Genomic DNA, 89695 nt, shown 5'->3' on the forward strand with positions numbered 1-89695 from the left:
CCCCGGTCGCATCCGACCGGGGCGGGCCCTCGCGCATGCCCAGGGGCGCTACTGCCGGGGGAGCGCCTTGCCCGTCGCCGCGTCCAGCACCTTCCGGTCGCCCAGCGGCTCCTTCAGGGTCACCGACAGGGACATCTCCTCCGCCAGCATGATGCAGGCCTGACCCGGCTTGTTCGGCGTGTCAGTGATCTTCACCATGACCGATCCGGCCTGCTCCCGCGCCTCCACGGCGTACGTGCTGCACACGCTGCCCCAGAAGTTCACCGTCAGCTTCCGGTCGGCCTCCCGGTACGAGAAGCCGGGCACGGTACGAGCGCCCGGCCCCGGCGTGTTCTCCTGCGCGGACGCCGGCTCGGCCACCGTGTGACCCGGCGCCCCGCCCCGCCCCGCCACCTCGAACAGCCAGGCCGGAACCAGCCCGCGTGCTCCGTCGACCGTCCCCGGAGCCAGCCCGAGCACCGCGCCCGTCACCGTCTCGGTCCGCGGCGGCTTCATCGGCCGGGGCTCCGGATTGCAGGGCACCGGCTCCGAGGCGCCCACCGGGGTGTCCGCCGCCAGCGGGACCGCACTCGCGCAGCCGCTGGGCTCCGGCGTGCCGCCGGAGCCGTTCGACCGCGCGTTCAGCCGGGCCAGCGCCTCCGCGGCCCCGACCACCTGCTGGTCGGCCGCCCGGACCGGCGCCGCCAGCTCGCCGCTGCCGCCCACCACCGTGCCGTCCGCGCCCACGCTCACCTGGGTGGACCAGCCCTGCGTGGGCAGGCCGCCGACCACCGGATCGGCCGTCACCACCCGGATCGCACCCTGGGTGAGCCGGGCGTCCAGCCGGGCCCCGTCCTGCCCCACGGCCTGCAGCACCGGAGCCGCGGCGGCCTTGGCGGCCTCCTCGGACACTGGTCGGCCGCTCGCGTCGGCACCGGCGTCCCGGGGGAGCGTGGCGGGGCCGCAGGTGTCCTTGCCGCGCACGCAGTCGTCCCCGGCGCCGTTGCCCGCGGCGTCGCCGCCCGCCTGGAAGCGGTTGAAATTCCAGGTGCCCGGTGCCGTACGGGCCACCGTCAACCGGGGCCCGGAGCCGTCGGCGGCCTCACCGGCCAGCCAGACGTCCCCCTCCAGCCGCGGGGCGCCCGTGAGGCCCAGGGCCGTCGCGAGCCGGGCCACATCGGCCTGCGCGACCTCCCCCGACACGCGGTAGGCGGGCGCCGCCGGCGGGGCCTCGGGCAGCTTCACATCGGTCCGGTAGACCACACCCCCGCCCGAAGGATCCGGCTCCCCGGGCGCGATGCCCGGACCCGAGGGGTCACCCGCGTCACGGGGTGCGGATGCCGCGCTGTCACCCGTCCGGCGGGCCGTTCCGTCCCCCTGGGCCGCGGACGCCCAGTAGGCGGTGCCGCCGCCCGCGAGCAGGACGGCGGCCGTGATCGAGCCGACGACCCAGGCGGGCCGCCGTCGTGTGCCGCTTGACGTGCCGGGTTCTTCGCTGGTCACCGCATCGCTCCTTCACTGGTCCCGCAGTGTCTGATGCGGGTGTGACGGAACGGGGGCGCAACCGGTTCCCTCCGGCTTCCGGGCGCCCTCCTACTGGTCCCCGTAGGCGGCGGTGGAGGCGATCAGCCGGGCCGAGGCGGCCGGAACCCTGACCCCGTGGATCTGCGAGGGAGCCACCCGGACCTGCCGGGGGCCCTCCTCGACGCCCCAGTGCGGGGCCATCCGGGCGCAGTCCCCCAGCAGGCGGGCGAAGCCGGGCCGTCCCGGGCCTTCCGCTCCGCGCCGGTCGGCGGTGTACTCGGAGCAGCCGTAACCGTCGGTATAGGTCATGAGGGCACCGTAGGCACCGGAGCTCTCGCGAAGAAAGACCTACTAAGGGGTAGTTTCTGGGGTTCGTCCTGGGGTTCGGCCGGGGGGCACTTACCGGGTAGTTTTGACTGTCCCTCGCCGTCCTCAGCAGGAGCGTCCACGCCGTGCGCATCGCAGTCACCGGCTCCATCGCCACCGACCACCTCATGACCTTCCCCGGCCGTTTCGCCGACCAGTTCGTCGCGGACCAGCTGCACACGGTCTCCCTCTCCTTCCTCGTCGACAACCTCGACGTCCGGCGGGGCGGTGTGGGCCCGAACATCTGCTTCGGCATGGGGCAGCTCGGCAGCCGCCCGATCCTGGTCGGAGCCGCCGGCTCCGACTTCGACGAGTACCGGGCCTGGCTCGACCGGCACGGCGTCGACACCCAGTCCGTCCGCATCTCCGAGGTGCTGCACACCGCGCGCTTCGTGTGCACCACGGACTCCGACCACAACCAGATCGGCTCCTTCTACACGGGCGCGATGAGCGAGGCCCGCCTGATCGAGCTGAAGTCCGTGGCCGACCGCGTGGGCGGCCTCGACCTCGTCCTCATCGGCGCAGACGACCCCGAGGCGATGCTGCGCCACACGGAGGAGTGCCGGACGCGGGGGATCCCCTTCGCCGCCGACTTCTCGCAGCAGATCGCCCGCATGGACGGCGACAACATCCGCACCCTGATGGAGGGCGCGACCTACCTCTTCTCCAACGAGTACGAGAAGGGCCTCATCGAGTCGAAGTCCGGCTGGACGGACGAGGAGATCCTCTCCAAGGTCGGCACCCGCGTGACCACGCTGGGCTCCAACGGCGTCAGGATCGAGCGGTCCGGCGAGGCCCCGATCGTCGTCGGCTGCCCCGAGGAGAACGCGAAGGTCGACCCGACCGGTGTCGGCGACGCCTTCCGCGCCGGGTTCCTGACGGGCCTGGGCTGGGGCGTCGGCCTGGAGCGCGCGGCGCAGCTCGGCTGCATGCTCGCGACCCTCGTCATCGAGACGCTGGGCACCCAGGAGTACACGCTCGCCCGTGCCCACTTCATGGAGCGCTTCACCAAGGCCTACGGCGAAGAGGCCGCGGCCGAGGTCCGCGCCCACCTGGCCTAGGCTCCGCCCGGCGGATCGCGGCCGGGGCCGGAGGCGGCGGGGTCGGATCCGGCCCCGCCGCGGCTGTGCCCCGCCGCGGCTGTGCCCCGCCGCGGCTACGCCCCGCGGCGGACCGTGTACGCGGAGCCGGCGGCACGGGGGCTCTCGCCCAGGTACGCGTGCCCGCGCATCGCGCACCACGCCGGGATGTCCAGCCGCGCCACCTCGTCGTCCGACAGGACGGTCACCGTGCCGCCCACCGGGACCCGGCCGATGGCCCGGGCCAGCTCGATCACCGGCTGCGGGCAGCGCAGCCCGAGCGCGTCCAGTTCGAGGGACTCCGCCTCCGGCACCACCGCGGGCGCCTCCGAGACCCCGAGCCGCTCCCGTACGCCCGCCACCGCACCCGGCAGCACCTCCAGGAAGGCGTTGACCTCGGCCGCCGGTGTCCCCGCCGGCAGGGACACCCGTACGTTCCCCTCCGACAGCACGCCCATCGCCCGCAGCACGTGACTGGGGGTCAGCGTGGAGCTCGTGCAGGAGGAGCCCGAGGAGACCGAGAAGCCCGCCCGGTCCAGCTCGTGCAGCAGCGCCTCCCCGTCGACGTACAGGCAGGAGAAGGTGACCAGGTGCGGCAGCCGCCGGTCCGCGTGGCCGACCACCTCCACGTCCGGGACGAGCCGCACCACCCGCCGCCGGATCCGATCCACCAGGATCCGCAGCCGGGCCGCCTCCGCGTCCGCCTCCGCTCGTACCGCCCGCAGGGAGGCCGCCGCCGCCACGATCGCGGGAAGGTTCACGAAGCCGGGGGAGCGCCCCGACTCCCTTTCGTCCGCGGGGCCGTGGGGTGCGAAGCGCACCCCCTTGCGGACCGCCAGCAGGCCCACCCCGGGCGGGCCGCCCCACTTGTGCGCACTCGCCGCCAGGACGGACCAGGCGCCCTCCACGGGCCCCCAGGCCAGCGACTGCGCCGCGTCCACCAGCAGCGGCACCCCCGCCGCCCCGCAGACCTCCGCCACCTCGGCCACCGGCTGGACCGTGCCCACCTCGTGGTTGGCGGACTGGAGGCAGGCGAGCGCCGTCGCCGGTGCCAGCGCCTGCGCGTACCCGGCGGGGGACACCGCGCCCCAGCGGTCCACGGGGACTTCGGTGACGTGCCCGCCGCGCGCCTCGTGCGCCGCCGCCGCATGCAGTACAGAACTGTGTTCGACCGCCGATACGACCAGATGGCCGCCGACGCGTCGGCGGCCGGCGAGGGCGCCGGCGATGCCCGAGTGAACCGCGTGCGTCCCCGAAGGAGTGAACACGAGCTCGTCGGCGCGGCATCCCACCGCCTCCGCGGCGGCCTCCCGCGCCGCGTCCAGCAGCAACCGCGCGCGCCTGCCCTCCCGGTACAGCCGGGCCGGATCGGCCCAGCCCTCGTCCAGGGAGGCCTGCAGCGCCTGCCGGGCCACGGGGTGCAGGGGAGCGGCGGACGCGCTGTCGAAGTACGGCATCCCGCCACGCTAGCGCCGGCCCCGGAGCGTTCGAGGTCAGGGGGCGTCAGATGGGCCCCGGAGCCCGTCATTCAGGGGCGTGTCCGCCGTCCCCCGTACGGCGGATCCATCCCTTCGGGGGCAGTAGCGGCGCGTTGGGCACCCTCCCCGCGCGACCCCAAATAGCGTCCAGTAGGGTTTGGTCCGCATAAACATCCAAACCCCTGCCTGCGTCAGGGCCGGCGACCGACCCGAACACGGCCGCGGCCGGCCGCGCGGGCCGAGACTCTCGGGAAGGCGCTACGTGAGTCCCTACGGCTCCGACCGCTCGCCGCGGCGCCCGATGCGGCGGAAGCTGCTGCAGGCGCTGACTGCGGGCGTGGTCCTGGCGACCGCCACTGGTTGCTCGTATACATGGAAAGACTTCCCCCGCCTCGGAATGCCGACTCCGGTAACCGAGGAGGCGCCGCGCATCCTCTCCCTGTGGCAGGGATCCTGGGCGGCCGCGCTCGTCACGGGCATCCTGGTGTGGGGCCTGATCATCTGGAGCGTCATCTTCCACCGGCGCAGCCGGACGAAGGTGGAGGTCCCCCCGCAGACCCGGTACAACATGCCCATCGAGGCGCTGTACACGGTCGTCCCGCTCATCATCGTCTCGGTGCTCTTCTACTTCACCGCGCGTGACGAGTCCAAGCTTCTCGCCCTCACCCCGAAGCCGGCGCACACGATCAACGTGATCGGCTTCCAGTGGAGCTGGGGCTTCAACTACATCGAGAACGTCGACGGCGACGCGGCTACCCCGAAGGCGGGTGCGGTTCCCAAGGAGCTCGCCTCCATTCCGGACCGCTTCACCAAGGACTTCCCGGCGGGCGCCGAGGGCGTCTACGAGAAGGGCGTCCCGAGCGACCGCAACCCGCAGACGGGCAACCCGGGTCCGACCCTGGTCCTCCCCAAGGGTGAGAAGGTCCGCTTCATCCTGTCGTCCAACGACGTCATCCACTCCTTCTGGGTGGTCCCCTTCCTGTTCAAGCAGGACGTCATCCCGGGCCACACCAACGTCTTCGAGGTCGTCCCGAGCCAAGAGGGCACCTTCATGGGCAAGTGCGCCGAGCTCTGCGGCGTCGACCACTCCCGGATGCTCTTCAACGTCAAGGTGGTCTCGCCCGAGAAGTACCAGGAGTACCTGAAGGACCTGGCGGAGAAGGGTCAGACCGGCTTCCTCCCTGCCGGCATCCAGCAGACCGACCCGGCCCGGAATGCGGAAGTGAACAAACTGTGAGCATCCTCAACGAATCCCAGGGTGCCGCCGCAGCTGACTCGTACGAGAACGAGCTGCCGGTGCGGCGCAAGCAGCCGGGCAACGTGGTCGTGAAGTGGCTCACCACCACCGACCACAAGACCATCGGCACGATGTACCTGGTCACCTCGTTCGTGTTCTTCATCATCGGCGGTCTCCTGGCGCTCTTCATGCGCGCCGAGCTGGCCCGTCCGGGTACGCAGATCATGTCGAACGAGCAGTTCAACCAGGCGTTCACCATGCATGGCACGATCATGCTGCTGATGTTCGCCACCCCGCTGTTCGCGGGCTTCGCCAACTGGATCATGCCGCTGCAGATCGGCGCGCCCGACGTGGCGTTCCCGCGGCTGAACATGTTCGCGTACTGGCTGTACCTCTTCGGCTCGACCATCGCGGTGGCCGGCTTCGTGACGCCGAACGGCGCCGCCGACTTCGGCTGGTTCGCCTACTCCCCGCTGTCGGACGCGGTCCGGTCGCCGGGCATCGGCGCCGACATGTGGATCATGGGTCTGGCCTTCTCCGGCTTCGGTACGATCCTCGGCTCGGTCAACTTCATCACCACGATCATCTGCATGCGCGCTCCGGGCATGACGATGTTCCGCATGCCGATCTTCACCTGGAACGTGCTGCTGACCGGTGTCCTGGTCCTGCTCGCCTTCCCGGTCCTGGCCGCCGCGCTCTTCGCGCTGGAGTCCGACCGCAAGTTCGGCTCGCACGTGTTCGACAGCGCCAACGGTGGCGCACTGCTCTGGCAACACCTTTTCTGGTTCTTCGGACATCCAGAGGTGTACATCATCGCGCTGCCGTTCTTCGGCATCGTCTCGGAGATCATTCCGGTCTTCTCGCGCAAGCCGATGTTCGGTTACATCGGCCTGATCGCCGCGACGATCGCGATCGCCGGCCTCTCGGTGACCGTGTGGGCGCACCACATGTACGTCACCGGCGGTGTGCTGCTGCCCTTCTTCTCCTTTATGACCTTCCTGATCGCGGTACCGACCGGTGTGAAGTTCTTCAACTGGATCGGCACCATGTGGAAGGGCTCACTGTCCTTCGAGACCCCGATGCTCTGGACGATCGGCTTCCTGGTCACCTTCACCTTCGGTGGTCTGACCGGCGTCATCCTGGCCTCGCCGCCGATGGACTTCCACGTCTCCGACTCGTACTTCGTCGTCGCCCACTTCCACTACGTCGTCTTCGGCACCGTGGTGTTCGCGATGTTCGCCGGCTTCCACTTCTGGTGGCCGAAGTTCACCGGCAAGATGCTGGACGAGCGCCTCGGCAAGATCACCTTCTGGACGCTGTTCATCGGCTTCCACGGCACCTTCCTGGTCCAGCACTGGCTGGGTGCGGAGGGCATGCCGCGCCGCTACGCCGACTACCTGGCGGCCGACGGCTTCACCACGCTGAACACGATCTCCACGATCAGCTCCTTCGTGCTCGGCCTGTCGATGCTGCCGTTCATCTACAACGTGTGGAAGACGGCCAAGTACGGCAAGAAGATCGAGGTCGACGACCCGTGGGGCTACGGCCGTTCGCTTGAGTGGGCGACCTCCTGCCCGCCGCCGCGGCACAACTTCCTCACGCTGCCGCGCATCCGTAGCGAGTCGCCCGCCTTCGACCTCCACCACCCGGAGATCGCGGCGCTCGACCACCTTGAGGACCACGGCGCCAAGGCGGCCGTCACCGGTGGCAAGGAGGCCGGCAAGTGAAGATCCAGGGCAAGATGTTCCTCTGGCTCTCCTTCTTCATCCTGATCATGGCCGTCGTGTACGGCGTGTGGTCGAAGGAGCCCGTCGGTACCACTGCGCTCTTCCTGGCCTTCGGCCTGAGCGTCATGATCGGCTACTACCTGGCCTTCACGGCCAAGCGCGTCGACGAGATGGCCCAGGACAACCTGGAGGCCGACGTCGCCGACGAGGCCGGCGAGCTGGGGTTCTTCTCCCCGCACAGCTGGCAGCCGCTCTCGCTCGGTATCGGTGGCGCGCTCGCCTTCCTGGGCGTCGTCTTCGGCTGGTGGCTCATGTACTTCTCGGCCCCGATCATCCTGATCGGCCTGTGGGGCTGGGTGTACGAGTACTACCGCGGTGAGAACGCCAACCAGTAGGCGCGAGAAGCAGCATGCGCGCGGCCCGGCCGCGCACCACGTGGGGCCCGGACACCTCTTCGGAGGAGTCCGGGCCCCTCGTTTGCAGTCACCCCGCGCGCCGTAATTGTCATATCTTCATAGCGTTGGGTCCATGAAGCACTCACCGCGTCTTTGGACGGTACTCAGCTGCTCCCTGCTGGTCGCGTCCCTCGGGGCCGGCGCCACCGCATGCGGGTCCGGCGACAACCCGCTGTCAGCCCGCCCGGTCGACGCGGGCGAGCAGGTCGCCTTCAACCAGACGGCGGGCAGCCGGCCCGTCGACCCCAACCGGCCCCTCGAAATCACCGCCAAGGCCAAGGGCAGCCGGATCACCGACGTCACGGTCGTGGACACCCACGGCCGCCGCCTGGCGGGCGAACTCAGCGCCACGGGGGACCGGTGGCACAGCACCGTCCCCATGGCCGCAGGTGTGCGCTACACCGTCACCGTGAGCACGGAGGACGAGAGGGGTGCCCCGGGCCAGCGCACGATGGCCTTCGACACCACCCCGTCCAAGGGAGTCCTCAAGGTCGAGTTCGGCCCGGAGGAGGGCAAGTACGGCGTCGGCCAGCCCCTCACCGCCGAACTCAACGAGCCCGTCAAGGACAAGGCGGCCCGCGCCGTCGTGGAACGCGGCCTGGTCGTCGATGCCCCTCCCGGGGTGGAGGGCGCCTGGCACTGGGTCGACGACAAGCACCTGCACTACCGCCCGAAGGACTACTGGCCCGCCAACACCGCCGTCTCCGTACGGAGCAACCTGGAGGGCATCAGGATCACCGACGAGCTCCACGGGGCCGCCGCCAAGCCGCTGAAGCTGGAGATCGGCGACCGGGTCGAGGTCACCACCGACGCCGCCGCCCACTGGCTGACGTTCAAGCGCAACGGAGAAGTGATCAATTCCATTCCGGTCACCACCGGCAAGCCCGGGTTCTCCACCCGCAACGGCATCAAGGTGGTGCTGGGGAAGCAGTACTACGTACAGATGCGCGGGGACACCGTCGGCATCGGCGGCAGCGAGTACTACAACCTGCCCGTCTACTACGCCACCCGCGTCACCTGGAGTGGTGAATACGTGCACGCCGCGCCCTGGTCCATCGGCTCTCACGGCTACGCCAACGTCAGCCACGGCTGCACCGGCATGAGCACGGGCAACGCCGCCTGGTTCTACGAGAACATCACCGAGGGCGACATCGTCCAGGTGATCAACAGCATCGGCGACGACATGGACATCTTCGGCAACGGATTCGGCGACTGGAACATGGACTGGAAGGACTGGCGCGAGGGCAGCGCCCTCCTCAAGGGCACCCAGGAAGGCCGCAGCACCATCGACCAGGCCCGCCTGCGGCCCACGGTCTGAGGATCCGGCCCGGTCCCCCTCCGGGGCGCCGCCGGCCGGCCGGTGAGGGCGCACGCGTCCGGAGAACCGCTTGGTGCCCGGCGGTTCCCGGCGCGTGCGCCCTCACTCCCCGTCGTACGTGCCGCTCGGGATCACCCGCCCGTGCGACGGGCGGCGCCCCGGATTGACGGCCGGTCCCCGGGGCCCGTCCGGCCGATCCGCCGGCCGGGCCCTAGGCGTCCAGGGACAGTCGGGAACGCAGCAGGCCCGCCAGCGCGTCCGCGAACTCCACCGGGTCCACCGGAAGGGTCACCGCGGCGTCCGCGCGGCTCCATGTGGCCAGCCAGGCGTCCTGGGGGCGCCCCATCAGCAACAGCACCGGCGGACACCGGAAGATCTCGTCCTTGATCTGCCGGCACACACCCATGCCCCCGGCCGGGACCGCCTCGCCGTCCAGCACGCACACGTCGATCCCGCCCGCGTCCAGCTCCGTCAGGACCGCCGGCAGCGTCGCGCACTCCAGGAACTCCACCGGTGGCAGATCAGCGGCGGGACGGCGGCCCGCCGCCAGTCTCACCTGCTCCCGGGTGCCCGCGTCGTCGCTGTAGACCAGAACCCGCGCAGTCGCCCGCATTTCGATCCTCCACGTGTCCCATGAATCACGTTGATGTTGCGCGGGATGCTACTCCTCCCACCGCCGTGTCAGCATCGGTTCGGACAGGTGCACGAGAGTGCGCGGGGCCGTCATCTGATGGGCCGTTCGGGCCTTGCACACGCCCCTGACACTCCGAACGGCACCCCCCGGGGTGAGGGCGGGATAAGCGACCGACATAATGTCGGTCGTGGCGACAGCAACGACAGTAGATACCGGGCACGCGCACCCGACGGTCAACCGGCCGAACCTCGTCAGCGTCGGAACCATCATCTGGTTGAGTTCCGAGCTGATGTTCTTCGCGGCCCTCTTCGCGATGTACTTCACCCTGCGATCCGTGACGGGTCCCGAGTACTGGACAGAGCAGGCCTCGGCCTTGAATCTGCCCTTCTCGGCGACGAACACGACGATCCTGGTGCTTTCCTCCCTCACCTGCCAGCTCGGCGTGTTCGCCGCCGAGCGCGGTGACGTGAAGAAGCTCCGGACGTGGTTCATCATCACGTTCGTCATGGGTGCGATCTTCATTGGCGGCCAGGTGTTCGAGTACACCGAGCTGGTCAAGCACGAGGGCATGAGCCTCTCGTCCGGTCCGTACGGCTCGGTGTTCTACCTGACCACCGGCTTCCACGGTCTGCACGTGACGGGCGGCCTCATCGCCTTCCTGCTGGTCCTCGGCCGGACGTACGCGGCCAAGAGGTTCACCCACGAACAGGCCACGTCGGCCATCGTCGTGTCCTACTACTGGCACTTCGTCGATGTCGTCTGGATCGGCCTCTTCGCCACGATCTACCTGATCAAGTAGCGAACACGTCACCGGGCCCGACCCGGCACTCCATCCAGACACACCGACGCAGAAGATCCTGACACCGGGGTAATCCGTGAAAAAGCTCTCCGCACGACGACGCCATCCGCTGGCGGCGGTCGTCGTTCTACTCCTCGCGCTGGCGGCCACTGGGGGGCTGTACGCCGCCTTTGCTCCCGCGGGCAAGGCGCAGGCCGATGAAACCGCCCAGTCCCTCGCCATCGAGGAGGGCAAGAAGCTCTACGCCGTGGGTTGCGCAAGCTGCCACGGAACCGGCGGTCAGGGTTCCTCTGACGGCCCGAGCCTGGTCGGCGTCGGCTCCGCGGCCGTCGACTTCCAGGTGAGCACGGGCCGCATGCCCGCCCAGCAGCCCGGCGCCCAGGTGCCGAAGAAGCCGGTCATCTACACCCAGGCGCAGATCGACCAGCTGGCCGCGTACATCGCCTCCCTCGGTGCCGGCCCGATCACGCCGACCGAGAAGCAGTACGACCCGGCGGACGCCGACATCGCCAAGGGCGGTGAGCTGTTCCGCAACAACTGCGCGCAGTGCCACAACTTCACCGGCGAGGGCGGCGCGCTGACGAACGGCAAGTACGCCCCCAACCTTGAGGACGTCACGCCGAAGCACATCTACGAGGCCATGCAGACCGGCCCGCAGAACATGCCCTCCTTCCCTGACAGCACCATGCCGGAGCAGCAGAAGAAGGACATCATCGCGTACCTCCAGAACGTCAACGGCGAGAAGTCGACGAACCCCGGCGGCCTCAAGCTCGGCGGGCTCGGCCCGGTCTCCGAGGGCCTGTTCGGCTGGGTCTTCGGACTGGGTGCGCTGATCGCTGTCGCCGTCTGGGTCGCGGCCCACACCGCTAAGGCCAAGAAGTCATGAGTAGCCAAGAGATTCCCGAAGACAAGCACCTGCCGAGCGAGCAGGGCGACGCGCACCACGGTGGCGTAGCGGTCGCGGACGACCCGTTCGCCGACCCGGGCCTGCCGGTCCACAAGCCGCGCATCCAGGACATCGACGAGCGGGCGGCGAAGCGTTCCGAGCGCACGGTCGCGATGCTGTTCACGGTGTCGATGCTGGCCACGGTCGCCTTCATCGCCTCCTACGTGATCCTCCCGGTCGACAAGATCGTGTACATCTTCCCCATCGGGAAGGTGAGCGCGCTCAACTTCGCGCTGGGCGTCACCCTGGGCATCGCGCTGTTCTGCATCGGCGCCGGTGCCGTGCACTGGGCCCGCACCCTGATGTCCGACGTGGAGGTCGCCGACGACCGCCACGAGATCTCCGCCGCGCCGGAGGTCAGGGCCAAGGTCATGCAGGACTTCGCCGACGGCGCGAACGAGTCCGGCATCGGCCGGCGGCCGCTGATCCGCAACACCATGCTGGGCGCGCTGGCTCTGGTCCCGCTCTCCGGTGTGATGCTGCTGCGCGACCTGGGCCCGCTGCCCGAGGAGAAGCTGCGCAAGACGGTCTGGGCGAAGGGCAAGCTGCTCATCAACCAGAACACGATGGAGCCGCTGCGTCCCGAGGACGTCCTGGTCGGTTCGCTCACCTTCGCCAAGCCCGAGGGCCTGGAGGAGGACGCGCACGACTACATGACCCAGATCGCCAAGGCGGCCCTGATGATCGTCCGGCTCAAGCCGGAGGACATCAAGGACAAGCAGGAGCTGGAGTGGTCCCACGAGGGCATCGTGGCCTACTCGAAGATCTGCACCCACGTCGGCTGCCCGATCAGCCTGTACGAGCAGCAGACGCACCACGTGCTCTGCCCGTGCCACCAGTCCACCTTCGACCTCTCCGACGGCGCCCGTGTCATCTTCGGCCCGGCCGGTCACGCGCTTCCGCAGCTGCGGATCGGTGTGAATGACGAAGGCTTCCTCGAAGCGCTCGGCGACTTCGAAGAGCCCGTCGGTCCTGCATTCTGGGAGCGCGGATGAGTACTGCGACCACTGACGCACAGGCGCGCAAAGCGCCCGCCGGCGAGCGCGTGGCTGACTGGGCGGACGGCCGCCTGGGCATCTACAGCCTGGCCAAGGCGAACATGCGCAAGATCTTCCCGGACCACTGGTCCTTCATGCTGGGTGAGATCGCGCTCTACAGCTTCATCATCATCATCCTCACGGGTGTGTACCTGACGCTGTTCTTCCACCCGAGCATGAACGAGGTCGTGTACCACGGCTCGTACGTGCCGATGCAGGGTGTGCGGATGTCCGAGGCGTTCGCCTCGACGCTGGACATCAGCTTCGACGTCCGCGGTGGTCTGCTCATCCGGCAGATCCACCACTGGGCGGCCCTGATCTTCGTCGCGGCGATGATGGTGCACATGATGCGCGTCTTCTTCACCGGCGCGTTCCGCAAGCCGCGCGAGATCAACTGGCTGTTCGGCTTCCTGCTGCTGGTCCTCGGCATGTTCACCGGCTTCACCGGCTACTCCCTGCCGGACGACCTGCTCTCGGGCACCGGTGTCCGCTTCATGCAGGGCGCGATCCTGTCCGTGCCGGTCGTGGGCACGTACCTGTCGATGTTCCTGTTCGGCGGCGAGTTCCCCGGGCACGACTTCGTGGCCAGGTTCTACTCGATCCACATCCTGCTGCTGCCGGGCATCATGATGGGCCTGCTGGTGGCCCACCTGATCCTGGTCTTCTACCACAAGCACACCCAGTTCGCGGGTCCCGGCAAGACGAACAAGAACGTCGTCGGCATGCCGCTGCTCCCGGTGTACATGGCGAAGGCGGGCGGCTTCTTCTTCCTGGTCTTCGGCATCATCGCGGCCATCGCGGGCATCGCCTCGATCAACCCGATCTGGGCGCTCGGACCCTACGTCCCGGACCACGTGTCCACGGGCGCGCAGCCGGACTGGTACATGGGCTTCTCCGAGGGCCTCATCCGTGCCATGCCGGGCTGGGAGATCAACCTCTGGGGTCACACGCTGGTCCTCGGCGTGTTCATCCCGCTGATGATCTTCCCGATGGTCCTGGCGACGATCGCCGTGTACCCCTTCGTCGAGTCCTGGGTCACCGGAGACAAGCGCGAGCACCACATCCTGGACCGCCCGCGCAACGTCCCGACCCGCACCGCCTTCGGTGTGGCCTGGCTGACCTGGTACGTCGTCCTGCTGATCGCCGGTGGAAACGACATGTTCGCGCAGTTCTTCCACCTGTCGATCAACTCGATCACCTGGTTCGCGCGGATCGGCTTCTTCGTCTGCCCGGTCCTCGCCTTCATCGTCACCAAGCGGATCTGCCTCGGCCTCCAGCGCCGGGACCGGGACAAGGTGCTGCACGGTCGCGAGACCGGCATCATCAAGCGCCTGCCGCACGGTGAGTTCGTCGAGGTCCACGAGCCGCTTTCGCAGGGCAAGCTGCACACCCTCACCGCGCACGAGCAGTACAAGCCGCTCGAAATCGGCCCGACGGTCGACGAGAACGGCGTCGAGCGCAAGGTGAAGGCCACCGAGAAGCTGCGCGCGAAGCTCAGCAAGGGCTTCTACGCCGAGGGCAACCAGATCCCGAAGCCCACGGTGGAGGAGTACAAGGAGATCCAGTCCGGCCACGGCCACCACTGATCCCCCGCACCACCGCATGAGGGACTGATTTCGGTCAGTCCTGGTGTCGCCACGGCGAGAGCCCCGTCCAGTGTCTGGACGGGGCTCTTTGCCGTAACCGGGGCTGGATAGGCTGATCTCCTTCCCAATCGACGGGGACCCCTACCAGCAGCAGGAGCTGACCATGAACGTTGTGACCCCGGCAGGCGGCGACAGCGTGGCGGCCCGTGGCTGGCCGGGCGTCCTCGACGCCCTGCTGACCGGCCGGGACCTGCGCGCGGACGACACGGCCTGGGCCATGGACCGGATCATGCGGGGGGAGGCCACCGATGCCCAGATCGCCGGTTTCGTGGTCGCCCTGCGTGCCAAGGGGGAGACGGTCGCCGAGATCAACGGCCTCGTGCGGGCCATGTACGAGCACGCCAACCTCATCGAGGTGCCCGGCCCCAGCGTCGACATCGTCGGCACCGGCGGCGACGGGGCCAAGACGGTGAACATCTCCACGATGTCGGCGGTCGTCGTGGCCGGGACCGGCGCCAAGGTCGTCAAACACGGCAACCGGGCCGCGTCCTCCGCGAGCGGCTCCTCGGACGTCCTGGAGAAGCTCGGCGTCAACCTCGACCTGAGCACCGCCCGGGTCGTCGAGGTCGCCGAGGAGGCCGGCATCACCTTCTGCTTCGCGGTGAAGTTCCACCCGGCCCTGCGCCACGTCGCCGGTGCCCGCCGGGAACTGGGCATCCGCACCACCTTCAACATCCTCGGCCCGCTCACCAACCCGGCCCGCGTCCGGTCCCAGGCCACCGGCGTGGCGGACCCCCGGATGGCGCCCATCGTCGCGGGCGTGCTCGCCGAACGCGGCTCCTCGGCGCTGGTCTTCCGCGGCGACGACGGCCTGGACGAACTGACCACCACGGCGACCTCCCGCGTCTGGTGGGTCCGCGGCGGGGAGGTCGCCGAGCAGTCCTTCGACCCGCGTGACGTCGGCATCCCCCTGGTGGACGTCTCGGCCCTGGCCGGCGGGGACCCCTCGTACAACGCGGACGTGGCCCGTCGCCTGCTGGCCGGCGAGACCGGACCGGTCCGCGACGCCGTGCTGTTGAACTCGGCGGCCGCCCTGGTGGCCCTCGACCCCGGCACGGGCAGCCTGGAGGAGCAGATCGCGGCCGGCATCACCCGCGCGGCCGAGTCGATCGACTCCGGTGCCGCCAGGGCCGCGCTGGAGCGCTGGGTGACGGCCAGCAACGCCTGACCGCGGCGCCCGTTTCCGGCCGGACCCCGGTCCGCGATGTGGACCGGGGTCTGGCGGCCGGCCGATCATGTGGCAGGATGCAGACCAGGTCACGAGTGACAGCGTGTAGGCCCCGGCTTGCTGTCCGGCAACCCTCCTTCCGTGGCGGGGTGCCCCGGGTGATGACCAGGTCGTAGGCAGCAAGGCCTACGGCAAGCGCGGATCCCTCGACACCAGGGGTCCTGGTCTTTCGAGGAGCGTTTTCCGTGAGCAAGCGAATGCGATAGGGCGACCGACGCCCCTTCTTCACCCTCGGACCAGGGTCACTTCCGTGCGCCCTCCTCTCGTCCCGGGGATCTTCCCGTACCCACGTGCGTACGGGCACACCGAAGCCATTCAGCCCTGCCTGCCGGGAGATACCGCCATGTCCGCATCCCTGAACACCGCCACTGCCACCGCCACCACCGTCGCCACCGCCCAGGACCCCGCCTGTGCCGAGCCGCTCGCCGTCCTCGGCCGAGACGTCACCGTCCCGCTCGTCACCGGCGGCGAGGTCACCTACGCGGCCCTCGACTACGCCGCCAGCGCCCCCGCCCTCCAGCGGGTCTGGGACGACGTGGCCGCCTACGCCCCCTACTACGGCAGCGTCCACCGCGGCGCCGGATACCTCTCGCAGCTGTCCACCGACCTCTTCGAGCAGAGCCGCGCCACGGTCGCCGAGTTCCTCGACTGCCGCCCCGGCGACCAGGTCGTCTTCACCCGCTCCACCACCGACTCCCTGAACCTGCTCGCCGCGGCGCTCCCGGCCGACTGCCAGGTCTTCGTCTTCGAGACCGAGCACCACGCCTCGCTCCTGCCGTGGACGAACGCGCAGGTCACCTACCTCAACGCGCCGCGCACCCCGGCCGAGGCCGTCGCCACCCTGGAGCGGGCGCTCGCCGACCGCGAGCCCTACGGCCCGGCGCTCGTGTGCGTCACCGGCGCCTCCAACGTCACCGGCGAGCTGTGGCCGGTGAAGGAACTCGCCGCCGCCGCGCACGCCCACGGCGCGCGGATCGTGCTGGACGCCGCCCAGCTGGCCCCGCACCACCCCGTCTCCGTGCGGGACCTCGACGTCGACTGGGTCGCCTTCTCCGGCCACAAGCTCTACGCGCCCTTCGGCTCGGGCGTCCTCGCCGGCCGCGCCGACTGGCTCCAGGAGGCCGATCCGTACCTGGCCGGCGGCGGGGCCTCCCGCAAGGTCTCCCGCCGTGAGGACGGCGGCGTGGACGTCGAGTGGCACACCACGGCGGCCCGCCACGAGGCCGGCTCCCCGAACGTCATCGGCGTCTACTCCATCGCCTCGGCCTGCCGGGCCCTGAGCGAGGCCGGGTTCGAGACCCTGGTGGCCCGCGAGCAGCGGCTGGTGGCCCGGGTCCGCGAGGGTCTGGCGGAGGTTCCGGCGGTCCGGGTCCTGTCCCTCTTCGGCGATGACGCCCCGCGCGTCGGCGTCATCTCCTTCGTGGTGGACGGCTGGAACAGCTCCCACTTCGCCGCCGCGCTCTCCGCCGAGTACGGGATCGGCGTCCGAGACGGCCTGTTCTGCGCCCACCCGCTGGTACGGACCTTGCTGGGCAGCGAGCCGCAGGCCCCGGGCGAGTGCGGGGCCCCCGAGGCCGCTCCGGGCGAGCGCTCCCTGAACGCGATCCGCGTCAGCTTCGGCGCCGGCACCCCGGACGAGCACGTGGAGCGCTTCGTCCGGGCGGTCAAGGAGCTTGTCGAGGACGGCGCGAAGTGGCAGTACCGCACGGAGGAGGGCCGCTGCGTCCCCGTGGGCTGACGGCTTTCCGCGGGGGCTGCGCCGCAGGAGCGCGGGTCGGTGCCCCGCGCGAGGAGACGCCCCGGCGGCGGCGCCGCTCCCCGGACCGGACCGACACCGCCCCGCCGAGCCGCCCGCAGGGCAACCCGCACCCATTGAGCCTCGCCGGCGATGGAGGCGCGGGTCCGGGCAGCGCCCGGGATGTGGACGGCCGAAGCCGGCGCTACGCGTCCAGGCCGATCGCGAACGCCGCCTCCAGGTCGTGCTGCGAGTACGTGCGGAACGCCACGTGCGTGTCGGTGGCCTCGACGCCCGGGATCTTGCTGATGCGGCCGGGGATGATGTCGGCCAGGTTCTCGTGGCGGTTCACGCGGACCAGCGCGATCAGGTCGTACGTCCCGGTGACGGAGTAGACCTCGCTGACGTTGTCGAGGGCGGCGATGGACTCGGCGATCTCGGGGATGCGGTCCACGCTGGTCTTGATGAGCACGATCGCGGTGATCACGGCTGGCTGTCTCCCTCGGTGGCCGTCGCTGGTCGCCTCACTCTAGTCGTACCCCGATACCGGGCCCATGCGTAGAGGAAGCCGAGCGAGAACCCCACCAGATGGGCCAGATAGGCGACTCCCGGCCCGCTCTCCGCGCGGTGCGCCGCCACCCACTGCAGGGCGAACCAGAACAGCAGCACGATCCACGCCGGGAACCGCAGGGGCAGGAAGAACAGGAACGGGAACAGGCTCGTCACCCGCGCCCTCGGCAGCAGGTACAGGAACGCCCCCAGGACGGCCGAGATCGCCCCCGAAGCACCCACCAGTGTCTGCGCGGACTCCGCGTTGGCCGCCGCGTACGCCGCCAGTGCCAGGTAGCCCGTGCAGAGGTAGAAGACGAGGAACGCCGGGCGGCCCATTCGCTCCTCGGCCATCGCGCCGAAGACGAAGAGGAAGAGCATGTTGCCCAGCAGGTGCAGCCAGCTGCCGTGGACGAAGAGCGCGGTCAGCGGGGTCAGCCAGGCACGGGGGGTGTCCGTGAAGAGCTCGTCCGGGACCACGCCCCAGCGCCGGAAGTACTCGGCGCCCGCGACCAGTAGTTCGTCGCCGGTGCCGTAGACCGGATTGAGCCCCGAGGCCGGGCTCAGGACGAACACCACGCCGCAGCCCGCGATCAGCGCGTGGGTGACCACCGGTCCCCGGACAGCCTCGCGCACAGTCCGCCACCTTACGATCATGTGACAGAGCATGACGCAACGCACCCCACCTGAAGCGCTGCCAGGCCGTAGGGTTACGAGCTGCGGTACGCAGGCCGACGCGGACGGCCGAACGGGCCGCTTTAATTGAATCAGCTACGAAGGAGCGAGCAGCCCGATGACGGTTCCCCTGCCGACCGACACCACGCGGTGGCGCTGCACCCTGTGCGGCAACCTCACGCGCTTCGATGTCACCCGCTCGTCGAAGGTCGTCGAGTACGTCCACCTGGACCTCGCCGGGGAGCCCAAGGTCGAGGAGCGCGAGGTGGTCAATGAGACCATCGAGTCGGTCCGCTGCCGCTGGTGCAACGCGGTGGACCAGATCGAGCTTGTGGACAGGCCGGGCGCGGACTCCTGACGGAGCCCCGTCCGCAGGTAGACCATCACGGTAGGGGTGACGGATTGTGGAGCCAGCAAGCGGCGCCGGGTCGGCCGACGCGGCCGACGACGCCGCGGAGGCGCTCGACCGCCCGCTTCCGGAAGGCGTGCGGCGCCGGGTCGTCGCGCTCGTCTCGGACGCCTTCGGCGCGCTGACCGTCGCGGACCTGCCGGCGCAGTTGCGCCAGTACGCCCGCTTCACCCCGACCCGGCGGGCCAAGTTCGCGGGCAACGCCATGGCCGCGGCGGTCGAGACCGATCCGGTGTTCCGCGGCAGGGTCGCCGAGAAGCTGCGCGAGGCCCAGGCGGACCTGGCCGGTGCGCTGGAGTCCGGCGCACCGCCGGCGGCCGCGGACCCGCTGGACGTGGCGGCGGCCGCCTTCGTCCTGCGGCCCGCCGGATGGGTCAAGCTGGTGGCCGCCGCGGGTGAGGAGGCGCAGCGCGCCGACGCCGAGCGGGTCGGCGAGGAGACCCGGCGCGAGCTGGAGCGCCTGCGCGAGGAGCTGGAGCAGGTACGGGAGCTGCAGCGCACGGGCGGCGAGCAGGTGCGGGGCGAGCTGGAGGCCGCGCGAAAGGAAGCGGAATCGCTTCAGCGGCGGCTGCGCAGCGCCCTCAGTGACGTCAAGCGCGGCGAGGCGGCCCTGCGCAAGGCGACCGCCGAGATCGACGGGATCCGCGGGGAGGCGGCGGCCAGGGTGGCGGCGGCCGAGAGTGAGAACCGTCGGCTCAAGTCCCGCCTGGCGGAGGTGGAGACGGCGCTGGAGACCTCGCGCCGGGCCACCCGCGAGGGGCGCAGCATCGAGGACATGCGGCTGCGACTGCTGCTGGACACCGTGCTGGACGCGGCGCAGGGGCTGCGCCGCGAGCTGGCGCTGCCGCCGGTGAACACCCGCCCGGCCGACACGGTGGACGCGGTGGAGCCGGGCCGGATGACGCCGAAGGACATCGCGGCGCGGGCCCTGTCGGAGACCGATCCGGCGCTGCTGGACCAGCTGTTGGCGCTGCCCCAGGCCCACTTGGTGGTCGACGGCTACAACGTGACCAAGACCGGCTATCCGACGATGCCGCTGGAGAAGCAGCGACTGCGGCTGCTGGGCGGGCTGTCGATGCTGGCCGCGCAGACGGGCGCGGAGATGACCTGTGTCTTCGACGGCGCGGAGCTGGCGGCTCCGGTGCTGCTCGCTCCGCCGCGCGGTGTGCGGGTGCTGTTCTCCAAGGCCGGGGTGACCGCCGACGAGCTGATCCGGCAGTTGGTGCGGGCGGAGCCGGCCGGCCGGCCGGTGGTCGTGGTCTCCACGGACCGGGAGGTCGCCGACGGGGTGGCCAAGGCCGGGGCGCGGCCCGTAACGTCCGCTTTGCTGCTGAAGCGGCTTTCGCGCGTTTCGTAACTCTCAGCCTGAATGCCGGAATTGGCGCCTCCTGTGGGGGACGCACCGTCAAGTGCTCGGCACGGAGCGTGCGCTGAAAGTAAAGAACCTGGTCGGGGCCCGAGTTTTTTCCCGGCAGGATTTGAACTGATCACAGCTGGGTCACTAGGGTCTGCTCAAACCTTCGTGCGGTAGATCACTCATTCGGAGTGGCGGCGGAGGTGCTGCCGAGTTGCGTTCTTCGGCGGCTCTAGGAAGAAGGAGCTCGCCTTCGTGGCGTCCCACCGTCGACCCAAGCAGCCGACCCGCGCTCGTGTGACCGTGCTCACCTCGGTCGCGGCCGCGGCCGTCGCGCTCACCGCGCAGAGTGCCTCCGCCGCCCCGGCGAAGCCGAGCAAGGACGAGGTCAAGAGCCAGGTCGACGCCCTCTACGAAGAGGCGGAGCAGGCCACCGAGAAGTTCAACGGGGCCAAGGAGCGCCAGGCGACCCTGGAGAAGGAGATCGGGCAGATCCAGGACCAGGTCGCGCGCGGCCAGAGCGAGCTCAACGACTTGCGCAGCGCGCTCGGTTCGATGGCGAGTGCCCAGTACCGCAGCGGCGGCATCGACCCCTCCCTCGCCCTGCTCCTCTCCGAGGACCCCGACGGCTACCTCGACAAGGCCGCCACCCTGGAGCACCTGAGCGGCAAGCAGGTCGAAGCGGTCCAGAAGATCCAGGCGAAGCAGCGCACCCTCGCGCAGCAGCGCCAGGAGGCATCCGGCAAGCTCGCCGACCTCGACGCCACCCGCAAGGAGCTGGCCGAGAAGAAGAAGGTCTCGTCCGAGAAGCTGGCCGCCGCCCAGGCCATCCTCAACACCCTTACGGCGCAGGAGCGCGCCGCGCTCAAGGACGAGGAGTCGCGCGCCAGCCGCGCCGACGGCCAGCGCGTCGACCTCGGCAACGTCAGTGCCTCCGGTCGTGCCGGAGCCGCCCTGGCGGCCGCCAAGACCAAGCTCGGCAGCGCGTACATATCGGGCCACGAGGGCCCCAACTCCTTCGACTGCTCCGGGCTGACCCAGTGGGCGTACAAGCAGGCCGGCGTCAGCATCAGCCGCGTCACCTACACCCAGGCCAACGACGGCACGCGCATCAGCCGCAGCCAGCTCCAGCCCGGTGACCTGGTCTTCTTCTACGGGGACCTGCACCACGTCGGCCTGTACGCCGGCAACAACATGACGCTGCACGCCTCGAACCCGCGCGGCGGCGTCAAGTACGAGTCGATGGACAACATGCCGTTCCAGTTCGGCGTCCGCATCTGACGCGCCGCACACCGCCCATCCGGGCGAATTCCGCGGCCCCGCTCTGACCCACGCCCCGCCAGTGACCTGCGTCTCCGGCGGGGCGTCGGCGTGTGTGCCCTCCGGCGGTCGTTGGTCGGTGCGTGGTCGCACGGCTACTGTCTGCCAGCGCGGAACCCGGCACACGGCCGTCCACGGGGGGCGGCCCCGGGCCCCGCTCAGCGGAAGGGAGCGGGTGCACGTGGCGTCCCATCGTCGGCCCGGGTTCGGCGGCCTCGACCGGAACCCGAAGGTCACCGTCCTCACCGCCGCCGCGGCGACCGCCGCGGTCGCCATGGCCGCCGCACCCGCGAGCGCGGCCCCGGGCCTCCCGCACGAGCCCGGCGGCGGCACCAGGTCCGGCGTCAGCGCCCAAGTGGACCGGCTCTTCGAGGAGGCCGAGCAGGCTACCGAGCACTTCAACGAGGCGGGCGAGAAGGCCGACAGGCTCCGCGCCGAGGTCAACCGGGCCCAGGACGCCGTCGCCCGCGGCCAGCAACGCATCAACACCTTGCGCGGCGTCCTCGGCACCTTCGCAGGCGCCCAGTACCGCAGCGGCGGCATCGACCCCGCCGTCGGGCTGATGCTCGCCGAGGACCCCGACGCCTACCTGGAACAGGCCGCGGCCCTGGACCGGCTGACCGAGCGCCAGGCCCGGCAGCTCCACGAACTGCGCCAGGAACAGCGCCGGCTCGGGCAGGTGCGGGCGGAGGCCTCCCACAAACTCGCCGAACTCGACGCCCTGCGCTCCGACGTCGCCCGCCACAAGCGCTCCGTCACCGCGAAGCTCGCCGCGGCCCAGCGGCTGCTCAACTCCATGCCGTCCGAGGAGCGGGCCGACTTCGAGCGCTCCTCGCGCTCCGGCGGGCGCCACGAAACGCTGCCGGATTTGGGCCCCGCCGGCGGCGGAGGCCCCTCCTCCGGCCGCGCCGCGGCTGCCGTGATGGCTGCCCGGGCCGCCGTCGGCCGCCCGTACGTGTGGGGCTCCACCGGCCCCTCCGGCTTCGACTGCTCCGGGCTGATGGTCTGGTCCTACCGGCAGGCGGGCGTCTCGCTGCCGCGGACCTCGCAGGCCCAGCGGCACGCGGGGCGGCAGGTGCCGCTCTCGCAGGCCCGCCCGGGCGACCTCGTGACGTACCGGTCCGACGCCAGCCACGTCGGCATGTACGTCGGCAATGGCCAGGTGGTCCACGCCCCCTATCCCGGGGCGCGGGTGCGCTACGACCCGGTCGGGATGATGCCGGTGTCGGCGGTGACCCGCCCCTGACCCCGCGGGCGGCGGACCGCCCCCCGCCGCCCTTCCGTCCGCCGCCCTCCCCTCCCCGCCGTCCGGGGCGGCCTGCGTACGATCGGCGGATGCTCCCCGTCCGCCGCCCGCCGCGCCTCCTGCCGCTCGTGCTGCTCCTGCTGTGCGCGCTGCCGGTCGCCTGCGGCCCGCGGCCGGCCGGGACCGCCGACACCGCCGGCCGGGACGTCCGCCGGGCCGTCGCCGACTGGTCCCGGTCGGTGCCCGAGCGGCTCGCCGGGATTCCGCTGGCCGACTGGTCGTACACGGTCTCCGCGGTGCGGCGCGACGGCGACCGGGCCGTCGCCACGGCCCGGCTGCGCTACCGGCTGGCCGGTCACGACACCGCCCCCGAGGAGTCGGCGCGCGAGGTGGAGCTGGCCCGGGAGGGCGGCACCTGGCGGGTGAGCGCCGACCGGCCCGCGCCGGGCGCCCTGCCGCAGCTGTGGGACCAGGGCCCGGTCTCGGTGGCCGCCGGCACCTACTCCCTGGTGCTCGGCGGAGCCGGCCAGGGCGCCGGGACGCTGCGGGAGGTCGCCGCCGAGGCCGACCGGGCGGTGCCCGCCGCGCGTGCCGCCTGGCCCGGTCCGTGGCCGGGGCGGGTGGTCGTCCTGGTCCCCGGCTCCCTCGACGCGATGGCGCGGCTGCTGGGCCGGCCCGCCGACACCTACCGGGGGCTGGGCGCCGTCACCACCGGCCGGGCGGGCCCGGGCCCGGGCCCCGCGGACCGGGTCGTGCTCAATCCGGAGGGGTACGCCGGGCTGGGTGCGGAGGGCCGGCGGATCATCCTGACCCACGAGGTCACGCACGTGGCCACGCGCGCCGCTACCTCCGCCACCACCCCCCAGTGGCTCTCCGAGGGCTTCGCGGACTGGGCGGCGTACCGGGGTGCCTCCACGCCCCCCGCGCAGGCCGCCCCGGCGCTCGCCCGGGCGGTGCGGCGCGGCGAACTGCCGGGGGACCTGCCCCGGACGGAGGACTTCGCCTTCGGCGGCGACCCGGAGGCGGCCGCGCGGGCCTACGAGGGGGCGTGGCTGGCCTGCCGGCTGATCGCGGCCGAATGGGGCGAGGAGGCCCTGGTGGACCTGTACGGGCGGGCGGGCCGCGAACCGCTGGAGACCGCGCTGCCGACCGCCCTCGGGGTGGACGGGGCGGAGCTGTCGAAGGCCTGGCGGGAGTTCCTTCGCGAGGAACTGCGCTGAGCGGGTACTGTCGGCAGGCGATGCACAAGACCCTGATCGTGACCAACGACTTCCCGCCGCGACCGGGCGGCATCCAGGCCTTCCTCCACAACATGGCGCTGCGACTGGATCCCGACCGGGTCGTCGTCTACGCCTCCACGTGGAAGCACGGCGCGGAGGGCCGTGAGGCCACCGCGGCCTTCGACGCCGAGCAGCCGTTCCAGGTGGTCCGCGATCGTACGACGATGCTGCTGCCGACCCCGCGGGTGACGCGGCGCGCCGTCGGCCTGTTGCGCGAACACGGCTGCGAGTCGGTGTGGTTCGGGGCCGCCGCCCCGCTCGGCCTGATGGGCCCGGCGTTGCGGCGGGCCGGTGCCCGGCGGATCGTGGCCACCACCCACGGGCACGAGGCGGGCTGGGCCCAGCTGCCGGCCGCGCGCGGGCTGCTGCGGCGGATCGGCGAGGGCACGGACACCCTCACGTACCTGGGGGAGTACACGCGGTCCCGGATCGCCTCGGCGGTCACCGGCCGGGCGGCGGCGCGGATGGTCCAACTCCCGCCGGGCGTCGACGAGAAGACCTTCCACCCGGGGTCGGGGGGCGACGGGGTCCGGGCCCGGCTCGGCCTGACGGACCGGCCCGTGGTGGTGTGCGTGTCACGGCTGGTCCCGCGCAAGGGCCAGGACACGTTGATCGAGTCCATGCCGAGGATCCTCGCCGCGGTCCCCGACGCCGTGCTGCTGGTCGTCGGCGGCGGACCGTACGAGTCGGACCTGCGCGCGCTGGCCGAGTCCACGGGCGTGGCCCGGTCGGTGGTCTTCACGGGAGCCGTCCCGTGGTCCGAACTCCCCGCGCACTACGGCGCGGGCGACGTCTTCGCCATGCCCTGCCGGACCCGGCGGGGCGGTCTCGACGTGGAGGGGCTCGGCATCGTCTACCTGGAGGCCTCGGCGACGGGCCTGCCGGTGGTCGCGGGCGATTCCGGCGGCGCGCCGGACGCGGTGCTGGACGGCGAGACGGGCTGGGTGGTGCGGGGCGGTGCCCCCGAGGAGGCCGCGGACCGGATCGTGGCCCTGCTCCGGGACCCGGACCTGCGCGCCCGCATGGGCGAGCGGGGCCGCGCCTGGGTCGAGGAGAAGTGGCGCTGGGACCTCCTGGCGTCCCGCCTGCGCGAGCTGTTGTAGCCCGCGGCGGCCGGGAGGGGCCCGGAGCCGCCGGGAGAGGCCGGCGGCGGCCGGGAGGAACCGGGCGGAGTCGTTTCCCACGCCTGACTGTTCCTCGGATGTCTGTCAACACCGCGTCTGGGCGGACGGCCCGAATCCGCTCATGATGCGGCCATGACACCCAACCTGACACGTCGTCAAATGCTGGGTCTCGGCGCGTTCTCGACCGCCGCCGCGCTCGGCTTCACACGGATCGGGGCGGCCTCCGCCGCCGCCGTCGAGCCCGCCGCCACTCCCTACGCCCCCGCCGTCGTGGTCGGGTCCGGCTATGGATCCGCCGTCGCCGCCCTGCGGCTCGGGCAGGCGGGCGTGCGGACCGTCGTCCTGGAGATGGGCCGGCTGTGGGACACCCCCGGGCCCGACGGCAAGGTCTTCCCCTCCACCTCCGCCCCCGACCACCGCTCCATGTGGTTCCGCACCCGCACCGAGGCCCCGCTCGCGCAGTTCCTCTGGCTGGACGTGGTCAACCGGGACATCAGCCCGTACCCCGGCGTCCTGGACCGCGTGAACTACGGCGGCATGTCCGTCTACGTGGGGCGCGGCGTCGGCGGCGGTTCCCTCGTCAACGGCGGCATGGCCCCCACGCCCAGGCGGTCGTACTTCACCGAGGTCTTCCCCGGGGTGGACGCCGACGAGATGTACGGCACGTACTTCCCGCGCGCCCGCGCCATGCTCGGCGTGAACGACATCGACCCGGCCTGGTTCGAGTCCACCGAGTGGTACCGCTTCGCCCGGATCTCCCGCAAGCACGCCCGCAACACCGGTCTGCGGACCGTCTTCGTGCCCAACGTCTACGACTTCGCCCACATGAAGCGCGAGGCCGCCGGCACGGCGCCCCGCTCGGCACTGGCCGGAGAGGTCATCTACGGCAACAACCACGGGAAGAAGAGCGTCGACAAGACCTACCTCGCCGCCGCCATCGGTACCGGCAACGTCACCATCGAGACCATGCAGCGCGTGGTCGGGGTGCGGCCCGACCCCGCGGGCGGGTACGTGCTGACGGTCCGGACCAGCGACGTGACGGGGAAGGTCACCCAGGTCCGCGAACTCGGCTGCCGACAGCTCTTCCTCGGCGCCGGCAGCCTGGGAACCACCGAGATCCTGCTGCGGGCCCGTGAGACCGGCGCCCTGCCCGCGCTCAGTGAGCAGGTCGGGCGCGGCTGGGGCCCGAACGGCAACGTCATGACCGCCCGCGCCAACCACCTCTGGGACACGGTCGGCGCCCACCAGGCCACCATGCCCGCCCTGGGCATCGACGACTGGGACAACGCCGCACACCCGGTCTTCGCCGAGATCGCCCCGCTCCCGATGGGCCTCGAACACTGGATCTCGATGTACCTGGCCATCACCAGGAACCCGGAGCGCGGGTACTTCACCTACGACGCGGCCACCGACTCCGCACGCCTGAACTGGCGGCGGGACCAGAACACGCCCGCGGTCAACGCGGCGAAGAGCCTCTTCGACCGCATCAACCGGCGCAACTTCACGATCTACCGCTACGACCTGTTCGGCGGGAACCGGGCCTTCGCCGACGACTTCACCTACCACCCGTTGGGCGGCTGCGTCCTCGGGGACGCGACCGACGCCTACGGGCGGGTCAAGGGCTATCAGGGGCTCTACGTGGTGGACGGCTCCCTGGTGCCGGGGTCGCTCGGCGTGAACCCGTTCGTCACCATCACCGCCCTCGCCGAGCGGAACATGGCCCGGATCCTCACCGCCGACCCCCGCTGACCACGGCCTCGGCCGCGGGCCCGCCGAGGCGGGATCAGCCGCGGTAGAGCGCCTCGATCTCGTCCGCGTAGTCCTTCGCCACCACGTTGCGCTTGAGCTTCAGCGACGGCGTGATGTGTCCCGACTCCTCCGTGAACTGGGAGGGCAGAATGCGGAATTTCCGCACCGATTCCGCCTTGGAGACCGCCGCGTTGCCGTCGTCGATCGCCTTCTGGACGGCGGCGATGAGGTCCGCGTCCTCGCGCAGCTCCGCCGCCGTGACCCCGGCCGGCTTGCCGTTCTCCGCCGCCCAGCGGCCCAGGAACTCCTCGTCGATGGTCACCAGAGCGGCCACGAAGGGCCTCGCGTCGCCGACCACCATGCATTCGGCGACCAGCGCGTGCGCCCGGATCCGGTCCTCGATCACCGCGGGGGCCACGTTCTTGCCGCCCGCCGTGACGATGAGCTCCTTCTTGCGGCCGGTGATCGTCAGGTAGCCGTCCTCGTCGAGGGTGCCGACGTCGCCGGTGTGGAACCAGCCGTCGGTCAGCGCCTCGGCGGTCGCCGCCTCGTTGTTCCAGTAGCCGGTGAAGATCTGCTCGCCGTGCAGCAGCACCTCGCCGTCGTCCGCGATGCGCACCACGGAGCCCGGCATCGGCTGGCCCACCGTGCCGATCTTCTGCTTGTCCCACGGGTTGAAGGTGGTCGCTGCGCAGGACTCGGTCAGGCCGTAGCCCTCCAGGACCGTGAAGCCGATGCCGCGGAAGAAGTGGCCGAGGCGCTCGCCCAGCGGCGCGCCGCCGGAGATCGCGTATTCGCCGCGCCCGCCGAGGACCGCGTGCAGCTTGCTGTAGACCAGCTTCGAGAAGATCTTGTGCTTGAGCTTCAGCCCGAACGACGGGCCGCGCGGGGTGTCCAGCGCGCGGCTGTAGGCGATGGCCGTGTCGGCCGCCGCGTCGAAGATCTTCCCCTTGCCCTCGGCCTGCGCCTTGGCGCGCGCCGAGTTGTAGACCTTCTCGAAGACCCGGGGGACGCCGAGGATCAGGGTGGGGCGGAAGGACTGCAGCTCGTCGGTGAGGTTCTTGATGTCCGGTACGCAGCCCAGGCGGATCGGCGCCAGTACGGCCGCCACCTCCACCAGGCGCCCGAAGACGTGCGCGGCCGGCAGGAACAGCAGCACCGAGCACTCGCCGGTCTTGAACAGCGGGCTCAGCCGCTCCACCGCGTTGCCGCACTCCGCGAAGAAGTTGCGGTGGGTCAGCACACAGCCCTTGGGGCGGCCGGTGGTGCCCGAGGTGTAGACGATGGTGGCCGGGTCGTCGGCGTTCGCCAGACTGCTGCGCTCCTCGACCTCGGCGTCGGTGACGGCCGCGCCCGCGGCCCTCAGCGCCTCCACCGCCCCCTGCTCGATCTCCCAGACCTCGCGCAGCTCCGGCAGGCGGTCACGCAGCGAGGCCACGGCCTCGCCGTGCCCGGGGCCCTCCACGACCACGGCGACCGCGCCGGAGTCGCCGAGGATCCACTGGATCTGCTCGGGGGAGCTCGTCTCGTACACGGGGACGGTGACGCCGCCCGCGCTCCAGATCGCGAAGTCGATGAGCACCCACTCGTAGCGGGTGCGGGAGATCAGGGCGACGCGGTCGCCGGGGCGGACGCCCGCCGCGATCAGACCCTTGGCCGTGGCGCGGACCTCGGCCAGGAACTCGGTCGCCGTCACGTCCTGCCACCGGCCGCCGGCCTTGCGGCTCATCACGGCGGTGTCTGGGTGCTGAGCGGCATTGCGGCGGATGAGATCCGTCAGGTTCCCGTCCGACGGGACCTCGTACAGGGCCGGAAGGCTGAACTCGCGCAAGACTGCTGCTCCTCTGGGCGCCATCGCCACCATGTGGACCGACCGGACGTTACCCACCGGTAGTGGGTTCCCGATAGAGGGAACCGGCCAGATGTTCCGTGCGTCACATTCTGCACTCACGGGGTCCGGCCCCGACTCGCCGACAGTAGTCGACCCCTCCGGAGACTCGGAAGTAACCGCAGGTAGGCCGACCTTTCACACCGCCACTACCCGGCCCTCACCAGTGCCCCTAGGGTGGTGCGCATGGCTGGCAGCAAGCGGGACGGGAACGTCGGCGGCGCGAGCGGATCGAGCCGCACCCGGGTCCACGTCGTGAGCGACGTGCACGGCAACACCGAAGCCCTCGCCCGCGCCGGCGACGGCGCCGACGCCCTGATCTGCCTCGGCGACCTCGTCCTCTTCCTCGACTACGCCGACCACTCACGCGGGATCTTCCCCGACCTGTTCGGCGTCGAGAACGCCGACCTCATCGTCGAGCTGCGCAACCAGCGCCGCTTCGAAGAGGCTCGCGCCCTCGGCCGGCGGCTGTGGGCGGGCCTCGACCGCGAGCAGATGATCGAAAACGCCGTACGCCGCCAGTACGCGGAGATGTTCGCCGCCTTCCCCCGGCCCACCTACGCCACCTACGGAAACGTCGACATCCCGACGCTGTGGCCCGAGTACGCCGACCGCCACGGCCTGACCGTGCTCGACGGGCAGCGCGCGGAGATCGCGGGCCGCATCTTCGGCTTCGTCGGCGGTGGTCTGCCCTCGCCCATGCGCACCCCCTACGAAGTGGACGTGGAGGAGTACGCCGCCAAGGTCGAGGCGCTCGGCGAGGTCGACGTGCTGTGCTCGCACATCCCGCCGGAGGTGCCCGAGCTCTGCTACGACACCGTCGCACGCCGCTTCGAACGCGGCAGCGAGGCCCTGCTGGCCGCCATCCGTCGCACCCGGCCCCGCTACGCCCTCTTCGGCCACGTCCACCAGCCGCTGGTCCGGCGGATGCGGATCGGCGCCACCGAGTGCGTGAACGTCGGACACTTCGCCTCGACCGGCCGCCCCTGGGCCATGGAGTGGTGAGAACCGGCCTGATCCATGCGGCCCGCACCCGGACCGCCCGACCACTGGAGTGGCCGCGTCCGCACGCGCGGTAGCCTTCACGCGGCGGCCGGAGGCCGTACACATCCTCGAACAATCTCCGGAGGAGCGACCGCGATGGCGGAACACACCAGCTCAAGCATCACGATCGATGCCGCGCCCGGCGACGTGATGGCCGTGATCGCCGACTTCGCCCGCTACCCCGAGTGGACCGGCGAGGTGAAGGAGGCCGAGGTCCTCGCCACCGACGCCGGGGGCCGGGCCGAGAAGGTCCGGCTGCTGCTCGACGCGGGCGCGATCAAGGACGACCACACCCTCGCCTACACCTGGAAGGGCACCGACGAGGTCAGCTGGACCCTGGACAAGTCCCAGATGCTGCGCCAGCTCGACGGCTCTTACCGGCTGGTCCCGGTGGACGGCGGCACGCGCACCGAGGTCACCTACCAGCTGACCGTCGACGTCAAGATCCCCATGCTCGGAATGATCAAGCGCAAGGCCGAGAAGGTCATCATCGACCGCGCCCTGGCGGGCCTGAAGAAGCGCGTCGAGTCCGTCTGATCCCGACCGGGTCGATCCCGACCGGGCACCCGAGTCCGACCGAGCACCCAGGGGTGGTGCCGCGCCCGGCCCGGCGCGGCACCACCCGCGGGTTCCCGCCGCAGCCCCGCGCGGCGGCGCACCCCACCGATCCGGAGCACCGCACATGCACACCTTGCTCATCACCGGCCCCGGCGGGTCCGGGCGGACCACCGTGGCGGCCGCCACCGCCCTCGCCGCGGTCCGGAGGGGCCGGCGGGTGCAGCTGCTCTCCGGCGATCCGGCCGACCCGCTCGCCGAACTCCTCGGCGACCCGCTCCCGCCCGGCCTGAGCATCGCCAGGGTGGACTCCGGCCAGGAGTTCCGCGACGAACTCGTCGCCCTCCAGGAACGCGGATCCGCTCTCCTCTCCATGGTCGGCGCCCGGCCGCTGGGCGCCGAGGAACTGACCGAACTGCCCGGATCCGAACAGTTCGCCCTGCTCCGCGCCCTGCGCCGGGCCGCCTCCGCACCCGCCACCGACCTCGTCGTCGTCGACCTGCCCCCGCTCCACCAGGCCGTGGCCACCCTCGCCCTCCCCGCCCAGCTGCGCCGCTACCTCGCCCGCCTGCTCCCCGCCGAGAAGCAGGCCGCCCGCGCCCTGCGCCCCGTACTGGCGCAGCTGGCCGGCGTGCCCATGCCCGCCCAGTGGCTCTACGAGGCCGCCGCGCACTGGGACGAGGAGCTGGCAGCCGTCCAGGCCGTCGTCGAGGCCGACACCACCGAAGTGCGCCTGGTCGCCGAGCCCGGCCCGGCCGCCGCCGACGCGCTGCGCCTCGGCCGCCTCGGCCTCGCCCTCCAGCAGCTGCCGGTCTCCGCCGTCGTCGCCAACCGGATGGTCCCGCACGGCTCCGCAGACCCCTGGCTCGCCGGGCTCGCCGCCCAGCAGGAGAAGTACGCCGCCGAGTGGGCCGGCGACAGCCCCGTCGTCGCCCTCGCCCACCTCGGCCCCGCCCCCCAGGGCCAGGACGACCTCGACCGGCTCGCCGCCGCCGGCGGACTCCTCCCGGACGCGGCCGCACCCCGCCGGGCCTGGACCGTCGAGGACCGGCTCGCCGACGACGGCGTCCTCGTCTGGGTGGTTCCGCTGCCCGGCGCGCACAAACGCGACCTCGATCTCGTCCGCCGCGGCGACGAGCTGCTGCTCACCGCGGGCCCGTACCGCAGGATCGTTCCACTGCCCCCGGTACTGCGCCGCTGCACCGTCTCCGGTGCCTCCCTCACCGGGGGCGAGCTCCGCATCCGCTTCACCCCGGACCCCGACCTGTGGCCCCGTGCGCGCTGAACCGGATACCCCCGTTCGGGTACCGTCGAAGGGAGACAGCACGCACGCCCAGCAGCCGCCCGCAGGAGAGTCCGCCATGAGCGAGGCCACCGACCGTCCCACCGACGACGACGCCTGGGCCAAGGCCTGTGCCGAGGACCTCGCCGCCGAGAAGGAGCGCCTGCGCGGGCAGGAGCGATCCGGCTCCGGAGCCACCGGGACGGCCGCCGAAGAGCTCTTCAGGCTCTTCGAGGCAGTCGCCGACAAGGTCTCCGGGCTGAACAACCCGCTCTTCGGCGCCGCCGCACAGGGGGCGGTCCGCCAGATCGTCGACCAGGCGAAGACCGCCGCGAAGCCCGTCGTCGAACGCAACCCCGAGGTCTTCGACCACCTCGCGGCCGCCGGATCCGAGCTGCTCGCCGCCTATCGCTCCGCCGTCGAGGGCCACGAGGGCCGCTGGACCCGGGGCGAGACCCGGGGGCCCCGGAGGGCGTCCGACGACCGCGACCCCCGCGGGGACGGCCCCGACGAAGGTCCCGCCGAGCGGATCGATCTCGACTGAACCCCCGGCGCCCTCGGGTACCGTTGGCCGTGGCGGGGCTTGACCGGAAACCGAGGGACTAATGGGACTCACCATCGGCGTCGACATCGGCGGCACGAAGATCGCGGCCGGCGTGGTCGACGAAGAGGGCACGATCCTTGAGACGTACAAGGTGCCCACCCCGCCGACCGCGGACGGAGTGACGGAGGCCATCTGCGCCGCCGTCTCCGAGGTCAGCAGCAACCACACCATCGAGGCCGTCGGCATCGGCGCCGCCGGATACGTGGACGACAAGCGCGCGACCGTCCTCTTCGCGCCGAACATCAACTGGCGCCACGAGCCGCTCAAGGACAAGGTCGAGCAGCGCATCGGCCTGCCCGTCGTCGTCGAGAACGACGCGAACTGCGCCGCCTGGGGCGAATACCGCTTCGGCGCCGGCCAGGGGCACGACGACGTCATCTGCATCACGCTCGGCACCGGCCTGGGCGGCGGCATCATCATCGGCAACAAGCTGCGGCGCGGACGCTTCGGCGTCGCCGCCGAGTTCGGCCACATCCGGGTCGTCCCGGACGGCCTGCTGTGCGGCTGCGGCAGCCAGGGCTGCTGGGAGCAGTACGCCTCCGGGCGCGCCCTCGTCCGCTACGCCAAGCAGCGCGCCAACGCCACCCCCGAGCACGCGACGATCCTGCTCGGGCTCGGCGACGGCACCCCCGAAGGCATCGAGGGCAAGCACATCAGCGAAGCCGCCCGACGGGGCGACCTCGTCGCCGTCGACGCCTTCCGCGAGTTGGCCCGCTGGGCCGGAGCGGGGCTGGCCGACCTGGCTTCCCTCTTCGACCCGTCCGCCTTCATCGTCGGCGGCGGTGTCTCCGACGAGGGCGACCTGGTGCTCGACCCGATCCGCAAGTCCTTCAAGCGCTGGCTGGTCGGCGGCGCCTGGCGCCCGCACGCCCAGGTCCTCGCCGCGCAGCTCGGCGGCAGGGCCGGGCTCGTCGGCGCGGCCGACCTGGCCCGCCAAGGCTGACCTCTGCCACCCCGGCCGCCCGCCGCGCCCCCTGGGGGAGCGGCGGGCGGCTGCGTATCGTGCCGTCCATGGACCAGTCGCCCCGCCCGCTGCCGAAGTCCCGTACGGAGCCCGACGGTTCCGCCGTGATCCGGGTGCTCAGCTACAACATCCGCTCGCTGCGCGACGACGAGGAGGCGCTGGTCCGGGTGATCCGGGCCTGCGAGCCGGACCTGGTCCTCGTCCAGGAAGCGCCCCGGTTCTTCCGCTGGCGCAAGCACGCGGCGCGCCTCGCCGCCCGGTGCGACCTGGTGGTACTGGGCGGCGGCGCGACGGCGACCGGGCCGCTGCTGCTGTGCTCGCTGCGGGTCTTCGTGGAGCGGACGCAGGACGTGCTGCTGCCGCACAGGCCCGGTCTGCACCGCCGGGGCCTGGCCACCGCGGTCGTGCGCATCGGCGGCGTGCGGCTGGGCGTGGTCTCGGCGCACCTGTCCCTGGACCCGGCGGAGCGGCGGGACCAGGCGGACCTCCTCCTCGACCGGCTCGCGGCGCTGGACACCCCCTACGGGATCGCCGCGGCCGACGTGAACGAGGGGCCGGCCGGTCCCGCCTTCCGGCGGCTCGCCGGCGCACTGCAGGACTGCTGGTCGGTGGCGCCGTGGGGCGGGGAGCGGACCTTCCCCGCGGCGGCTCCGAACCGGCGGATCGACGCGGTCTTCGCTACGGCGGATGCCCAGGTGCTGGCCTGCGGTGTTCCTGCGGGGCTGGCCGGGGTCTCGGCCACGGACCTGCGGTCCGCCACGGACCACCTGCCCGTCCTGGCGGCACTGCGGCTGCCGGCCGCGCCGTAGCCGGGCGGTCCGGGTACGGCGCCGTTGCGCCGGTGCTGCTCCCGTGACCCCGCGCCCCGATCCTCGGCGGGGCCGAAACCGCGGGGTGCCCTCCCCGGGCACCGCGGCCCCCGCGCTCCCCGGCCGGTCAGACGACCGCGCCGCGGCCCGGGTCGTCGTCCTCGTCGTCGCCGTGCTGCATGCGGGCCACCAGCGTCGCGAACCCGCCCAGGAAGCCGCCGATGCCCAGCGTCGTCAGCCACCAGGTCATCTCCCACTGCAGCAGCACCGCCAGCAGCAGGAGCACCGGGCCGCCGATCACCGCCAGCCACGCGAACTTCGCCGTCGTGTCCGCGGGCGGGAGCTCCGGCTCCGGCTGGACGAAATGGCCCTCGTCCGCCGGGGTCAGGTCGTCGTCCCCGGGCTCCGCCAGCGAGTGGTCCCGGGGACCCGCCATGCCCACGCCCGGGGCGAAGACCACCGAGCTGCCCAGTGCGGGCGCCGGCGGTGCGGGCGGTTCCGGCTCGGACCCGGTCCCGGCGTCCGGGCCGGGCTCCGGGGGCAGCGGCTTGACGTCCTCCTCCGGCAGCAGGAGGTTCTCGATCGGCCGGAACGGCCTGGACCCCGGCGGGTCCGGCGGTTCCTGCCCGTACCCGGCCACGATCGCGGCCCACGCCGCTTCCTCGTCCAGCGGCGGGATACCGCCCGACTGCTCCTCGTGCTCAGCCACCGGCCTCCGCCCCCTCCCTGCCCACGCTCTCCGCCAGTCGGCCGACGAACGCAAAACTGTCCGCGAAGATCCGCTCCGCGTCATGGTCCAACGTCGCGACGTGGTAGCTCTGTTCCAGCAGGGTCTCCGTCACGTCCGTCGACGAGACCCGGGCGAGCACCCGCGCCGAGTCGGCCGGCGGCACGACGTGGTCCTGCGGACTGTGCAGCAGCAGCAGCGGCTGGGTCACCTGCGGCAGTTCGGCGTCCACCAGCTGCAGGAACTTCCGCAGCGAGTGCGCGGCCCGGGTCGGGACCCGGTCGTAGCCGACCTCCACCGAGCCCGGCTTCGCGATGTCACTGGCGATGCCCGGCGTCGACCGGATGAGGTGCTGGGCCACGGGGAGGGCGAAGGCCAGCGGGTCGTGCACCTTGTTGGCCGGGTTGACCAGCACGATGCCGCTGATGGCGTCCCCGTGCTTGGCCGCCAGCCGCAGGGTCAGCGCGCCGCCCATCGACAGTCCGAAGACGAACACCTGCGTGCACCGCTCCAGCAGCTCGCGCAGGGCGCGGTCCACCTCGGCGTACCAGTCCTGCCACCCGGTGAGCTGCATGTCCTGCCAGCGCGTCCCGTGCCCGGGCAGCAGCGGCAGCGACACCGTCAGGCCCCGCCCGGCGAGGTACTCAGCCCAGGGACGGAGGGACTGCGGGGAACCGGTGAAGCCGTGGCAGAGAAGGACGCCGACCTCTCCGCCCTCGTGGCGGAACGGCTCGGCTCCAGGGAGGACGGGCACCAGGGGTCTCCTTGATCATGACGTACGTCGGGCGGGTGCGTTGCTCTGTGTGACTTCACCGTACGCGACCGGGGTGGCACCGGCCAGGGTCGTCGGGCCCCTGTCGGCGGGGGCACGGGATAAGGTCTGTTCGACAGACACAGGAAGGCTTTCGAGTTGATCTACGGCGCAATGAAGTTCTCCATCGGCGGTTCGCTGAAACTCGCGTTCAGGCCGTGGGTGGAGGGCCTCGAGAACATTCCCGCGGAGGGGCCGGCGATCCTCGCGAGCAACCACCTGTCCTTCTCCGACTCGTTCTTCCTGCCGGCCGTACTGGACCGGAAGGTGACCTTCATCGCGAAGGCGGAGTACTTCACCTCCCCCGGGGTCAAGGGCAAGCTGACCGCCGCGTTCTTCAAGGGCGTCGGCCAGCTCCCGGTGGACCGCTCCGGCGCCCGCGGCGCCGGCGAGGCAGCCATCAGGAGCGGTATCGAGGTCATCGAACGCGGTGAACTGTTCGGTATCTACCCCGAGGGCACGCGTTCACCCGACGGACGCCTCTACCGCGGCAAGCCCGGCGGCCTGGCCCGCGTGGCCCTGGCCACCGGCGCGCCCGTGATCCCCGTGGCGATGATCAACACGGAGAAGATCCAGCCGCCCGGCAAGGTCATCCCCAAGCTCATGCGCCCCGGCATCCGGATCGGCAAGCCGCTGGACTTCAGCCGCTACCACGGCATGGACGGCGACCGCTTCATCCTGCGTTCGGTGACCGACGAGGTCATGTACGAGATCATGAAGCTTTCCGGTCAGGAGTACGTCGACATCTACGCGACGGCGGCCAAGCGCCAGATTGCCGACGCGGAGAAGGCGGCCAAGGAAGCCGAGAAGGCGGCCAGGGCGGAGAAGGCCGACCGGGCCGACAAGGGCGACAAGAGCGGCACGGCCGACAGCGGCGAGTAGCGGCAGGCGGTACCGCCCGTCAGGGGGGGGTGGGGGAGATGGCGAAACGCGAACGCGTCGTACGCATGTCGGTCGAGCAGCCGCTCTGGCGCGCCCTGACCGCGTACCGGCTGCTGACCATGCTCTACGCGGTGCTGCTGTTCGCCTCGGCGTACCGGCAGTTCCCGCACCCCTGGCCCGCCGCCGGCTACCTCGCGGTCCTCGCCCTGTGGACGCTCGCCACCTTCCGCAGGGTCTCCAGCGCCGCGAGCTGCACCAAGGGCTTCCTCGTCGCGGACCTCACCGTCGCGATCGTCGGGATCCTGCTGACGCCGCTCGTGGACAGCCACGAGCGGATCGTCGGCGGCGGCCCGACCCTCCCCACCATCTGGACGGCGGGCGCGGTCCTCGGCTTCGCCATCAAGGGCGGCTGGCGCTGGGCCTGCTTCGCCTCCACCCTGGTGGCGATGGCCAACATCCTCATCCACAGCGGCCAGCCCACCCGGGACACCCTGCACAACGTCCTGCTGGTCTGGGTCGCCTCGGTGGCCATTGGCTACGTCGTCGAGGTCGCCCGGGCCAGCGAGAACACCCTCGCCCGCGCCCTGGAGATCGAAGCCGCCACCCGCGAGCGCGAGCGCCTCGCCCGCGACATCCACGACGGTGTCCTCCAGGTCCTGGCCATGGTCCAGCGCCGCGGCTTCGAACTGGGTGGAGAGGCGGAGGAGCTCGGCAGGATGGCGGGGGAGCAGGAGGTGGCACTGCGCACGCTCGTCTCCAGCGGTCTGGTGCAGCCCTCCCGGGTCTCCCGCGACGAGTCGCGCGGCGCGCTGGTGGACGCCTACGAGGACGACGTGCCCGGCGCGGACGGCGAGGAACTCGACCTGCGCACGCTCCTCGCGCCGCACGCCGGCTCCCGGGTGAGCTTCGCCGAGCCGGGCACCCCGGTCCCGCTGCCGGTACCGGCAGCGAAGGAGCTGGCGGCGGCCGTGGGCGCCGCCCTCGACAACGTGCGCAAGCACGCCGGGGAAGGGGCCAGGGCGTGGATCCTGGTCGAGGACTGGGGCGACGAGGTGATAGTGACCGTCCGCGACGACGGCCCCGGCATCCCGGCGGGCCGCCTCGACCAGGCGGAGGGCGAGGGCCGTATGGGAGTGGCCCTCTCCATCCGCGGCCGGCTGCGTGACCTCGGCGGCAGCGCCGATCTGGTGTCCGTCCCCGGGCAGGGCACCGAAGTGGAACTGAAGGTACCCAGGGGCAGGACGGACAAGAAGTGAGCGAGCGAACCGACGTGAACGACCCGCAGCAGCCGCAGCAGCACCCCGACATCAGGGTGATGGTCGTCGACGACCACCCGATGTGGCGCGACGCCGTGGCTCGCGACCTGGCCGCCGCCGGCCTCGACGTGGTGGCCACCGCCGGCGACGGCCCCGAGGCGGTACGCCGGGCCCGCGCGGTCACCCCCGACGTCCTGGTCCTCGACCTCAACCTCCCCGGAATGCCGGGCGTGCAGGTCTGCAAGGAGCTGGTCGGCGCCCACCCGGCGCTGCGGGTGCTGGTCCTGTCGGCCAGCGGTGAGCACGCGGACGTGCTGGAGGCGGTGAAGTCCGGCGCGACCGGCTATCTGCTGAAGTCCGCGGGCGCGGGGGAGCTGATCGACGCCGTCCGCCGCACGGCCGCCGGGGACCCGGTGTTCACCCCGGGCCTGGCCGGCCTGGTGCTCGGTGAGTACCGGCGCCTGGCCACCGATCCGGCGCCGACCGCCTCCGACGAGCCGAAGGCGCCGCAGCTGACCGACCGCGAGACCGAGGTGCTGCGGCTGGTGGCCAAGGGGTTGTCGTACAAGCAGATCGCGGAGCGGCTGGTCATCTCCCACCGCACCGTGCAGAACCACGTCCAGAACACCCTGGGCAAGCTGCAGTTGCACAACCGGGTGGAGCTCGTGCGGTACGCGATAGAGGCGGGCCTCGACGACGCCTGAGGGCCGTGCGCGCGACCGTCGATCGTACTTACGTCCTCGTACGAGTGAACGGGCGTACGCAACGCCCCTCGATTCCACCGGAATTGCCCCCTTCGGGTCCCCTGTTGTGACCTGCGTCACCACTAGCGTGACCGTCATGGCGAAGGGAGATGCAATGAAGGTCGGAGTGCTGACCGGCGGCGGCGACTGCCCCGGGCTCAACGCGGTGATCAGGGCCGTCGTCCGCAAGGGCGAGCAGGAATACGGCTGCGGATTCGTCGGGTTCAAGGATGGCTGGCGGGGCGCGGTCGAGGGGCGGACCGTCCCCCTCGGCATTCCCGCCGTCCGCGGCATCCTGCCCCGCGGCGGCACCGTCCTCGGTTCCTCGCGCACCAACCCGTTCACGACGGAGAACGGGGTGCGCGACATCAAGGACAACCTGGCCAAGTACGAGGTGGATGCGCTCATTGCGATCGGCGGCGAGGACACGCTGGGGGTCGCCGCCCGTCTCTACGAGGAGTACGGCATCCCCTGCGTCGGCGTGCCGAAGACCATCGACAACGACCTGTCGGCCACGGACTACACCTTCGGCTTCGACACCGCCGTCGGCATCGCGACCGAGGCCATCGACCGCCTGCACACCACGGCCGAATCGCACATGCGCGTCCTCGTCGTCGAGGTCATGGGCCGGCATGCGGGCTGGATCGCCCTGCACTCCGGGCTCGCCGGCGGGGCCAACGTCATCCTCATTCCGGAGCAGCGCTTCGACGTCGACCAGGTGTGCGCCTGGGTGACCTCCCGGTTCAAGGCGAGTTACGCGCCGATCGTCGTGGTCGCAGAGGGCGCCATGCCCAAGGACGGGGACATGGTGCTGAAGGACGGCACAAAGGACTCCTTCGGGCACGTCCGGCTCTCGGGCGTGGGCGAGTGGCTGGCCAAGGAGATCGAAGCGCGCACCGGCGAGGAGGCCCGCACGACGGTGCTCGGGCACATCCAGCGTGGCGGCACCCCGAGCGCCTTCGACCGGTGGCTGGCGACCCGGTTTGGTCTGCACGCGATCGACGCCGTGCACGAGCGGGACTTCGGGAAGATGGTCGCGCTGAAGGGGACGGACATCGTCCGGGTGCCGATCGGCGACGCCACGGCGAAGCTGAAGACGGTCGATCCCGCCCTCTACCAGGAGGCCGGCGTCTTCTTCGGCTGAGCCGCCGGGGGACGGCACGCCATGGGCCGTATCGTGGGGGACGGCCCATGGTCCTGCGGACGGGAGCGAACGTGGAAATCCTGGCATTCGGCGTGCAGTCGGACGAGAAGCCGATGCTGGAGGCCGCGTTCGCCGGCCGGCACGAGGTGCGCTGCCTGGACGTCTTCCTGACCGAGGACACCGCCCCCATCGCCGCCGGGTACGAGGTCGTCTCCTCCAGCGTCAACGCCGACCTGGACGGGAGGGTGTTGCGGATCCTGGCCGCCGGCGGGACCCGGATGATCGCCCAGCGCTCCACCGGCTTCAACAACATCGACCTGGACGTCGCGCGCCGGCTCGGCCTGACGGTGAGCCGGGTCTCGTACTACTCCCCCTACTCCGTGGCCGAGTTCGCCTGGACCCTCGCGATGACCGTGAACCGGCGCATCGTGCGGGCCGCGACCCGCACCAGGGACTTCGACTTCCGCCTGGACGGGCTGATGGGCCGCGACATGCACGGCCGGACGGCCGGGGTGCTCGGCACCGGCAAGATCGGCGAGGCGTTCACCCGCATCGCGCACGGGCACGGAATGAAGCTGCTCGGCTGGGATCTGGAGCCCAACCCGGCCTGTGTGGAACTGGGCATGAGGTACGTGGAGAAGGAGGAGCTGCTCGCCTCCTCGGACCTGATCAGCCTGCACGTGCCGCTGCTGGAGTCCACGCGCCACCTCCTGGACGCGGCGGCGCTGCGGCGGATGAAGGACGACGCGATCCTGGTGAACTCCAGCCGCGGCGGCCTCATCGACTCCGAGGCCCTCGTCGCGGAACTCCGGGCCGGCCGCTTCACCGGTGTCGGCCTCGACGTGTACGAGGCGGAGGCCGGGGTCTTCTTCGTGGACCGCTCGCTGCAGACCGTCGAGGACGACACCCTGGCCCGGCTGATGACCTTCCCGAACGTCGTCGTGACCTCCCACCAGGCCTACTACACGACCGACGCGGTGAGCCAGATCATCGACACCACCGTCGCCAATGTCACCGACTACCTGGCCGGCCGCCGCTCCGAGAACACCCTCCTCCCGGACGCCCCGTAGCCCCTCGGTCCCGCAGCCCCGGGAATTCGGATCGCGTTCACCTCCCCGCCCGCGGCGCGGGCCGTCGGCGGCCCTACCCTCACGGTGTGGACGTACCCGACTGGATGCGGTGGACCTCCTGTGCCTTCGCAGCCGTGCAACTGATCTTCACCCACCGCAGCGTGCAACTGCTGCGCCAGGCCGGTCCGGGCCGCCGGACGGACCCGTGGCTGGCGGTCGCCGACGACGTGCTGGGGGTGGTGCTGTCCGTCGGGCTGGCGCTCGGCTCCCTCGACGTACTGCTGGTCGCGGGCCCGGTACTGCTCGCGATCGGGGCCTGCAAGGGAATCCGGGCCCTCCTCGCCCGCCGCGCGGCGAGGACGGCACCGGCGGCCGGCGGGGGAGCGGTCCCCACGGGGGACTAGCTTGATCTTCAACCGCTGGGCCCGGCACATCACCCGCGGGCCGGGCGGGCCGCGCCGCTCACACGGCTGCGCCCCGCACCTGCGTCACCAGCTCGCGCAGCAGCTCCGCGCCGCGCAGGGTGAGGACCGACTCCGGGTGGAACTGGACCCCGGCGAAGCCCCCGGCAGGGGAGCGCAGTGCGTGGACCTCCCCCGTGGACCGGTCCCGGGCCACCTCGACCCCTCGGGCGGCCAGTCCGGCAGCCAGGCGGTCGTCGCAGTGCGCGGTGAAGGTGTTGTAGAAGCCGACCACCTCCTCGGCCCCGAACAGCTCGATCCGGGTCTGCGCGCCCTGCGCCGGCTCCGCCTTGCGGACCAGCGGCAGGCCCAGCTCGGCGGCGAGCAACTCGTGCCCGAGGCACACGCCGAGCAGGCCGTGGCGGTGCCCGGCCAGCAGCTCGCCGGTCAGCCCGCGCAGCAGCCGCATCTTCGGATCGGCAGAGTCGGCCGGGTTCCCCGGGCCGGGCCCCAGCACGATCGGCCCCTCCCAGGCCAGGGCCGTCTCCCGCAGCCCCGGTTCGTCGAAGCGCCGTACGGTGACCTCCAGCCCGATGACCCGCAGCACGTGCGCCAGCATCGCGGTGAAGGTGTCCTCCCCGTCCACCACCAGCGCATGCCCCGACGGCTGGGCCGGCCGCTCCTGCATCCGCAGCCAGAAGGGGGCCAGGTCGGCACGCCGGGCGTCGAGGGCCGCCCGCACCCGCGGGTCCTGCGCCAGTCGGGTCCCCGCGGCGGCCGGCCGCGGCGCCGCCGGCCGTACCCCGAGCGCCGCCAGCACTCCCGCCGCCTTCGCGTGCGTCTCCGCGACCTCACCCGCCGGATCGGAGTGCCGCACCAGGGTGGCGCCCACCGGCACCCGCAGCCTCCCGTCCCGGGCGATGTCGGCCGTCCGGATCAGGATGGGGGAGTCGAGGGTCTGCGCCCCCGCGGCGTCCAGGCCCAGCAGCGCCAGCGCCCCCGCGTAGTAGCCGCGCCCGCCGCTTTCGTGGCGCTGGATCACCCGGCAGGCGTTCTGCACCGGCGAACCCGTCACGGTCGCCGCGAACATCGTCTCGCGCAGCACGTCCCGCACGTCCAGGGAGGAGCGTCCGCGCAGTTCGTACTCGGTGTGGGTGAGGTGGGCCATCTCCTTGAGCCGCGGTCCGACGACGACCCCGCCCCGGTCGCCGACCGTGCACATCATCTTCAGTTCCTCGTCGACCACCATCGACAGCTCCTCGGTCTCCTTGCGGTCGCCGAGGAAGGCCAGGAGCGACTCGGCGGTCGGCCCGGTGGCCGGATGGCGGTACGTGCCGCTGATCGGGTTCATCACGACCGTGCCGCCCGCCCGCCGTCCGCCGCCCCCCTCGGCCGAGTGCCCTTCGCACCCGCTCCGCCCGTTCGACATCCGCACGTGGACCTCGGGGCTCGCCCCGACCAGCGTGCGCTCCCCGGTATGGACGACATAGGTCCAGTACGCCCCCCGCTCGCCCTCCAGCAGCCGCCGGAACAGGGCCAGCGCGTCCGCCCGGCCGAAACCGTCGATCCGGCCCTCGAACGTGCGCCGGATGACGAAGTTCGAGCCCTCGCCCCGGCCGATCTCCTCCCGGATCACCCGCTCCACCGTGTCCGCGTACGCCTCGTCGGAGACGTCGAAACCACCGTCCTCGACCCGCACCGCGTGCGCCGGCAGCACGGCCAGCACCTCGGCGAGCGGGATCTCGTACGCCTCCTCGGCGACCAGTGCGCTCAGCGGGGTGCCGTCGTCGCGCACGTCGAAACCCCGCTCCCGGATCTGCCGGAAGGGCACGAGTGCGAGGGTGGGCAGAGTGCCGACGGGCAGGTCGGCGAGGTTCTCGACCTCGTGGACCGGCCCGAGGAGGACCTCGACGCTCTCGTGGTCGCGGCCGGGGGTCCGCCGGCGCAGCAGGGCGAAGGGCGGGCAGGAGTCGTCGAGCAGCCGGCCCAGCGGGCCGGATACGTCGGGTCGGTTCGGTCGGCTGGTGTCCATGGGCGGAGCGTCCTTCCGTCGGGGGAGGAGCGGCTCGCGCTGCCGGCGCCGGTGCCGGGAACGCGGAAGGCCGCCCCTCGGGGCGGCCTTCGCGTCGTGCGTGTCGTCAGGTACGCGCAGGAAGTGGGCCGCCGGGAGCGGGCCACCACCAGTTCTGGTTCGTGTGCGCGTACATGCGGTGAACCATAGCCCAGAACGCCCCGGTGGCGCCGGATCCGTTCCGCAACGCGTGCCGAACCATCGATTCCGTTCCGCCGGGCGTCCACGGCCTTCGAGGAATCCGTCTCACGTTGTGGGCGGGGGGCCGGACGCCACCCGTAACGCCGTAATGTGTACGAGGTGACCGTGAACGCTGAAAACCAAGCCCTCGCCGCCAAGGCGACCTGGCGAGACCTTCCCGCGGCGCAGCAGCCTTCGTACCCCGATGCCGAGGCTCTGCGCGCTGTCGTCGCGGACCTCGAATCGTATCCTCCGCTCGTTTTCGCGGGTGAGTGCGACCAGCTGCGTGCCCGTCTGGGAGCCGTCGCCAAGGGCGAGGCGTTCCTGCTCCAGGGCGGCGACTGCGCCGAGGCCTTCGACGGCGTCTCCGCCGACCACATCCGGGCCAAGCTCAAGACGCTGCTCCAGATGAGTGCCGTTCTGACGTACGCGGCGTCCGTACCGGTCGTCAAGGTCGGCCGGATCGCCGGGCAGTACTCCAAGCCGCGCTCCAAGGACACCGAGACCCGCGACGGCGTGACCCTGCCGACCTACCGCGGCGACTCCGTCAACGGCTTCGCCTTCACCGAGGAGGCGCGCGTCCCGGACCCCGAGCGGCTGAAGCGCATGTACCACGCCTCCGCCTCCACGCTCAACCTGGTGCGCGCCTTCACCACCGGTGGTTACGCCGACCTGCGCCAGGTGCACGCCTGGAACCAGGACTTCGTGAAGTCCTCCCCGTCCGGTCAGCGGTACGAGCAGCTGGCCCGGGAGATCGACAACGCGCTGAACTTCATGAAGGCCTGTGGCACCGACCCGGCCGAGTTCAAGGCGGTCGAGTTCTACGCCTCCCACGAGGCGCTGTTGCTGGACTACGAGGGTGCGCTGACGCGCACCGACTCGCGCACCGGCAAGCTGTACGACACCTCCGGCCACATGGTGTGGATCGGTGAGCGCACCCGTCAGCTGGACCACGCGCACATCGAGTTCTGCTCGCAGATCGCCAACCCGATCGGCATCAAGCTCGGTCCCACCACCACGGTGGACGAGGCGCTGACCTACATCGACCGCCTGGACCCCGAGCGCGAGCCGGGCCGGCTGACCTTCGTCGTCCGCATGGGCGCCGACCAGGTCCGCGACAAGCTCCCCGAGCTGGTCGAGAAGGTCACGGCCTCGGGCGCGACGGTCGCCTGGGTGACCGACCCGATGCACGGCAACACCTTCGAGGCGGCCTCCGGCCACAAGACGCGCCGTTTCGACGACGTGCTCGACGAGGTCAAGGGCTTCTTCGAGGTGCACAAGGCGCTGGGCACCCACCCGGGCGGCATCCACGTCGAGCTGACCGGTGACGACGTCACCGAGTGCGTGGGCGGCGGCGACGAGATCTTCGTCGACGACCTGCACCAGCGCTACGAGACGGCCTGCGACCCGCGGCTCAACCGCAGCCAGTCGCTGGACCTGGCGTTCCTGGTGGCGGAGCTCTACCGCGACTAGGCGTCGCGATCAGCAGGTGCATTCCTACGACTGTGGGGCGCGGATCGATGTGATCCGCGCCCCACAGTCGCACCCGGGGCTTTCCGGCCACCCTGACTTTGGGTACGGTTAGGTAAGCCTCACCGAATAGGGGATGGCTCGCCGCACCGCTCAGCGCCAGGAGGTGAACCGCGTGTACGTCTGCTCTTGCTTCGGGATCACCGACCAGCAGGTCAAGGAGCACGCGGCTGCCGGGGCCTGCACGCCCCGCCAGATCGCCTCGGCCACCAAGGCCGGCACCGACTGCGGCTCCTGCGTGCGCACCATCCAGGGCATCCTCGGCCGCGGGGCGTGCCCGCGCAGGGAGCTGCTGGAGAAGGGCGGCGCGGTGTCCGTGCTCGCGGCCGACCCGGAGGCGACGCCCTCGCCCGAGCTGGCGGAAGCGGCCTAGGAACCGGACCGGGCCGGCGCGCGTCGGCCGGCAGCCGGTTCGCCCGATCGGCCGACGGTCAGCTCGGCTGCTCGATCAGCTGCGCGATGTAGAGCGCCTCGCCCAAGGACTCGATGAGCTCCAGCTGGGTGTCGAGGTAGTCGATGTGGTGCTCCTCGTCCTCCAGGATCTCCTCGAAGAGGCGGGCCGAGGTGATGTCACCCTTCCCGCGCATGACCTCGATGCCCCGCTTCAGCCGGTCGATGGCCTCGACCTCGACCTGGCGGTCCGCCTGGAACATCTCGGTGATGGTCTGCCCGACGCGCACGTGGAAGAGGCGCTGGTAGTTCGGCAGGCCGTCCAGCATCAGGATGCGCTCGGTGAGCTTGTCCGCGTGCTTCATCTCGTCGATGGACTCTTCACGCGTGTACTTGGCGAGCTTGGTCCAGCCCTTGTTGTCCTGGATGCGGTAGTGCAGCCAGTACTGGTTGATGGCCGTCAGCTCGCCGGTCAGCTGCTCGTTCAGAAACTCAAGGACCTCGGGGTCGCCCTGCATCGCAGAGGCTCCTTCCAGGCAATGTCAGCTATGTGACGGGGCAGTTGCGCGCATCCTTGCACCGCCGCTGAGGGCCGTCCAGTAAGTGCCTCCTTAGTGGGAGTTACCGTGACTTGCCCGAATCGGCCCCGGCCTGGTCATGACCACCCTGCCCAGTCTGTCACCATGGAGTCATGGGTCAGCCGGAAAGCCGGGAATCTCCGGGAGCAGAGCAGCTGGAGCTTCCACCGGGGCAGCGGCTGCAGAAGGGCTGGCCGGTCACCCACTATGGTCCCGTGCCCAAGTTCAAGCCGGACCGCTGGGAGTTCCGGGTCTTCGGCGCCACCGCCGACGGTGACAAGCACTGCTGGAACCACGAGGAGTTCACGGCGCTGCCGTTCGCCTCCGTCGTGGCGGACCTGCACTGCGTCACGAAGTTCAGCATGCAGGGCGCGGAATGGGGCGGTGTGCTCGCCCGCGAGGTGCTGGCCCTGGCGCCTCCCGCACCGCAGGTCACCCACGTGATGGTGTGGGCCGAGTACGGCTTCAGCTCCAACCTGAGGCTGGCCGACTTCGCATCCGACCGGACCGTCTTCGCCACCCACCAGGGCGGTGAACTGCTCACCGCCGAGCACGGTTTCCCCGTCCGGCTGGTGGTCCCGCACCTGTACGCCTGGAAGGGCCCCAAGTGGGTCCGCGGCATCGAGTACATGACCGCCGACCGCCGGGGCTTCTGGGAGGAGCGCGGCTACCACAACATCGGCGACCCCTGGCGCGAGCAGCGCTACTCGTACCAGGAGGAGCCGGGGGAGGGCCCCGAACTCTAGGGGCGTTCCGAGGACGCCCCGGGGGGCGCCCCTCAGTGGTGGTACTGGTGGACGACCGCGTGACCCATGCCGCGGCCGATCATCCACTTGTTGACCGGCGTCGTGATCACGAAGGCGGCCGCCAGCGCGACCGCCAGGACGATCCAGAACTTCGGGTCCGACACGTGCGCGTCCATCGCGCCCGGCCACAGTGCGATCACCCCGTTGTCGATCAACTCCATGACGGCGATCGACAGGGTGTCCGCGGCGAGGGCCACCCGGACGGCCGCCCCCAGGCCGACGCCGGCGGCGAGGATCCCGCGCAGGGTGAGTGCGTAGCCGAAGAAGAAGGCGAGGATGATCGCGAGGATCATCGTCGAGACGTTCCCCCAGCCCAGGGCGGTGCCGATGACCATCCCGAGCACCTCACCGATGGCGCATCCTGTGAGGCAGTGCAGGGTGGCCCGGGCGGCCGCCGCCCAGTCGACCCCGCCGACGCCGCCATGGCCGTGAGCCTGGCCGTGCTGGCCGTGCTGGTCGTGCGGGTGGTGCTCGTCGTGCGGGTGGTGCCGGTGGTCGTGCCCTTCGTGCGTCTGCTCCATGACAACCCCCTCGTGGGAAAGCCGGGTAGCGGTCCGTCGACATGACGAACCGTATACCCCCAGGGGGTATTCCTCAAGGGTCAGTGGATCACTGGGCGCCGCGCAGCTCCTTCAGCAGCGCCACATCCGCCGCATGCCCTTCCTTGCCTCCGGGCGTTTCGATGATCAGGGGTACGCCGTCCATCGCGGGGTGCGTGCACAGCTCGGCGAAGGCGTCCCGGCCGATGTGGCCCTGGCCGATGTTCGCGTGCCGGTCCTTGTGCGCGCCCACGCCCTCCTTGGAGTCGTTCGCGTGGACCAGCTTCAGCCGGCCCTCGCCCACGGTGTCCACCAGCAGATCCAGCGTCACCTTCGTCCCGCCCGGCTCCGCCAGGTCGTGACCGGCCGCGAAGACGTGGCAGGTGTCCAGACAGATCCCCAGCTTCGGATGGTGGCGCAGCGCATCGAAGTACGGACCGAAGTCCTCCGCGAGCGAGCACAGCGAGGAACCCTGCCCGGCCGTCGACTCCAGCAGCAGAAACGGGTCGTCGTCGTGCGTCAGCGCGTCCAGCAGCGGCAGCATGTACTCCCTGACCTGCTCGTACGCCGCCTCCCGCGGGCGACCGCCGGTCGCGGAGCCGGTATGGACGACCACCCCGAGCGCGCCGATCCGCCGGGCCCGGCGCAGCGAGTGCCGCAGGGACTCCACCGACCTCTCCACGGTGGCGGCGGTGTGCGAGCCGAAGTTGATCAGATACGGCGCGTGCACGTACGCGGGGATGCCCTCCCGCGCGCACTCCTCGCGGAACCGTTCGTCCTGCGCCGGATTGCCGACCGGGGTGGCCCAGCCGCGCGGATTGGCGACGAAGACCTGGACGGCCTCGGCGCCCATCTCCCGGGCGTACGCCAGCCCGACCGAGGCCAGACCGCCCGCGACGGGGACATGTCCGCCCACTGGATTGCGTACCACGAGCGCCTACAGCCCCTTGATCCGGATGGTGATCGTCAGGCCCTCGGCCGCGGTCTGCCCGGGGAGCACCGACTGGGCGTCCACCGTCCTGCTGAAGGAGAGCAGCGGCCGGTCCACCTTCACCTTGAAGCCCGCGTCCTCCAAGGTCTTGCGGGCTGTGTCCACGTCCTGGCCGATCACGTTCGGGACCGGCAGCTGGCGCGGTCCCTTGGACACCGTCAGCGTGACCGTGTCCCCGGCCGCCGCCTGGGTCCCGGCGCCGATCGACTGGTTGGCCACCGTCCCCGGATCCGAGGGCGCGTTCACCTGCTCGGGAGCCGTGGCGACCTTGAGGCCCAGACCCTCCAGGGTGGCCTTCGCCTGCTCGAAGGGCAGCCCCGTCACGCCGGGCACCGGCACCGGCCGGCCCTTGCTGACGACGATCGAGACCGCCGTGTCGGGCGCACGCTTCTCGCCGCCCGCCGGATTGGTGCTGATCACCGAGCCCTGGGCGACGTCCTGGCTGAAGGCCTGCGTGACGATTCCGGGGGCCAGCCCGGTCCTGGTCAGCTCCTCCTTGGCCTCCTCCAGCGGCCTGCCCCGGAGGTTGGGCACGGACACGACCTCGGGACCGCGGGAGATCGTGATGGTCACCGCGCCGTTGCCGCGGATCCGCTGCCCGCCCGCGGGGTCGGTGTTCATCACCGTCCCGCGCTCGAAGGCGTCGCTGAACTTCCGGTCGACCCCCTTCACCCCGAGACCGGCCTCGGAGAGCTGGGCGCGAGCCTGCTCCTCGGTCTTGCCGAGCAGGTTGGGGACCTTGGTGAACTGGCCCGAGCTGATGTACCAGACGCCCGTGCCGATGCCGAGCGCCAGCAGCACGCCGACGACCGCCAGCAGCACGCCGCGGCGCGGCCGGCCGCCGACCGCCGACCGGCGCCCGGACGGAGCGGGTGGGTCCAGTGGGGGCGCCTCGAAGCGGGAGGTGAGGTTCACGGGCTCCGCCGCCACCGGGCGCGGGATGACACCGGTGCGGTCCTCGGCGGACGACCGGTCCACGGCGCGCGCCTGCGGCGGTACGGCGTCCAGCTCGACGTCGCTGAGTCCGGCGCGGGCCTCGCGGGTGAGGCCGAGCAGGGCGGCGGCGTCGTAGGGGCGCAGGTCGGGGGTGCGGGCGGTGGCGCAGGCCACGAGCCCGTCGAGGCCCGCGGGCAGGCCGGGCACCGAGGCGGACGGCGGCGGGACGTCCTCGTGCAGGTGCTGGTAGAGCACCTGCGCGGGGGTGGCGCCGACGTGGGGCTTGGAGCCGGTGAGCATCTCGTAGAGCACGACACCGCAGGCGTAGACGTCCACGCGGGTGTCGGCGACGCCGTTCTCGATCTGCTCGGGTGCCAGGTAGGAGACGGTGCCGAGCACCGAGCCGGTGGTGTTGGTCACCGAGTCCACCGACCGGACCAGCCCGAAGTCCGCGACCTTGACCCTGCCGTCGTCGCCGATCAGGACGTTCTCGGGCTTCATGTCGCGGTGCACGAACCCGGCCCGGTGGGCGGCGCCGAGGGCGGCCAGGACCGGTTCGAGGATGTCGAGGGCCGCCCGCGGCTGGAGTGCACCGCGCTCGCGCAGCACGTCGCGCAGGGTGCAGCCGGAGACGTACTCCATCGCCAAGTAGACGTAGGGTCCGTCCGTGCCCTGGTCGAACACGGCGACCACGTTGGGGTGCGCGAGCCGCGCCACGGACTTCGCCTCGCGGATGAACCGCTCGACGAAGCCGGCGTCGGAGGCGAGGGCCGGATGCATCACCTTCAGGGCGAGGATCCGGTCCAGCCGGGTGTCGACGGCCCGGTAGACCGTGGCCATGCCGCCGGCCGCGATGCGGGCGTCGATGCGGTAGCGGCCGTCGAGCACGCGCCCGACGAGAGGGTCTTCCAGGGTCGTATCCACCCGCCGATTCTACGAGCCGGCGCCGGTGTCCCGGCGGGGGCGGGTCTCGTTGCAGCGCAGCTGTGACGTGAGCAGGGGGCGGGGCGGGATTCCCGGCCGGCGTGAACCGGAGCGGCGCGGGGGCCGGCGCGACTCCCGGGGCACGTCCCCGGCGACCGCCCGACGGCCGCCCGGCCACCGCCGCACCCGCACCGGACGCCTCCCGCCCCGCCCCCCCCAGGCCGCCCCGTTGCGTCCTCAGAACGCGGGCCGCTCCGGGTCCAGCGCCGCGCGGCCCTCCCTGGGGGAGGAGGCTTCGGCGAAGCGGCGCTGGGGGATGCGGCCCGCCCGGAAGGCCAGGCGGCCGGCCGAGACGGCGTCCCGCATGGCGGATGCCATCAGGACCGGTTCCTGCGCCCGGGTCACGGCGGAGGCCAGCATCACCGCCGCGCAGCCCAGTTCCATCGCCAGGGCGGCGTCGGAGGCGGTACCCGCGCCCGCGTCCAGGATCACCGGTACGCCCGCCCGCTCCGTGATGAGTTCGAAGTTGTGCGGGTTGCGGATGCCCATGCCGGAGCCGATGGGAGCGCCGAGCGGCATGATCGCCGCGCAGCCCACGTCCTCCAGCCTGCGCGCCAGCACGGGATCGTCGTTCGTGTACGGCAGGACGGTGAAGCCCTCGTCCACCAGGATCTCGGCGGCGTCCAGCAGCTCGACGCCGTCGGGCAGGAGGGTCCGCTCGTCGGCGACCACTTCGAGCTTGATCCAGTCGGTGCCCAGGGCCTCCCGCGCGAGGCGGGCCGTGAGGACGGCCTCGCCCGCGGTGAAGCAGCCGGCGGTGTTGGGCAGGACCGAGATGCCGAGGCCGGCCAGGACGGAGAGGACGGAACCCTGCACCGTCGGGTCCAGGCGGCGCATGGCCACGGTGGTGAGTTCGGTGCCGGACGCGGCCAGGGCGCGCTCCAGCACGTCCAGGCTGGGGGCGCCGCCCGTGCCCATGATGAGGCGGGAGGAGAAGGTCCGGTCGCCCAGTGCGAACAGGTCGTCGGCCATGCCGGTCAGCCTCCCTGGACCGCGGTGAGGATCTCCACGCGGTCGCCGTCGCCCACGCGGGTGGCCGGCCACTGTCCGCGCGGGACCACGGTCTCGTTGAGTGCGGCCGCCACCCCGGAGGGAGCCGCGGTCAGGGTCGCGACGACGGTGTCGAGCGTGGTGCCGGCCGCGACCTCGCGCGGCTCGCCGTTGACGGAGATGGTCATGCGTACGACTCCTGACGTGCGGCGGAGAAGCGGCGGGGGGTGAAGGGGCGTGCGATCCCGGGCAGTTCGCCGCTGACCAGCAGCTCGGCCATCACCTCGCCGGTGAGCGGGGTCAGCAGCACCCCGTTGCGGTAGTGCCCGGTGGCCAGGTGTAGGCCGGGCAGGTCGGTGGGGCCCAGCAGCGGGGCGTTGTCGGGTGATCCGGGGCGCAGTCCGGCACGGGTCTCGGTCAGCGGGAGTTCGGTGATGCCGGGTACCAGCTCGTGGGCGTCGCGCAGGAGTTCGTAGACCCCGCCCGCGGTGACGGTGGTGTCCCAGCCGAGCTCCTCGCTGGTGGCGCCGATGACGAGTTCGCCGTTCTCGCGGGGCACGAGGTAGACGTGGCTGCCGCGCACGACCGCCCGTACGGTGCGGGAGAGGAACGGCGCGTACACGGGCGGTACGGAGAGCCGCAGCACCTGGCCCTTGACGGGCCGCACGGGCGGCAGCACCTCGGCGGGCACCCCCGCCAGCCTGCCGCTGAGCGAGCCCGCGGCCAGGACCACCTGGTCGGCCCGCAGCTCCGTGCCGTCGTCGAGGAGCACGCCGGTCGCCCGGTCCGCGGTGGTGAGCAGTTGCTCGGCCGCCGCCCGGTGGACGGTCACCCCGGCGCCTTCGCAGGCGGCCAGCAGGGCGGCCGCGAGCCGCCGCGGATCGACCTGGTGGTCGCCGTCGACGCGCAGGCCGCCGCGAACCCCCGGGGCGAGCATGGGCTCCAGACGGCGGCACTCGCGGCCGGTGAGCCAGGCGGACTCCAGGCCGCAGCGTCGCTGGAGGGCGTGCAGTTCGCGCAGGTGGAGGCGGTCGTCGGCGTCGAGGGCGACCGCGAGGGTGCCGCAGGCGCGGTAGCCGATGTCCATGCCGCCGCTCGCTTCCGCGAGCTCGGAGGCGAACCGCGGATAGCGTTCGGCGGAGGCGAGGCCGAGGCCGAGGAGGGACTCCTCGCCGTAGTGGAGTTCGGTGACGGGGGCGAGCATGCCGGCCGCGACCCGGGCGGCGCCGCCGCCGGGTGCCGGGTCGGCCAGTACGGTGCTCAGTCCGCGCTCCGCGGCCCGCCAGGCGGTGACCAGGCCGATGATCCCGCCGCCGACGACGAGGACGTCCGATCCGCGGTCGGATCCCGTTCGAGATGAGTGCATGGGCGTCCAGCCCCTCCCTTCGCCGGCATGACCCGGATCAGGTTCGTACGGTCGGAGGCCGGCCAGCCTCCCTCTCAGCCCGGTGCGCCGGACTCCCGCGATAGGTACGGTGGCCAGACTATCCCGGCGGAGGACGGCGGGTAAGGCGGCACCTGTTCCTGACGGAGCGTCAGATGATTAGGGTGGCGGCGTGAGCGAGCAGACGGAACACAATCAGCGCGGCGTCGTGATCGTCGGCGCCGGAATGGCCGGGGTGCAGACCGCTGTCGCCCTGCGCGAGCAGGGCTTCGCGGGCCCCGTGACCCTGCTGGGAGCCGAGCCCCACCAGCCCTACGATCGGCCCCCGCTGTCCAAGGCGGTGCTGCTCGGCAAGGCCGAGGACTCCGCGTTCGACGTGGACTTCGAAGGCCTGGGCATCGACCTCCGGCTCGGCACGGAGGTCACCGGCCTGCGGGCCGCGGACCGCGAACTGGACACCGAGGCGGGACCGGTCCCGTACGGGACCCTCGTCCTGGCGGTCGGCGCGCAGCCGCTGACCCTGCCCGGCGCCGAGGGCGTCCCGGGCGTCCACCTGCTGCGCACGCTGGACGACGCGGCGCGGCTGCGCCCGGTGCTGGCCGCCGCGTCCCGGGTCGTGGTGGTCGGCGCGGGCTGGATCGGGGCGGAGTTCGCCACCGCGGCCCGGGAGGCCGGCTGCGCGGTGACGGTCGTGGAGGCGGCGGACCGGGTGCTGGCGGGCGCCCTGCCCGCCGAGGTGGCCGAACCGATGGCGCGCTGGTACGGCGAGGCCGGCGCCGAGCTGATCACCGGAGCGAAGGTGGCCGGCGTCGAGGAGGGGCGCGTCCTCCTGGCGGACGGGCGCACCCTGCCCGCCGACGCGGTCGTCGTGGGCATCGGCGCGCGGCCCGCCACCGATTGGCTGTCCGGGTCCGGCGTGGAGCGCGGCGCCGACGGCTCGGTCACCGCCGACGCACACCTGCTGACCTCCCTGCCGGGGGTGTACGCGGTCGGCGACTGCGCCTCCTTCCCGTCCGGTCGCTACGGGGCGCGGCTGCTCGTGCACCACTGGGACAACGCGCTCCAGGGGCCGCGGGCGGTCGCGGCCAACATCCTGGCCGGGGAGCCCACCGCGGTCTACGACCCGGTTCCGTACTTCTGGTCCGAGCAGTTCGGGCGCTTCGTGCAGTACGCGGGCCACCACGGCGGGGCCGGGGCCCCGGTGTGGCGCGGCGACCCGGCCGGGGAGACCTGGTCGGTGTGCTGGCTGCGCGACGGCGCCCTGGCCGCGGTCCTCGCGGTCGGCCGCCCCCGGGACCTGGCCCAGGGCCGCAAGCTGATCGAGACGGGCGCCGCCGTGGACCCGGCCGGGGTCGCGGACCCGGGGACCCCGCTGAAATCGGCCACCCTCTAGCCGGTGGCACGGGCGGTACGGGCGCGCCGGGCCGCGGCGTGCCACGGACGGTCCGCCCGGGTACCGGCTGTCGGTGGGAGGTGGCAGGCTTGGCCTGTGACCGAGATTGACGCAAAGATCGATTCCCTCGTCCCCGACTGGCTGTACCTCCCCGACATCGCGGAGATGCTCCACGTCGAGGTGACGCGGGTCCGCCAGATGGTCAAGGAAGGGCAGCTCATCGCCGTCCGCCGGGGCGAGAACCGGGCCCTGCAGGTTCCAGCCCCCTTCATCGACGGAGACAAGGTGGTCAAGGGCCTGGTCGGCCTGCTGACCGTCCTGCGCGACGACGGCTTCTCCGACGAGGAGATGCTGGAATGGCTCTTCACTGCCGACCCGACCCTGCCCGGCACGCCCGCCCAGGCGCTGAGCGAGAATCGCGGCACGGAGGTGAAGCGCCGCGCTCAGGCGCTCGCCCTCTGAACCGATCCGCAGTAGCTCCACCGCGGTGTACGGGCCAGGTGCCCGTACACCGCCTCCATCACGGGGGGTACACCCATGCAGCTGTCCGACGCCCGGCTCTACCTGTGCACGGACGCCCGCAAGCGCCAGGGTGACCTCCCCGAGTTCCTCGACGCCGTCCTGGCCGGGGGCGTGGACATCGTCCAGCTCCGCGACAAGGGCATGGAGGCGGGCGAGGAGCTCGACCACCTCCAGGTGTTCGCCGAGGCGGCGCGCCGCCACGGCAAGCTCCTCGCCGTGAACGACCGTGCCGACGTGGCCCATGCCATCGGCTCCGACGTCCTGCACCTCGGGCAGGGCGACATCCCCGTCCCCGCGGCCCGCGCCATCCTCGGCGGGCAGGTGCTCATCGGCCGCTCCTGCCACGCGGAGGACGAGGTCGCGGCGGCCGCCGCCGAACCGGGCGTGGACTACTTCTGCACCGGGCCCTGCTGGCCCACGCCCACCAAGCCCGGACGTCACGCTCCCGGCCTGGACCTGGTCCGCTACGCGGCCTCGCTGGAGCAGGACCGGCCCTGGTTCGCCATCGGCGGCATCGACGCCGCCAACCTGGACCAGGTGCTGGACGCCGGCGCCACCCGCATCGTGGTCGTCCGCGCGCTCACCGAGGCCGCCGACCCCGCTGCTGCCGCCGCCGACCTCGCCCGGCGGGTCCGGGCCCGCCTCGGCTGAGTCCGGATCCGGCGGGGGTCCGGCGACGGGTCCCGTCCGCCCGGACAATCCGCCCGGACAACCGGTGGCATTCCACGCCGCCACAGCCCGAGGAAGCCCGTGCGGGCCGGAGACACGCCCGCAGGTGTCCAAAAACATGTCCAAAAGGCGGACGCCGCTTCGGGGAGCGCCGGGGCGCGTCTAACCTGCCCACATGGCCTCTGGTACCGCTTCCACCTGGTCGGACCGCGCACACACGGTCCGCGACCTCCTCGCGTCCGGGCGCTCGTACTCCTTCGAGTTCTGGGCACCGAAGACCGAGAAGGGCGAACGCAACCTCTGGAACGCCCTGCGCCGGGTCGAGGCGGTGTCCCCCAGCTTCGTCTCCGTGACCTATGGAGCCGGCGGTTCCACCCGCGGCGGCACCGTCAAGGCCACCCAGGAGATCGCGGCGGACACCACGCTGACCCCGGTGGCGCACCTGACCGCCGTGGACCACTCCATCGCCGAGCTGCGCCACGTCATCGGCCAGTTCGCCGATGCCGGGATCCGCAACATGCTCGCCCTGCGCGGCGACCCGCCGGGCGACCCGATGGCCGAGTGGGTGGCCCACCCGGAGGGCGTGCACTACGCGGCCGACCTGGTGCGCCTACTCAAGGAGTCCGGAGACTTCTGCGTCGGCGTCGCGGCCTTCCCCGAGATGCACCCGCGCTCGACGGACTGGGATACGGACATCCGACACTTCGTGGACAAGTGCCGTGCCGGCGCCGACTACGCGATCACCCAGATGTTCTTCGATCCCGAGAATTATCTGCGGCTGCGCGACAGCGTCGAGAAGGCGGGCTGCGACACCCCGATCATCCCCGAGGTCATGCCTGTTGTGGGTATCAAGCAGCTCGACCGACTGCCCCAGCTGAGCACCGCGGTCTTCCCCGCGGACGTGAAAGAGCGCATGCTCGCCGTCAAGGACGATCCGGCCGCTGTACGCTCCATTGGCATCGAGTTCGCCACGGAGTTCTGCGCGCGGCTGCTGTCCGAGGGTGTACCGGGACTGCACTTCATCACGCTGAACAATTCCACGGCGACTCTCGAGATCTACGAGAACCTGGGCCTGCACCAGCGGGCTTGACCGGCCGTACCCGTGTGACGGCCGTACCGAGAGGGGCCTTGCATGGGTATGACGGTCCTCTACATCGCGTTCGGAATCGTCGCGCTGTGGCTGCTTGCCGAGGTACTGATGCAGTACAAGGCCCGGCTGCGCTGGCGCCTGCTCGCCTTCGCCGGCTTCCTCGGCGTGGTCGCCGGGGTGATCCTGCCGTCGGTACCGGTCATCGGCGCCGGCGCGGCGGCCTTCGCCGTGGGCCAGACCCTGGTGACGCTCTCCTTCCGCAAGGGCTTCGTCGCCGGCTGGGCGGTGCGCCGCGGCGGGGCGCCGGTCCGGAAGACCGGACGCCGCAGAGGCGGGGCTGCCGCACAGGAGCCGGCGCTCCAGGTCACCGCCCTCGCATACGACGACGCGGACGGAGCACCGGCCGAGGAGGTCCACAGCCCGCAGCCGGTGCCCGAGGAGACCGGTTCCTACGGGATGCAGGGTTTCGCGACCCAGGCCCCCGAGGTCGACGAGACGGCCGCATTCGCCTCGCCGTTCACCACCGCCGAGCAGGACGCCCACCAGTACGCGGCCTACTACGACCAGCACGACCAGGGCGGTTACGACTACTCCGCCGGCTACCCGACAGGCGAGCAGCAGCAGGTCTACGCCGCCTACTCGGACCCGTACATCGGCACCGGCGGCGGTGTCGTCCCGCCCCAGCCGTACGACTACACCCCGTACGCCGACTACGGGCAGCAGCAGTACTCCACGGACACCCCGCCCGGCGGCGTGTGGGTCCCCCAGCAGCGGTCCACCGACGCGGGCGGCCGACCGTACCCGGGGGACGGGCAGGGCGAGCCGCCGCAGCAGTACCCGTACCCGCAGCAGGGCGAGTACGGGCAGTACCGCTACTGAGCCGGCCGGGGCCGCGGCGGGCTCACTGGGAGCCGCGGAACCCCGCGCCCTCCACGATCAGCCCGGCCACCAGGGCCCCGGTCATCCCGGCGTGCGCGAGCCCACCGCCCGGATGGGCCCAGCCGCCCGCCAGGTACAGGCCCGGCACCGCCGTGGCGTTGGCCGGGTACAGCAGCCCGCCACCGGCACCCGCGAGCGCCGGCGGCGGTACCGCGCCGCCCACGGCGCCGGTCGCCGCCTCGACGTCGGCCGGGGTGCGCACCTCCTGCCACAACAGTCGCTCGCGCAGGCCCTCCACGGCCTCCTCCGCAAGGTCCAGCAGCTCCCCGGGCTCCGAGGTCCCCGGCCCGTGCACGGCGCTCACGGTGACCGCCTCGTGCTCCGCGTCGGGCCGCGTGGCGGGATCGTCCGGCCGCATCACGGTGACCTGGCGTCCGGCCGCGTGCACGAGGGTGCGGTGGGCGGTTCCCGGGGGGCGGGGGCCGCGCAGCGCGAGCAGCAGCGTGATCCGGCCGGGCACGCCGTCGCCCCGGGCCGGGACCGCCCCGGCCGGCCACGGCAGCGAGTCGGCCGGAAGCAGCCGCGGGTCGATCCCGCAGACGACGAAGTCGGCGGCCGCCTCGGTGCCGTCGGCCAGCAGCAGGCCGGCCGCCTGGCCGTCTCGGACCAGCACCTCCCGCACCCGCGCCCCGAAGACGAAGGCGACCTTCCGCTCCACGCAGCGTTCGTACACGGCGGTGGCCAGCGCCCGCATCCCGCCGCGCACGTACCAGCTGCCGAAGGTCTGCTCCATGTACGGGAGCACGGCCGCCGAGCCGGGAGCGGTGGCGGGGTCGAGGCCGTAGCCGCGGACCACTCCGGTCAGTACCTCCGCGAGGGGGCCGCCCAGTTCCCGTCCGGCCACCTCGGCGAGGGTCGGGCTGCGGCGCCGCAGCAGGCCGCTGCGCCGCAGGGCAGGGTAGGGATCGCCGCCCAGCGTCTGCCGGGCACCGTCCCGCAGGGGCTCCTCCAGCAGCGGGCGGCGGGTGGCGTCCCAGGCGTCGCGGGCGCGGCCCAGCACGGCGTTCCAGCGCGCGCCGGCACCCTCGCCGAAGGCGGCCTCCAGGGCGGCGGCGACACCGCCGTGCGAGGCGCCGGGGAGGGTGACGTCGATGCCGTGGCCGGGCAGGACGTGTCGGACCGCCGGGTTCACCTGCGCCATGTCGACGCAGTCCTCCAGCGGCCGCTTGCCGGTCTTCACGAAGAGGTCGCGGTAGACGGCGGGCAGGTGCAGCAGGCCGGGCCCCGTGTCGAAGGCGAAGCCGTCGCGCTCGTACCGGCCGACCGCCCCGCCGTAGGTCGCGCCACGTTCGTACACCGTTACCCGGTGCCCCGCCACGGCCAGCCGGGCCGCTGTCGCCATCGCGCCCATGCCGGCGCCGATCACCGCAATTCGTGCCATGCGGCCGAGCCTATGGCCCCGGGCGGGCGGCCGCGGTCAGCGGGGTGGCGCCCCGGTGACCTCGCGGGCCTCGGCGGCCAGCCGCTTCTCCTCGCGGCGCTGGGCGCGGCGGCGGAGGAAGCGGCGGATCCGGCTCCAGAGGAAGACCACTATGGCCAGTCCGACGACCAGCAGGGAGCCCGCGATGACCGCGGCGGGTACCGGGTGGAAGATCGCGAAGGTGACGAGGCCCGCCACGCCGAGGTCCTCGGCGATGCTCACCGCCACGTTGGTGAACGGCTCGGGTGAGGTGTTGATCGCCATCCGGGTGCCGGCCTTCACGAAATGGCTGGCCAGCGCCGTGGTGCCGCCGACCGCCCCGGCGGTGAGGTCGGAGAGGGAGCCGCTCTGCCCGGCCAGCAGCGCGCCGATCACCGCACCCGCCACCGGGCGGATCACGGTGTGGACGCTGTCCCATATCGAGTCGACGTACGGGATCTTGTCGGCGGCCGCCTCGCACAGGAAGAGCACGGCGGCGGCGATCAGCACGTCCGTGCGCTGCAGGGACGCGGGGACCTCGTCGGTCAGGCCGGTACGGCCGAAGATGCCGAGCAGGAGGACCACGGCGTAAGCGTTGATCCCACTGGCCCAGCCGCTGGTGAAGACCAGGGGGAGCACACTCATCGGATCATCATGCCGTACGGGCGCGTCGGCGTGCCGGAGGCCGGCGCGGAACAGTGAGGGGACGGTCGCGCGGCGGCGGCCGTCCCCTCACTCACGTGTTCCGGAGCCTACTGTCCCTGCTCGTCACGGCGGCGCTGCCACCGGTCCTCGATGCGGTTCATCATCGACCGACGCTGCCGGTTGTGGCCGCGGGTCGAACCGCCGGTACTTCCGGAGACGGGCTGCTCGCCGGGCTTGGGTGCCTTGCGCCAACCGGTGACCACCAGGACCGTGCATCCCAGCATGACGAGGAACCCCACCACGCTGATCCACAGCACGTTCGGAATGATCACACCGGTCATGAGGAGCGCGATACCCACCACAATGCCTGCGACTGCCTGGTAGACCCGTCGCCGGGTGTACGTACGCAGCCCGCTTCCCTCAAGCGCTGTCGCGAACTTGGGGTCTTCGGCGTACAGCGCTCGCTCCATCTGCTCGAGCATTCGCTGCTCGTGCTCCGAGAGCGGCACGGGAGTCCTCCTCATCCGTCGGTCGCGGGGGTGGCGACCAGGGGTCCCCTTCAGGATAGGCGGGGAATCGCCCCCGTGACACCCGCCCTCAAACCACGTTCCAAAATGACAAAGCACGGCGTAGACGGAGCCGGTAAAGCCACTGCGTGAAAACCGTACCGCCGCGGGAGCGGTCACTGGGGCCGTTATTCCCCAATGGTCCGTTCACCATGCCGGTCACTGCTCCCGATCATACGGGGCGGACCGGTCGGACGGAGGATGAGCGGCAGACTCCGAGCGGGCAGGAGCAGCAGTTCAGGCCCGCTTCTCGCCCAGGACGTGCAGCTGTGTGGCCACCGCGTGGAAGGCGGGCAGCTCCGCCGCGGCCTCCTCCAGACGCAGCAGTGCCTCGACCGCGCCCGGCTCTGTGTCCACCAGGACGCCCGGAACGAGGTCGGCGAAGATCCGCACCCCGTGCACCGCGCCGACCGCCAGACCGGCGTCGCCGACCAGGCCGGACAGCTGCTCGGCGGTGAAGCGGCGCGGCACCGGGTCGCCGGAGCCCCAGCGGCCCGCGGGGTCGGTGAGGGCGTTGCGGGCCTCCGTGAAGTGCCCGGCCAGCGCGCGGGCGAGCACGGCCCCGCCGAGTCCGGCGGCCAGCAGGCTGAGCGTCCCGCCGGGACGCAGGGCCGCCACCGCGTTGGCCACGCCCTCGGCCGGGTCGTCCACGTACTCCAGTACGCCATGGCAGAGCACCACGTCGTACGCGTCCCGCTCGACCACGTCCAGCAGGCCCTGGGCGTCGCCCTGGACGCCGCGGACCAGGTCGGCCACGCCCGCCTCGGACACCCGGCGCTCCAGCCCGAACAGTGCGTTCGGGCTGGGGTCGACCACGGTGACCCGGTGGCCCAGGCGGGCCACCGGGACGGCGAACTTGCCGGTGCCGCCGCCGGTGTCGAGCACGTCGAGCACATCCCGCCCGGTCGCCTTCACCCGGCGGTCGAGCGCCTCCTTGAGGACCTCCCACACCACGGCGGTGCGGAGGGAGGCACGGGGGCGTGGAGTGTCCGACACGGCTGATGGCTCCTCGGCGGGGTAAGGGTGAGCGGTCCGTGCCCCACCCTATTGCCTTCCGCAGCCGGGCAGGTCATCCCGCGTCCGGACGCTCCGGGCGCGGCTGTGGCGCGGTCTGTCCCGGGCTTCGGGGCGCGGTGTCGGCGGGCACCGGGACGGCGAGCAGCCGTTCCACCAGGCGCAGGAACATCGAGGCGGCGCGCAGCAGGTCGTCCGCGTCCCGGGCGCCGGCCGCATCCGGTATCCCCGCCTCCGCCCGGGCCCGGCGAGCGGCGCCGGAGGCGAAGAGTGCACTCCACTCCGCGAGCTCCGGTGCCAGCTCCGGCAGCACCTCCCACGCGCTGCGGATCCGGGGCCGCCGCCGCGGGTGCGGCGGCTCGGGCCGAGCGCGCGCCGCGAGCACGGCCGCGGCGGTGCGCAGCGCGGAGAGGTGGGCGGTGGCGTAGCGCTCGTTGGGTCGGGTGAGCAGGGCGGCCTCGGCCAGGCCGCTGCGGGCCTTGGCGAGGAGGTCGAGGGCGGCCGGCGGGGCCGCCGACTTCCGCAGGACGGGGTGGACAGGGGACGGGGACGGTGTGGCCATGACGAACCTCCTGTCGATGCGTGGTGCGTTGCCTCCATCGTGACGGGCCCCACTGACAATCAGCCTGACCTGCATGTTTTCCGTCAAATGCACAGCAACTGCCCCCTCCTGTACGCCTGGTGCGCGACGGGGTGATAGTTTTGAACTGACCGGTCAGTTCAAAAAGAAGGGGGACGGCGTGGACAGCCCGCACGGCGCGGCCGTCAAGGCCGAGGGCTTCGGACTCAAGGGCCCGCGGGGCTGGGCCTTCCGGGGGCTCGGCATCGACGCGGCGCCCGGCTCGCTCATCGCGGTCGAAGGCCCCTCCGGCAGTGGCCGCACCTGCCTGCTCCTGGCCCTCACCGGGCGGATGAAGCCCACCGAGGGTCACGCCGAGATCGGCCGGCACCGGCTGCCGAAGAAGATGGCCGCGGTCCGCCGGATCGCCGCCCTCGGCCCGGTCCCGGGGGTCAACGACCTCGACCAGTCCCTCACGGTCGCCGAACAGCTGCGTGAGGGCGCTCTGCTCCAGCGCCACTACGACGCCCCGATCCGTTCCCTGCTGCGGCCCAGGGCCGAGCGCCGCGCCGCGGCCTCCACCCGGATCGAGGCCGCCCTGGACGCCGCCGGACTGGACCTGGCCACGCTGCCCAAGGGGGAGCGCACCACCGTCCGGGACTTGGAACGCCTGGAAGCCGTCCGGCTGTCCGTTGCGATCGCCCTGCTCGGCTCGCCGAGGCTGCTGGCCCTCGACGACCTCGACATGAAGCTCTCGGACACCGAACGCACCGAGGTCTGGGCGATGCTGCGCTCGATCGCCGCCCGGGGGACCACCGTCCTCGCCGTGTGCAGCGAGGCCCCCGCCGACGCCGTGGTCCTGCGGACCGCCCCGAGGGAGGACGGCGGTGCCGGGACCGACCGGCGCGCGGAGCCGACGGCGCAGGCGGAACCGGCCGCGGAACAGGACTCCGGCGCGAGGCAGGGCTCCGCCGCGGACGCCGGCTCCGGCACCGACAAGGTCGAGAAGGCCGACAAGGTCGAGAAGGCCGACAAGGTGGAGAAGGCCGAGACGGCCGCCCACGACAACGACGACACGAAGGGGACGGACGATGCGCTCGCCGAAGCTGGCCGCGCTTGAGCTGAAGCGGTTCGGGCGGGGGAAGCTGCCCCGGGCCGCCCTCGTCGCTCTGCTCCTGCTGCCGCTGCTCTACGGAGCCCTGTACCTCTGGTCCTTCTGGGACCCCTACAGCCGCCTCGACAAGGTGCCCGTCGCCCTCGTCAACTCCGACCGGGGTGCGACCGTCGACGGCAAGCACCTGGACGCGGGCGGTGAGCTCACCAAGAAGCTCCGTGACAGCAGGACCTTCGACTGGCGGGAGGTGAGCGCCGAGAAGGCGGCCAAGGGGCTGGAGGACGGTACGTACTACCTGACCCTGACCATGCCGGCCGACTTCAGCGAGAAGATCGCCTCCAGCTCGGGCGACGACCCCGCCACGGGAGCCCTCCAGGTCCGCACCAACGACGCCAACAACTACGTCGTCGGCTCGATCTCCCGCTCCGTCTTCTCCGAGGTCCGCTCGGCGGCGTCCGCCAACGCCTCCCGCGGTTTCCTCGACAAGATCTTCGTCAGCTTCTCCGACCTGCACGACAAGACCGCCGAGGCCGCCGACGGCGCCGACCGGCTCAAGGACGGCGCGGGCAAGGCCCAGGAGGGTGCCAAGGAACTCGCCGACGGCCTCGACACCGCCGGGGAGAAGAGCGGCGAGCTCAACAGCGGCCTGAAGAAGCTCAACGCGGCCGCCGCCAAGCTGGAGACCGGTACGCGGGACATCGCGAACGGCACCCAGGTCCTCGCCGACCGGGTCAACGGTGCCGCCGACAAGGCCCGCCCCTTCGTCAAGGACCCCAAGAGCCTCGCGGCCACCGCCGAGCTGGTCGCCGACAGCGCGAAGGTGGTCAACAACCACCTCGACACGTTCGTGGAGAAGGCCCCGGCCGCCGCGGCCGTCGCCAAGCGGGCCTCCAGCGGCGCCGACGCCTATTACACCAAGCACTGCGTCACCCCCGGCGCCGAACCGCACCTCGCCTCCTGCCCCGACCTGAAGAAGGTCAGGGACGACGCGGCCGAGGCCGCCGAACTCAGCGGCGACGTCAGCACCCTGGCCAAGAGCGCCGGCGGGGACGTGGCCAAGCTCCGCACCCAGCTGACCGACCTGGAGGGCAAGGCCCGCGAGCTCGCAGACAAGGCCCCCCATCTCGCGAGCGACCTCGACGCGGCCGTCGCCAAGGTCAACGCCCTCAACACCGGCGCCCACAAGGTCGCCACCGGTATGTCCCAGCTGCACACCGGCCTCGGCTCCGCCACCACCGGCTCCGGCGCCCTCAGCGACGGCGTCGGCAGGCTCGGCGACGGCGCCCACCGCCTCGACGGCGGCATGTACAAGCTCGTCGACGGCACCGGTGAGCTGGCCGGCGGCCTGCACGAAGGTGTCGGCAAGATCCCCGACTACGACCAGCAGCAGCGGGACGCCCGCACCGAGGTCATGGCCGACCCGATCAGGCTCGCCAACCAGTCCCTGCACAAGGCGCCCAACTACGGCACCGGCTTCGCGCCCTACTTCATCCCGCTGTCCCTCTGGGTCGGCGCGATGGTCGCCTACATGCTGATCGCCCCGATGAACAAGCGGGCCCTGTCCGCGGGCGCCTCGCCCTGGCGGATCGCCCTGGCCGGCTGGCTGCCCGTCATGGGCATCGGCGCCGCCCAGGTCGCCCTGCTGATGTCCGTCCTGCGCTGGGCCCCGGACCTCGGCCTCAAGATGGCCAACCCGGCCCTCACCATCGGCTTCCTGCTGCTGGTCACCGGCTGCTTCGCGGCGATCATCCAGTGGCTCAACGCCAAGTTCGGCGCGGCGGGGCGGATCCTCGTCCTCGCCGTCCTGATGCTCCAGCTGACCTCCGCGGGCGGTACCTACCCCGTCCAGACCAGCCCGGACTTCTTCAACGCCGTCCACCCCTACCTGCCGATGTCGTACGTCGTGGAGAGCCTGCGCCGCCTCATCACCGGCGGCGACCTCACCCCGGTCTGGCAGGGCAGCCTGGTCCTGATCGCCTTCACGGTCGGTGCCCTCGCCCTCACCGCGCTCGCCGCCCGCGGCAAGCAGGTGTGGACCATGGACCGACTGCACCCGGAACTGAGCCTGTAGGGATGTGTTGACCTGTGACAATCAGCGCCATGGACAGCAGCAGCACCGGTACGGGTACCGGCGGGGGCCGTCGTGCGGCCACCCGGCAGAAGCTCTACGAAGCGGCCGTCACCCTGATAGCCGAGAAGGGCTTCTCCGCGACCACGGTCGATGAGATCGCCGAGCGGGCGGGCGTGGCGAAGGGCACGGTCTACTACAACTTCGCCAGTAAGAACGAGCTGTTCGAGGAGTTGCTGCGGCACGGCGTCGGCCTGCTGACGGCTTCGCTGCGCACCGCGGCGGAGGAGACCGAGGCAGCCGGCGGCAGCCGCGTCGAGGCGCTCGACGCGATGATCCGGGCGGGCCTGGTCTTCATCGACCGCTACCCGGCCTTCACCCAGCTGTACGTCGCCGAGCTGTGGCGGACCAACCGCACCTGGCAGTCCACCCTGATGGTGGTCCGCCAGGAGGCGGTGGCCGTCGTGGAGAAGGTGCTGCGCGAGGGCGTCGAGCGCGGGGAGCTCAGCCCCGAGATCGACGTGCAGCTCACCGCGGCCGCACTGGTGGGCATGGTGCTGGTGGCCGCCCTGGACTGGCAGTCCTTCCAGCGGGAGCGGTCCCTCGACGACGTGCACTCGGCCCTGTCGCTGCTGCTGCGCGGGCGGGTCAGCGGAAACCGCTGACCTGCCCGGCACCCCCCGGTCGGCGGTGCCGCGCGGGCACGGCAGCCCGTACAACTGGTGGGGCCCGCCGCTGCCGCTGAGTATCCGTACCTAGGCGCGGAAATGAGTACGCATGCGGATGGGCTCCCACCTGCGCGGACGCCAGACTGGGAGCCACGGACAGGAGCCCCGGTCCGCGCCGCCGACACGGGGCTGCGGAGCGGACCGGGTACCTCCGTCCGCGACCGGGCGGAGGTACGGGGACCCGGTGGGAAAGGCGCGGACGCGGCGGGGCCCGGGGGGATCGGGCCTCGCCGCGTTCTCGCGTACCCGGGTTCGGCAGGGTCCGGCGCCGTCGCGGGAACTCCGCCCCGCTCGCCCCGCCCCGCCGCACGCTCCGGATTCCGCCGGGATCGTCCCCTGACGGGCTGCAAGGAGCCGGGCCCGACGCCGCGCGCCCGGCCCCGGGGCGGACGGCGCTACTTGCGCAACACGCCCCCGCCGCGGACCCACAGCGGGAGGCGCAGGGACGCCAGGCGGGCCGAGACCGTCGAGGCCAGGGCCGACCGGCGGGCCGAGACCGCCCAGGAGATCCGGGCCGCCGAGCGCGGCAGCACCAGGGCGCGCAGCCGGGCCGGGCGACCCGCCGCGGCCAGCAGGCCCGCCCGTGCTGCCAGTACGTCGTCCGCCAGGCCCGGGTACGAGACCTCCGCGCCCGGCGGCGCGTACAGAGCCCGTTCCACAGCGCCCGCCACCCGGTGCACCGCCGCCGCGGCGTCCGGATCCAGGCCGCCCAGATCCACCACCCGGCTCGCCGCCCGGCGCGGGGACAGCGCCTCGTCCGGGACCACGCCCACGTCCCAGGCGGTGTCCCCCAGTTCACGCCAGGCCGCCAGGACCTCCCCGGTTCCCAGTCGGCGGGCCCGCAGTCGGCGGCGCCACAGCGACGGCAGCAGGGGCAGTCCCAACACCGCGAGGACGACCGCCAGCCAGCCGAGGACCGCCGTCAGCGCCGGCCCGTCGTCGGAGGCCGCGCTCTGCTGCGGGGCGGTCGGTCCGCACTCGCCCAGCTTCTTCAGCACCGGCGGACACTCGACGGACGCCGAGGGTGCCGGCGCGGGCTGCGCCGCGCCCTGCGAGGGCAGCGGCGCCGGCGCGGACGGCTGGGCCGCCGGGGCCTCGACACGGGAGTAGTCCGGCACGTTGAGGCCCGACCGGGGGGTCGGCTCGAATCGGGTCCAGCCCACGCCCTGGAAGTACAGCTCGGGCCAGGCGTGCGCGTCCCGCATCGACACGTTCACGATGCCGTCCGACTGCTTCGTGCCGGGGGTGAAGCCCACCGCGACCCGGGCCGGGATGCCCAGCGTGCGGGACATCGCCGCCATCGAGAAGGCGAAGTGGATGCAGAAGCCCTCCTTGTCGGCGAGGAACCGGGCGACGGCCTGGGGCCCCGTCCCCGAGGTGGTCTGCGTGTCGTAGCGGAACCCACCGCTCACGGCGAAGAAGTCCTGGAGCTTCACCGCGCGCGAGTAGTCGTCCTCCGCTCCCTGCGTCACCTGGCGGGCCGTGTCGGCGACCACCGCCGGGAGGCTGTCCGGGGTCTTCGTGTACTCCTCCCGTATCGCCGGGTCCGGCGCCGGGGCCTCCTGGAGCTGCTGCGCGGTCGGCTTCAGCAGCAGGCTGCGCACCCGGTACTCGGCGCCCTGGACGGTCTGGTACCGGTCCCGGCCCAGCTGGTCGCCGACCAGCGTGCGGCCGACCGGCTCGAACCGCCACTTCCCGCCGATCTCCACCGCGGTCGCCGGGTACGGCATGGGGAGGTAGCGCTGGCCGTAGCCGTCCGACGCCGTGATGTTCGTGGTCACCTCGCTCGCGCCGACGCGGACCTCGTCAGCGAGACCGGGCGGGGGCGGCATCTGCTGCGGGACGTCGGTCAGGGCCCGGCCGGACGCCTCCCACCTGGCGCCGTTGAACTCGTCCAGGGCGATGATGCGCAGGTACTGCTCGCTCTGCTGCGGACTGTCCGTCCGGTAGCGGAGCATCACGCGGTTGTCCTGCGTGTTGAGGTTGCTCTGCAGGGAGACCAGCGGGTTGACCGCCGAGATCGTGCCGCCCGAGCCGCCCGACCCGGCGCCGTCCTTCGGACCGCCCAGCAAACCGTCGTCGAGGCCGGGCAGCGCCGCCGGCACCACCAGCGCCACACCCAGGGCCAGGGCGCCGATCCGCCGGCCGAACCGCACCGGGGCCGTCGCCTGCACGCCGCCGCTGCTGATGCCCGAGTCGGCCGCTCCGCGTCCGCGCGGTGCCGAGCCGAAGACCCGCCCCCACTGGGCGAGCCGGTCACGGCCCTCGGAGAGCAGCAGCATCAGGTACCCGCAGCCCGCCAGCAGGAAGGCGAACCAGGAGGCGTCCCCGCCACCCGACAGGCCCGCGGCGACCGAGTACAGCGCGAGCAGCGGCAGTCCGGCCGCGGCGGCCGTGCGCGCGGTCACCGCCAGCAGGTCCACCAGCAGGCCGATCAGCAGGACCCCGGACACCAGCAGCAGCTGGATGCCGTCCGTCAGCGGGGCCGGTATCGCGTACTCGCCCACGTCGTGGACGCCCTGGGCGAACAGCGAGCCGAAGTCCGTCACGAAATAGGCCAGCGGGCCGCTGCCGGCGGACTCGACCTTGCCGGCGAAGAGCAGAGCGAGCAGCAGCAGCGACACCAGCAGCTGTGCTGCCACGGTCAGCGACCGGGCCAGCGGCACCCGCCGGGCCCCCGCTCCCACCGCGCTCTGCACGGTCAGCAGCAGCGCGGCCTGGAGCAGCCAGGCCTGCGATTCCACCAGCGGGCTCAGCGACCACGAGGTGAGCAGCGTCGCGAGTGCCGCGAACACCGTCAGTTTCGCCCGTCCGCTCATGGCCGGCCTCCGCTCGTTCCGGTACCGACGCGCGCGGTCCCGATCTGCCGCCACAGTTCACCGAAGGCCGCCCCCGGGGTGGCGGCCAGAGCCGTCCAGCCCGCGTCGCGCAGCCTGCGCAGCCGCTCCTGGAGCGGGACCACGTGGTGCCCGGGCGCGGGCCTGCCGCCCCAGGTCTCGGTGTCCAGCACGAAGGCCACCGCGCCCGAGGTGCGCTGGCGCATGGTCGCCGCCAGCTCGGTCTGTACGTCGTCCAGGTCGCCGAAGAAGGCGATGAGGAGCCCGTCGCCGCCGCCCTCACCGAAGCCGTCGGTGCCGCGCACCGCGTCGTAGGCCCGGGAGAGCCCGGCGCCGTCGGAGTGTCCGACCACGGCGAGGGTGTCCATCATCAGCCCGGCGGCCTCCGCGGACTCCTGCCCGCCGGCGGAGAACCCGCCGCCGCCCTGGCCGGGCACGGCGTCGCCGGTGTCGGTCAGCAGCCGGGCCGAGAAGCCCTGCTCCAGGACGTGCACGAGGCTGGAGGCGGCGGCGGAGACGGCCCATTCGAAGGCGGAGTCGGGACCCGCGCCGTCGAAGGCGAGGCGCCGGGTGTCGAGCAGGACGGTGGCCTTGATGCGCCGGGGCTGTTCCTCGCGGCGGACCATCAGCTCGCCGTAGCGGGCGGTGGAGCGCCAATGCACGCGGCGCAGGTCGTCGCCGCGCCGGTAGCCGCGCGGGATCACGTCGTCCTCGCCGGCCAGGGCCAGGGAGCGGCGGCTGCCGTCGCCGTAGCCGTTGGACTCCCCGGTCAGCCGGACCGGCGGCAGGGGTTCGGTGCGCGGGATGACGGTGAGGGTGTCGTAGGTGCTGAACGAGCGGGTCAGCTCGACCAGACCGAAGGGGTCGGTCAGCCGCAGCTGGAGGGGGCCCAGGGGGTAGCGGCCGCGCAGGTCGGAGCGGACCCGGTAGGACACCTCACGGCGGCCGCCGGGCTCGACCCGGTCCAGCACGAACCGCGGGCGCGGCCCCAACACGTACGGGACCCGGTCCTGGAGCATCAGCAGGCCGGTGGGTAGCCGGGAGACGTTGTCCATGCGCAGCTGCACCCGGGCCTCGGCTCCCGCGGGCACCCGCCCGGGGGTCAGCCGGCGGCTGCCGGAGACCCGGTGCCGGGTGCGGTGCAGGGCGTAGACGCAGATCAGCGGCAGGAGCGCGAGCAGCAGGCCGACGCGCAGCAGCGCGCCCTGGCCGAGGACGTAGGCGCAGGCGGCCGCGGCGACCCCGGCGGCCACGAAGGAGCGGCCGCGGGTGGTCAGCCCGGACAGCGAGGCGCGCAGCCCGCCGCCTCCCGGGCCGCCGGCGCCGCGGGGGGCACCGGCACCCATCAGAAGCTCCGGGCGCCGGCGCCGGGCGGCATCTCGCCGCGGGTGTGCGCGGCCGGGACGGGGGTGCGCTGCAGGATCTCGCCGACGACCTGCTCGCTGGTGCGCCGGTTCAACTGCGCCTGTGCGGTGGGCAGCAACCGGTGCGCGAGGACCGGCGCGGCCAGCGACTGGACGTCGTCGGGCAGGACGTAGTCCCGGCCGGCGAGCGCGGCGGAGGCCTTTACGGCGCGCAGGAGGTGCAGGGTGGCCCGGGGCGAGGCGCCCAGCCGCAGGTCGGGGTGGCTGCGGGTGGCGGAGACCAGGTCGACGACGTAGCGCCGGACCGGCTCGGCGACGTAGACCTCGCGCACGGCCTCTATCAGTTTGACGATGTCGTGGGCGTGCGCGGCGGCCTGGAGGTCGTCGAGGGGGTTGACCGCGCCGTGTACGTCGAGCATCTGGAGTTCGGCTTCCGGGCTCGGGTAGCCGACGGAGACGCGGGCCATGAAGCGGTCGCGCTGGGCTTCGGGCAGCGGGTAGGTGCCGTCCATCTCCACCGGGTTCTGGGTGGCGACGACCATGAAGGGGCTCGGCAGCGTGTAGGTGGTGCCGTCGATGGTGACCTGGCGTTCCTCCATCGACTCCAGCAGTGCCGATTGTGTCTTCGGCGAGGCGCGGTTGATCTCGTCGCCGATGACGATCTGCGCGAAGATCGCGCCGGGCTTGAACTCGAACTCGCGGCGCTGCTGGTCGTAGATGCTGACGCCCGTGATGTCGGAGGGCAGCAGGTCCGGCGTGAACTGGATGCGCTGCACCGAACAGTCGATGGACTTGGCCAGCGTCTTCGCGAGCATCGTCTTGCCGACGCCCGGAACGTCCTCGATCAGCAGATGCCCCTCGGCGAGGAGCACGGTCAGCGCGAGGCGGACGACCTCGGGCTTGCCCTCGATCACGCTCTCGACCGACTGGCGGACCCGCTCCGCCGTGCTGGTCAGATCCGCGAGGCTCGCTCGGTCGTCGTACGTCGTCACCTGGTACTCCTCGGCCCATTGCTCAGGGCCGACGCTCTACGCGCATGACCGGCCCACCCCGAAACACGGACACCGGACCCGGGGTCTTCCGGGTGGTGCCTCCCCGCATTCTTGACGCCGTTGCGGCCCTGTGTCACTCAGGAGCTGGGATCGATCTCCCGGAGGAGCCCGGTGTGCACGTCGAAGACGAAGCCTCGCACATCGTCCTTGTGGGGCAGGAAGGGGTTCGTGCGGACGCGCTGCATGGACTGGCGGACGTCCTGGTCGACGTCGCGGAATGCTTCGACGGCCCAGGCGGGACGCTGGCCGACCTCGTCCTCCAGCTCGTGGCGGAAGTCCTCGGTCAGACGTTCCAGGCCGCAGCCGGTGTGGTGGATCAGTATCACCGTGCGCGTGCCGAGGGCCCGCTGGCTGATGGTGAGGGAGCGGATGGTGTCGTCGGTGACCACGCCGCCCGCGTTGCGGATGGTGTGGCAGTCGCCGAGCTCCAGGCCGAGTGCGGCGTGCAGGTCGAGGCGGGCGTCCATGCAGGCCACGATGGCGACGTGGAGGACCGGGCGGGCATCCATGCCCGGATCGGCGAACGTGGCCGCGTAGCGCTGGTTCGCCTCGACCAGCCGGTCGGTGACGGATCCGCCGACGGATGCCTCGGGTGCGGAGTCTGCAGGCAGGGATGCGGAAGTCGTCATGGGTACGACGTTAGTGGTCACGGGCGGCGCAGTCCGGTGGTGAGGGCGGACAAAGAACGTCAACGGGGCTTGTGTGAGCTAACCCACAGGGGTGGGCGGGGGGCGGCCGTCCGGGTGGTTCGCCGGCCCGGGCGGCTTCGGTCCGAGAGGGCGCGTACGGCGCGCGGGCCGGTTCGTTGACCGCGGCGACCGTTGCACTAAAGTGACGCGAACCGGCCGGAGCCCGGCCCTGACCGGCCTCCCGGCCACCGATGAAGACTCCGCGTGCGCGGCGCGTACGTCCGGCCCGGCCCTCTTCCGCTCACCGGCCGGGGGAGCGGGCGGTGCGTACACCTGCCGCGCCGTTATCTGAGAGGGCGCTTTGACTAGCGAGTCCCGACATGTCCCGGTGATGCTCCAGCGGTGCCTGGACCTGTTGGCCCCGGCGCTGGAGAGGCCGGGGGCCGTCGTCGTCGACTGCACCCTCGGCCTCGGCGGCCACAGCGAGGCCCTGCTGACCCGGTTCCCCGAGGCCCGCCTGATCGGCCTCGACCGCGACAAGGAGGCCCTGCGGCTCTCCGGCGAGCGGCTCGCCCCCTTCGGTGACCGCGCCACCCTCGTACACGCGATCTACGCGGACCTCGCCGAGGTGCTCGACGGCCTGGGCCTCCCGGCGGTCCAGGGCATCCTGTTCGACCTCGGCGTCTCCTCCATGCAGCTGGACGAGGCCGACCGCGGGTTCGCGTACGCGCAGGACGCCCCGCTGGACATGCGCATGGACCAGACGACGGGCATCAGCGCCGCCGAGGTCCTCAACACCTACGCGCCGGGCGAGCTTGTGCGGATCCTGCGCCAGTACGGGGAGGAGAAGCAGGCCAAGCGGATCGTGTCCGCGATCGTCCGCGAGCGCGAGAAGGCCCCCTTCAGCAACAGCGCCCGGCTGGTCGAGCTCATCCGCGACGCCCTGCCCCAGGCCGCCAAGCGGACCGGCGGCAATCCGGCCAAGCGCACCTTCCAGGCACTGCGGATCGAGGTCAACGGCGAGCTCTCCGGCCTGGAGCGGGCCATCCCGGCGGCGGTGGACCGCATCGCGGTCGGCGGCCGGATCGCGGTGCTCTCGTACCACTCCCTGGAGGACCGCCTGGTCAAGCAGGTCTTCTCGGCGGGAGCGGCCTCCACCGCCCCGCCCGGGCTGCCGGTGGTGCCGGAGAAGTACCAGCCGAAGCTCAAACTGCTCACCCGCGGCGCGGAGCTGCCGACCGAGGAGGAGATCGCCGAGAACCGGCGGGCCGCCCCGGCGAGGTTCCGGGGGGTCGAGCGCATCCGGGAGGCGCGACTGTGAGCAGGGCCGGGAAGGTCGCCACGCTGACCCGCGGCCAGGCGGCCCGCATCGGGCGGGCCCTCGGCGCCCGCCCGGCCCGGCCGCGACCCGGCGGGCAGGCGGCGCGGATGCCGTTCGTCCTGCTGGTCGTGGCCCTGCTCGCGGGCGGCCTGATCAGCCTGCTGCTGCTGAACTCGGCGCTCAACGAGGGCTCCTTCCAGCTGAGCCGGCTGAAGAAGGAGACCACCGCCCTCACCGACGAGGAGCAGGCCCTCCAGCGCGACGTGGACGCCTACTCGGCCCCCGACGCCCTCCAGCGCCGCGCCCGGGAGCTGGGCCTGGTACCCGGCGGCAGCCCCGTCTTCATCGGCCCGGACGGGAAGGTCTCCGGCAGCGTCTCGGTGGCCGAGGCGCCGCCCTCACCGACGCCCACGCCCACGCCCACGGCGGCGCCTACGACCGCGCCGAACGTGCCGGCCGCGCCGACCGGACCGGGCCCGTCCCCGGCCCCCGCCGCCTCCCCGGCCCAGCCCGCCCCCACCGGCAACCCGCAGCCCAGCCAGACCCCTGGAAGGTGACGTCGTGACGCGGATCCCGTCTGAACCGGCAGCGCCGGCGTTCGAGGCGCGGACGGTGGCCGGGTGAGCCCGCCGGAGCCGCCGCGGCGGCGGGTGCCCGGCCCGGCCAGGCCGTCGCGGCCCGGCGACCGGGCCCGGTCCACCGCCCGCCCGGCCTCGCGTCCGGCGACCCGCCGCCCCGCCGGCCCCCGCACGCCGCACACCATCCGGCTCGGCAGCCCCCGGCCCCGGCTGCGCCTGGTCGGCGTCGGCCTGACCCTCGTCATGCTCGCCTTCGTCGTACGGCTGCTCCAGGTGCAGGCCGTCGACGCCCCGGCGTTCTCCGCCGCGGCCTCCAAGAACCGCTACACCAAGGTCAAACTGGCCGCCGAGCGCGGCGAGATCACCGACCGCAGGGGCGTCGCCCTCGCCACCAGCGTCGACGCGTACGACATCACCGCCGACCCGAAGATGTTCACCCCGCAGGACAGCAAGGCCCCCGACGCCCCCGAGCAGGCCGCGGCCCTCCTCGCGCCCATCCTCGGCAAGGACGCCAAGGAGCTCGCGGACAAGCTCAGCACCAGGAACAGCCGGTACGTGGTCCTCGCCCAGCGCCAGACCCCGCAGGTCTGGAACCAGATCAAGGACCTCAAGCGGGTCTTCTCGGAGAAGGCGTCCGCGGACAAGAAGAACAACGCCCCCGGCGCCAACGTCCTGGCCGGGGTGTTCAAGGAGGACAGCAGCAAGCGCGTGTATCCGGGCGGGGACCTCGCCGCCGGGATACTGGGCTACGTCAACGCCGAGGGCAAGGGCGCCGGCGGGCTGGAGTCCGCCCTCGACAAGAAGCTGGCCGGCAGGGACGGGGAGATCACCTACGCCCAGTCCGGCGGCCGCAAGGTGCCCACCGCCGGCTCCAGCGAGAAGCCCGCCGTGCCCGGCGACGACATCGAGCTGACCATCGACCGGGACATCCAGTGGGCGGCGCAGAGCGCCATCGCCGAGCAGGTCCAGAAGTCCGAGGCCGACCGCGGCTACGTCATCGTCCAGGACACCCGCACCGGCGAGGTGCTGGCCATGGCCAACGCCCCGGGCTTCGACCCCAACGACCTGACCCGGGCCAGCTCCGCCGCCATGGGCAACGCCGCCCTCCAGGACGTCTACGAGCCCGGCTCCACCGCCAAGGTGATGTCGATGGCCGCCGTGCTGGAGGAGAAGAAGGCGACCCCCGACACCCGCGTCGAGGTCCCCAACCGCCTGCACCGCGGCGACCGGCTGTTCAAGGACGACGTCGACCACCCGACCTGGTACCTGACCCTCAACGGGGTCCTCGCCAAGTCCTCCAACATCGGCACCATCCTGGCCACGGGCCAGCTCGGTCCCACCCAGCCCGATGCCAACCGGGTCCTGCACTCCTACCTGACCGACTTCGGCATCGGCCGGCCCACCGGCCTGAACTACCCGGGCGAGTCCCGCGGCATCCTCGCCGATCCCCAGGACTGGTCCACCTCGCAGCAGTACACGATCCCTTTCGGCCAGGGACTCTCCCTCAACGCCATGCAGGCGGCCTCCGTGTACTCGACCATCGCCAACGGCGGGGTCCGCATCGCACCGACGCTGGTCCGCGGCACCAAGGGCCCCGACGGCCGCTTCACCCCGGCCCCGGCGCCCGAGCAGAACCGTGTGATCAGCAAGGAGACCGCGAAGACCCTCGCAGAGATGCTCGAATCCGTCGTCGACGACCAGGAGGGCACCGGAACCAAGGCGAAGATCCCGGGCTACCGGGTCGGCGGCAAGACCGGCACGTCCAACCGGGTGGATCCGGCCACCGGCCGCTACAAGGGCTACACCGCCTCCTTCGCCGGTTTCGCTCCGGCGGACAATCCGCGCATCACCGTCTACTGCGCGATCCAGAACCCCACGAAGGGCAGCTACTTCGGCGGCCAGATCTGCGGCCCCATCTACAAGAAGGTCATGGAGTTCGCCCTCAAGACCCTCCAGGTCGCCCCCACCGGCACCGCCCCCGCAGGGCTCCCGGTCACCTATGAGCCCGGCCCGCAGCCCGCCCAGCAGCCCGCTCCGCAGCCCGCCCCGCAGACCGGCCAGTGACCCACGGCCGCGGCCTGCCCGCCAGAAAAGCGTGAGGCACCATCAGTGACAACGATCACCCCGAAACCCGGGAACCGACCGGCCGTCGGAGCAGAGCCCGGCCCCTCGCTTCGCGGCCCGGCCGCCGAGCCCGGTACGCTCACCGCCGTGCCCCACGCTGATCAGCCCAGAACCACCCAGCAAGACGCCCCGGCAGCGCCGCCGGGAGCGCCCAGGCCCGCGTCCGCCGCTCCGAGCCCGCTGGGCGAGTTGGCCGCGCTGCTGGGCATCCCGTCGCCAGGCGCTGCGCAGATCACCGGGATCACGCACGACTCCCGTGCGATCCGCCCCGGAGACCTGTACGCGGCCCTGCAGGGAGCCCGGACCCACGGTGCCGACTTCGCTGCGCAGGCCGCCGGCCTCGGTGCCGCCGCCGTGCTGACCGACCCCGCCGGCGCCGAGCGCGCCGCGGCCACCGGCCTGCCGGTGCTGGTCGTCGCCGATCCGCGCGGCCGGATGGGCGAGCTCGCCGCCGCGATCTACGGTCACCCCGGCGAGGACCTCCTCCGGATCGGCATCACCGGTACCTCCGGCAAGACCACCACGGCGTACCTCGTCGAGGGCGGCCTGCGCGCGGCGGGCCGCAGCACCGGACTGGTCGGCACGGTCGAGATGCGCATCGGAGACGAGCGCATCAAGTCCGAGCGGACCACCCCCGAAGCCACCGACCTCCAGGCGCTCTTCGCGGTCATGCGCGAACGCGGCGTCGAGGCAGTGGCCATGGAGGTCTCCAGCCACGCCCTGGTACTCGGCCGCGTCGACGGCTGCGTCTTCGACGTCGCCGTCTTCAACAACCTGAGCCCCGAGCACATGGAGTTCCACACCGACATGGAGGACTACTTCCAGGCGAAGGCGGGGCTCTTCACCCCCCGCCGGTCCCGCCTGGGCGTGGTCAACCTCGACGACGAGTACGGCCGCCGCCTCGCCAAGGAGGCCACCGTCCCGGTCGTCACCTTCTCGGTCGCGGGCGACCCGGCCGCCGACTGGCGCGCCGAGGACGTCGTCACCGGCCACATGGACTCCACGCTCACGCTGGTCGGCCCCGAGGGGCAGCGCGTGCGCGCCAAGGCCCCGCTGCCGGGCCCGTTCAACGTCGCCAACACCGTCGCCGCGATCGTCACGCTGGCCGCGGCCGGCCTCGACCCGCAGACGGCCGCCGACGGCGTCGCCGCGGTCCCCGGAGTCCCGGGCCGGCTGGAGCGGGTGGACGCGGGACAGCCGTACCTCGCCGTCGTCGACTACGCGCACAAGACGGACGCCGTGGAGTCGGTCCTGCGCGCCCTGCGCGAAGTCACCACCGGCAGGCTGCACATCGTGCTGGGCTGCGGCGGCGACCGCGACACCACCAAGCGCGCCCCGATGGGCGCCGCGGCCGCCCGGTTCGCCGACGTGGCCGTCCTGACCTCCGACAACCCGCGTTCCGAGGACCCGCTCGCGATCCTCGCCGCGATGTTCGGGGGAGCCGTGTCCGTACCGCCCGCAGAGCGCGGCACCGTCCTCGTTGACGCCGACCGTGCGGCGGCCATCGCCGCCGCCGTCGCGCGCGCCGAGCCCGGCGACACCGTGCTGGTGGCCGGCAAGGGCCACGAGCAGGGCCAGGACACCGCGGGGGTCGTCCGGCCCTTCGACGACCGCACGGTGCTCCGCGCCGCGATCGAACGCCAACGCGTGCTCGATCGAACGACCCAGGTCCGACAGGCCGAGGTGAACCAGTGATCGCCCTTTCCCTCGCCGAGATCGCCGACATCACCGGCGGGCGGCCCCACGACATACCGGATCCGTCCGTCAGGGTCACCGGTCCGGTGGTCTACGACTCCCGAGAGGTCCGGCAGGGCAGCCTGTTCGCGGCCTTCGTCGGCGAGCGGGTCGACGGCCATGACTACGCCGAGGGCGCACTCGCCGCCGGCGCCGTGGGCGTCCTCGCGACCCGGCCGGTGGGTGTCCCGGCGATCGTCGTCCCCGACGTGGTGGCCGCCCTCGGGGCCCTCGCCCGTGCCGTCGTAGCCCGCCTGGGCACCGATGTCGTGGCCCTCACCGGGTCCGCGGGAAAGACCTCCACCAAGGACCTCATCGCGCAGGTGCTCCAGCAGCACGCGCCCACCGTGTGGACCCCCGGGAACCTCAACAACGAGATCGGCCTGCCGATCACGACGCTGCGCGTCACCGAGGACACCCAGCACCTCGTCCTGGAGATGGGCGCTCGCGGCATCGGCCACATCCGGTACCTCACCGGACTGACGCCTCCTCGGATCGGCCTGGTGCTCAACGTCGGCACGGCGCACATCGGCGAGTTCGGCGGCCGGGAGCAGATCGCTCAGGCCAAGGGCGAGCTCGTCGAGGCCCTGCCGGCCGAGGCGGAGGGCGGCGTCGCCGTCCTCAACGCCGATGACCTGCTCGTTCGTGCCATGGCCGCGCGCACGAAGGCGCGCACCGTGCTGTTCGGAGAGGCCGACGACGCCGAAATCCGGGCCACCGACGTCCGGATGACGGACACCGGACAGCCTTCCTTCACACTGCACACACCGACCGGGTGCAGCGACGTGACCTTGCGGCTGTACGGTGAGCACCACGTGTCGAACGCGCTCGCCGCGGCCGCCGTCGCCCATGTACTGGGCATGTCCGTCAAGGAGATCGCCACCGCGCTCTCCGGGGCGGGCACGCTGTCCCGGTGGCGGATGGAGGTCACCGAGCGGGCGGACGGTGTGACGATCGTCAACGACGCCTACAACGCGAACCCGGAGTCCATGCGGGCCGCACTGCGCGCGCTCGCCGCGATGGGCGGTGCCGGCAGGGCGAAGGGGGGGCGCACGTGGGCGGTGCTCGGCCCGATGGCCGAGCTCGGAGACGACGCTCTCGCCGAGCACGACGCGGTCGGACGACTTGTCGTCCGGCTCAACGTGAGCAAGCTCGTCGCGGTCGGGGGCAGGGAAGCCTCCTGGCTGCAACTGGGCGCATATAACGAGGGTTCGTGGGGTGAGGAGTCGGTGCTCGTGTCCGACGCGCAGGCGGCGGTCGACCTGTTGCGCAGTGAACTGCGCCCGGGTGACGTCGTGCTGGTGAAGGCTTCCAGGTCGGCCGGTCTGGAGCGGGTGGCGCAGGCCCTGCTTGAGGGCACTGTCGAGGGCGAGGTCGCCGGCCGATGAGGCAGATCCTGTTCGCCGGTGTCATCGGCATGTTCCTGACCGTCATCGGCACGCCGCTGCTGATCAAGCTGCTGGCCCGCAAGGGTTACGGCCAGTTCATCCGCGACGACGGTCCGCGCGGCCACGCCGGGAAGAAGGGAACGCCCACCATGGGCGGCATCTCCTTCATCCTGGCCACGCTCGTCGCGTACGCGCTGACGAAGGTCATCACCGGTGAGGAGCCGAGCTTCTCGGGCCTGCTCGTCCTGTTCCTGATGGCCGGCATGGGCCTCGTCGGGTACCTCGACGACTACATCAAGATCGTCAAGCGGCGTTCGCTGGGTCTGCGGGCCAAAGCCAAGATGGCCGGCCAACTCATCGTCGGCATCGCCTTCGCAGTGCTCGCACTCCAGTTCAAGGACTCGCGCGGACTCACCCCGGCCTCCACCAAGCTGTCGTTCGTCACGGACTTCGGCTGGTCGATCGGCCCGGTGCTCTTCGTGGTCTGGGCGCTGTTCATGATCCTGGCCATGTCCAACGGCGTGAACCTCACCGACGGCCTGGACGGCCTGGCCACCGGCGCCGCAGTGATGGTCTTCGGCGCCTACACCTTCATCGGCGTATGGCAGTTCCAGGAGTCGTGCGCGATGGCGGCCGACCTCACGAACCCGAACGCCTGCTTCGAGGTGCGCGACCCGCTCGACCTCGCGGTGGTCGCCTCCGCACTGATGGGCGCCTGCTTCGGCTTCCTGTGGTGGAACACCTCGCCCGCGAAGATCTTCATGGGTGACACCGGTTCGCTGGCCCTCGGCGGCGCGCTCGCGGGTCTGGCCATCTGCTCCCGCACGGAGTTCCTGATGGCGCTCCTCGGCGGCCTCTTCGTGCTCATCACGATGTCGGTCGTCATCCAGGTCGGCTCCTTCAAGCTGACCGGCAAGCGCGTCTTCCGGATGGCTCCGCTGCAGCACCACTTCGAACTCAAGGGCTGGTCCGAGGTCCTCGTCGTGGTCCGTTTCTGGATCATCCAGGGCATGTGCGTGATCGTGGGTCTCGGTCTCTTCTACGCGGGATGGGCAGCCGACAAGTGAGCGCCTCCGACCTGGCCGGCCTGCTCGGCCCCGACGCCCTGGGCCGGTTCGGCCTGCCGGGCCGGATCACCGTGGCCGGCCTCGGTGTCAGCGGCATCAGCGCCGCCCGGGCACTGGCCGGGCTGGGTGCCCGCGTCACCGTCGTCGACAACGGCGACGGCGACGCGCACCGGGCCAGGGCGGCCGAGCTCGCGGAACTCGGCATCGAGGTCCGCCTCGGTCACCTGCCCGACGGCGCGCGCGCCGGCGAGACCCTGCCCGAGGACACCGAACTGGTCGTCACCTCGCCCGGTTGGCCGCCGCACAGCCCGCTCTTCCTGGCCGCCGCCGAGGCGGGCGTCGACGTCGTCGGCGACGTCGAGGTCGCCTGGCGACTGCGCGAGGCCGGCGCGGAACTCCGCGCCGCCCGCGGGGCCGCCGACGAGGGTGCCGGCGAAGGGGTCGGCACCGGCCCGGGCGAGCCCGCCGCATGGCTCGCCGTCACCGGGACCAACGGCAAGACGACCACCACGCAGATGCTGGCGTCCATCTTGAAGGCCGCCGGACTGCGCACCGCCGCCGTCGGCAACATCGGTACCCCGATCATCGACGTGGTGCTCGGCGAGCAGCGCTACGACGTCCTCGCCGTCGAGCTCTCCAGCTACCAGCTGCACTGGGCGCCCTCGCTGCGCGTCCACTCGGCGGCCGTCCTCAACCTGGCCCCCGACCACCTCGACTGGCACGGCTCGATGCAGGCGTACGCCGCCGACAAGGGCCGCATCTACGAGGGCAACACGGTCGCTTGTGTCTACAACGTGGCCGACAAGGCCACCGAGGACCTGGTCGTCGAGGCCGACGTCGAGGAGGGATGCCGGGCGATCGGCTTCACCCTCGGCGCCCCCGGCCCCTCCATGCTCGGCGTCGTCGACGGCATCCTCGTCGACCGGGCCTTCGTGGAGAACCGCCAGAAGAACGCCCAGGAGCTCGCCGAGGTCAAGGACGTCAACCCGCCGGCCCCGCACAACATCGCCAACGCGCTCGCGGCCGCGGCCCTGGCCCGGGCCTTCGGAGTGGAGCCGCGCGCGGTCCGCGACGGGCTGCGCGACTTCCGTCCGGACGCCCACCGGGTCGCCCGGGTGGACGAGGTCGCCTCGGTCGTCTATGTCGACGACTCCAAGGCCACCAACACCCACGCGGCGGAGGCCTCCCTGGCCTCCTTCGACAAGGTCGTCTGGATCGCCGGCGGCCTCGCCAAGGGGGCGACCTTCGACGAGCTCGTGCAGAAGTCGGCCGAGCGGATGCGCGGTGCCGTCCTGATCGGCGCCGACCGGGCGTTGATCGCCGAGGCACTGGCGCGACACGCCCCCGAGGTCCCGGTCGTCGACCTCGACCGGACCGACACTGGGGCGATGCTCGCAGCGGTCCGGGAGGCGGCCGCGCTCGCCGAGCCGGGTGACACGGTCCTGCTGGCACCGGCCTGCGCCTCGATGGACATGTTCGCGAACTACAACAAGCGCGGTGAAGCATTCGCCGACGCGGTGCGCGAACTGGGCGCCGAGAACGCCGCGGACACGGCCTAGGCCGGGGCGCCGGGACTGGTTCCCTCCGGCCGGATGCTCGCCTCGTACGAGTGGAGGGGAAGATCACAGATGCCGGCCAAGCAGATGCTGCCGGGGCGGCGGCCGTCCGCCGTGAAGGCACAGGGCCGCAAGCGCCCCGGCATGAGCGTGAAGCGCCCGGGGCGCCCCGGGCGGCCCGCCGGGCGCGGGCCGCTGGCCGGTCTCCGGCACACGCAGCAGCAGTTGCGCAAGGCGTGGGACCGCCCCCTCACGGCCTATTACCTGATCTTCGGCAGCTCCCTGCTCATCACCGTGCTCGGTCTGGTGATGGTGTACTCCGCTTCCATGATCAAGGCCCTGCAGCTGGGCCTGGGCGACGCGTACTTCTTCAAGAAGCAGTTCCTGGCCGCCCTCATCGGCGCGGTGCTGCTGCTGGTCGCCACCAGGATGCCGGTGAAGCTGCACCGGGCGCTGTCGTATCCGGTGCTCGCCGGGACGCTCTTCCTGATGGTCCTGGTCCAGGTGCCCGGGATAGGGGTGTCGATCAACGGCAACCAGAACTGGATCTCCCTCGGCGGCCCGTTCATGCTGCAGCCCAGTGAGTTCGGCAAGCTGGCGCTGATCCTGTGGGGTGCCGACCTGCTGGCCCGCAAGGGCGACCGGGGCCTGTTGAGCCAGTGGAAGCACCTGCTGGTGCCGCTGGTCCCGGTGGCCTTCCTGCTGCTCGGGCTCATCATGCTGGGCGGGGACATGGGCACCGCGATGATCCTCGGCGCCATCCTGTTCGGTCTGCTCTGGCTCGCGGGCGCCCCGACGCGGATGTTCGTCGGAGTGCTGGCCTTCGCGGGTGCGATCGTCGCACTGCTCATCAAGACCAGCCCGCACCGGATGGACCGGCTGGAGTGCCTCGGCGCGACAGAACCGGGCAAGAACGACCTTTGCTGGCAGGCCGTACACGGCATCTACGCCCTCGCGTCGGGCGGCTGGTTCGGTTCCGGCTTGGGTGCAAGCGTGGAAAAATGGGGTCAACTACCCGAAGCCCACACCGACTTCATCTTCGCCATCACGGGGGAGGAACTGGGACTGGCGGGGACGCTGTCGGTGCTGGCCCTGTTCGCGGCTCTAGGCTATGCGGGTATCCGCGTGGCCGGACGCACGGAGGACTCCTTCGTACGGTTTGCCGCGGGAGGCGTGACCACCTGGATCACGGCCCAGGCCGTGATCAACATCGGTGCGGTGCTCGGCCTGCTGCCGATCGCCGGAGTCCCCCTCCCGTTGTTCTCCTACGGCGGGTCCGCCCTGCTGCCGACCATGTTCGCGGTCGGACTGCTCATCGCCTTCGCGCGGGAGGAGCCGGCCGCGCGCGCGGCCCTCGCGATGCGCCAGCCGAAGAACGGCTGGAGGCGGACCGGGGTGAGATGGAAGTCGATGAGACGGCGCGTCAAGAAGCGGCCGTCCGGAGAGCGGTGAAATTCGGTGCATGTCGTACTCGCCGGTGGGGGGACCGCCGGCCACATCGAGCCGGCGCTCGCCCTCGCGGACGCCCTGCGCAGGCAGGACCCTTCAGTGGGCATCACCGCCCTGGGGACCGAGCGCGGACTGGAGACCCGCCTGGTGCCGGAGCGCGGCTACGAACTCGGGCTGATCCCCGCCGTGCCGCTGCCCCGCAAGCCCACGCCCGAGCTGATCACCGTCCCCGGACGGCTGCGCGGCACCATCAAGGCCGCGGAGGAGATCCTCCTGCGCACCAAGGCCGACTGCGTCGTCGGCTTCGGCGGCTACGTGGCTCTGCCCGGCTACCTCGCGGCCAAGCGGCTCGGCGTGCCGATCATCGTCCACGAGGCCAACGCCCGGCCCGGGCTGGCCAACAAGATCGGCTCCCGCTACGCGCACGCCGTCGCCGTCTCCACGCCCGACAGCAAGCTGCGCGGCGCCCGCTACGTGGGCATCCCGCTCCGCCGCTCCATCTCCACCCTCGACCGGGCTGCCGTACGACCCGAGGCGCGCGCCGCCTTCGGCCTGGACCCCAACCTGCCCACCCTGCTGGTTTCCGGCGGCTCGCAGGGCGCCCGGCGCCTCAACGAGGCGATCCAGCAGGTCGCTCCGACCCTCCAGCGCTCCGGCGTGCAGATCCTGCACGCCGTCGGGCCGAAGAACGAACTGCCGCGTGTCGACAACATGCCCGGGATGCCGCCCTATGTGCCGGTACCGTACCTGGACCGGATGGATCTCGCGTACGCCGCAGCCGACATGATGCTGTGTCGTGCGGGAGCGATGACCGTCGCCGAGCTGTCCGCCGTCGGGCTGCCCGCCGCCTACGTCCCGCTGCCGATCGGCAACGGCGAACAGCGGCTCAACGCCCAGCCGGTGGTCAAGGCCGGCGGCGGCCTGCTCGTGGACGACGCGGAGCTGACGCCCGACTGGGTGCTCGGCGAGGTCCTCCCGGTGCTGTCCGATCCGCACCGCCTGTACGAGATGTCCCGCGCCGCCGGTGAGTTCGGCCGCAGGGATGCCGACGAGCTGCTGGTCGGCATGGTGTACGAGGCGATCGCAGCCCACCGAGCCCGCTGACGCGGGAGCACACGGACGCAGGAGGCACAGGAGTGGCCGGAGCGACGACCGCACAGCGCGGAACACCGTCTTCCGACGGGCCCGGCCGGTCGCCCCGCAAGGGCGCCGGCTCTCCCAGGTCCCCGAAGCCTCCGAAGCCCCCCAAGCCCCCGAAGTTCGCGAAGGCCGCGAAGAAGGCCGCCCCACGGGGCCCCGGCAGACACCTGCGCCGGGGTCCTGTGCTGGCGTCCCTGGCCGCCGCGGTCCTCCTCGTCTCCGGTGGCACCTGGGTCCTCTACGGGTCCTCCTGGCTCCGTGTCGAGAGGGTCACCGCCACCGGCACGGAGGTCCTCACCTCCGAGCAGGTGCTCGCCGCCGCGGCCGTCCCGGTCGGCGCCCCCCTCGTGAGCGTCGACACGGACGAGATCGAGAGCCGTGTCCGGGGGCGTCTGCCCCGCATCGAATCGGTCGATGCGGTGCGGGCCTGGCCGCACGGAATCGGACTGAAGGTGACCGAACGCAAACCGGTCCTGCTCATCAAAAAGGACGTCAACTTCGTGGAAGTGGACGCATCGGGTGTGCGCTTCGACACGGTTCCGAAAGCACCCGGGGGTGTTCCGGTCCTCGAATTGAACGCGGCGGGCTCCCCGAGCGCCCGCCGCTTCGACGAAGAGCGGCTGCTGCACGAGGCCGTGCTGGTCGCCGGATCCCTCCCGGCGCCGATCGCCAGGGAAACCGTGCAGGTCACGGTGGGTTCCTACGATTCGATCGTGCTGGAGCTGGCCGGGGGCCGGTCCGTGCGGTGGGGCAGCGGCGAACAGAGCGACGCGAAGGGGCGCGCACTGACCGCTTTGCTGAAAGCCGCTCCGAAGGCCGTCCACTTCGACGTGAGCGTCCCCACCGCCCCTGCGGCGGCCGGGAGTTGACGTCAGGTCGAACAGCGGCGCACCCTGGTTGGCCAGCGATACGGGTGATCACATAGGGTGAAAAGAAAAACGGGAGGTTCGGCGTGTTCGTTGAACACGCGCTACTTGTCGACTTAGTGTCCTGTTCGGAAGAGTCCAAGGAACAGACACACCCCTAACCCTAAACTTCAGGGTGAGGGTTCGGGTCGGCGCGTTCGGACCGTCCCTATTTCGGCATCAGTCGTCGCAACGCAGGCCCGCGAGGCGGCGACACGTAACTCGAGGCGAGAGGCCTTCGACGTGGCAGCACCGCAGAACTACCTCGCAGTCATCAAGGTCATCGGTGTCGGCGGCGGTGGTGTCAATGCCATCAACCGAATGATCGAGGTCGGTCTCAAGGGCGTCGAGTTCATCGCCATCAACACCGACGCCCAAGCGCTGTTGATGAGCGACGCCGACGTCAAGCTCGACGTCGGCCGTGAACTCACCCGGGGCCTCGGCGCCGGAGCGAACCCGGCCGTTGGTCGCAAGGCGGCAGAGGACCACCGCGAGGAGATCGAGGAGGTCCTCAAGGGGGCCGACATGGTCTTCGTCACCGCCGGTGAGGGCGGCGGCACCGGCACCGGCGGCGCGCCCGTCGTCGCCAACATCGCGCGCTCGCTGGGCGCCCTGACGATCGGTGTGGTCACCCGGCCGTTCACCTTCGAGGGCCGGCGTCGCGCGAACCAGGCGGAGGACGGCATCGCCGAACTCCGCGAAGAGGTCGACACCCTCATCGTCATCCCCAACGACCGCCTGCTGTCCATCTCGGACCGCCAGGTCAGCGTCCTGGACGCCTTCAAGTCGGCGGACCAGGTCCTGCTCTCGGGCGTCCAGGGCATCACCGACCTCATCACCACCCCGGGTCTGATCAACCTCGACTTCGCCGACGTCAAGTCCGTGATGTCCGAGGCGGGCTCGGCCCTGATGGGCATCGGCTCGGCCCGCGGCGACGACCGCGCGGTGGCCGCGGCCGAGATGGCGATCTCCTCCCCGCTGCTGGAGGCGTCCATCGACGGCGCCCGCGGCGTGCTGCTCTCCATCTCCGGCGGCTCCGACCTCGGTCTCTTCGAGATCAACGAGGCCGCGCAGCTGGTGAGCGAGGCCGCGCACCCCGAGGCGAACATCATCTTCGGTGCTGTCATCGACGACGCGCTCGGCGACGAGGTACGGGTCACCGTCATCGCGGCCGGGTTCGACGGCGGACAGCCCCCGGCCCGCCGGGACAACGTCATCGGCGCCGCGTCCACCAAGCGGGAAGAGCCCGCCCCGGCCCCGGTCCGCGCCCCCGAGCCGGTCCGCCCGGCCTTCGGTGGACTCGGTACGGTCCCGCCGCGCGAGGAGCCCCCGGCCCCCGCCGAGCCCGCCCCGGTCGAGGTCCAAGCCCCCGCGCCGCAGGTCCCCACGGCCCGGCCGTACCAGGACAGCCCGGCCGAGGAACTGGATGTCCCGGACTTCTTGAAGTGACACCCGAGCAGCACCACGTGGGCGGCGCCCACTTCGCCTTCACCGACCGGTGGGGCGGAGTGAGCGCCGTTCCGTACGAAGAGCTCAACCTCGGCGGCGCGGTCGGCGACGACCCGGCCGCCGTTCTCGCGAACCGGGCCCTGGCGGCGCGGTCGCTGGGCCTCGACCCGGACCGGGTGGTCTGGATGAACCAGGTCCACGGCCGGGACGTGGCGGTGGTCGACGGCCCCTGGGGAGACGCCGGTATTCCGGCCGTGGACGCGGTGGTGACCGCCCGTCGGGGGCTCGCCCTCGCCGTGCTCACCGCCGACTGCACGCCGGTCCTGCTGGCGGACCCCGTCGCCGGAGTCGTCGCGGCCGCCCATGCCGGACGGCCCGGACTGGTCGCCGGGGTGGTGCCGGCGGCGGTGGAGGCGATGGTCTCCCTCGGCGCCGAGCCCGGGCGGATCGTCGCCCGCACCGGACCTGCGGTCTGCGGGCGCTGTTACGAGGTGCCGGCCCAGATGCGGGAGGCGGTGGCCGAGGCGGTGCCCGCCGCCCGGGCCGAGACCAGTTGGGGAACGCCGGCGGTGGACGTGGTCGCGGGGGTGCACGCCCAGCTCGCGGAGGCGGGGGTGGTGAACGGCGGCCGTTCCCCGGTCTGCACACTGGAGTCGCGGGACCACTTCTCGTACCGCCGTGACCGGGTGACCGGGCGACTTGCGGGTTATGTCTGGTTGACGGAGCTTTCCCGGGGGGAGACCCCCGGACCCCCGGGGGAAAAGAAGAATGACGGATCGTAAGTCGGAGCTCGCCGAGAACCTGGCGCGGGTGGAGGAGCGCATCGCGTCCGCCTGTGCGGCGGCGGGCCGCCGGCGCGAGGAGGTGACCCTCATCGTGGTCACCAAGACCTACCCCGCGAGCGACGTGCGCCTGCTGGCGGAGCTGGGCGTCCGCCACGTTGCGGAGAACCGTGACCAGGACGCCGCCCCCAAGGCCGCGGCCTGCGTGGATCTGCCGCTCAGCTGGCACTTCGTCGGTCAACTGCAGACCAACAAGGTCCGTTCCGTGGCGCGGTACGCGCACGTGGTGCAGTCGGTCGACCGGGCCCGGCTCGTGACCGCCCTCTCGGCGGCCGCGACGGGCGCCGGACGCGAGATCGGCTGTCTCGTCCAGATCGCCCTCGACGCCGAGTCGGGTGAGCGGGGGAGTCGGGGCGGTGCCTCGCCCGAGCAGCTCGCGGAGTTGGCGGACCTCGTCGCCGGGGCGCCGGGGCTGAGGATCGACGGACTGATGACCGTCGCACCGCTGTCCGGCCACTACGCGGGACGCGAACAGGCCGCCTTCGAGCGGCTGGTGGAATTGTCATCCCAGCTGCGCGCGGACCATCCGACTGCCACGATGGTGTCGGCCGGGATGAGCGCAGACCTGGAACAGGCCGTTGCGGCCGGTGCGACACATGTACGCGTCGGCACTGCGGTACTCGGCGCGAGACCCCGGCTCGGGTAACGTCGCGAAGAAAGTCGGACCACAGCAGAAAATATGGTCATTCCCGCCGATGAGCGGGCAGACCACGTGGATCGCGGGCAGTTGGTGACATTCGTGACACGGCGGCACCTGCGACAGGGCGATCCACCACAGAGCGGAGGACTCGGAGAATGGCCGGCGCGATGCGCAAGATGGCGGTCTACCTCGGCCTCGTGGAGGACGACCGGTACGACAACCCGGGGTACGACCCCGACGACGAGTTCGAGCCCGAGCCGGAGATGGAGCGGGCTCGGGAGCGGGATCGCCGACAGCAGCCCGTGCACCAGTCGCCCGTATCGGACGAACCGGTACGAGCCGTACAGCCTCCGGCGCAGCGGGAACCCATCCCAATTCCGGCGGAAAGCGGACGTCCTGCGCGAATTGCCCCCGTGGCATCCATCACACCTGATCGCACGAACCTGGAGAAGAACGCCCCCGTGATCATGCCCAAGGTCGTCTCCGAGCGGGAGCCGTACCGCATCACGACACTGCACCCCCGGACCTACAACGAGGCCCGTACCATCGGGGAACACTTCCGTGAGGGCACTCCGGTGATCATGAATCTCACGGAGATGGACGACACGGACGCGAAGCGTCTCGTGGACTTCGCCGCCGGACTCGTGTTCGGTCTGCACGGCAGCATTGAACGCGTGACACAGAAGGTGTTCCTGCTGTCGCCTGCTAACGTCGATGTCACGGCGGAGGACAAGGCCCGCATCGCGGAGGGCGGGTTCTTCAACCAAAGCTAGACCGATCCGTCAGATACGGGACCGGGAACAGATCGGAAAACGGGGAGAGGGAAGCACGGGATGGGCATCGCGCTGCAGGTGGTCTACGTCGTGCTGATGTGCTTCCTGATCGTGCTGATCTTCCGACTGGTCATGGACTACGTGTTCCAGTTCGCACGTTCATGGACACCCGGCAAGGCGATGGTGGTCGTTCTGGAGGCCACCTACACTGTCACCGATCCACCGCTCAAGCTCCTTCGGCGGTTCATTCCGCCGTTGCGTCTCGGCGGCGTGGCGCTCGACCTGTCCTTCTTCGTTCTGATGATCATCGTTTACATCCTCATCAGCTTCGTGAGCACCGCTGCGAGAAGCGTGTGAACGATGAGCTTCCCCGCACGCGCGGGGACGGTCCCGATACGGTCTTGCCGACTGCCGACGACTACGTAGAGGTGAAGAAGACATGCCGCTGACTCCCGAGGACGTGCGGAACAAGCAGTTCACGACCGTCCGCCTCCGAGAAGGCTATGACGAGGACGAGGTCGATGCCTTCCTCGACGAGGTCGAGTCCGAACTGACGCGCCTGCTGCGCGAGAACGAGGACCTGCGCGCCAAGCTGGCCGCCGCCACGCGTGCCGCCGCGCAGAGCCAGCAGCAGCAGGGCATGCGCAAGCCCGAGCCCCAGGACCAGCGCGGCCCCGGCGCCCCCGTGCCCGCGGCCATATCCGGCCCGCCGCAGCAGCAGAACCCGCAGATGGGCCCGCCCCAGCTGCCGGGTGGCGCCCCGCAGCTCCCGCCGGGCCCCGGCGGCCAGGGCCAGCAGGGCCCCGGCCCGATGGGCGGCCCCATGGGCGGTCCCATGCAGCAGCACCCCATGGGCGGACCGCAGGGCATGGGCCAGCAGCCCATGGGCCAGCAGCAGTCGATGGGCGGCCAGAACCCGCTCGGCCAGCAGATGCAGCCGATGGGTCAGCAGATGCAGCCGATGGGGCAGCAGATGCAGCCCATGGGCCAGCCCATGCAGCAGATGCAGCAGCCGCAGCTCCCGCAGCAGGGCCCCGGTGGCGACAGCGCCGCCCGCGTCCTGTCGCTGGCGCAGCAGACCGCCGACCAGGCGATCGCGGAGGCCCGCTCCGAGGCCAACAAGATCGTCGGCGAGGCCCGGTCGCGCGCCGAGGGCTTGGAGCGGGACGCCCGCGCCAAGGCCGACGCACTGGAGCGGGACGCCCAGGAGAAGCACCGTGTCGCGATGGGCTCCCTGGAGTCCGCCCGCGCCACGCTGGAGCGCAAGGTCGAGGACCTGCGGGGCTTCGAGCGTGAGTACCGCACGCGGCTGAAGTCCTACCTCGAGTCGCAGCTGCGCCAGCTGGAGACCCAGGCGGACGACTCCCTGGCCCCGCCGCGCAACCCGGCCGGTCCGGCGCTGCCCCCGTCGCCGTCGCCCTCGATGGCTCCGGCCGGCGCGATGGGCCACTCCATGGGCGGTCCGTCCATGGGCGGTCCCTCCCCGATGGGTGCCGGTCCGTCCTACGGCGGCCAGCAGCAGATGTCCCCGGCGATGACCCAGCCGATGGCTCCGGTGCGGCCGGCCGCACCGCAGCCGATGCAGGCGCCGTCGCCGATGCGCGGCTTCCTGATCGACGAGGACGACAACTAGGCGCCGCCGCGCAGTCGGCAGTCACGGGCCGGGCCCGGTTCCCCTTCGGGGGCAC

At 71.9% G+C, this 89695-nt stretch carries 83 protein-coding genes and 2 riboswitches; of the genes, 57 read left to right on the top strand and 26 right to left on the bottom strand.

Going from position 1 to position 89695, the window contains the following annotated elements; translation table 11 throughout:
* Positions 1-48 precede the first annotated feature (48 nt).
* Together ACFW2G_RS17130 and ACFW2G_RS17135 are read right to left on the bottom strand one after the other, a co-directional pair.
* On the bottom strand, positions 49-1482 hold the full coding sequence (locus ACFW2G_RS17130) for a hypothetical protein (RefSeq protein ID WP_384581182.1): 1434 nt from the start codon (positions 1480-1482) through the stop codon (positions 49-51).
* A 90-nt stretch (positions 1483-1572) separates the two neighbouring features.
* Entirely contained in the window at positions 1573-1812 is a 240-nt protein-coding gene (locus tag ACFW2G_RS17135) for a hypothetical protein (protein ID WP_037927046.1), read from the bottom strand.
* Between the two features lie 143 nt (positions 1813-1955).
* Here ACFW2G_RS17135 and ACFW2G_RS17140 point away from each other — a divergent pair, with 143 nt between their 5' ends.
* The gene (locus ACFW2G_RS17140; RefSeq protein WP_037927043.1) at positions 1956-2930 is read left to right on the top strand and encodes a carbohydrate kinase family protein; all 975 of its coding nucleotides are present in this window, start codon (positions 1956-1958) and stop codon (positions 2928-2930) included.
* Between the two features lie 95 nt (positions 2931-3025).
* Here the strand turns inward: ACFW2G_RS17140 and ACFW2G_RS17145 are convergent, their stop codons facing one another.
* Positions 3026-4405, bottom strand: a complete 1380-nt coding sequence (locus ACFW2G_RS17145; protein ID WP_384581180.1) for a cysteine desulfurase/sulfurtransferase TusA family protein — start codon at positions 4403-4405, stop codon at positions 3026-3028.
* Positions 4406-4688: 283 nt separating this feature from the next.
* Here ACFW2G_RS17145 and coxB point away from each other — a divergent pair, with 283 nt between their 5' ends.
* From coxB to ACFW2G_RS17165, 4 genes are all read left to right on the top strand, one after another.
* A complete protein-coding gene (coxB, locus tag ACFW2G_RS17150) occupies positions 4689-5663 on the top strand; it encodes a cytochrome c oxidase subunit II (RefSeq protein WP_037927036.1) in 975 nt (324 codons plus the stop codon).
* Positions 5660-7390, top strand: coding sequence for a cytochrome c oxidase subunit I (ctaD, locus tag ACFW2G_RS17155; RefSeq protein WP_030961596.1), 1731 nt, complete (start codon positions 5660-5662; stop codon positions 7388-7390). The genes coxB and ctaD overlap by 4 nt, the downstream gene beginning before the upstream one ends.
* Positions 7387-7785 (top strand): cytochrome c oxidase subunit 4, encoded by a 399-nt coding sequence (locus tag ACFW2G_RS17160; RefSeq protein WP_037927033.1) that lies wholly within the window; start codon positions 7387-7389, stop codon positions 7783-7785. Before ctaD ends, ACFW2G_RS17160 begins: the two co-directional genes overlap by 4 nt.
* A gap of 133 nt (positions 7786-7918) precedes the next feature.
* Positions 7919-9163: an Ig-like domain-containing protein gene (locus ACFW2G_RS17165; protein ID WP_384450249.1), complete on the top strand. Its 1245-nt coding sequence runs from the start codon at positions 7919-7921 to the stop codon at positions 9161-9163.
* 211 nt (positions 9164-9374) lie between these two features.
* Here ACFW2G_RS17165 and ACFW2G_RS17170 read toward each other — a convergent pair whose 3' ends face one another.
* Entirely contained in the window at positions 9375-9776 is a 402-nt protein-coding gene (locus ACFW2G_RS17170) for a hypothetical protein (RefSeq protein ID WP_037927028.1), read from the bottom strand.
* 199 nt (positions 9777-9975) lie between these two features.
* Here ACFW2G_RS17170 and ACFW2G_RS17175 point away from each other — a divergent pair, with 199 nt between their 5' ends.
* From ACFW2G_RS17175 to ACFW2G_RS17200, 6 genes are all read left to right on the top strand, one after another.
* Positions 9976-10596, top strand: a complete 621-nt coding sequence (locus ACFW2G_RS17175) for a heme-copper oxidase subunit III (RefSeq protein WP_030036314.1) — start codon at positions 9976-9978, stop codon at positions 10594-10596.
* Between the two features lie 76 nt (positions 10597-10672).
* The gene (locus tag ACFW2G_RS17180; protein WP_037927024.1) at positions 10673-11482 is read left to right on the top strand and encodes a c-type cytochrome; all 810 of its coding nucleotides are present in this window, start codon (positions 10673-10675) and stop codon (positions 11480-11482) included.
* Entirely contained in the window at positions 11479-12537 is a 1059-nt protein-coding gene (locus ACFW2G_RS17185; RefSeq protein WP_037927021.1) for a ubiquinol-cytochrome c reductase iron-sulfur subunit, read from the top strand. Before ACFW2G_RS17180 ends, ACFW2G_RS17185 begins: the two co-directional genes overlap by 4 nt.
* Positions 12534-14165: a cytochrome bc complex cytochrome b subunit gene (locus ACFW2G_RS17190; RefSeq protein ID WP_037927018.1), complete on the top strand. Its 1632-nt coding sequence runs from the start codon at positions 12534-12536 to the stop codon at positions 14163-14165. Before ACFW2G_RS17185 ends, ACFW2G_RS17190 begins: the two co-directional genes overlap by 4 nt.
* A 163-nt stretch (positions 14166-14328) precedes the next feature.
* A complete protein-coding gene (gene trpD, locus ACFW2G_RS17195; RefSeq protein WP_037927015.1) occupies positions 14329-15393 on the top strand; it encodes an anthranilate phosphoribosyltransferase in 1065 nt (354 codons plus the stop codon).
* 87 nt (positions 15394-15480) lie between these two features.
* A riboswitch (SAM riboswitch) is annotated at positions 15481-15597 on the top strand.
* Positions 15598-15796: 199 nt separating this feature from the next.
* Positions 15797-17191, top strand: coding sequence for an aminotransferase class V-fold PLP-dependent enzyme (locus ACFW2G_RS17200; protein WP_384450242.1), 1395 nt, complete (start codon positions 15797-15799; stop codon positions 17189-17191).
* Positions 17192-17393: 202 nt separating this feature from the next.
* Here ACFW2G_RS17200 and ACFW2G_RS17205 read toward each other — a convergent pair whose 3' ends face one another.
* Together ACFW2G_RS17205 and ACFW2G_RS17210 are read right to left on the bottom strand one after the other, a co-directional pair.
* A complete protein-coding gene (locus ACFW2G_RS17205; RefSeq protein WP_030850086.1) occupies positions 17394-17675 on the bottom strand; it encodes an Lrp/AsnC family transcriptional regulator in 282 nt (93 codons plus the stop codon).
* Positions 17672-18406: a rhomboid family intramembrane serine protease gene (locus tag ACFW2G_RS17210; protein ID WP_037927014.1), complete on the bottom strand. Its 735-nt coding sequence runs from the start codon at positions 18404-18406 to the stop codon at positions 17672-17674. The genes ACFW2G_RS17205 and ACFW2G_RS17210 overlap by 4 nt, the downstream gene beginning before the upstream one ends.
* Positions 18407-18530: 124 nt before the next feature.
* On the opposite strand from ACFW2G_RS17210, the gene ACFW2G_RS17215 reads away from it, so the two are divergent.
* From ACFW2G_RS17215 to ACFW2G_RS17245, 7 genes are all read left to right on the top strand, one after another.
* Positions 18531-18770, top strand: a complete 240-nt coding sequence (locus ACFW2G_RS17215; protein ID WP_008738811.1) for a hypothetical protein — start codon at positions 18531-18533, stop codon at positions 18768-18770.
* A 43-nt stretch (positions 18771-18813) separates the two neighbouring features.
* On the top strand, positions 18814-20178 hold the full coding sequence (locus ACFW2G_RS17220) for an NYN domain-containing protein (protein ID WP_037927011.1): 1365 nt from the start codon (positions 18814-18816) through the stop codon (positions 20176-20178).
* Positions 20179-20430: 252 nt separating this feature from the next.
* On the top strand, positions 20431-21456 hold the full coding sequence (locus ACFW2G_RS17225) for an NlpC/P60 family protein (protein WP_037927009.1): 1026 nt from the start codon (positions 20431-20433) through the stop codon (positions 21454-21456).
* Between the two features lie 220 nt (positions 21457-21676).
* Complete coding sequence (locus ACFW2G_RS17230; RefSeq protein WP_384450237.1) at positions 21677-22741, top strand: NlpC/P60 family protein; 1065 nt, start codon at positions 21677-21679, stop codon at positions 22739-22741.
* A gap of 89 nt (positions 22742-22830) precedes the next feature.
* A complete protein-coding gene (locus ACFW2G_RS17235) occupies positions 22831-23961 on the top strand; it encodes a hypothetical protein (RefSeq protein WP_384581178.1) in 1131 nt (376 codons plus the stop codon).
* 20 nt (positions 23962-23981) lie between these two features.
* A complete protein-coding gene (locus ACFW2G_RS17240; protein ID WP_037927008.1) occupies positions 23982-25124 on the top strand; it encodes a glycosyltransferase family 4 protein in 1143 nt (380 codons plus the stop codon).
* A 153-nt stretch (positions 25125-25277) separates the two neighbouring features.
* Entirely contained in the window at positions 25278-26894 is a 1617-nt protein-coding gene (locus ACFW2G_RS17245; protein ID WP_037927005.1) for a GMC oxidoreductase, read from the top strand.
* 34 nt (positions 26895-26928) lie between these two features.
* On the opposite strand, the gene ACFW2G_RS17250 is transcribed toward ACFW2G_RS17245, so the two are convergent.
* A complete protein-coding gene (locus ACFW2G_RS17250; RefSeq protein ID WP_384450230.1) occupies positions 26929-28725 on the bottom strand; it encodes an AMP-dependent synthetase/ligase in 1797 nt (598 codons plus the stop codon).
* 243 nt (positions 28726-28968) lie between these two features.
* On the opposite strand from ACFW2G_RS17250, the gene ACFW2G_RS17255 reads away from it, so the two are divergent.
* The 6 genes from ACFW2G_RS17255 to ACFW2G_RS17280 all read left to right on the top strand — a co-directional run bounded on the left by ACFW2G_RS17255 (position 28969) and on the right by ACFW2G_RS17280 (position 34040).
* On the top strand, positions 28969-29787 hold the full coding sequence (locus ACFW2G_RS17255; protein ID WP_384581176.1) for a metallophosphoesterase: 819 nt from the start codon (positions 28969-28971) through the stop codon (positions 29785-29787).
* Between the two features lie 135 nt (positions 29788-29922).
* Positions 29923-30363 (top strand): SRPBCC family protein, encoded by a 441-nt coding sequence (locus ACFW2G_RS17260; protein ID WP_037926998.1) that lies wholly within the window; start codon positions 29923-29925, stop codon positions 30361-30363.
* A 145-nt stretch (positions 30364-30508) separates the two neighbouring features.
* Positions 30509-31666 carry an ArsA family ATPase gene (locus ACFW2G_RS17265; protein ID WP_384450227.1) on the top strand — a complete coding sequence of 386 codons (1158 nt, stop codon included), beginning with the start codon at positions 30509-30511 and terminating at the stop codon, positions 31664-31666.
* Between the two features lie 76 nt (positions 31667-31742).
* A complete protein-coding gene (locus ACFW2G_RS17270; protein ID WP_037926995.1) occupies positions 31743-32207 on the top strand; it encodes a DUF5304 domain-containing protein in 465 nt (154 codons plus the stop codon).
* Positions 32208-32268: 61 nt separating this feature from the next.
* Positions 32269-33210 carry an ROK family glucokinase gene (locus ACFW2G_RS17275; protein WP_037926992.1) on the top strand — a complete coding sequence of 314 codons (942 nt, stop codon included), beginning with the start codon at positions 32269-32271 and terminating at the stop codon, positions 33208-33210.
* Positions 33211-33278: 68 nt separating this feature from the next.
* Complete coding sequence (locus ACFW2G_RS17280) at positions 33279-34040, top strand: endonuclease/exonuclease/phosphatase family protein (RefSeq protein ID WP_384581174.1); 762 nt, start codon at positions 33279-33281, stop codon at positions 34038-34040.
* 127 nt (positions 34041-34167) lie between these two features.
* Here the strand turns inward: ACFW2G_RS17280 and ACFW2G_RS17285 are convergent, their stop codons facing one another.
* Entirely contained in the window at positions 34168-34749 is a 582-nt protein-coding gene (locus tag ACFW2G_RS17285) for a hypothetical protein (protein WP_037926986.1), read from the bottom strand.
* Entirely contained in the window at positions 34742-35521 is a 780-nt protein-coding gene (locus tag ACFW2G_RS17290) for a carboxylesterase (protein ID WP_037926983.1), read from the bottom strand. Before ACFW2G_RS17290 ends, ACFW2G_RS17285 begins: the two co-directional genes overlap by 8 nt.
* A 171-nt stretch (positions 35522-35692) precedes the next feature.
* On the opposite strand from ACFW2G_RS17290, the gene ACFW2G_RS17295 reads away from it, so the two are divergent.
* The 6 genes from ACFW2G_RS17295 to ACFW2G_RS17320 all read left to right on the top strand — a co-directional run bounded on the left by ACFW2G_RS17295 (position 35693) and on the right by ACFW2G_RS17320 (position 41077).
* A complete protein-coding gene (locus ACFW2G_RS17295; protein ID WP_037926980.1) occupies positions 35693-36460 on the top strand; it encodes a 1-acyl-sn-glycerol-3-phosphate acyltransferase in 768 nt (255 codons plus the stop codon).
* A gap of 38 nt (positions 36461-36498) precedes the next feature.
* Positions 36499-37716, top strand: a complete 1218-nt coding sequence (gene macS, locus ACFW2G_RS17300) for a MacS family sensor histidine kinase (RefSeq protein WP_384450222.1) — start codon at positions 36499-36501, stop codon at positions 37714-37716.
* Positions 37717-37775: 59 nt separating this feature from the next.
* Entirely contained in the window at positions 37776-38420 is a 645-nt protein-coding gene (locus ACFW2G_RS17305) for a response regulator transcription factor (protein ID WP_052031230.1), read from the top strand.
* A gap of 154 nt (positions 38421-38574) precedes the next feature.
* Positions 38575-39603 (top strand): 6-phosphofructokinase, encoded by a 1029-nt coding sequence (locus tag ACFW2G_RS17310; RefSeq protein ID WP_037926976.1) that lies wholly within the window; start codon positions 38575-38577, stop codon positions 39601-39603.
* 71 nt (positions 39604-39674) lie between these two features.
* Positions 39675-40673, top strand: a complete 999-nt coding sequence (locus ACFW2G_RS17315) for a 2-hydroxyacid dehydrogenase (protein ID WP_384450219.1) — start codon at positions 39675-39677, stop codon at positions 40671-40673.
* A gap of 86 nt (positions 40674-40759) precedes the next feature.
* Positions 40760-41077, top strand: coding sequence for a hypothetical protein (locus tag ACFW2G_RS17320; protein ID WP_384581172.1), 318 nt, complete (start codon positions 40760-40762; stop codon positions 41075-41077).
* 58 nt (positions 41078-41135) lie between these two features.
* Here ACFW2G_RS17320 and ACFW2G_RS17325 read toward each other — a convergent pair whose 3' ends face one another.
* The gene (locus ACFW2G_RS17325; RefSeq protein WP_384581171.1) at positions 41136-43106 is read right to left on the bottom strand and encodes an anthranilate synthase family protein; all 1971 of its coding nucleotides are present in this window, start codon (positions 43104-43106) and stop codon (positions 41136-41138) included.
* Positions 43107-43436: 330 nt separating this feature from the next.
* On the opposite strand from ACFW2G_RS17325, the gene ACFW2G_RS17330 reads away from it, so the two are divergent.
* Entirely contained in the window at positions 43437-44798 is a 1362-nt protein-coding gene (locus ACFW2G_RS17330; RefSeq protein ID WP_384581169.1) for a class II 3-deoxy-7-phosphoheptulonate synthase, read from the top strand.
* 133 nt (positions 44799-44931) lie between these two features.
* Positions 44932-45228 carry a bacterioferritin-associated ferredoxin gene (locus tag ACFW2G_RS17335; protein WP_172671391.1) on the top strand — a complete coding sequence of 99 codons (297 nt, stop codon included), beginning with the start codon at positions 44932-44934 and terminating at the stop codon, positions 45226-45228.
* 58 nt (positions 45229-45286) lie between these two features.
* Here ACFW2G_RS17335 and bfr read toward each other — a convergent pair whose 3' ends face one another.
* Entirely contained in the window at positions 45287-45763 is a 477-nt protein-coding gene (gene bfr, locus ACFW2G_RS17340) for a bacterioferritin (protein ID WP_037926968.1), read from the bottom strand.
* A 173-nt stretch (positions 45764-45936) separates the two neighbouring features.
* Between bfr and ACFW2G_RS17345 the strand changes: the two genes are divergently transcribed.
* Complete coding sequence (locus tag ACFW2G_RS17345; RefSeq protein WP_037926961.1) at positions 45937-46569, top strand: sulfite oxidase-like oxidoreductase; 633 nt, start codon at positions 45937-45939, stop codon at positions 46567-46569.
* A gap of 32 nt (positions 46570-46601) precedes the next feature.
* On the opposite strand, the gene ACFW2G_RS17350 is transcribed toward ACFW2G_RS17345, so the two are convergent.
* The 6 genes from ACFW2G_RS17350 to thiO all read right to left on the bottom strand — a co-directional run bounded on the left by ACFW2G_RS17350 (position 46602) and on the right by thiO (position 52435).
* A complete protein-coding gene (locus ACFW2G_RS17350; protein WP_384581167.1) occupies positions 46602-47150 on the bottom strand; it encodes a DUF4396 domain-containing protein in 549 nt (182 codons plus the stop codon).
* Between the two features lie 88 nt (positions 47151-47238).
* Positions 47239-48099, bottom strand: a complete 861-nt coding sequence (locus ACFW2G_RS17355; protein ID WP_384581165.1) for a deoxyribonuclease IV — start codon at positions 48097-48099, stop codon at positions 47239-47241.
* A 6-nt stretch (positions 48100-48105) separates the two neighbouring features.
* On the bottom strand, positions 48106-50019 hold the full coding sequence (gene pknB / locus ACFW2G_RS17360) for a Stk1 family PASTA domain-containing Ser/Thr kinase (RefSeq protein WP_037926954.1): 1914 nt from the start codon (positions 50017-50019) through the stop codon (positions 48106-48108).
* Positions 50020-50256: 237 nt separating this feature from the next.
* The gene (locus ACFW2G_RS17365; protein WP_037926951.1) at positions 50257-51051 is read right to left on the bottom strand and encodes a thiazole synthase; all 795 of its coding nucleotides are present in this window, start codon (positions 51049-51051) and stop codon (positions 50257-50259) included.
* A gap of 5 nt (positions 51052-51056) precedes the next feature.
* Positions 51057-51257 (bottom strand): sulfur carrier protein ThiS, encoded by a 201-nt coding sequence (gene thiS, locus ACFW2G_RS17370; protein ID WP_030033166.1) that lies wholly within the window; start codon positions 51255-51257, stop codon positions 51057-51059.
* Positions 51254-52435 (bottom strand): glycine oxidase ThiO, encoded by a 1182-nt coding sequence (thiO, locus tag ACFW2G_RS17375; RefSeq protein ID WP_384581162.1) that lies wholly within the window; start codon positions 52433-52435, stop codon positions 51254-51256. Before thiO ends, thiS begins: the two co-directional genes overlap by 4 nt.
* Positions 52433-52544: riboswitch (TPP riboswitch) on the bottom strand. (Overlaps the previous gene by 3 nt.)
* An 81-nt stretch (positions 52545-52625) precedes the next feature.
* On the opposite strand from thiO, the gene ACFW2G_RS17380 reads away from it, so the two are divergent.
* The 5 genes from ACFW2G_RS17380 to ACFW2G_RS17400 all read left to right on the top strand — a co-directional run bounded on the left by ACFW2G_RS17380 (position 52626) and on the right by ACFW2G_RS17400 (position 57006).
* Positions 52626-53846: an NAD(P)/FAD-dependent oxidoreductase gene (locus ACFW2G_RS17380; RefSeq protein ID WP_384450190.1), complete on the top strand. Its 1221-nt coding sequence runs from the start codon at positions 52626-52628 to the stop codon at positions 53844-53846.
* Between the two features lie 96 nt (positions 53847-53942).
* Entirely contained in the window at positions 53943-54308 is a 366-nt protein-coding gene (locus ACFW2G_RS17385) for an Rv2175c family DNA-binding protein (RefSeq protein WP_037926940.1), read from the top strand.
* 75 nt (positions 54309-54383) lie between these two features.
* Positions 54384-55019 (top strand): thiamine phosphate synthase, encoded by a 636-nt coding sequence (gene thiE / locus ACFW2G_RS17390; RefSeq protein WP_037926937.1) that lies wholly within the window; start codon positions 54384-54386, stop codon positions 55017-55019.
* Positions 55020-55212: 193 nt separating this feature from the next.
* On the top strand, positions 55213-56127 hold the full coding sequence (gene metF, locus ACFW2G_RS17395) for a methylenetetrahydrofolate reductase [NAD(P)H] (protein WP_384581160.1): 915 nt from the start codon (positions 55213-55215) through the stop codon (positions 56125-56127).
* A gap of 42 nt (positions 56128-56169) precedes the next feature.
* Complete coding sequence (locus ACFW2G_RS17400) at positions 56170-57006, top strand: hypothetical protein (RefSeq protein WP_037926931.1); 837 nt, start codon at positions 56170-56172, stop codon at positions 57004-57006.
* Between the two features lie 22 nt (positions 57007-57028).
* Here the strand turns inward: ACFW2G_RS17400 and ACFW2G_RS17405 are convergent, their stop codons facing one another.
* The 5 genes from ACFW2G_RS17405 to ACFW2G_RS17425 form a co-directional block, all read right to left on the bottom strand.
* On the bottom strand, positions 57029-58447 hold the full coding sequence (locus ACFW2G_RS17405) for a phytoene desaturase family protein (RefSeq protein ID WP_384581158.1): 1419 nt from the start codon (positions 58445-58447) through the stop codon (positions 57029-57031).
* A 36-nt stretch (positions 58448-58483) separates the two neighbouring features.
* On the bottom strand, positions 58484-59110 hold the full coding sequence (locus ACFW2G_RS17410) for a DUF4126 domain-containing protein (protein ID WP_384581156.1): 627 nt from the start codon (positions 59108-59110) through the stop codon (positions 58484-58486).
* Between the two features lie 107 nt (positions 59111-59217).
* Positions 59218-59619, bottom strand: a complete 402-nt coding sequence (locus tag ACFW2G_RS17415; protein WP_037926923.1) for a DUF3040 domain-containing protein — start codon at positions 59617-59619, stop codon at positions 59218-59220.
* 294 nt (positions 59620-59913) lie between these two features.
* Positions 59914-60672, bottom strand: coding sequence for a methyltransferase domain-containing protein (locus ACFW2G_RS17420; protein ID WP_037926920.1), 759 nt, complete (start codon positions 60670-60672; stop codon positions 59914-59916).
* A gap of 73 nt (positions 60673-60745) precedes the next feature.
* Positions 60746-61252 (bottom strand): SAV_6107 family HEPN domain-containing protein, encoded by a 507-nt coding sequence (locus ACFW2G_RS17425; protein WP_384581154.1) that lies wholly within the window; start codon positions 61250-61252, stop codon positions 60746-60748.
* A gap of 178 nt (positions 61253-61430) precedes the next feature.
* Between ACFW2G_RS17425 and ACFW2G_RS17430 the strand changes: the two genes are divergently transcribed.
* From ACFW2G_RS17430 to ACFW2G_RS17440, 3 genes are read left to right on the top strand one after another with little or no spacing between them, the layout of a single operon-like run.
* Positions 61431-62369, top strand: coding sequence for an ATP-binding cassette domain-containing protein (locus tag ACFW2G_RS17430; protein ID WP_384581152.1), 939 nt, complete (start codon positions 61431-61433; stop codon positions 62367-62369).
* Positions 62341-64434 carry a YhgE/Pip family protein gene (locus ACFW2G_RS17435; protein WP_384450169.1) on the top strand — a complete coding sequence of 698 codons (2094 nt, stop codon included), beginning with the start codon at positions 62341-62343 and terminating at the stop codon, positions 64432-64434. The genes ACFW2G_RS17430 and ACFW2G_RS17435 overlap by 29 nt, the downstream gene beginning before the upstream one ends.
* 29 nt (positions 64435-64463) lie before the next feature.
* On the top strand, positions 64464-65096 hold the full coding sequence (locus ACFW2G_RS17440) for a TetR/AcrR family transcriptional regulator (protein ID WP_037926913.1): 633 nt from the start codon (positions 64464-64466) through the stop codon (positions 65094-65096).
* Between the two features lie 458 nt (positions 65097-65554).
* On the opposite strand, the gene ACFW2G_RS17445 is transcribed toward ACFW2G_RS17440, so the two are convergent.
* From ACFW2G_RS17445 to ACFW2G_RS17460, 4 genes are all read right to left on the bottom strand, one after another.
* Complete coding sequence (locus ACFW2G_RS17445) at positions 65555-67978, bottom strand: transglutaminaseTgpA domain-containing protein (protein ID WP_384581150.1); 2424 nt, start codon at positions 67976-67978, stop codon at positions 65555-65557.
* Positions 67975-69342, bottom strand: coding sequence for a DUF58 domain-containing protein (locus ACFW2G_RS17450; protein WP_384450162.1), 1368 nt, complete (start codon positions 69340-69342; stop codon positions 67975-67977). Before ACFW2G_RS17450 ends, ACFW2G_RS17445 begins: the two co-directional genes overlap by 4 nt.
* Positions 69342-70352 carry a MoxR family ATPase gene (locus tag ACFW2G_RS17455; RefSeq protein WP_037926908.1) on the bottom strand — a complete coding sequence of 337 codons (1011 nt, stop codon included), beginning with the start codon at positions 70350-70352 and terminating at the stop codon, positions 69342-69344. Before ACFW2G_RS17455 ends, ACFW2G_RS17450 begins: the two co-directional genes overlap by 1 nt.
* Before the next feature lie 137 nt (positions 70353-70489).
* Positions 70490-71104, bottom strand: a complete 615-nt coding sequence (locus ACFW2G_RS17460) for a carbonic anhydrase (protein WP_078556938.1) — start codon at positions 71102-71104, stop codon at positions 70490-70492.
* Between the two features lie 328 nt (positions 71105-71432).
* Here ACFW2G_RS17460 and rsmH point away from each other — a divergent pair, with 328 nt between their 5' ends.
* The 16 genes from rsmH to ACFW2G_RS17540 all read left to right on the top strand — a co-directional run bounded on the left by rsmH (position 71433) and on the right by ACFW2G_RS17540 (position 89640).
* Positions 71433-72362, top strand: a complete 930-nt coding sequence (gene rsmH / locus ACFW2G_RS17465) for a 16S rRNA (cytosine(1402)-N(4))-methyltransferase RsmH (protein ID WP_037926904.1) — start codon at positions 71433-71435, stop codon at positions 72360-72362.
* Entirely contained in the window at positions 72359-72919 is a 561-nt protein-coding gene (locus tag ACFW2G_RS17470) for a hypothetical protein (RefSeq protein WP_384581148.1), read from the top strand. Before rsmH ends, ACFW2G_RS17470 begins: the two co-directional genes overlap by 4 nt.
* Before the next feature lie 63 nt (positions 72920-72982).
* The gene (locus ACFW2G_RS17475; RefSeq protein ID WP_106967670.1) at positions 72983-75004 is read left to right on the top strand and encodes a penicillin-binding protein 2; all 2022 of its coding nucleotides are present in this window, start codon (positions 72983-72985) and stop codon (positions 75002-75004) included.
* Between the two features lie 45 nt (positions 75005-75049).
* A complete protein-coding gene (locus ACFW2G_RS17480; protein WP_037926900.1) occupies positions 75050-76759 on the top strand; it encodes a UDP-N-acetylmuramoyl-L-alanyl-D-glutamate--2,6-diaminopimelate ligase in 1710 nt (569 codons plus the stop codon).
* Entirely contained in the window at positions 76756-78186 is a 1431-nt protein-coding gene (gene murF, locus ACFW2G_RS17485) for a UDP-N-acetylmuramoyl-tripeptide--D-alanyl-D-alanine ligase (protein ID WP_037926889.1), read from the top strand. The genes ACFW2G_RS17480 and murF overlap by 4 nt, the downstream gene beginning before the upstream one ends.
* Complete coding sequence (mraY, locus tag ACFW2G_RS17490) at positions 78183-79253, top strand: phospho-N-acetylmuramoyl-pentapeptide-transferase (RefSeq protein ID WP_037926887.1); 1071 nt, start codon at positions 78183-78185, stop codon at positions 79251-79253. Before murF ends, mraY begins: the two co-directional genes overlap by 4 nt.
* Positions 79235-80812 carry a UDP-N-acetylmuramoyl-L-alanine--D-glutamate ligase gene (gene murD / locus ACFW2G_RS17495; RefSeq protein WP_384581145.1) on the top strand — a complete coding sequence of 526 codons (1578 nt, stop codon included), beginning with the start codon at positions 79235-79237 and terminating at the stop codon, positions 80810-80812. The genes mraY and murD overlap by 19 nt, the downstream gene beginning before the upstream one ends.
* A gap of 69 nt (positions 80813-80881) precedes the next feature.
* Entirely contained in the window at positions 80882-82261 is a 1380-nt protein-coding gene (gene ftsW / locus ACFW2G_RS17500) for a putative lipid II flippase FtsW (protein ID WP_037926884.1), read from the top strand.
* Between the two features lie 6 nt (positions 82262-82267).
* Complete coding sequence (gene murG / locus ACFW2G_RS17505; RefSeq protein ID WP_037926882.1) at positions 82268-83362, top strand: undecaprenyldiphospho-muramoylpentapeptide beta-N-acetylglucosaminyltransferase; 1095 nt, start codon at positions 82268-82270, stop codon at positions 83360-83362.
* 32 nt (positions 83363-83394) lie between these two features.
* Positions 83395-84267, top strand: a complete 873-nt coding sequence (locus ACFW2G_RS17510; RefSeq protein ID WP_063890639.1) for an FtsQ-type POTRA domain-containing protein — start codon at positions 83395-83397, stop codon at positions 84265-84267.
* Between the two features lie 279 nt (positions 84268-84546).
* Positions 84547-85752 (top strand): cell division protein FtsZ, encoded by a 1206-nt coding sequence (ftsZ, locus tag ACFW2G_RS17515; RefSeq protein WP_037926877.1) that lies wholly within the window; start codon positions 84547-84549, stop codon positions 85750-85752.
* The gene (gene pgeF, locus ACFW2G_RS17520; RefSeq protein ID WP_384455858.1) at positions 85749-86534 is read left to right on the top strand and encodes a peptidoglycan editing factor PgeF; all 786 of its coding nucleotides are present in this window, start codon (positions 85749-85751) and stop codon (positions 86532-86534) included. Before ftsZ ends, pgeF begins: the two co-directional genes overlap by 4 nt.
* Entirely contained in the window at positions 86521-87240 is a 720-nt protein-coding gene (locus ACFW2G_RS17525; protein ID WP_384455855.1) for a YggS family pyridoxal phosphate-dependent enzyme, read from the top strand. Before pgeF ends, ACFW2G_RS17525 begins: the two co-directional genes overlap by 14 nt.
* A 149-nt stretch (positions 87241-87389) precedes the next feature.
* On the top strand, positions 87390-88007 hold the full coding sequence (locus ACFW2G_RS17530; RefSeq protein ID WP_037926873.1) for a cell division protein SepF: 618 nt from the start codon (positions 87390-87392) through the stop codon (positions 88005-88007).
* A 60-nt stretch (positions 88008-88067) separates the two neighbouring features.
* Positions 88068-88364 (top strand): YggT family protein, encoded by a 297-nt coding sequence (locus tag ACFW2G_RS17535; protein WP_030664053.1) that lies wholly within the window; start codon positions 88068-88070, stop codon positions 88362-88364.
* Positions 88365-88446: 82 nt separating this feature from the next.
* Positions 88447-89640, top strand: a complete 1194-nt coding sequence (locus ACFW2G_RS17540; RefSeq protein WP_037926869.1) for a DivIVA domain-containing protein — start codon at positions 88447-88449, stop codon at positions 89638-89640.
* The last annotated feature ends 55 nt before the right edge of the window (positions 89641-89695 follow it).

It is taken from the genome of Streptomyces sp. NPDC058880 (assembly GCF_042742535.1).
In the GTDB taxonomy this organism is placed as follows: domain Bacteria; phylum Actinomycetota; class Actinomycetes; order Streptomycetales; family Streptomycetaceae; genus Streptomyces.

Coding starts and splice junctions, on each gene's coding strand:
- ACFW2G_RS17190 (WP_037927018.1), top strand. CDS start 12,534: ATGAGTACTGCGACCACTGACGCACAGGCGCGCAAAGCGCCCGCCGGC.
- macS (WP_384450222.1), top strand. CDS start 36,499: ATGGCGAAACGCGAACGCGTCGTACGCATGTCGGTCGAGCAGCCGCTC.
- ACFW2G_RS17310 (WP_037926976.1), top strand. CDS start 38,575: ATGAAGGTCGGAGTGCTGACCGGCGGCGGCGACTGCCCCGGGCTCAAC.
- ACFW2G_RS17265 (WP_384450227.1), top strand. CDS start 30,509: ATGCACACCTTGCTCATCACCGGCCCCGGCGGGTCCGGGCGGACCACC.
- ACFW2G_RS17175 (WP_030036314.1), top strand. CDS start 9,976: ATGTCGGTCGTGGCGACAGCAACGACAGTAGATACCGGGCACGCGCAC.
- thiS (WP_030033166.1), bottom strand. CDS start 51,257: ATGACCATCTCCGTCAACGGCGAGCCGCGCGAGGTCGCGGCCGGCACC.
- ACFW2G_RS17535 (WP_030664053.1), top strand. CDS start 88,068: ATGGGCATCGCGCTGCAGGTGGTCTACGTCGTGCTGATGTGCTTCCTG.
- ACFW2G_RS17425 (WP_384581154.1), bottom strand. CDS start 61,252: ATGGCCACACCGTCCCCGTCCCCTGTCCACCCCGTCCTGCGGAAGTCG.
- ACFW2G_RS17275 (WP_037926992.1), top strand. CDS start 32,269: ATGGGACTCACCATCGGCGTCGACATCGGCGGCACGAAGATCGCGGCC.
- ACFW2G_RS17400 (WP_037926931.1), top strand. CDS start 56,170: ATGGGTATGACGGTCCTCTACATCGCGTTCGGAATCGTCGCGCTGTGG.
- ACFW2G_RS17235 (WP_384581178.1), top strand. CDS start 22,831: ATGCTCCCCGTCCGCCGCCCGCCGCGCCTCCTGCCGCTCGTGCTGCTC.
- thiE (WP_037926937.1), top strand. CDS start 54,384: ATGCAGCTGTCCGACGCCCGGCTCTACCTGTGCACGGACGCCCGCAAG.
- rsmH (WP_037926904.1), top strand. CDS start 71,433: ATGCTCCAGCGGTGCCTGGACCTGTTGGCCCCGGCGCTGGAGAGGCCG.
- ACFW2G_RS17410 (WP_384581156.1), bottom strand. CDS start 59,110: ATGAGTGTGCTCCCCCTGGTCTTCACCAGCGGCTGGGCCAGTGGGATC.
- ACFW2G_RS17295 (WP_037926980.1), top strand. CDS start 35,693: ATGAAGTTCTCCATCGGCGGTTCGCTGAAACTCGCGTTCAGGCCGTGG.
- ACFW2G_RS17365 (WP_037926951.1), bottom strand. CDS start 51,051: ATGGCCGACGACCTGTTCGCACTGGGCGACCGGACCTTCTCCTCCCGC.
- trpD (WP_037927015.1), top strand. CDS start 14,329: ATGAACGTTGTGACCCCGGCAGGCGGCGACAGCGTGGCGGCCCGTGGC.
- ACFW2G_RS17530 (WP_037926873.1), top strand. CDS start 87,390: ATGGCCGGCGCGATGCGCAAGATGGCGGTCTACCTCGGCCTCGTGGAG.
- ACFW2G_RS17435 (WP_384450169.1), top strand. CDS start 62,341: ATGCGCTCGCCGAAGCTGGCCGCGCTTGAGCTGAAGCGGTTCGGGCGG.
- ACFW2G_RS17305 (WP_052031230.1), top strand. CDS start 37,776: ATGGTCGTCGACGACCACCCGATGTGGCGCGACGCCGTGGCTCGCGAC.
- ACFW2G_RS17185 (WP_037927021.1), top strand. CDS start 11,479: ATGAGTAGCCAAGAGATTCCCGAAGACAAGCACCTGCCGAGCGAGCAG.
- ACFW2G_RS17240 (WP_037927008.1), top strand. CDS start 23,982: ATGCACAAGACCCTGATCGTGACCAACGACTTCCCGCCGCGACCGGGC.
- metF (WP_384581160.1), top strand. CDS start 55,213: ATGGCCTCTGGTACCGCTTCCACCTGGTCGGACCGCGCACACACGGTC.
- ACFW2G_RS17200 (WP_384450242.1), top strand. CDS start 15,797: ATGTCCGCATCCCTGAACACCGCCACTGCCACCGCCACCACCGTCGCC.
- ACFW2G_RS17345 (WP_037926961.1), top strand. CDS start 45,937: ATGGGTCAGCCGGAAAGCCGGGAATCTCCGGGAGCAGAGCAGCTGGAG.
- ftsW (WP_037926884.1), top strand. CDS start 80,882: ATGCCGGCCAAGCAGATGCTGCCGGGGCGGCGGCCGTCCGCCGTGAAG.
- ACFW2G_RS17350 (WP_384581167.1), bottom strand. CDS start 47,150: ATGGAGCAGACGCACGAAGGGCACGACCACCGGCACCACCCGCACGAC.
- ACFW2G_RS17540 (WP_037926869.1), top strand. CDS start 88,447: ATGCCGCTGACTCCCGAGGACGTGCGGAACAAGCAGTTCACGACCGTC.
- ACFW2G_RS17270 (WP_037926995.1), top strand. CDS start 31,743: ATGAGCGAGGCCACCGACCGTCCCACCGACGACGACGCCTGGGCCAAG.
- ACFW2G_RS17210 (WP_037927014.1), bottom strand. CDS start 18,406: ATGCTCTGTCACATGATCGTAAGGTGGCGGACTGTGCGCGAGGCTGTC.
- ACFW2G_RS17170 (WP_037927028.1), bottom strand. CDS start 9,776: ATGCGGGCGACTGCGCGGGTTCTGGTCTACAGCGACGACGCGGGCACC.
- ACFW2G_RS17245 (WP_037927005.1), top strand. CDS start 25,278: ATGACACCCAACCTGACACGTCGTCAAATGCTGGGTCTCGGCGCGTTC.
- ACFW2G_RS17165 (WP_384450249.1), top strand. CDS start 7,919: ATGAAGCACTCACCGCGTCTTTGGACGGTACTCAGCTGCTCCCTGCTG.
- ACFW2G_RS17255 (WP_384581176.1), top strand. CDS start 28,969: ATGGCTGGCAGCAAGCGGGACGGGAACGTCGGCGGCGCGAGCGGATCG.
- bfr (WP_037926968.1), bottom strand. CDS start 45,763: ATGCAGGGCGACCCCGAGGTCCTTGAGTTTCTGAACGAGCAGCTGACC.
- ACFW2G_RS17335 (WP_172671391.1), top strand. CDS start 44,932: ATGGCTCGCCGCACCGCTCAGCGCCAGGAGGTGAACCGCGTGTACGTC.
- ACFW2G_RS17450 (WP_384450162.1), bottom strand. CDS start 69,342: ATGGGTGCCGGTGCCCCCCGCGGCGCCGGCGGCCCGGGAGGCGGCGGG.
- thiO (WP_384581162.1), bottom strand. CDS start 52,435: ATGCACTCATCTCGAACGGGATCCGACCGCGGATCGGACGTCCTCGTC.
- ACFW2G_RS17325 (WP_384581171.1), bottom strand. CDS start 43,106: ATGGACACCAGCCGACCGAACCGACCCGACGTATCCGGCCCGCTGGGC.
- ACFW2G_RS17215 (WP_008738811.1), top strand. CDS start 18,531: ATGACGGTTCCCCTGCCGACCGACACCACGCGGTGGCGCTGCACCCTG.
- murD (WP_384581145.1), top strand. CDS start 79,235: ATGGGCAGCCGACAAGTGAGCGCCTCCGACCTGGCCGGCCTGCTCGGC.
- mraY (WP_037926887.1), top strand. CDS start 78,183: ATGAGGCAGATCCTGTTCGCCGGTGTCATCGGCATGTTCCTGACCGTC.
- ACFW2G_RS17445 (WP_384581150.1), bottom strand. CDS start 67,978: ATGAGCGGACGGGCGAAACTGACGGTGTTCGCGGCACTCGCGACGCTG.
- ACFW2G_RS17280 (WP_384581174.1), top strand. CDS start 33,279: ATGGACCAGTCGCCCCGCCCGCTGCCGAAGTCCCGTACGGAGCCCGAC.
- ACFW2G_RS17145 (WP_384581180.1), bottom strand. CDS start 4,405: ATGCCGTACTTCGACAGCGCGTCCGCCGCTCCCCTGCACCCCGTGGCC.
- ACFW2G_RS17260 (WP_037926998.1), top strand. CDS start 29,923: ATGGCGGAACACACCAGCTCAAGCATCACGATCGATGCCGCGCCCGGC.
- ACFW2G_RS17405 (WP_384581158.1), bottom strand. CDS start 58,447: ATGGCACGAATTGCGGTGATCGGCGCCGGCATGGGCGCGATGGCGACA.
- ACFW2G_RS17135 (WP_037927046.1), bottom strand. CDS start 1,812: ATGACCTATACCGACGGTTACGGCTGCTCCGAGTACACCGCCGACCGG.
- ACFW2G_RS17440 (WP_037926913.1), top strand. CDS start 64,464: ATGGACAGCAGCAGCACCGGTACGGGTACCGGCGGGGGCCGTCGTGCG.
- ACFW2G_RS17525 (WP_384455855.1), top strand. CDS start 86,521: ATGACGGATCGTAAGTCGGAGCTCGCCGAGAACCTGGCGCGGGTGGAG.